The sequence below is a fragment of the Streptomyces sp. NPDC029152 genome (assembly GCF_055564355.1).
Genome location: NZ_JBVHWR010000010.1, coordinates 181,663 through 295,524, shown reverse-complemented (window position 1 = coordinate 295,524; position 113,862 = coordinate 181,663). Strand labels below are relative to the sequence as shown.

The following is a 113,862-nucleotide window of genomic DNA, read 5'->3' as shown; positions in this document are numbered from 1 at the left end:
GGCCGCGCGGCTGCCGGGGCTGCGCGCGGCGCGGGCCGAGGAGTACGGCGGGCCGGGACTGTGGACGCGTCTGCCGCTGATCGACATGTCGACTTATCTGCCGTGGCTGCGGGAGCGGTTGACGGCGGCGGGCGGTGTGGTGGAGACGCGTGCGGTCGCCGGTCTGGCGGAGGTCGGGGCGCCGGTCGTGGTCAACTGCACGGGGCTGGGCGCCCGGGAACTGGTGCCGGATCCGTCCGTGCGTCCGGTGCGCGGGCAACTGGTCGTGGTGGAGAACCCGGGTGTCGACACCTGGCTGGTCTCCACCGACCTCGTCTCCGGGGAGATGGCGTACCTCTTCCCGCATCCCGGCCGGCTCGTCCTGGGCGGCACGGCCGAGGAGGACGCCTGGTCGGCGGAGCCGGACCCGGCGGTCGCGGAGGCGATCGTGCGGCGGTGCGCCGCGCTGCGGCCCGAGGTCGCGGGGGCGCGGGTGCTGGAGCACCGGGTGGGGCTGAGGCCGGCGCGGGACGCGGTGCGGCTGGAGCGCGAGCGGCTGCCGGACGGGCGGTTGCTGGTGCACAACTACGGGCACGGCGGTGCGGGCGTGACGGTGGCCTGGGGCTGCGCGCGGGAGGCGGCGCGACTGGCGACCGGCTGACCAGGAGCTCGCTCCGGGGGCGGGGCGCGCCGAGGCCGCCGTGGCCCGGCCCCCTCCCCGGCGGCGGATCCGCGCCGGACGCGGACACCCGGGCGGGCCCTGCGGGTGCCGGGCCGCGGGGCCCGGCCCCCGGCGCCGTTCACTCGCCGCGCCCGCCGATCGGGTCGCCCTCCACCTCCGTGCCGGCGCCCGGGCCGATGCGGATCTCGAATTCGCCGTCGTACCGCTCGTGGCCCGCGATGACGGCCATCTCGACGGCCTCGGAGCCCATCTCGCCGCGCACGATGAGCGGGTCCCTGCGCAGGTCGCGCATGAGGGCGACGCACATGAGGACCATCACGACGACGAAGGGCGCCGCCGCGAGGATCGTGAGGTTCTGCAGGCCGGTCAGCGCGTCGCCCTGGCCGCTGCCGACCAGGAGCATGATGGCGGCGACGGCGCCGGTGACCACGCCCCAGAACACGACCACCCAGCGGCTGGGTTCGAGCGCGCCCTTCTGCGAGAGGGTGCCCATCACGATCGAGGCCGCGTCGGCGCCGGAGACGAAGAAGATGCCGACGAGGATCATCACCAGCAGGCTGGTGAGGGTGGCGACGGGGAACTCCTGGAGGACGGCGAACAACTGCCCCTCGGGGGACGAGTCGTCGCCGAGCCGGTCCTGCTCCTGGAGCTTCATCGCCGAGCCGCCGAAGATCGCGAACCAGATCAGGCTGACCGTGCTGGGCACGAGGATGACGCCGCCGATGAACTGGCGGATCGTCCGGCCCCGGCTGATGCGGGCGATGAACATGCCGACGAAGGGCGTCCAGGAGATCCACCAGGCCCAGTAGAAGACGGTCCAGCTGCCCAGCCAGTCGGCGACGCCCTTGCCGCCGCCGGCCTCGGTGCGGCCGGCCAGCTGGGGCAGGTCGCCGAGGTAGGAGAAGACCGAGGTGGGCAGCAGGTCGAGGACGACGATGGTCGGGCCCGCGACGAACACGAAGACGGCGAGGACCAGGGCCAGCACCATGTTGGTGTTGGACAGCCACTGGATGCCCTTCTCCACGCCGGAGACCGCGGAGGCCACGAACGCGACGGTCAGCACCGCGATGACGACGACGAGCAGTCCCGTGCCGGCCTTGTCCAGCCAGTCCAGCTTCTCCACGCCGGAACCGATCTGCAGGGCGCCGAGGCCGAGCGAGGCGGCGGAGCCGAAGACGGTCGCGACGATGGCGAGCATGTCGATGATCCGGCCGCCGACGCCGCCCGCGTTCCTCTCGCCGATGAGCGGGGTGAACACGGCGCTGATGGTCTGGCGGCGGCGCTTGCGGAAGGTGCTGTAGGCGATGCCGAGACCGACCACCGCGTAGATCGCCCACGGGTGGAGCGTCCAGTGGAAGAGGGTGGTGGCCATGGCCGTCTCCATGCGTTCGCCGGAGTCGGCCGGGGAGGTGCCCGGCGGGGGCGCCGTGTAGTGCGCCAGCGGCTCGCTGACGCCGTAGAACATCAGGCCGATGCCCATGCCCGCGCTGAACATCATCGCGACCCAGGACACCGTGCGGAACTCGGGTTCCTCGCCCTCGGCGCCGAGGTGGATCCGGCCGTAGCGGCCGGCCGCGAGCCAGAGGGCGAAGACGACGAATCCGGAGGCGGCCAGCATGAACGCCCAGCCGCCGTTGTGCATCAGGCCACCGAGCATGCTGGTGGAGACGTCCTCCAGCGAGTCGGTGAAGGCGGCGCCCCAGATGACGAAGGCGAGGGTCAGGGCAGCCGTGACGCCGAAGACGACCCGGTCGGTCCGGGGGTGTTTCGCGTGCCCGGGCAGGTCCGCTTCCGAACCCGGGAGGGTGCCTCTTTCGTGGTGTTCGTCGTCTCTCGGTCGATCCTGCGTCACAGGCGGCACCTTTCCCTTCGGTGTGGCCGAGAACAGCTCCTCCGTCACGCCTCTACCACGGGCGACGCGGAACTCACCTCCTCAGCAGTGGCTGTCGGGTTCGCCCGCCGTCAGGTGGTACGCGGCACGGCCGTCCAGGAGGAGCGGCACGAGGGCGCGCAGCGGCTGGCGCAGCGGTACCCGGGCGCCCTCCCCGTCCGGGCGCACCCGGACGCCGTGCAGGGCGAGTTCGTCCTCGACCTGCGCGTACTGGGCGGCGGTGAGCCGGTAGGCGCAGGGCGGGTCCTGGATCACCTCGGAGGGTCCGGCCGGATCGTTGTCGGCGCCGCCGAGGTACACCGGGCCGGTGTCGGCCCGGCCGGCGCGGCGGGCGGCGCCGGTAGCCGCCTCGACGCGTCCGCGCCGCTGGTCCGCGTGGCGGAAGAGGCCCTCCAGGGCGGCGAGCTGGGAACGCACCCTGCGCCGGTTGTTCAGCGCCTCGTCCTGCCGCTCGGCGTCGGTGAGGGGGTCGACGCGGCTCTCGACGAGCAGGCCGACGGCGTGCTTGACGCCGGACATGTTGCGCAGGATGCGTTCCTGGCCGTCGCCGGCGGTCTGCTCGATCGGGTCGCCGGTGACGGGGTCGGTCCAGATGCCGTAGGTACCGGTCGAGTACCCGGCCTTCCCGGCGGCGGGGCGGACGTAGGCCCCGGACAGCGTGCGGGCCTCGTCGTGGACCGCCGCGTCGGTGTTGAGGTTGCGGGGCCAGAGGTCGAAGAGGTCCTTGTCGTAGTACGGGGGTGTGGCGCCGTACTCGTGCAGGTCGTAGAGGACGTCGGGCCGCCGGTCGCGGATCACGGCGGCCAGGGCGCGTGCCTCGGCGGTGCGCAGGGCGAGGTGGTCGCGGTTGACGTCCACGCCGTCGCTGTTGCCGCGGGTGTCGGCGGCACGGCCGTCGGGGTTGGCGGTGGGCACGACCAGCACGGTGGTGCGGTCCAGGAAGCGCCGGGTCCGCGGGTCCGCGGCGTAGGCCAGATCACGGACGGTGGACAGGCACGCCTCGCGGCCGGAGGGCTCGTCACCGTGCTGGCTGCACACGAGGAGCACCGTGTTCGGGGCGGAGCGCCTGCCGATGGTCACGAGCCGGACCGGGCGGTTCTGCTTCGTCGTGCCGATGCGGTCGACGGTGACCCGGCCGCTCGCCCGGTCGACGGCGGACAGGAACGCCTGTTCCTCGGGCTGGGTGGTCCAGCGGGCGCCGTGGGAGGTCTCGAACCCGGTGCGGGGCGGGTGGGGCCGTGAGGAGTCGGCGGCGTGGGCCGGGGCGGTGAGGAGGGACGCGGTGAGGGCCGTGAGGGTGAGGGTGAGGGTGCGCGGGCGGTTCATCGGCCTCCGTTCGTCGGGGTGCGGGCGGGACGCGCGGCGGGGGTGGGCCGGGGGCGTGGCCGGCGTCACGAGCGGCCTCAGGTCGTGAAGCGCGTGCGCATCGGCATGCGCGGGACGCTACATCGGTCGACTGCCGCGCAGAAGGGGGCGTGCCGGGGCGGCCGGGACCGGCGGAAGCCGTCGCGGCAGGCGTCTCATGTCGGCCGGATGACGATCATGTGACCCGAGTGGCCGTGGACATGACCGGGAGCGCAGGGGCTGAATAGGCTCCGGACGGACTTCGCACTCCTACTCCTTGGAGCTATTCGTGCACCGCAGAATCATCGTGCCGGGCGCATTGGGCGCCGCCTCCCTCATGCTGGCGATCCCGGCGTCGGCGGCGGCCCACTCCCCCGGCGCTCCGGGCATCGGCGACCCCTACTACCCGGCCTACGGCAACGGCGGATACGACGTCTCCCACTACGACCTGCGCCTGAAGTACCAGCCGGCGACCGACCGGCTGGAGGGGACGGCGACGATCCTGGCCCGTACCACTCAGGACCTGTCGCGCTTCGACCTGGACTTCCTGCTGGACGTCGGCGAGGTGCGGGTGAACGGCGCCAAGGCGTCGTTCACGACGTCGGGCGAACACGAGCTGGTGATCACCCCGAAGAGCCCGCTGCGCAAGGGCACGCCCGTCACCGTCGTGGTGCGCTACAGCGGGGTGCCGTCCTCGAAGCAGGCGTACGGCTTCACCAGCTGGCACCGCACCCCCGACGGCGGCGTCGGCGCGAACGAGCCCGAGGCGGCCTGGTGGTGGTTCCCGAGCAACGACCACCCGCTCGACAAGGCCACCTTCGACGTGTCCGTGCAGGTGCCGGACGGCACCCAGGCCATCTCCAACGGCACGCTCCAGTCCAGCAGCTCGCGCCTGGGCTGGACCCGCTTCAACTGGCGGTCGGACAAGCCGCAGGCCACGTACCTCGCCACTCTGGCGGTCGGGAAGTTCGACCTCACCACCGGCACGACCGAGGGCGGCATCCCGGTCGTCAACGCCTACAGCAAGGACCTCGGCGCGAACGACGGCGCGGCGCGGGCCAGCGTGGAGCGGACCGGGGAGATCGCCGACTGGCTGAGCGGCTACTTCGGGCCGTACCCGTACAACGCGCTGGGCGGGTACGTGCCGAACACGGGGACCGGGTACGCGCTGGAGACGCAGACCCGGCCGTTCTACAGCCCGCGGCAGTTCGCGAACGGGTCGAACGTGTCCGTCGTCGTGCACGAGCTGGCCCACCAGTGGTACGGCGACCTGGTGTCCGTGCGCGGCTGGAAGGACATCTGGATCAACGAGGGCTTCGCGCGGTACGCCCAGTGGCTCTGGTCCGAGCACGAGGGCGAGGGCACGGCGCAGGAACTCGCCGACTACACGTACGCCTCCCACCCGGCCGACGACCCGTTCTGGACGGTGCGGCCCGGTGACCCCGGGCCGGAGAACCAGTTCGACGCCGCGGTCTACGACCGGGGCGCGCTGGCCGTGCAGGCGCTGCGCAACGAGATCGGCGACGAGGCGTTCTTCGAGGTCCTGAAGGGCTGGCCGCAGCGGTACGCCTACGGCAACGCCTCGGTCGCCGACTTCCGGCGGTACGCCGAGGAGGTGTCCGGCGAGCCGCTGGCCGCGCTGTTCGACACCTGGCTGTTCCAGCCGTCGAAGCCGGCCGCGCCGGCGGCCCGCGCGGCGTCGCCGGCGAAGGCGCCGGCCGCGCCCGCACAGCCGCGGTCGTGGAAGAAGATCGCCGCGACGAACGACGTGCACGAGCACTGAGCGCCCGGGGACGGCGTCCGCCTCAGGCGCCGTCCCCGTGGTCATACACGGTCACGGATATGCCCTGCCCCGTGAGCCGCTCCCTGACGAGCGGCTCCACCCGGGACCACTTTCCGCCGGCCAGTCCGCAGCCGATGCGGGGCATGTGCACGGAGGCGTTCAGCTCGGCCGCCCGGCCGGCGAGGCGGCCGAGGGCGGCGTCGATCGCCTCGTAGCGCACCGGGACGCCTTTGCTGCCGGTCCTCGTGCCGTGTTGGCCGATCATGTTGGCCACCCACACGTACGGCTCGACCCGGACGAACCGGACGGCGCCGAGACCGAAGTCGTTCGACGCGCGGTCGCGGTGCCAGGCGCGGTAGGCCGCCTCCGGTTCCGGCCAGCGGCGGGACACGGCCAGGACGAAGCCCTTGCCCCAGCCGCCGAGGTCGTTGCAGACATGGGCGATCACCTTGACGCCCTTGGCCGACGGGGCGGTGGCGTCACCACGGACGTACGCGATCTCCGGCATGACACCACCGTAGGGGCCGCCACTGACAGCGGCCCCGGTCCGCTAGCCGCTCAGCCGGCTGAGCTCCTGACCGGCGTTGGCCGCCACCCGGCGGCGGACGCCGAACCAGCCGGCGACCAGCATCAGCGCGATCACCGGGATCAGCAGGAGGGTCCAGCGGCCGACCTCGGGGTCGTTGCCCATCATGCAGAGCACGGCCACGAGGAAGGCGATCGTGACGGTCTCCGTGACCGGGCTGCCGGGCAGGCGGAAGTGCGGACGGGTGACCAGGCCGGCGCGGGCTCGGCGGACGAAGACCAGGTGGCAGATCATGATGATCACCCAGGTGCTGATGATGCCGAGGGAGGCGACGTTCAGCACGATCTCGAAGGCCTTGCTCGGCACCAGGTAGTTCAGGCCCACGCCGAGCACGCAGATGCCGCAGGTCAGCAGGATGCCGCCGTAGGGGACCTGGCTGCGGCTCATCACGCGGGTGAACCGGGGCGCGGAGCCCGCCATCGCCATGGAGCGCAGGATGCGGCCGGTGGAGTACAGGCCGGAGTTCAGGGAGGACATCGCGGCGGTGAGGACGACGAGGTTCATCACGTCGCCCGCCGCGGGGACGCCGACCTTGGACAGGACGGTGACGAAGGGGCTCTCGTCGCCGGAGTAGAGCGAGCCGGGCAGCAGCAGCGCCAGCAGCACGACCGAGCCGACGTAGAAGAGGGCGACGCGCCACATGATCGAGTTCACCGCGCGCGGGACGACCTTCTCCGGCTCGGCGGTCTCGCCGGCGGCGACGCCGACCAGTTCCAGGGCCGCGTACGCGAAGATCACGCCCTGCATCACGAGCACCACGGGCATCACGCCGTGCGGGAGGATGCCGCCGTGGTCGGTGATCATGCCGACCCCGGGGGCGTAGCCGCCCACGTCGTGCTGGGTGGCCAGCAGGAAGATGCCGATCAGCATGAAGCCGACCAGGGTGGCGACCTTGACGATCGCGAACCAGAACTCCATCTCGCCGAAGATCTTCACCGAGATGAGGTTCACGGCCAGGACCACCGCGAGGGCGGCCAGGGCCAGCACCCATTGCGGGATGCTCGTGAACAGGCTCCAGTAGTGCGTGTACAGCGCGATCGCGGTGATGTCGGCGATGCCGGTGGTCGACCAGTTCAGGAAGTACATCCAGCCGGCGACGTAGGCGCCCTTCTCGCCGAGGAACTCGCGCGCGTACGACACGAAGGACCCGGACGAGGGGCGGTAGAGCACGAGCTCGCCGAGCGCCCTGACGACGAAGAAGGCGAAGACGCCGCAGACGAGGTAGGCGACGGCGAGCGCCGGGCCCGCGTCGCGCAGCCGTCCGCCGGCGCCGAGGAAGAGGCCGGTGCCTATCGCGCCGCCGATGGCGATCATGTTGACGTGGCGGGCCTTGAGGTCCTTGCTGTAGCCGGCGTCGCCCGCGTCCGCGGGTGCCCCGGCCGCCTGGGGGTGGGTGGCGGCCTGTGCCGTGCCGACGGCGTCCTTGCTCACGGGTGGTTCCACTCTCTGGTGCGCCCGGGTGGGGTGCGCCCGGGTCGTCCGTACAGTGACTAGGCCCGCACCACCCTTCGCGGCACAGACCAGATCAGCACCTTCCCACGACCGTGCGCTCGCACGCGGTGGCTCAGGTCACACAGCGTGACTTCTCACAGGAACCGCCGGGCACCTTCACGTGGGACACATGAGGTGTCACAGCACGGGTGAGACAGCGATACTGCTGCACATGACGACGAGCGACACCGGGGAGCCGGCCCTCACCATCGACGAGCTGGCCGCACGGACGGGCGTCACGGTGCGCACGGTCCGCTTCTACGGCACCAGGGGTCTGCTGCCGCCGCCGGTGATCGGCCCGCGGCGGGTCGGGCGCTACGGCCGGGAGCACCTGGCCCGGCTGGCGCTGATCGAGGAGCTCCAGCACCAGGGCATGACGCTGGCCGCGATCGAGCGGTACCTGAAGCAGCTGCCGCCGGACCTGACCGCCCACGACCTCGCGCTGCACCGGGCGGTGGTGGCCTCCTGGGCGCCCCGGACGGTGGAACGGGTCACGCGCGAGGAGCTGGACCGGCGGGCGGGGCGGCCGCTGACCGACGAGGAGGTGGACCGGCTGGCGGAGATGGACATCCTCGCGCGGGACGGCGAGGAGGGCGGCCGGGAGGCCTACCGCGTCGACGCGGGGCTGCTCCGGCTCGGCGTCGAGCTGCTCGACGTCCCCCTGTCCCCCGAGACGGTCCTCGCCGCCCGTACGGCTCTGCTCGAACACTCCCGCGCCGCCGCGCGCGACCTGTCGCGGCTGCTGCGCGACGCGGTCGCCGAGCGCGACGCGCGGGACGTGCGGTCCCTGTCCGCCCACATGCACCCGATCGTGGTGCAGGCGCTGCTGACCACCTTCCAGCGGTCTTTGCGGGACGAGCTGCGGGAGTGGCTCGACGCCGACGGCGAGCGCTGAGGGTTCCCCGGCCGCTCGCCGCCGGTGAGAGGGAGCCGTCAGCGGCCGTCGGTGAAGACCTCCCCCCTCTCCGCCTTCTCCACGAGCAGCGCGGGCGGCGTGAACCGGTCGCCGTAGCGCTCGGCGAGCTCGCGCGCGCGGGCCACGAAGCCGGGCAGACCTCCCTCGTAGCCGTTGACGTACTGCAGGACGCCGCCGGTCCAGCCGGGGAAGCCGATGCCGAAGATCGAGCCGATGTTGGCGTCGGCGACGGAGGTCAGCACGCCCTCCTCCAGGAGGCGGACGGTGTCCAGCGCCTCGGAGAACAGCATGCGTTCCTGCATGTCGCGGAACGGGATCTCGTACCCGGGCTTCGTGAAGTGCTCGCGCAGTCCCGGCCACAGCCCGGTGCGCCTGCCGTCGTCGCCGTAGTCGTAGAAGCCGGCGCCGCCGCTGCGGCCGGGGCGGCCGAACTCGTCGACCATGCGGTCGACGACGGCCTCGGCGGGGTGCGCGGTCCAGGTGCCGCCCGCCTCCTCCACGGCCCGCTTCGTCTCGTTGCGGATCTTCCGCGGCAGGGTCAGCGTCAGCTCGTCCATCAGGGAGAGCACCTTGGCCGGGTAGCCCGCCTGGGCCGCCGCCTGCTCGACGGACGCGGGCTCGACGCCCTCGCCGACCATGGCGACGCCCTCGTTGATGAAGTGGCCGATGACGCGGGAGGTGAAGAAGCCGCGCGAGTCGTTGACGACGATCGGCGTCTTCTTGATCTGCCGGACCAGGTCGAAGGCGCGGGCGAGGGCCTCGTCGCCGGTCCGCCCGCCCTTGATGATCTCGACCAGCGGCATCTTGTCGACGGGCGAGAAGAAGTGCAGCCCGATGAAGTCGGCCTGGCGCTCGACGCCCTCGGCCAGCGCCGTGATGGGGAGCGTGGAGGTGTTGGAGCACAGCAGCGCGTCGGGGGCGACGACGTCCTGGATCTCCTGGAACACCTTGTGCTTGAGGGACGTGTCCTCGAAGACCGCCTCGATGACCGCGTCGCAGCCCGCGAGGTCGGCGGCCTCGGCGGTCGGGGTGATCCGGGCCAGCAGCGCGTCGGCCTTCTCCCGGGTCGTCCGGCCCTTGGCGACGGCCTTGGCGCACAGCTTCTCGGAGTAGCCCTTGCCCTTGAGCGCCGCCTCCAGGGAGACGTCCTTCAGCACCACGTCGATGCCCGCGCGGGCACACGAGTAGGCGATGCCCGCACCCATCATCCCGGCACCCAGGACGGCGACCTTGCGGACCCGGCGGGGCTCGACGCCCTTCGGGCGGTTGGCTCCGGAGTTGACGGCCTGGAGGTCGAAGAAGAACGCCTGGATCATGTTCTTCGCGGTCTGCCCGGCGGCCAGCTCCACGAAGTAGCGGGCCTCGATGACCTGCGCGGTCTCGAAGTCGACCTGGGCGCCCTCGACGGCGGCGGCCATGATGCTCCGCGGCGCCGGGTAGGGAGCGCCGTTCGTCTGCTTGCGCAGGTTGGCCGGGAAGGCGGGCAGGTTGGCGGCGAACTTCGGGTGGGCGGGCGTGCCGCCGGGGATGCGGTAGCCCGGCCTGTCCCAGGGCTGGGCGGACTCCGGGTGGGCGTCGATGAAGGCGCGGGCCTTGGCGAGCATGTCCTCGCGGGACTCGGCGACCTCGTCGACCAGGCCGTTCTCCAGGGCGCGGCGCGGGGAGTACTGGGTGCCCTGGAGGAGGACCTTGAGCAGCGCGTCGGTGATGCCGAGCATCCGGACGGTGCGGACGACGCCGCCGCCTCCGGGGAGCAGGCCGAGGGTGACCTCGGGGCAGCCGATCTTGGAGCCGGGCGCGTCGAGGGCGACGCGGTGGTGGCAGGCGAGGGCGATCTCGTAGCCGCCGCCGAGGGCGGCGCCGTTCAGCGCGGCGACGACGGGCTTGCCGAGGGTCTCGATGCGGCGCAGGTCGCGCTTGATCGCCATGCCGCCGTCGAAGAGGTCCTGCGCGGTCTCGGGGGTGACGCGGATCAGGTCGCGCAGGTCGCCGCCGGCGAAGAAGGTCTTCTTGGCGGAGGTGACGATGACGCCGCGGATCGCGTCCTTCTCGGCCTCCAGGCGGTCGGTGACGGCCGCGAGGGACGCGCGGAACGCCTGGTTCATGGTGTTCGCGGACTGGTCGGGGTCGTCGATGACGAGGGTGACGACGCCGGTGTCGTCCTGCTCCCAGCGGATGGTGGTGGACTCGGTGGTCATGAGGGTGTGCTCCAGGTGGTCCGTCGGGAGGGGGTCAGACGCGCTCGACGATGGTGGCGATGCCCATGCCGCCGCCCACGCACAGGGTGGCGAGGCCGTACCGCTTGTCCTGGCGCTCCAGTTCGTCGACGAGCGTGCCGAGGATCATCGCGCCGGTGGCGCCGAGGGGGTGGCCCAGCGCGATGGCGCCGCCGTTGACGTTGACCTTGTCCAGGGACAGTCCCATGTCCTTGACGAAGCGCAGGACGACCGCGGCGAACGCCTCGTTGATCTCGACGAGGTCGATGTCGTCGATGGTGAGCCCGGCCTTGGCGAGGGCCTTGCGGGTGGCGGGGGCGGGTCCGGTGAGCATGATGGTGGGCTCGGAACCGGACACGGCGGCGGAGACGATCCGCGCGCGCGGGGTGAGCCCGTGGCGCTCGCCCACCTCCTTGGAGCCGATGGCGACCAGGGAGGCGCCGTCGACGATGCCGGAGGAGTTGCCGGCGTGGTGGACGTGGTCGATCTTCTCGACCCAGTGGTACTTCTGCAGCGCGACGGCGTCGAAGCCGCCGAGTTCGCCGATGTCGGCGAAGGACGGCTTGAGCCCGGCGAGGGAGTCGGCGGTGGTGCCGGGGCGCAGGTGCTCGTCGTGGTCGAGGACGGTGAGGCCGGCGCGGTCCCTCACCGGAACGACGGACCGCTCGAAGCGGCCCTCCTTCCACGCCGTGGCCGCCCGCTCCTGGGAGAGGGCCGCGTACTCGTCGACGTCCCGGCGGGAGAAGCCCTCGATGGTGGCGATCAGGTCGGCGCCGATGCCCTGCGGGACGAAGTTGGTGGCGAGGTTGGTCATCGGGTCGTTGAACCAGGCTCCGCCGTCCGAGGCCATCGGCACCCGGGACATGGACTCGACGCCACCGGCGAGGACCAGGTCCTCCCAGCCGGAGCGGACCTTGGCGGCGGCCAGGTTGACGGCCTCCAGCCCCGAGGCGCAGAAGCGGTTCTCCTGCACGCCGGCCACCGTGTCGGGGAGCCCGGCGGCGATGGCGGCGATGCGGGCGATGTCGGAGCCCTGGTCGCCGACCGGGCCGACGACGCCGAGGACGATGTCGTCGACGGCGGCCGGGTCGAGGCCCGGGAACCGGGCGCGGATCTCGTGGATGAGGCCGACGACCAGGTCGACGGGCTTCGTGCCGTGCAGGGCACCGTTCGCCTTGCCGCGTCCGCGCGGGGTGCGGATCGCGTCGTACACGTACGCTTCGGTGGTCACTGGCAGGCCTTTCACTGAGGGTTCTTCGCGGGGCTGTTCGGCTCGGGGGCGCGGGGCAGGCCCCAGTCGCGGGCGACGGCCTCCGCGTCGGCGCCGGGCAGGGCGGGCCCGGTGCGGACGGCGGTGGGGGTCGCCGAGAAGCGGGGCGCGGGGGCCGGCTGGGTGATGCCGCCGTGGTCGGTGAAGGTGCCGCGGGCGGCGAGGTGCGGGTGGTGCGGGGCCTCGCGCAGCGACAGGACGGGAGCCACGCAGGCGTCGGAGTCCGTGAAGACGGCCGTCCACTCGTCCCGGGTACGGGCCTTGAAGCGGGCGGCGATCGCCTCGCGCAGCTCGCCCCAGCGGGCCACGTCCTCGCGGGCCGGCGCCTGGTCCGGGATGCCGAGCCGCTCCATGAACTCGGCGTAGAACCGCGGCTCCAGGGCGCCGACGGCCATGTACCGGCCGTCGGCCGTCTCGTAGGTGCCGTAGAACGGGGCGCCGCCGTCGAAGAGGTTGGTGCCGCGCCGGTCCTGCCAGGCGCCGGCGGCGAGCATGCCGTGGATCATCGCCGAGAGGTGGGCGGCGCCGTCCACGATGGCGGCGTCGACGACCTGGCCGGTGCCGGTGGCGCGGGCGTGGTGCAGGGCGGCGAGGATGCCGACGACCAGGTAGAGGGAGCCGCCCGCGTAGTCGCCGAGCAGGTTGGCCGGGACGGCCGGCGGTCCGTCGGGGGCGCCGGTCATGCCGAGGGCGCCGGTGAGGGCGATGTACCCGATGTCGTGACCGGCGCGCTGGGCGAGGGGGCCGTCCTGGCCCCAGCCGGTCATGCGGCCGTAGACCAGGCGCGGGTTGCGGGCGTGGCAGGACGCGGGGCCGACACCGAGGCGCTCGGCGACGCCGGGGCGGTAGCCCTCGATCAGGACGTCGGCGCGTTCGGCCAGGTCGAGGACGCGGGCCGGGCCGTCGGGCGACTTGAGGTCGACGGTCACCGAGCGCTTGTTGCGGTTGGTGACGTCGCGGGCGGGGTCGATCGCGAGGCCGGGACCGCCGGGCCGGTCGACGCGGACGACGTCGGCGCCGAGGTCGGCGAGGAGCATGGCAGCGAAGGGCCCGGGGCCGATGGCGGCCAGTTCGATCACGCGCACACCGCTGAGCGGCCCGTCACCCGGCGTCTTCGCCTCTGCCATCGAGCCCCCAGCGTCGTGACACAACTGATGTAACACCAGCGATGCTAAGAACGTGTTCCACTCGGCACAAGGCCTGGCGAGCAAGCGCTTAGCCAATTATGGGGCAGGCGCGTCGCCGGGCTCGGCACTCCTCACGCTAGCCTCGGCCACCGGCGACGGCGCGTGCTGTGGGCCCAAGGGTTGGCGACGAGGCCGCCGAAGGACGCCGACGGGGCGCCGAACGGTGGCGAAGGAGTGTCATGAGCAGGCTGAACAGGGCGGATCGGCCGTACGACATCGTGCTCTTCGGGGCGACCGGTTTCGTCGGCGGACTGACCGCGCAGTACCTCGCCGCGCACGCGCCCGAGGGACTGCGCTGGGCGATCGCCGGCCGCGACGAGCGGAAGCTGCGGCGGCTCGCCGGGCGGCTGCCCGCCGGCACGGACGTCGGCACGCTGCGGGCCGACGTGTCCGACCCGGCCTCCCTGCGCGCGCTCGCCGAGCAGGCGCGCGTGGTCGCCTCGACGGTCGGCCCGTACGTCCGGTACGGCGAGGGACTCGTCGCCGCCTGCGCGGACACCGGCGCGGACTACCTGGACCTGACGGGCGAGCCCGAGTTCGTGGACCTCGTGTACGTGCGGCACGACGCACGCGCGCGGGAGACCGGCGCGCGGCTGGTGCACGCGTGCGGCTTCGACTCCGTGCCGCACGACCTGGGCGTGTACTTCACGGTGCGGCAGCTGCCGGAGGGCGTGCCGCTGACCGTGGACGGTTTCGTGACCGCCGACGCCGCCTTCTCCGGCGGGACGTTCGCCTCCGCGCTGGGCCAGTTGGCCCGCGGCCGGCAGATGCGGGCCGCGGCGCGGGACCGGCGCCGGCACGAGCCGCGGCTGGTGGGCCGCCGGGCGGTGACGCCGACGGGCACCCCCCGCTACGCGGGCGAGGTGGGGGCCTGGGCGCTGCCGCTGCCCACCGTCGATCCGCAGATCGTGCGGCGTTCCGCCGCGGCGCTGGACCGGTACGGCCCCGACTTCCGCTACCGCCACTACGCGGCCGTCCGGCACCTGCCCGTCGCGGTGGGCGGGGTGGCGGCGCTGGGCGCGCTGGTGGCCGCGGCGCAGGTCCCGCCGGTGCGGCGCCGCCTGTCCGGTCTGCTGCAACCGGGTGACGGGCCGAGCCCGCAGAAGCGCGCGAAGAGCTGGTTCCGGGTCCGCTTCGTGGGCGAGGGCGGCGGCCGCCGGGTGTTCACCGAGGTCTCGGGCGGCGACCCGGGCTACGACGAGACGGCGAAGATGTTCGCCGAGGCGGCGCTGTCCCTCGCCGTCGACGACCTGCCGCCGACCGCCGGCCAGGTCACGACGGCGGCGGCGATGGGCGACGCGCTGACCGGGCGTCTGCGGGCGGCGGGGATCGGCTTCCGGGTGGTCGCGCGGCGGTGACGCCCGGCCCGGTGGCCGGTCCTCGGGGTCGCTACCCCGACCAGCGGGCGATCGTGCAGATCATCCCGCCGATCCAGGCCGCTCCGGCCGTCACGGCGAGGACCAGACCGGCGGTCGCCGCCCGTTCGAGGGGCCGGCCCGGGCGGGCGGAGGACTCGGATGCGCGGTACGTCGTCATGCGCACAGCCTGACGCCCCCCACTGACACCGCACATCCGTACGGGTACTCGGGTCCCCCGAGCCCTGGGGGCCGCCGGGCCCGCCGCGACCGCACGGGGGAACACCCTGAGGACGCCCGCCCGCAGGAACCGCACGCGCCGCACCGTCCGGTGGCCCCGGCCCCTCGGCGCGGCGGCGTACACCGCCCCGCTCGTCAGCGGCGGTGCGACGGACGAGCACGCGGGGCGAAGAGCACCACCCCGGCCCTCCGGGCCCCGAGCCCGGCAGCGACGCGGACGACCCGATCGACGTCCCCCGGCCCGTCGGCGTCCCGTACCCGGACGACGGCCGGCGGATCAGCCACCGGACGGCCGCTTCCGGCCACGCGCCGGACCTCGTCGTGCCGAAGTGAAGGGCGTCTCGGGCGGACCGGCCCGCGGCACGGTCCCGAAGGGTCCGGCGGCCGTACCCCTGCTTCGAGGCTTCGCGCCCTCAGAGAGGCGTCTGACCTGGGAAATCCTGTCACGGGGCACGGAAAAGCCTCACAGGACAGTTCAATGAAACCATGGAGGGCATGACGAAGTTCCTCCTCGAAGTCACCATGGACGACGGCCCCGTCGCCGCGGACCCCGTGGGCGAATTGCAGCGGATCCTGCGGTACTGGGGCGGCAACCTGCGGCACTACCCGCTCCGGCCCGGCGACGCGTCGGTGATCCACGACTCGGAGTACCGGGAGGTGGGCCGTTGGAGCGTCGACGGTCAGGCCGGGTAGGTGGCGTCCCGCAGGGCGGCGCGGCACAGGGCGTCCGCCCTGCGGGTCGTCTCCGGCAGGCGGTAGGCGGGGGTCAGCGCCAGGGTGTGCGCGCAGGCGTTGTCGAGGCTCACGCGGTGGCCGACGGAGACGAAGACCGGCTTGACCGCGTCGCGCGTCCGCAGCGCGCGCCCGACCTCCTCGGCACCGTCGAGCAGCGGGGACGCGCTGCCGCGCGGTGTCCTCGGGGCGTCGTGGGCGAAGGTGAACGGGTTCTTGGCGACGCCGATCGTGGGCAGCCCGGTGAGCACGCCGAGGTGGCTGGCGAGGCCGAAGCGGCGCGGATGGGCGAGCCCGTAGCCGTCGCAGACGACCAGGCCGGGCGGGCAGGGCAGCGCGTGCAGGGCGGCGAGGACGGTGGGGATCTCGCGGAAGGCGAGCAGGCCGGGCACGTAGGGGAAGGAGATCCGCCCGACGGCGGTGGCCTCGGCGACCACGGCGAGGGTGGCGGCGTCGAGGACGACGGCGGCCGCCGCGACGACGTCCCGTTCGTCGTCGTAGGCGACGTCGACGCCGGTCACACGTCCCGTACCGGGAGGCGGGCCCGGTTCGTCGAGCACCACCCGCACCCGCAGTGCGTCCTGGACGGCGCGGGCCCGCTCCTCGGTCGCGGGCCAGTCGGCGGGGGTCTGCGCGGTCACGGTCGTCATGGTGACGGCAAGCCTACGGGAGCGCCGGAGTAGGCTCGCGATCGTGTTCGTACTGGAACTGTCCTACACCGCCCCGCTCGAAGCCGTCGACGCCGTGCTGCCGGACCACGTGGCCTGGCTCGACGGGCTGTACGAACGAGGGGTGTTCCTGGCCTCCGGCCGCAAGGAGCCCCGCGACGGCGGGGTGATCGTCGCCGTTGCGGAGAGCCGGGCGCGGATCGAGGAGATCACCGCGGGCGATCCCTTCGTCGTGGCGGGTGTGTGCGCGTACCGCGTCACCGAGTTCGTCGCCACGAAGACGGCGCCGGCGCTGGAGCCGTACCGGGAGACCCTCCGGTAGGGCCGGTGCGGCTCGCTCGCCGGGCGCTCCGCGGCTCGCCCCCGTCCCTGTGCGAACGGCCGCTGACGCCACGGCGTCCGGCCTCCCGGGACGGCCGGTCGCGGGTGGGGCCCGGGAGCCCCGCCGCGGCCCCGAGCGCCGTCCGCCGCTCCCGCTCGGGGCTCGAACCGCGCGGCACGTCCGCTCACTTCCCCCCGCGCTCGGCGAACGGACGCCCGCGGCACGGGCGGACGCCCGGTCCCCGCGCGGTGTCAGCGCTCCAGCCGGGCCACCCGCCCCTGCTCGCCGGACGCCCAACAGGCCAGGTCCGGGGCGCAGTCCACGGTGTCGTACGAGCCCGTGTCGACGGTGCGCCAGGTGCGGCCGCCGTCCGTGGTGAGGTCGGTCCCGGTGGGGCCGACCGCGAGGGCGGTGGCATGGCTGTGCGGGAGCCAGGCGGCGCCGGAGCGGTAGGCGGGCGGGGGCGTCCCGGCGGTCCGCCAGGTGCGGCCGCCGTCGGTGGTCCGCGCCGCGGGGCTCGGGGAGGCCTGGTCCGGGCGGTAGTCACCGCCCACCGCCAGGCCGTGGACACGGTCGCGGAAGGCGAGGGCGAAGATGCCCCGCGCCGGATCGCCCGCCGGGACCGGGGCGTCGGAGGCGGTCCAGGTGAGCCCCCGGTCGGCGGAGTGCAGCACGCGCGCGCGTGCGGCGCCGCCGGTGGCCAGCCAGACGTCCTTCGGCCCGGACGCGACCAGGCACTGCCCACTGGCGGCGAACCCGGCCTCGCCGTCCTGCGCGGCCGGCATCCCCTCGCTCGGCAGCACCGTCCAGGAGCGTCCGCCGTCGCGGGTCGACAGGAGGCGGAACCTCCCGTCGACCGGGTCGCTCATGGCGAGGCCGTGGCGGTGGTCGAAGAAGGTGAGGCAGTCGTAGAAGGCCCGCGGGTCGGTGTTGCGGAAGGACTCCGTCCAGGTCGTGCCGCCGTCGTCGGTGCGGTAGACGCGGGACGCCTCGCCCTCTCCGATGGACAGGGCCACGGCCCGGCGGGCGTCGAACGCCTCGATGTCGCGGAACTCCAGCCCCTCGGCGCCCGGCGGTGACACGTCGCGCCAGGTGTCGCCGCCGTCGGTGGTGCGCAGCACGGTGCCGCGGCCGCCGGCCACCCAGGCGGTGTGCCGGCCGACGGCGGCGAGTCCGCGGAAGCGCACGTCGGGCGTGCCGGTCTCCTTCCCCTCCCAGTGCGGGGACCGGTGGGCCTGCGCGGGGGCCGCGGTCAGCGTCGCCGACGCCGCCACGCACACCGCCGCGGCGGTCAGCAGCCGTGCCGTGCGCCGTCCACGGGACGGGGTGGTTGGTGCCGTGCGTCGCGTGCTCCCCAAGCGCCTCATGGCGGGCGAAGCTAGTCCACCGCTCCGGTGGCGTCCAGAGGGCCGCGCGGGGCACCGGGGTCCCAAGTGCCGTACGGGGCGCCCGGGGAGAGTCGTGTCACTCGCGTGCATGAAGGCGGTGACAGAGGTCACTCGCACATCGTGTGCACGGATCGGCTGGTTCCGTCGTCTCTTCCAGTGCCCGGCCCGCACCACCCCGGAAGTCCGCCCAGCCGTCACGAGGGAGCAAGGCGTTGTCCACCGTCATCGAGCAGCCCGTCGAGGCGCGTCTCGTCGCCGCCGCACCGCGTATGCCGAGCATTCCCGCCACGCTGCACTACGACCGCGGCGACCCGTTCGCCGTCCGCATGACCTTCCCGGCCCCGGCCACCCTGGAGGGGGTGGAGGTCTGCTGGACCTTCTCCCGCGAGCTGCTCATCGCCGGGATGCGGGAGCCCGACGGCCACGGTGACGTCCGGGTGCGGCCGTACGGGTACGACCGCACCGTCCTGGAGTTCCACGCCCCCGAAGGCACCGCCGTCGTCCACGTCCGCTCCGGCGAACTGCGCCGGTTCCTGCAGGCCACCAGCGAGCTGGTGCCGGTGGGCCTGGAGCATCTGCAGCTGGACCTGGACCACGGCCTGGCCGAGCTGATGCGGGGCACCTGCTGAGCGGCCGCCCGCCGGCCCGGACGGCCCGGCCGGCCACCGTCCCGCACCGCACGGTCGAGGCCACCGGGCGGGCGTGAACCCCGGGCGGCCCCGCCCGGTGGCCGTCAGCCGCCCGCCGGGGCCACCGCGCGCGCCGCCTCCGCGCTCACCGCCGCCCGCACCTCGCGCAGGACCTTCCCCAGGCCGGGTGCCGCCGTGGCACCGCGCGCGGTCAGCTCCTCGATCCGTCCCTCCCTGCGCGCCCGGTCCCCCACGGGCCCCAGAGCCCGCAGTCCGGCCGCGGCGGCCAGGGCGACGACGAGCGCGTCCCGCGCCGGGACCTCCCCGGCCGGCAGCGGGCCGTCCAGGACCTCCCGCGCCTCCTCGCGCAGCACCTGTGCCGCGGCGACCCGGGCCAGGACGTGGTCCACGGAGGGGAACACCCCGAGCACCCGCTTCTTCTCGGCCCGCAGGTACCCGCCCGCCACCAGCTGTTCCCGGACGGCGTCGAAGGTGACCCGCGCGTACGGCCGCACCCACGCCCGCCAGCGGCGCGGCACGGACTCGCGGACGAGGTCCAGCAGCCCGTCGAGGACGGCGTCGCCGGTGCGGCGGTCCAGGTCGACGGGTGTGGCGATGCCGTCGTCGTCGGTGAGCAGGCCGCGCCGGGCGAGTTCGGTGAGGGCGCCGGCGCGCACCAGGTGGTGCAGCCGCGCGGTGTCGGCGGTCCCGGGCCGCGCGGGATCCCAGGCCAGCAGGCAGAGCCGGGCCGGCAGTGAGAGTGATCCGTCGGGCACGGTGCCTCCTCGGGGCCGTGAGACCGATCCGCGATAAACCGTTGACACCCCGGAGCGGGCTTTCCTACGGTGTACAACGCTTCTGTCGCCGCCGATCGGAGAAGGACGTTGCTCGTCTGAGGTTCTGAGACACCGCGCCACCCCCCTTGTACGGGTGTGCGTAGCGTGCGACCTCGGCGTTCGGGCCGTCCCTCGCGGAACAGGGCTTCTCCCTGTCCGCCGACCCGCGGACCCTCCTTCCCACGCCCGACGGCGGCCGCCGCTTCCCGGTGTCTCGATACGCGTTTGCCCCTGACCGCATCGAGCAACCGCGGAGACCCTGTATGTCTGCATCCATCACCTGTACGGCCCTCTCCTTCGCCTGGCCCGACGGCACCCCCCTCTTCGACGGTCTCGACACCGCTTTCGGCCCCGGCCGGACCGGGCTCGTCGGCGTCAACGGCTCGGGAAAGTCCACCCTGTTGAAGCTGATCGCCGGGCAGCTCGTCCCCGCCGGCGGCACCGTCCACGTGGCCGGCGAGGTGGGGCACCTCCCGCAGAACGTCACGCTCGACACCGGCCTGCGGGTCGACGAGGCGCTCGGCATCGCCGCGCAGCGGGCCGCGCTGCACGCCATCGAGGCCGGTGACGCGGCCGAGGAGCACTTCGAGGCCGTCGGCGACGACTGGGACGTCGAGGAGCGCGCCCTCGCCACGCTCGGCGAGCTCGGCCTCGGCCACGTGTCGCTGGACCGCACCATCGGCGAGGTGTCCGGCGGCGAGTCCGTCCTGCTCCGGCTGGCGGCCCTGCTGCTGCGCCGGCCGGACGTCCTGCTGCTGGACGAGCCGACCAACAACCTCGACCTGTACGCCCGCAGGCGGCTCTACGCGGCCGTCGCCTCCTGGCCGGGGGTGCTGGTCGTGGTCAGCCACGACCGCGAACTCCTCGGCCTCGTCGACCAGATCGCGGACCTGCGGTCCGGCGGGATCACCCGGTACGGCGGCAGCTTCTCGGCGTACGAGGAGGCCCTGGCCGTCGAGCAGGAGGCGGCGGAGCGCATGGTGCGCGTCGCCGAGGCCGATCTGCGCAGGCAGAAGCGCGAACTGTCGGACGCCCAGGTCGTCCTGTCCCGGCGCAAGCGCTACGGACAGAAGATGTACGACACCAAGCGCGAGCCCCGGGCGGTGATGAGGATGCGCAAGCGCACCGCCCAGGAGTCCGCCGGCAAGTACCGCGTCATGCACGAGGAGAAGCTCGCCGAGGCCAGGGAGCGGCTCGACGACGCGGTGGAGGCCGTGCGGGACGACGACGAGATCCGCGTCGACCTGCCGTACACGGCCGTCCCGCCGGGCCGGTCCGTGCTCACCCTGCGGGATCTGGTGCTCGCGCACGGCGCGCGGGTCGCGGGCGGTCTCGATCTGCACGGTCCCGAGCGGATCGCGCTGACCGGCCGCAACGGCGCGGGCAAGACCACGCTGCTGCGCACCGTCGCCGGGGAGCTGGAGCCGGTGTCGGGCGAGGCGACCGCGCACGTCCCGCTGCGGTTCCTGCCCCAGCGCCTCGACGTCCTCGACGACGAGCTGACCGTCGCCGAGAACGTGGCCCGCTTCTCGCCGGGCGCGACGAACAACCGGATCCGGGCGCGGCTGGCCCGCTTCCTGTTCCGGGGCGCCCGGGCCGACCAGAAGGCGTCGACGCTGTCCGGCGGCGAACGCTTCCGGGCCTCCCTGGCCGCGCTGATGCTGGCCGAGCCCGCGCCCCAGCTGCTCATGCTGGACGAGCCGACGAACAACCTGGACATGGCGAGCGTCCGGCAGCTCACCACGGCCCTGGAGTCGTACGAGGGGGCGCTGATCGTGGCCAGTCACGACATGCCGTTCCTGGATTCGATCGGCGTCACGCGCCGGCTGCTGCTGGAGGAGGGGGAGCTGAAGGAGTCCACACCGGACGCCGTCGCACCCCCCGCCTAGCAGCGGCCGGTGCCGGCCGGGCGGAAAGCGTGCCGGCGGCAGGCCGGGCGCCGGCGCGGCCGAGCCGGGCGCGTGCGGGGAACCGCGGTGCGTCGGGTCGGCCGGGGCCGGGCCGAGGCCCAGGCCGGCGCCGGCGCCGGCGCCGGACGGGCGGGTGACCGCTCGTCGGCGCCGGCCGTCAGGCCGTTTTCAGGGGCATGGGCACGACGTCGGTGGTGTCCACGGCCGGCCGGAGGCCCTTGGCGAGGCTCACCGCGTCGCCGACGGCCCAGTAGTGGACGAAGAACAGGCGTGGCTCGTCGGTCAGGTTGTGGTGGTGCAGCTCGACGAGTTCGATCCCACCGCGTCGCAGGGCCATGAGGGCGGGCTGGACCTCGTGGGCGACCAGCGCCAGGTCGCCGCTGAGCACGGCCCGTCCACCGCCGAGCGGCTGGAAGCCGACGGCGCTGGTGGAGCCCAGCCCCGGGGGCAGGATCACCCGGCCGTCGGTGATGGTCTCGCGACGGACGTACGTGCACCTGTAGATGCTGTCGTCGACGTAGCCCTCGACGCCCAGCGCGGCGTCGATCGCGGCGGTGTCCAGGTCCGCGGGCGGTGAGACGGCGAGGGGTTGGGCGAGCGGGGTGCCGGTGCGCTCGAGCGCGGCGCGCAGGCCGCGGGCGACGGCGACCGGGTCGTGGCCGTGCGCGTGCACGTGGATCCACCAGACGGCCGGCTCGTGGGCGAGCAGGTGCTTGTGGATGGCGGTCTGTTCGATCCCGTGCTGGTGCAGGACGTCGATGAAGTCCTGCAGTTCGCGCTCGGTGACCACCATGTCGCCCATCAGGAAGGTGCTGTGGTCGGCGTAACGGACGAAGGACACATGCGTGCCCAGAGCGAGCGCGGGGTCGACCCGGACGCCGCGGGAGAAGACCGTGAGGTCCCGGCGCGGAAAGCCCGTGTGGTACATGAACCGCCTCATGTCACCGGTCCGCCCGAGGGCCTCGCCGACGTCCACCCAGTCCGCCGGTCCGGTCATCACGGGCTCGACCGGCGCACCGTCGTCCGGTCCTGCGGGCTGGGCGCCGGCGCGGGCGGGCACCCCGGCGAGTACGGGCGCCAGGGCCGCCGCGGCCAGTACGCGGCGCCGGGACGCGGGGGTCCCGAAGCGGGGGTTCTGCTGTCGGTCGTCAGCCATGTCGTGTGCCTCCTGGCGTGATGGAAGCACGGGAGACCGCGCGGATCGGTGACCCGCACCGTCACGACAGCCAGGTGGGTCAAGAGTCGGGGGGAACCGGGGGACACCGACGGGGGTTCCCTTCCCTCGGGTCCGCACCGCGCGACGGCCGGCCGGCGCCGCCTCGGCCCGTCGTCCGTCCGGCCCCCGGCCCGTGGACCCGGGTCGCGCCACACCCTGGTCGAGGGCGGTTGATCAGCCGTCTTTACAGTGCTTTTAACCTACGGTCTCGTAACCTACGGTTTCGTAGCCTACGATCCCGTAGGTTCCGGCACCGCTCGCCGGTTCGCATTCCGCTCTGTCGTACGTCCCCTGGAGTACCCGTGACGATCACCTCTCCTCACCTCGGCACCTCCGCCGCTTGGACCGATGCCCGGCTGCTGTACGCCCTCGAGGAAGTGGTCGAGACCGAACTCAACCGGCACCTGAAGGTCGCCAAGGACTGGATGCCGCACGAGTACGTGCCGTGGAGCGACGGCCGTAACTTCCCGGGGCTCTTCGAGGACGGCGAGGCCTGGGAGAAGGAGCAGTCCAAGGTCACCGAGATCGGCCGGATCGCGCTCGTGGTGAACCTCCTGACGGAGGACAACCTGCCCAGCTACCACCACGAGATCGCGTCCCTGTTCGGCCGCGACGGCGCCTGGGGCACCTGGGTGCACCGCTGGACCGCCGAGGAGGGCCGGCACGGCATCGTGATGCGCGACTACCTGCTCGCCTCGCGCGCCGTCGACCCGGACAAGCTGGAGCAGTTCCGCATGGCCCACATGAGCGAGGGCTTCGAGTCGGACAACCGCCACTCGATGCTCCACTCGGTGGCGTACGTCGCCTTCCAGGAGCTGGCCACCCGCATCTCGCACCGCAACACCGGCCACCAGTCCGGCGACCCGGTCTGCGACCGCATGCTGGCCCGCATCGCGACCGACGAGAACCTGCACATGGTCTTCTACCGGAACCTGCTCAAGGCCGCCTTCGAGCTCGCTCCCGACCTGACCATGCAGGCCGTGCGGGACGTGGTCGTGAACTTCCGGATGCCCGGCCACGGCATCCCCGGCTTCGAGCGCGCCGCCGCGCAGATGGCCATCGGCGAGGTCTACAACCTGCGCATCCACCACGACGACGTGATCCAGCCCGTGCTGCGCTTCCTGAAGATCATGGAGATCGACGGCCTCGGCCCCGAGGGACAGCAGGCCCAGGAGGAGCTCGGGCTGTACATGAGCGGGCTGGACGCGGAGGCCGCCAAGTTCGACGAGAAGCTGGCGGCGCGCAAGGCGCGGATGGCGGCCCGCGCGGCGGGCTGACCGCGCCCTCGACGGCGCGGCGCCGGGTCCGGGGCAGGTCGCCGCGGCCCCGGCCCGCCGCGCCGCGCACGCGTCGTGCGTCCGGCCCGGCTCAGCGCGCGGTGCGCCGCAGCGCCAGCCGTTCCTTCTCCGACAGTCCGCCCCAGACGCCGAAGCGCTCGTCGTTGCTCAGCGCGTAGTCCAGGCAGGCCGGGCGGATCGGGCACCGGGCGCAGATCCGCTTGGCGTCCCGCACGGAGCTCCCGGGCTCGGGGAAGAAGAAATCCGCTCCGGTCTGGGCGCACAACGCCTCCTGCTGCCAGGCGATGTCGGGCGTCGCGATCGTGTCGATGTGCATGGGCAGGAGCGTGCCCCGTGACGAAAAACGTTCGATCAACGCGGGATCAACGACGCCCGGCCGGGCCCGCGCCCGCGCCCGCGCCGGGGGACCTCCCGGCGGTCCCCCGGCGCGGGCGGGCGCGCACGGCTGCGCGCGGGAGCGACGGCCGGTGGTCGGTGGAAGACTCGGCAGTGCAGGCAACGGGACCCTTCCGAGGAGGGCGATGATGCTCACCACCCGTTTTGTCACCGGCGCTCCGAACTGGGCCGACGTCGGCACGTCCGACATCGACGGCGCCGCGTCCTTCTACGGTGGTCTCTTCGGCTGGCGGTTCCGGTCGGCGGGGCCCGAGGCCGGGGGTTACGGCTTCTTCGAACTGGACGGCCGGATCGTGGCCGGCGGCGCGCGGACGACGCCGGAGCAGGGGCCGCCGTCCTGGACGGTGTACTTCCAGGTCCCCGACGCGCAGGCCGCCGCCAAGGCCTCCGGGCAGGCCCACGGCGGTGTGCTCACGCGGCCGGTGGACGTGATGGGCCAGGGCACCGTGGCGATGCTCGCCGACCGGGCCGGGGCGGTGTTCGGCGTGTGGCAGCCGGGCCGGCTCGGCGGCCTGGGCGCGGCCGGCGAGACCGGCGCGCTGTGCTGGGTCGAGCTGTACACGCCGGACGTCGCGGCCGCCGCCGCGTACTACCGGGCGGTGCTGGGGCTGGAGACCTCCGCCGTCCCGTTCCCCGACGCCGGGACGTACACGTGCGTGAACCCGGCCGGGGAGGGCGAGGAGAGCATGTTCGGCGGCTTCGTCCCGCTCGCCGACGACCCGCTGGAGACGCACGCCCACTGGCTGCCGTACTTCGCGGCCGCCGACGCGGACGCCACGGTCGCCCGGGCCGGGGAGCTGGGCGGCACGGTGCGGATGCCCGTGACGGACATCGAGGGCGTCGGGCGCCTCGCCCGGCTCGCCGACCCGTACGGCGCCCGGTTCGCGGTGCTCGGGCCGGCGCCGCGGAAGGCGTAGGGGCTCCGCGCTCCGGCTCACGCGGTGGCTCGGTGGACCAGGGTCGTCGGCAGGACGACGCCGGCCGGCGTGTCCGCCGCCGTCGCCCGGGAGTCCTCCGGGAGGACGGTGCCGCGGTCCAGGCCGCGCAGCAGCAGGCGGGCCATCAGCCGGCCCATCCCCTCGATGTCCTGGCGGACCGTGGTCAGCGGGGGGTCGGTCTGCTCGGCGACGGGCAGCATGTCGTCGAAGCCGACCACGGCCACGTCGTCCGGCACCCGCCGTCCGCGCTCGCGCAGCACCCGCAGGGCGCCCGCCGCGGTGAGGTCGTTGGCCGCGAACACCGCGTCCAGGTCCGGGCACCGCTCCAGCAGTTCCCGCATCGCCCGCTCACCCCCGCCCGGCGTGAAGTCCCCGCGCGCGATCAGCCCCGGGCAGGCGTCCGCGCGGACGTCCCGGAAACCCGCGAGCCGGTCGGCGGCGGAGGTCTGGTCGAGCGGGCCGGTGATGTGCGCGATGCGGGTGCGGCCGAGGCCGGCCAGGTGGCGTACGGCCTCGCGGGCGCCGCCGCGGTTGTCGCTGTCCACGTAGACCACGTCGTCCCGGCCGTCGTCCCAGCCGGGCCGTCCGCCGAACACCGTCGGCAGGCCGGCGCCGCGGACCAGACCGGGCAGCGGGTCGTCGAGGTGGAGGGAGAAGACGAGGGCGCCGTCGACGTGCCCTCCGGCCAGGTAGCGGCCGACGCGGGCGTGGTCCTCGCGGCCCTCGGTGAGCAACAGGACGAGCTGGCTGTCGTGGGCGGTCAGCTCCTTGCTGATGCCGCGCAGCTGCTGGGCGAAGTAGGGGTCGGTGAAGACGCGGGTCTCCGGTTCGGCGGCGACGACGGCGACGGCGTCGTGGCGTCTCGTCACCAGGCTGCGGGCGGCCCGGTTGGGGACGTAGCCGAGCTCCTCCACCGCGCGCCGGACCCGCTCGGCCAGCGCGTCCCGCACCCCGTGCGCCCCGTTGACCACGCGGGACACGGTGGCCCGTGAGACCCCCGCCCGCGCGGCCACGGCCTCCAGCGTGGGACGCGGCGCGGTCTCGGTCACGGGCGCTCCTCCTCGGCGGCTGCCGCTCAGGATAGCGGCAGCCGCCGGGCGGAAGAGGGCTTCCCTCCCCTGGGGAGGGGAGCGCCGTCAGTGCTCGTGCTCCGGGGTCTTCCCGGCCGTCCCCGCGTGCTCGTGCGGGTCGTACCCGGGGATCGTGCCGTCCGCCTTCTTCACCAGGAACAGCCCCACCATCCCCATGTCGGAGTGGCTCTGCACGTGGCAGTGGTACATCCACGCCCCGGCGCCGACCCCCTCCCCCGCGATCACCTGGAAGCCGAAGGAGTCCGCCGGGCCGACGATCTTGTTGTCGACGACCCGGCTGGGGTCCTCCGGACCGGTGAGCGTGCCGGTGCGGTTGTCGGCCCAGCGGTGACCGTGCATGTGGAAGGTGTGGTAGTACTCGCCGTGCGTGATCATCACGAACTCGACGCGGTCGCCCACGGTGGCCTCGAAGTCCGGACCCGTGTGCGGGGCGCGGTTGTTGATGCGCATGTCGTTGAAGACGATGGTGTGCGTGGCGTCCGGCAGCACGTCGCCCTTGCGGCGCACGATCACCGGGCCGTAGAGGCCGCCCCGGATGCCGCCCGTGCCGTGTTCGGTACCGACGACGTGGTCGTGGTAGTGCCAGTACCCCGCGCTGCCCGGCCGCCAGGTGCCGTCCTCCCGGCGGCCGGGCGCGTGGGTGCGCCAGGTGTAGGTGCGGGTGCCGCCGGGCTCGACGTCGCTCCGGTTCATCCTCGTGCCGTCGCTGGAGATCTCGTAGTCGAGGCCGTGGACGTGCAGACTCGCCGCCACGTCCATCGTGTTGGTGAACTCGATGTGCAGCGTGTCGCCCTCGTTGAGCTCGATCAGCGGGCCCGGGACCGTCGCCCCGCCCTTCTCCAGGCCGTACCCCATCTGCCCGTCGGGCAGCTTCTCGGCGTACAGCCTGATGTGCTTCACCTTGCCGCCGGCCGGCGCCGTCGCCGCCTGCACCGCCTGCGACCGGTCGGCGGCGTCCGCCGGCCCCGGGATCGCCGACAACGATGTCGCGGCGGCGGCGCCGCCCAGCAGCACCCGCCGGTTGAAGCCGCGTCTGTCCATGCCGAACTCCCCACACTGGTACGGAATCTGCTCAGACGTAGCTGTGATGAGCCTGTGAGACGGTACCGGCCTCCGAGCCGTTTATCCACACTCAGGACAAAGTTCGATCCATCCCGGTGATACCTATTGGCGAATCACGCAAAGAGGTCTAACTTCCTTGGCGCTGCTGCCGTGACCGAGGAGGTGCCCATGCACTTACGAGGGTTGAGCGCGAGAAGAAAGGGCTGGGCGGCGTTCGCGACCGCCGGGTTCGTCGCCGCGGGACTGCTGTCCGCCCCTGCCGCCGGCGCGCGGCCGGCGCCGGATCCAGCCCTGACAACGATGTCCATCAAGTCGCCGCCGGGCGGCGAGAACGTCCGCGTCCTCGTCTTCTACGGGTCCGCCGCGGCCGGGGACGAATCACCGGTGGTGAACGCCGGGATCGCGGCGATCGAGCGGATCGGGCTGTCCGGACCGGCGGGGGAACGCTTCAAGGTCGAGGCCACGGACGACGCCTCGGTCTTCACCGACGACAGGAAACTCGGCCGCTTCAACGCGATCGTGTTCCTGACCGGGGGCGGTGACGTCCTCGACCCGGACCAGGAGGCGGGCCTGGAGGCGTACATGGAGGCCGGCGGCGGTTTCGTCGGCATCCACGACGCGGCCCGCGCGGAGCCGTACTCGGACTGGTTCACCGGTCTGGTCGGAGCCCGCCCCGCCGCGTCCAGCCCGACGGGTGTCCAGCGGGCCACCGTCGAGGTCGGCGACCGGAACCATCCGGCCACCAAGGACCTGCCGGTCCAGTGGAAACGGCCCGACCAGTGGTTCAACTGGCAGAAGAACCCGTCCGGCGACGTCCACACGGTCGCCCGGGTGCGCGAGTCGACGTACCGGCCCGGAGCGAGCGCCAACGGGTGGGACCACCCGGTCAGCTGGTGCCGGGACTACGACGGCGGGCGGTCCTTCTACACCGGCATGGGCGGCACGGTGTCGTCGTACGACGAGACCGACTTCCGCGCCCATCTGCGCGGCGCCCTGCTGTGGACGACGCGGCTGGTGCGGGCCGACTGCAAGGCGACCATCGCCGGCAACTACAAGGCCGAGCGGCTGACCCGGCCCAACCAGCCGGGGCAGAACGACCAGATCGGCGAGCCGCACGGCCTGGTCACCGCGCCCGACGGCCGGGTGTTCTCCATCGGCCGGGGCGGTGCGGACTCGTCCCGGCCCGTGATCACGGACTGGAACGACCCCGACATCGGCAAGGGCAAGGGCCAGATCCACGTCTGGGACCCGAGGACCGGGAAGGTCACGCTCGCCGGCGAGCTGACCGTCTTCGGCAACAAGGGCGGCGGCGACGAACTGGTCAAGATCGAGGAGGGGCTGCTCGGCATCGAGCTGGACCCGGGGTTCGAGGAGAACGGGTGGGTGTACCTGCACTACACCCCGCACTCGCGGATCAACCGCGACACGCACATGGCCGAGCGGCGCGTCTCCCGCTTCACGCTCGACCGGGCGACGAACAAGCTGGACCTGGGCAGCGAGAAGGTGCTGCTCGCGTGGCCGGTGCAGATCCACAGCTGCTGCCACGCCGGCGGCGGGATGGCCTGGGACTCCAAGGGCAACCTGTACATCGCCACCGGTGACAACAACTCCAGCGGCTTCAGCGGCGGTTACTCGGGCAACAACCCGGAGCCCGCCTTCAAGGGCGTGTCCTTCGCCGACGCGCGCCGCACCGCCGGCAACACCAACAACCTCAACGGCAAGATCCTGCGCATCCACCCGGAGCCGGACGGGACGTACACGCTCCCGGAGGGCAACCTGTTCACCGGCAAGGAGACCGCCGAGGGCGGCGGCAAGACGCGCGGCGAGATCTACGTGATGGGCGTGCGCAACCCGGCGCGCATCTCCGTCGACAAGTCGACCGACACCCTCTACGCGGGCTGGGTCGGCCCGGACGCGGGCGCCCCGTCGCCGACGTGGGGCCCGGCGAAGTACGACACGTTCGCCGTGATCACCGAGGCGGGCAACCGGGGCTGGCCGTACTGCATGGGCAACAAGCAGCCGTACCGGGACCGGAACCTGCCGGACCCCTCGAAGCCGCTGGGCTGGTACGACTGCGACCACCCGAGGAACGAGTCGCCGAACAACGACGGCCTGGTCAATCTGCCGCCGGTGACCGGCAACAACATCTGGTACTCACCGCAGGGCGGCGGCCCCGACTTCCCGCGCGACGAGAACGGCGTCCCGTCGTACGAACAGGACGAGGCCACCTACCAGCTGCCCTGGCTCAAGGGCGGCGGCCAGGCCGCGATGAACGGCCCGGTCTACCGCTACGACGCGGCGAGCACGAGCGCCGCCAAGTGGCCGGCCTACTGGGACGGCAAGTGGTTCGTCGGCGACTTCTACGACGCCGACCAGCCGCGCAACGCGGTGCTGATGGACCCGAGGACGCAGGGCGACGGCGGTCTGCCGGTGCACGCGGAGTCGCTGAAGAGGATCGTGCCGGTCGGCAACGACGGCATCAAGAACCTGATGGACTGGAAGTTCGGTCCGGACGGCGCGCTGTACGTCCAGGACTACGGCCGCGGCTTCTTCACCTCGGACTCCAGGTCGGCCCTGTGGCGGGTCACCTACGAGGGCGGCGGGCCGACCCCGGCCGCCGGACAGCTGGCGAGGGGGAGCGAGTGATACGGCGACGAAGAATGTGGGCCGCCCTGCTGGCCGGCCTGCTGATGATGCTCGGCCTCCAGGCCACGTCCGCGTCCGGACAGCCCGGGGCCGCGTCCGGGACCGAGGCCGCCGAGCAGGTCCTCACCTGGACCGCGGGCGACGACATCACCAGGTACGCCTCCGCGCCCGAGACGGCGGTGGCCGGACCGGCGACGATCGTCTTCGAGAACAGCGCGGCGACCGGCAACACCACCGGCATGCCGCACACGCTGACGTTCGTGACGAGCGACCCCGGGTACAACAGCGACGTCCAGCTCAACATCCTGGCCAACCCGTTCGACGCCCAGGGCGGCAAGCACACCGCCGAGGTCACCCTCACCCCGGGCCGCTACCTGTACCACTGCACGATCCCCGGCCACGGCCAGATGCAGGGCGTGCTCGTGGTGACCGAGGGCGGCGGCTCCGACACGACGGCGCCCCAGACCTCGGCGGACGTCGAGGGCACGCGGAACGCCGAGGGCCAGTACGTCGGCGCGGCGAGCGTGACGATCGCCGCGACCGACGCCGGATCCGGTGTCGACCGCGTCGAGTACGCGATCGGTGCCGACGGCGCCTGGCAGCCGTACACCGCGCCGGTCGTCGTCGACCGGGTCGGCGACCACACGGTCCGCTACCGGGCGTTCGACAAGGCGGGCAACGCCGCCGCCGAGAAGAGCGTCACGTTCACCGTGGTCGCCCCGCCGACCGACGACACGACCCCGCCGGAGACCTCGGCGACGGTCAGCGGCGAGAAGGACGCGGACGGCGCGTACCTCGACATGGCGACGGTGACGGTCACCGCCTCCGACACCGGCAGCGGCGTCAACACCATCGAGTACGCGATCGGCGACGGCGCCTGGCAGGCGTACACCGCGCCGGTGATGGTGCACCAGGCGGGCACCCGCACCGTGCACTACCGCGCCACCGACAAGGCGGGCAACGTCGCGGCGGACAAGAGCGTCGGGTTCACGGTCGTCGCCGCTCCCCCGCAGGACACCACCGCACCGGTGACCGGCGCGACCGTGGAGGGCACCAGGAACTCCGACGGCGCGTACGTCGGCACCGCCAAGGTGACCGTCAGCGCCGCGGACGAGGGCGGTTCGGGCGTGGCTGGCATCGAGTACTCGCTCGACGCCGGTCCCTACCTGGCGTACACCGCGCCCGTGGTCGTCGACCGGGTCGGCGCGCACACCGTGACGTACCGGGCGAGCGACAGGGCGGGCAACACGTCCGAGCCGCTGAGCGTGAGCTTCACGGTGGTGGCGGGCGGGGGCGTGCCCGCGCCGCCCTGTCCGGAGTACGACGAGCGCCTGACGGTGATCGTCGGCACGGTCGACTCGGGGGTGCCGAACCGGGTGACGAACAACCGGTGCCGGATCAACGAGCTGATCGAGGACGAGAAGGAGTGGACGTCCCAGGCGCTCTTCCTCAAGCACGTCGGGGAGGTCCTGGACGCGCTCCTGGAGGAGGGCGTCGTCGACAAGCGCGAGGTCAGGGCGATCGACAAGGCCGCCCGCCGGTCCGGGATCGGCAAGCCCGGACAGACCGAGGGCTACCGCACGATCCTCGACGGCAGCCAGGAGTCGTTCGCGAAGTGGGAGCAGGTGGGCGGTGGTTCGTTCGCGCTGAACGGGGACGGGTCCATCACCTCCGGCACCGGCACGCCGGGCATGGGCATGCTGTGGTTCCCCGAGCGCAAGTACGGCGACTTCTCGCTGAAGCTCCAGTGGCGCGACGACGCGCCGGGCACCGGCAACGCCAACGGCGGTGTGTTCGTACGCTTCCCGTGGGTCCACGACCACCCGGAGGAGTCCCGGCCGGAGTGGGTCGCCATCAAGTACGGGCACGAGGTGCAGGTGTTCGACAGTCCGAGCGGCGACATGTACAAGACCGGGTCGGTCTACGGCTTCGACCGGGTCGGGCTCGCCGGGGCCGGCGTCACCGGGAAGGGCACCTGGAACGACTACGAGATCCGGGTGGTCGACCAGCACTACTCGGTCTACCGCAACGGCGTGCTGATCAACGAGTTCGACAACTTCGGCGGTCAGGACTTCTCCCCGGCGCGCTCGGACGACCCGGGCACCGACGGGCGGCGGTTCGCCTCCGGTTACCTCGGGCTCCAGGTGCACAGCACGACGGACGTGATCTCGTACCGGGACGTCCGGATCAAGGAGCTGTAGCCCGCTCCGCGCCGCGAGCGGGCTTCCTGGCCCGGCTCGGCCGCACCCGCCCGGGTTCGTCCGGCGTCTTCGGACACTCGGGCGGGTACGGCAGATCGCCGAGTCCGTGGTCGCGCTCGTCCTTCGCCGCCAGTTCCGGCGGGGCGTCGGGGGAACGGGCGTGGTCGTCCATGTCCGCGTGCACGTCGCCGAGTTCGGCGAAGCGCGCGGGCATGGCCGTGATGCCGAAGGCCCGCGGGTGCGCGTCGCCGGCCTCCTCCCGGCGCAGCGGCGCGGAGACGGGGCGCGCGGACGGGGGCGCCCCGAGCAGGCGGAGGCGACGGTGCGGTCCCGGGCGGTCTGGTGGTGGTCGACGAAGACGCGCTCGCCGCGTTCCTCCTTCCACCACACGGTGGTGACCCGCCGGGGCGACCGCCGTTCCGGCTCCCGCCCGGCGGCGACGGCGGCGCGGCGCACCCGGGTGGAGGGCCGGCACGGTTCGATCGGCACGAGGACGTGGACGCCGCGCCCGCCGGAGGTCTTGGGCCGGCCGCGCGGTCCGCCGGACTCCTCCAGCACCGGCCGAGGCCCCGTCGAGGGCGGCGGCGAGGGGCACGGCAGGACGGCCGAGCACGTCAGCCCTGTGACCCCCCTACGTCAACCGGATGACGTACCCCCGGGGAGTTGCCGCGGATCTTCGTGGCGTGCTTGACGGCCTGGCCGATGTCCCCCGTCCCCTCGGCGGCCTCGGGGCCCTGCCGTCCGGTCCGGCAAGTCCCGCAGCCCGGGACGGGGACGCGGTCCAGCAGCCGGGCGCGGTCCGAGCGGGTCGCCGAGGTGGCCTGCGCCCACATGGGGAACGGGGCGCGCTTTCGGCACGCGGCCCGGTTCCGCCGCCGGCGGCCGGGCCGCACGCCGGAGAGCTGCACCTGCGCTCGACCGGAGGAGCCGGTCCGCCACGACCTGGCGGAGTTCCTCGGCGGCCCGTGAGCCCTACGGCTTCATCAGGACCTTGACGGCGCCGTCCTGCTTCTTCTGGAACATCTCGTAGGCGCGCGGCGCCTCGGTGAGCGGGACCCGGTGGGTGGCGAAGTCGTCCACGCCGAGCGGGTCCTCGTCGGTGAGGTACGGGACGATCTCGTCGCTCCAGCGGCGCACGTTGGCCTGCCCCATCCGCATCTGGATCTGCTTGTCGAACAGGGTGAGCATCGGCATCGGGTCGGCCATGCCGCCGTAGACGCCGCTCAGCGAGATGGTGCCGCCGCGCCGCACCAGGTCGATGGCGGTGTACAGGGCCGCGAGCCGGTCGACGCTGAAGCGCTCCGCGAGCGGGCCGCCGATGGCCCGGGGCATCACGGCCGCGGACTGCTGGACCAGCTTGGCGACGGTGCTGCCGTGCGCCTCGGTGCCGACCGCGTCGATCACGGCGTCGGGGCCCCGGCCCCCGGTCTCGTCGCGGATCGCGGCGACCAGTTCCTTCTCGTTGTCGAAGGCCCGCAGGTCGTACGTCTCCACGCCCCGCGCGCGGGCCCGCTCCAGCCGCTCCGGCACCAGGTCCACGCCGAACACGCGTCCGGCGCCCTTGAGCCGCGCGACCCGGCAGGCCATGTCGCCGATGGGGCCGAGCCCGAGGACGGCGACGCTGCCACCCTGCGGGACGGCGGCGTACTCGACGGCCTGCCAGGCGGTGGGCAGGACGTCGGAGAGGTAGACGAAGCGGTCGTCGGCGGGCCCCTCCGGCACCTTGATGGGTCCGTACTGGGCCTGCGGTACGCGCAGGTACTCGGCCTGGCCGCCGGGCACCGCACCGTACAGGCGGGTGTAGCCGAACAGCGGGGCGCCCATGCCCTCGCCGGTGACCTGGGTGGTCTCGCACTGGGTCGGCAGCCCGGTGCCGCACATGTGGCAGTGCCCGCACGCGATCTGGAACGGCACCACGACCCGGTCACCGGGCTTCAGTCCGGTCACCTCGGACCCGACCTCCTCCACGATGCCCATGGGTTCGTGGCCGAGGATGTCGCCCGGTGTCATGAACGGCGTCAGCACCTCGTAGAGGTGCAGGTCGGAGCCGCACAGCCCACTGGACGTGACGCGGATGACCGCGTCCGTCGGCTCCTGGATCTTCGGGTCGGGCACGTCCTCGACCCGCACGTCCCGCTTGCCCTGCCAGACAACTGCCTTCATCGCCTCGCGCTCCCTCCGTCGCCCGTGCGTCTCGGTCCTGCGTCGCGGCCGGGTACCCCGGGACTCCCCCGCCGAACCGCCACCGGTTCGGCCGAACAGCGGATTCCGGGTGCGTTGTCAGATTCAGTCGGGTATGGCCATGAACGCCTTCAGAAGCAGACAATCAATGACAGTGAAGTGGGTGGGCGGGTGGCCGGAATGCGACACAGGACGCGCGGGCGGGACCGTGCCGTGCGACGCGGAGCGGGGACCGGCGGCGTACCGGTGCTCCTGGCCGCGGCGGTGACGGCCGCGCTGGCGGCGGGCTGCACGGCGCCGCCGGCGGCGAGAGAGGACGACGGCCGCACGCCGCACCTGGAGCGGTCGCACGACGCGCACGGCCTGCGCGGCGCGGGCCCCGCGCTCGCCGTCAAGGTCGACAACGCGCCCGAGGCCCGGCCGCAGAAGGGCCTGGACGCCGCGGACGTCGTCTACGTGGAACCGGTGGAGGGCGGACTGAGCCGTCTCATGGCGGTCTACGCCACCAGGCTGCCGGAGTCGGTCGGTCCGGTGCGCAGCGCCCGGGAGTCCGACCTGGAGCTGCTGCGCCAGTTCGGCCGGCCGACGCTCGCGTTCTCCGGCGCGCAGGGCAAGCTGCTCCCGCTGATCGACCGGGCGCCCCTGCGGGCCGAGACGCCGGACCGGGCGCCCGACGCCTACGTGCGCGAGGACGGTCACCCCGCACCGCACAACCTCTACCTGCGACCGGACCGGCTGCTGCCCTCTCCCCCGGGCGCCGCCGCGCTGACCACGGGCTACCGCCACGGCGGGGCTCCCGCGGGCGGCCGGGCCGAGACCTCGCGCACGGTGCGCTATCCGGCGGCGAGCTTCACCTTCACCTGGTCGGCGAGCCGTGGCCGCTGGCTGATCGCCATGGACGGCGACCGGGCCGGCCAGGGGGACCGCGGGCGCCCGGCACCGGCGACGGTCGTCGTCCAGCACGTGAGGGTGCGCGAGTCCGCCTTCGGCGACTTCCTCGGCAACAACTCGCCGTACGTGGAATCCGTGGGCTCCGGGAAGGCGGAGGTGCTGCGGGACGGGCGCTCCTACGACGCGACGTGGAAGCGCGGGGCGGCCGAGGAGGGCACGGCCTTCACCGCCGGGGACGGCACGCCGGTGAACTTCGCCGAGGGCCCGGTGTGGGTGGTGTTCACGCAGACGCCCTGACCGGTCAGGGGACCACCACGGGTTCGGCCGGGTTGCGGAGCCCTTCGGCGGCATCCGCGACCCGCTGGATCAGGTCGAAGAAGACCGCCCGTTCCGCGGCGGAGAGCGGGGCGAGGAAGACCTGGTTCATCCGGGCCGTCCGCACGCTCAGCCTGCGGTGGACGCGCAGTCCCTCGTCCGTCGGGCGCAGCAGGAAGCGGCGGCCGTCCTGCGGGTCGCGGACCTTGTCCAGCAGTCCGCGGCGGTCGAGCCTGCTGATCACCTCGGCGATGGTGGACCGGTCCAGCCCCACCCGCTCCCCCACGGTGCGCTGGTCGAGACCCGGTTCGGCGACGAGCGTGTTGAGGACGGCGAACTGCGGCGAGGTGGTCTCCTCGGAGACCATCGTGTTCCACAGCAGGTGGTGCGCCTGCTGGAGCCGCCGGGCCAGATGCCCGGGGTGAGTGGTCAGGTCGACCGCGGCCATGTGCGTTCCCCTAGCGGCGAGATTCGTCGGTGCACTGACGATACACGGGTCGAACCGGCATCACCCGCGGTCTCCCCACGCGATCCACCTCGCACTTCCCCAGGTCTTGACGCTCCAGCCGTCCGGTGGCACCGTGTGGGCCATCTCGCTGAAATACTCAGTGCCCTGATTAATTCGCGGGGATTCGCGTCCCGGGGCGCTTGGAAGAGATGGGGCTTCTCGGATGGACAAGGTGGTGGCCACAGCCGGCGAGGCGGTGGCCGACGTGCCGGACGGCGCATCGCTCGCGGTGGGCGGTTTCGGTCTCAGCGGTGTACCGAACGTGCTGATCCAGGCGCTCCACGAGCGCGGGACCGGCGGACTGTCGGTCGTCTCCAACAACTGCGGCGCGATGGACTCGGGACTGGCCGTCCTGCTGGCCGCCGGACGCATCACCCGGGTGACCGGGTCCTACATCGGGGGGAACAAGGAGTTCGCACGCCAGTACCTCGGTGGCGAGATCGAGGTGGAGATGATCCCGCAGGGCACGCTGGCCGAGCGGCTGCGGGCCGGCGGCGCGGGCATCCCGGCCTTCTACACGCCGGCGGGCGTCGGCACGCAGGTCGCCGAGGGCGGCCTTCCGTGGCGCTACGACGGCTCCGGCGGTGTCGCACTGGCGTCGCCGCCGAAGGAGGTCCGTGAGTTCGACGGGGAGGAGTACGTGCTGGAGCACGGCATCCGCACCGACTTCGCCCTGGTCAGGGCGGCGAAGGGCGACCGGCACGGCAATCTGGTGTTCGCGAGGTCGTCGCGGAACTTCAACCCGCTGGCGGCCATGGCGGGCCGGGTCACCATCGCCGAGGTGGAGGAACTGGTGGAGCCCGGCGCAATCGACCCGGACGCCGTGCACCTGCCGGGGATCTTCGTGCAGCGCGTCGTCGCGCTGACCCCCGAGCAGGCCGCCGACAAGAAGATCGAGCGCCGGACGGTGAGCGGCTGATGGCCTGGACGCGTGAACAGATGGCCGCGCGGGCCGCGCGTGAGCTCGAGGACGGCCAGTACGTCAACCTCGGCATAGGTCTGCCGACGCTGATCCCCAACCACCTCCCCGAGGGCGTGGAGGTGACCCTGGAGTCCGAGAACGGCATCCTGGGCACCGGCCCGTACCCCACGGACGACCAGGTCGACCCCGATCTGATCAACGCCGGCAAGGAGACCGTGACGGTCCTGCCGGGCGCCTCCTTCTTCGACTCGGCGCTGTCGTTCTCGATGATCCGCGGCGGGCACATCGACGTCGCGGTGCTCGGGGCGATGCAGGTCTCCGCCGCCGGCGACCTGGCCAACTGGGCCGTCCCGGGCAAGATGATCACCGGCATCGGCGGGGCCATGGACCTCGTCCACGGCGCCCGCACGGTCATCGTCGTGATGACCCACACCGCCAAGGACGGCTCCCCGAAGATCCTGAAGGAGTGCACGCTGCCGCTCACCGGCAAGGCGTGCGTGAACCGGATCATCACCGACCTCGGCGTCCTCGACGTCACCGACGACGGCCTGGTCCTGGTGGAGTGCGCACAGGGCGTGGACGTCGACGAGGTCGTCGCCAGGACCGGTGCCGAGCTCACCGTCGCGGAGGGACTGAGGTGAAGGACGTCTACGTCGTCGACGCGGTGCGCACCCCGTTCGGCAGGTACAACGGCTCCCTGGCCGGCGTGCGCCCGGACGACCTGGCCGCGCACGCGATCCGCGCGCTCCTCGCCCGCACCCCGCACCTGGACCCGTCCCGGATCGAGGACGTGTACTTCGGCAACGCCAACGGCGCCGGCGAGGAGAACCGCAACGTCGCCCGCATGGCCGCCCTGCTGGCCGGCCTGCCCACCTCCGTGCCCGGCGTGACCGTGAACCGGCTGTGCGCCTCCGGCCTGGAGGCGGTGATCCAGGCCGCCCGCGCCGTCGCGGCCGGGGACGCCTCGATCGTCCTCGCGGGCGGCGTGGAGTCGATGACCCGGGCCCCGTACGTGCTGCCCAAGTCGGACCGGCCGTTCCCGGCCGGGCACACCGAGCTGTACTCCACCACCCTGGGCTGGCGCATGGTCAACCCGCGGATGGACCCGCGGTGGACCATCCCGCTCGGCGAGTCGGCCGAGCTGATCGCGGACAAGCACGGGATCGGGCGGGAGCAGCAGGACGAGTTCGCCCTCGCCTCCCACCGCAAGGCCGCGCGGGCGCAGGCGGACGGCCTGTTCGACGCCGAGCTCGCGCCGGTGCCGGTGCCGCGGCGCAAGGGAGAGCCGGTCGACTTCGCCGCCGACGAGTGCGTCCGCCCGGACGCCTCCCTGGAGGCGATGGCCAGGCTCAAGCCGTCCTTCCGCACCACCGACGGCACCGTGACCGCCGGGAACGCCTCGCCGCTCAACGACGGCGCCGCGGCGCTGCTGCTGGTCGACGAGGAGGGCCTGAAGGCCACCGGCCGCGAGCCGCTGGCCCGGATCTCCGCCACCGGCGTCTTCGCGAACGACCCGCGGTACTTCGGTCTCGCCCCCGTCGAAGCGGTGAACCGCGCCCTCGCCAAGGCCGGCAGGACCTTCGCCGACCTGGACGTCCTCGAACTGAACGAGGCCTTCGCCGCCCAGGTGCTGGGCTGCGTGGCCGAGTGGCCCGAGTTCGACCCCGCGATCCTCAACCCGCAGGGCGGCGCCATCGCCCTCGGCCACCCCCTCGGGGCCTCCGGCGCACGCCTCGCCGGCACCGTCGCCCACCAGCTCGCCCGCAAGGGCGGCGGCACGGGCGTCGCCACCCTCTGCATCGGCGTCGGCCAGGGCCTCGCCCTCGTCCTCGACCGCTAGTCACCCACGGGAACCGTCATGACCCTCACCCAGCACGACATCGACGCGGAGATCGCGGCCGAGCACGCCGCCTACGAGAAGCGGGTCGCCGACGGCGCCCCCGTCGAGCACCACCCCCGCCGCGACTACGCCCCCTACCGTTCCTCGGTGCTGCGCCACCCCAAGCAGCCGCCGGTCAACATCGACGTCACCAGGGACCCGGAGCTGGTGGAACTGTCCTCCCCCGCCTTCGGGGAACGGGACCTCACCGGCATCGACAACGACCTGACCCGGCAGCACACCGGCGAGCCGGTCGGCGAGCGCATCACCGTCTCCGGCCGCCTCCTCGACCGCGACGGCCGGCCCGTGCGCGGGCAGCTCGTGGAGATCTGGCAGGCCAACTCGGCCGGCCGCTACGCCCACCAGCGCGAACAGCACGACGCCCCGCTGGACCCGAACTTCACCGGCGTGGGCCGCACCCTCTCCGACGACGACGGCTTCTACCGCTTCACCACCATCCAGCCGGGCCCCTACCCCTGGCGCAACCACGTCAACGCCTGGCGCCCGGCCCACATCCACTTCTCGGTGTTCGGCTCGGCGTTCACGCAGCGGCTCGTGACGCAGATGTACTTCCCGAACGACCCGCTGTTCCCCTACGACCCGATCCTGCAGTCCGTGACCGACGACGCCGCCCGGCAGCGGCTGATCGCGACGTACGACCACAGTCTGTCCGTGCCCGAGTTCTCGCTCGGCTACCACTGGGACATCGTGCTCGACGGCCCGAACGCCACCTGGATCGAAGAAGGACGCTGACCGCCATGACGAAGATCGACACCAGCCGCCCGGAGAACGTGCTGCCCACCCCGTCGCACACGGTCGGTCCGTTCTACGGCTACGCGCTGCCCTTCCGCGGCGGCGAGGACATCGCGCCCGTGGGCCACCCGGACACCGTCACCGTGCACGGGTACGTGTACGACGGCGAGGGCCGGCCGCTGCCCGACGCCCTGCTGGAGGTGTGGGGTCCGGACCCGGACGGCAACGTGCCCACCGCCGACGGCTCGATGCGGCGCGACCCCGCCTCCGGCGGCTTCCTCGGCCGCAACGGCGTGGAGTTCACCGGCTTCGGCCGCATCCAGACCGACGCCGACGGGCACTGGTACGCGCGGACGCTGCGCCCCGGGGCGCGCGGACGGAACGCGCCCTACCTCAGCCTGTGCGTGTTCGCGCGCGGTCTGCTCGTGCACCTGTTCACCCGGATCTACCTGCCGGGCGACGACGCCGCGCTGGCCGCCGACCCACTGCTGTCCGAGGTGGACGCGGAGCGCCGCGACACGCTGGTCGCCGGGGACGAGGGCAACGGCACGTACCGTTTCGACATCCGCCTTCAGGGCGAAGGCGAGACGGTCTTCCTGGAGTTCCGGTGACATCAGCTTCCGACGCCGGCCTGCTCGCCCCCGGGTGGGCGGGCTCGCCGGCCGCCGACGCGACCGACGACCGCGCCTGGCTGCGGGCCCTGCTCGACGCGGAGGCGGCGCTGACCCGGGCCCAGGCCGGGCTGGGGCTCGCCCCCGCCGGGGCGGCGAGGGCGGTGACCGAGGCCGCCGACCCGGCCCGCTTCGACGTCCGCTCCCTGGCCGAGCGCGCCCGCGACGGCGGCAACCCGGTGATCCCGCTGGTCGCGGACCTGACGGAGGCGGTCGGCGAGGAGCACGGGCCGTATGTGCACCGGGGCGCGACCAGCCAGGACATCATGGACACCGCGACGATGCTGGTCGCCGCCCGCACCCTGGACCTGCTGCTGCCCGACCTCACCCGCACGGAGCGGGCGCTGGCCCGGCTGGCGGCCGAGCACCGGGACACGGCGATGCCGGGCCGGACGCTGACCCAGCACGCCGTGCCGACGACCTTCGGGCTGAAGGCGGCCGGCTGGCGCGCGCTGGTGCTCGACGCCCGGGACCGCGTCGGCGCCGTGCGCGGCACGCTGCCCGCCCAGCTCGGCGGCGCGGCGGGCACCCTGGCGGCCTTCGGGGCGTACGGCGCCGAGGACGCGACCGCGCTGCCCGGGGCGTACGCCCGTGAACTGGGCCTTCGCGCCCCGCTGTTGCCCTGGCACACCCTGCGCACCCCGGTCGCCGACCTCGCCGGCTGCCTGGCCTTCGCCGCCGGGGCCCTCGGGAAGATCGCCGCGGACGTGCTGGTGCTCTCCCGCACCGAGACCGGCGAGGTCGCGGAGGGCAGCGGCGGCGGCTCGTCGGCGATGCCCCACAAGGCCAATCCGGTGCGCTCCACGCTGATCGCGGCGGCGGCCCGGCGCGCGCCGCAGCTCGCGGCCGCGCTGTACGGCTCCCTGGCCGCCGAGGACGAGCGCCCGGCCGGTGCCTGGCACGCCGAGTGGGAGCCGCTGCGGGACCTGCTGCGGCTGACCGGCGGGGCGGCGCGGGACGCCGCCGAGCTGGCCGAGGGCCTGCGGGTGCGCCCGGCCGCGATGCGCGCGCACCTCGGCCTCACCCACGGGCTGATCGTGTCCGAGCGGCTCTCCGCGGAGCTGGCGCCGGTGCTCGGGCGGGCCCGCGCCAAGGCGCTGCTCACCGAACTCGCCCGGCGCGCCTACGCCGAGGACCGCGGCCTGGGCGAACTGCTCTGCGAGGCACCGGAGCTGAAGGACACCGGTCTCGACCTCGCCGCCCTGACCGACCCCGCCCGCTACACCGGCTCCGCCGGAGCCCTGACCGACCGCGCCCTGGAGCGACGTTGACCATGCTCAACCACCTGACCGAAGGCCCCGTCTCCGCTCCCCCGCTGCTGCTGGGACCCTCGCTGGGCACCTCCCACGCCCTGTGGGACGGGGTGGCGCCCGAACTGTCCACCGGGCACCGGGTGATCCGCTGGGACCTGCCGGGCCACGGCGGTTCGGCGGCGGACCTCATCGGTCCCGGCGCCACCGTCGGCGACCTCGCCGGCCTGGTGCTGGCGCTCGCCGACTCGCTCGGCGTCGAGCGGTTCGCCTACGCGGGCGTCTCCCTGGGCGGTGCGGTGGGCCTGCACCTGGCCGTGCACCACCCGGAGCGCGTGTCGTCGCTGGCCGTCCTCTGCTCGTCGGCGCACTTCAACGGCGCGAGGGCGTGGGAGGAACGGGCCGCGCTGGTGCGCGCGAAGGGGCTGGACGAGCTCGCCGGGAGCGCCGGCGCACGGTGGTTCACGCCCGGGTTCACCGTGCCGGAGCTGGTGCGGGACCACCGGGAGGCCGACCCCGGGGCGTACGCCGCGTGCTGCGACGCGCTGGCCGCGTTCGACCTGCGGGACCGGCTCGGCGAGATCTCCGCGCCCACCCTGCTGATCGCCGGCCGCGAGGATCCGGCCACACCGCCCGCGCATCTGCGGGAGATCGCCGACGCCGTGCCGGGCGCGGCGCTGGTGGAGATACCGGGCGCCTCGCACCTGGCGCCCGCCGAGCGTCCCGAGGCGGTGCTGACCGCGCTGCGCGGGCACTTCGGCGGGGGCGCCGGGCGGGGCATGGCCGTGCGGCGCGAGGTGCTGGGCGACGCCCACGTGGACCGGGCGCAGGAGCGGCAGACCCCGTTCACCGCGCGGTTCCAGGACTTCATCTCGCGCTACGCCTGGGGGGAGATCTGGACCGACGAGACGCTCTCGCGCCGCGAGCGCAGCATGGTCACGATGACGGCGCTGGTGGCGCACGGCCACTACGAGGAGCTGGCCATGCACGTGCGGGCGGCCCGCCGCAACGGCCTCACGCCGGACGAGATCGGCGCCGTGCTGCTCCAGACGGCCGTGTACTGCGGGGTGCCGGCGGCGAACTCGGCGTTCGCGACGGCCCAGCGGGTGCTGGCCGAGGAGGAGGGCGCCGCGGGCTGAGCCGGCGGTTCAGCCCGCGAGGTCCGCCAGGGCCTCGCGGGCCTTCGCCACCAGTCCGTCCGAGCCGCACGAGCGCGCCAGCGCCAGGCCCCGGTCGAGCTCCTCCTTCGAGCGGGCCGCGATGCCGTACTCGACGCGGGCCGCGGCGTGCTCGTACTGGCAGGGCGAGGCCTCCAGGCGGGCGACCGCCTGGGCGGCGAGCCGGACCGCGCGCGGGCCCGTCTCCAGGGCGGCGGCGCAGCGCAGGGCCTCCCCCATGGCGGTGTCGGTGCCGAAGCGCTCGGCCTGGCGGCGCGCGTCGGAGACCAGGTGCGCGGCGCGGCCGGGGTCCTCCGTGGCGAGGGCGCGGGCGAGTTCGGTCGCCCAGGGGACCACCACCGGGTTGTGCCGGCCGCGCGCGGCGGCGGCCTTCTCGGCGGCCTCCAGTTCGTTGACGCCGTCCTTGGTGCGGCCGGTGGCGAGCAGCAGCCGGCCGCGGACGGTACGCGGGTCGGGCAGCACGATCGTGGACGGGTACGGCGGGGCGAAGCCGTACCGGTCGGCGAGCGACCGGGCCTCCTCGACGTGACCGCGGGCGAGCAGCGTGTCGATCAGGTTGCAGATCGCGGACCAGTACAGCGGCAGGCCGCGGCCGACGCGCTCGGCGATGCGCAGCGACTCCCGCAGCGACTCCTCGGCCTCCCTCAGACGGCCCCGCCTGCGGTGGCCCAGACCGACGTAGGCGTGCGCGAGGGCGAGGTGGCCGCCGCTCCAGCCCGCGGTCTCGTAGGCGCGCAGGGCCTCGGTGAACAGGGCCTCCGCGCGGTCGAGCCGGTCGCAGTAGGCGTAGGCGCTGGCCAGCATCATGGGCAGTTCCAGGCCCCACTCGGTGTCCGTCCAGCCGAGTCCGGGGGCGAGGCGGCCGTTGACGAGGGCGCGGTCGCACAGTTCGACGACCTCTTCCGCGCTCTCCCCGTGGGTCATGGCGTCGAAGCCGCGCAGGATGAGCAGGGCGCGTTCGGCGTTGTCGCGGCCGGTGCAGGTCGCGGCGAGTTCGGCCAGGCGCGCGGAGCGGCCGGGCGAGGCGGTCTCGCCGGCGTGTATGCCCTCCCACATGTACTGGACGGCCTGCAGGCGCAGTCGTGCGGACGGGTCGGGGTTGCGGGCCGCCTCCGCCTCGACGGTGCGGACGGCCTCCTCCATCTGGTCGTTGTGGAGGAGGGCCTGGGAGAGCCGGAAGACGGCGTCGACGCGTTCGTCGCCCTCGAGACCGGGCATGGAGAGGGCGGCGCGCAGGTGCCCGATGGTGGTGGCGGGCGCGGTGAGCAGGGTGGCGCAGCCGAGTTCGTAGAGCACCCGCGCGTGCGTCCTCGGCAGCGGGGGCTCCTCCAGGGCGCGTTCGAGGCAGCGCCGGGCCGCGTCGGGTGCGCCGACGGCGAGGTGTTCGCGGGCGGCCTCGCGCAGTTGCCGCACGACGTCCTGGTCGTCCTCGGGGTGGACCTCGAGGAGGTGGCGGGAGGCGGCCGCGGCGCCGAGACCGAAGTCGGTGACGAACCGGGCGGCGATGCCGTGCATGGCCGTGCGCAGCGCGCCGGGGATGGAGTCGTAGACGGCGGTGGCGATCAGCGGGTGGACGAACTCCAGCTCGTCCCCGGCGGACCGGCCGACGGCGGGTCCGGGCGCGGCGAGGATGCGGTCGGCGGCGAGCAGTTCGGCGCAGTGGACCGCGTCGTCGTGGTCGAGGGTGGCGATGCGGGCCACCATGTCGACGGTGATGCCGGTGCCGAGGACGGCGGCGGCCCAGGCGAACCGGGTGGCGTCCATGCCGAGTTGCTCGAGGCGGGCGACGACTCCGCCGCCGCGGGCGGAGCGGTTCAGGGCGCGCAGTTCGGCGGCCCGGGCCTCGACCGGCTCCATTTCGCTGTCGCGGACCTTGGCGAGCAGTTCGACGGTGTCGTAGGGGTTGCCGTCGGTGACGGCCCACACCTCGCGGCAGAACGCCCCGTCGGCGTGGGCGCCCACGGTGGCGCGGGTGAGCCCGGCCGTCGCCTCCGGGGTGAGGGCGCTGAGCGGGGCGAGGGGCCGGCCCGCGGCCTCGGCCTCTTCCAGGTGGCGTGCGCCGTCGCCGGCGACGCCGTCGGGCCGGCGGGCGATCACCAGCAGGACGGAGATCTCGTCGAGGCGCCCGGCGAGCGCGGCGAGCCAGCGCAGGGTCTCCTGGTCGGCCCAGTGGACGTCGTCGACGAGCAGGACCAGCGGCCACTCCCGCCGGGCCAGCCGGCTCACGGCGGCGACCAGGCCGTCGCACACGCCCTGCGGGTCGGCCTGGCGTCCGCCGGGTTCGGCTATGCCGAGGGCGGGGCCCGCGATGTCGTACCAGTCGCCGAGGCAGTCGCGCGCCTCCTCCGGGAGCATGGACACGAGGGCCGGCTGCAGCAACTGCCGTACGACGTTGAAGGGGACGGAGCGCAGGGTCTCGCCGCCGCGCGCCGACCAGACGGCGCAGCCGCGGGACTCGGCGATGCGGCGGGTCTCGGCCAGCAGCGCGGTCTTGCCCAGTCCCGCCTCGCCCCGGCACACCAGCAGGCTGCCGGCGGACGCACGGTCCGCGCACAGGGCGTCCACCGCCCGTGCGATGGCGGCGACTTCCTCGTCGCGCTCCCACAGGGAGGCCGAGGCGGCTGCCGTGGGCCGCACCTCCGTCATCCCGCTACCTCCCCGTGTCGCCCGAACGACGTACAGGCGTCGAGCCTAGCGGCCCGATCGCCCCGGTGGTGAGTGGTCGGGACGGCAGTTGCCGTGACGAGTGACATGCGGTAAAGCACGGGCGCCACGCCGGGTGCGTCACCAGCGGCGGAACTCCGGCGGCGCGTCAACGGGCGGGCGCGCGGGGGCGGTCGCGGGGTCTCTCATCCCGCTTTCACCGACGCCTCATACGGTGGGGCCATGACGCAGGTGACTCCTCCCGGGTGGTACCCGGACCCCGGGCAGACAAGTGACGGTCCCGCCACCGAGCGCTGGTGGGACGGCAAGGCGTGGACGGACCAGGTCCGTCCCGCGGGGCCGTCCGCCGCGTGGGGGCCCGGGGCGCCGCCGCCGGCGGCCGGCGCGGCGCCCGCGCCGCAGGCCCCCGTGCCCGGGCCCCACGACGCCGCGCCCGGACCGTACGGCGCCGCGCCCGGACCGTACGGCGCTGCGCCCGGGCCGTACGGCGCTGCGCCCGGGCCGTACCCGGTGCACCCGGGCTATCCGGGGTATCCCGTTCAGCCGCCGTCCGGCCGGCGGCGCGGTCTACGCACCGGGATAGCCGTCGCGGCGGCCGTGGCCGTCCTGGCCGGCATCGGCGCCGGCGTGTACGTGCTGGCCGACGACGGCCCGGCCGGCGCCGGCGCGGGCTCCCGGCAGCAGGAGGGGCGCGGTCCGGGCGACGGGGACGCCCCCTTCGGCGACCCGGGCGACGGCGGGGACGGCCCCTCGCCCGCGCCGGACTCCCCGGACCGGTCGCAGCCGCCCACGATCGACAGCGGGTCGGTCCCGGACCCGGTCAGCGGGATCAGCCTGCCCGTCCCGGACGGCTGGTCGGGGCAGCAGCTGTCGGTCGGCGCGTCGGTGACCTCCGACGACACCTACGAGTGCCCCGGCGACACCTCGGCGACCTGCACCAAGGGCGGCGCCTACTCGGCCCCCGCGACGGTGCTCGGCACCGAGGGCACCACCGCCGAGGAGGTCGCGAAGGCGGACATCGAGGCGAACGCGGAGGAGTCGTACGGCGGCAAGTCCTACGGCGGGATCACCTCGCACCAGCAGCTGGCCTCCGAGGCGGTGACGGTCGCCGGCCAGAAGGGCTACCTGGTCCGCTGGAAGGCGGTCACCAGCAAGGGCTCCGACGGCTACGTGGAGTCGCTCGCCTTCCCGTCGCCGGCCGACGCGAAGCGCATCGTCGTCGTGCGCTTCGGCGTCGACGCGGAGGGGCAGCAGACGGTGATCGACGAGATCACCCGGGGCATCGCGGTGTCCTCCGGCGGCGGCAGCGGACAGGACGTCTGACCGGCCCGGACATCGGTCGGCCGGGTGGGGCGCCCTTCCGCTCAAAGGGCGCCCCACCCGGCCGGGGGTGCGCGCCGCCCCCGTCCCCACGGTGCGGCGCGGGCAGGCCACCGTCCAGTCATCCCGTGGACGGCGGCCTGGGTCTCAGGGCAGGCCGAGGGCCGGCAGCACGACGGCCTCCACGAACCGGACCAGGTACTCCGCGTCGGCGTACTCGCCCTCGATGACCGGCCGCATCCGCAGGGCGCCGAACATCTGCGCGGGCACGAACTCCAGCGCCGGGTGCCCGGCGGGGACCTCACCGCGTTCGACCCCGCGCCGCAGGATCTCCCGCAGCGCGGCGATCTCCGGCTCGACCAGCGCCTCGCGCAGCGCGCGCTGGAGCTCCGGGTCCTGCATGACCGCGTGGCCGAGCGCCTGGAGCAGCGTGTCCTTGCCCGACCACTGGCCCGCGGCCCGGGCCGCCTGGCGCAGGTCCTCGGCGAGCGACCCGGTGTCGATGCCGGCGAAGCGCACCCGGCGGCTGGAGCGCAGGGCCGCCGCCACGAACTGCGGCTTGGTCTTCCACTGCCGGTAGAGCGTGGACTTGCTGCACCGCGTGCTGGCGGCGACGCCCTCCATGGTCACGGCGTCGTAGCCGCACTCACGGATCTGTTCGAGCACGGCGTCGAAGAACTCCTGCTCACGCTCGGGCGTGAGCTTGGAGCGGCGCGAAACGCCGACCGTCTCCGGTCGGTCCGCGGCCTGCGACGTCATGCTCTGCTCCTCACTCGGTTCAGCGGCACTGCAGCGAGGGTCGAGGGACCCGTGTTCCAGTGTGTCGTACAACCATCGATACGCCAGTGTACCGGTACCCCACCGTATCGGTACACTGGCGTATCGGAACGGGGTCGTATCGATGAGAACCGTCACACGCCCCCCGGACCGGTGACTCCGCCGCACCCGGCGAGCCGTCGGCCCGGCCAGCACCACCGCACGCACCACCTCAGCGAAGGGGCCCCGGGATGAACGCCCGCACCTGGCCTGCAGAAGCGGAGCCGGACGCGCCCGCGCGCCCGCCACTCGCCCGTGAACTCCTGCTCGTGGCGGGGCTCTTCCTCGTCTACAAGTTCGGCCGCCGGCTGGCGACGGGCCACACCGCCGAGGCCTTCCGCAACGCGCACCACGTGTGGGACGGGGAGCGCGCCCTGCGGCTGCCCGACGAGGGCACGGTGCAGTCCCTGCTGCTGCACGGCGACTGGCCGGTCCACGTGGCGAACACGTATTACGCCACCGTCCACTTCCCGGCCACCGTGGCCTTCTTGGTCTGGCTCTATCTGCGGCGGCCCGCCCACTACGTCTGGACCCGGCGGGTGCTAACGGCGCTGACCGGCGCCGCACTGGTGCTGCACGTGGCCTTCCCGCTGGCCCCGCCGCGCATGCTGGGCGCGACCGGCCTGATCGACACGGCCCGCGTGTTCGGGCCCTCGGTGTACGGTCCGCCGCGCACCGACCACCTGTCGAACCAGTTCGCGGCGATGCCCTCGCTGCACTTCGGCTGGGCGCTGATGCTGGCGGTCGGGCTGATCGTCGCCACCCGGTCGCGGTGGCGGTGGCTGTGGCTGCTGCATCCGCTGGTGACGCTCCTGGTGATCGTGGGCACCGCGAACCACTACTGGTCCGACGTGATCGTGGCGAGCGCCCTGCTCGGCCTCGCCCTCGTGGCCCTGCGGCCGCCGCACGCGGCCCACGGGGCCGACGGCGCCGACGGCACCGAGGACGTCCGTGGGACCCACCGGCCCCGCCGCGCCGCCGTGCCGCGGCGGCGCCCGGCCGCGCGGCACGAACCGGAGCCGCACGAGCTGGTGGGGGCGGGCCGGTGAACGCCGCGCTGATCGCCGTCCTGCTGTCCCTGGTCTCGGCCGTCGCCTACGCCGCCGCGGCCGTGGCCCAGGAGCGGCTGGCCGCCCGCAGTTCGGGGACGGGTGCGCTGCGGATGCTGGGCAGCGGCGCCTGGTGGTGGTCGGTGGCGCTCAACGCGTCGGCCGCGCTGCTGCACGTCGTGGCCCTCAAGTACGGCCCGCTCACGGTGGTCCAGCCGCTCGGCGCGCTCACCCTGGTCGCGGCGGTGCCGCTGGGGGCGCGGCTGGCGGGCCGCCGGGTGAGCGCGGTCGAGTGGCGGGGCACCGGGCTGACGCTGCTCGGGCTGGGCGCGCTGCTGCTGGCGGCGTCCGGTCCCGCGCCCGACGACGTGCTGAGCGTGCCGGAGGCGCTGACGGTCTCCGGCGCGACGGCGGCGCTGATCGGCCTGCTGTCGCGGCCCGGCGCCCGGCCGGGCCTGCGGCACGCGACGGCCTCCGGGGTCGCCTCCGGGGTCGCCTCGGCGCTCACCCAGACCGTCACGGTCGCCGTCACGGACCGTTCGGGTCCCCTGCTCAGCGTCCAGGTGATCGGGGTGGCGGTGCTGGTGGCGGCCTTCGCGGCGGGCGGGCTGCTGCTGTCCCAGACGGCCTACCGGGGTGGCCTGGGCGCGCCGCTCGCGGTGGTGACGCTGGCCAACCCGGCGGCCGCCGCGGTGATCGGGGTGTCGTTGCTCGGTGAGCGGCTGCGCGGCGGTCCGGCCGGGGTGCTGCTCGCGCTGGCCGGCGCGGCGCTGGCCGGCTGGGGCGTGGTCCAGCTGAGCCGGGCCACGCCCGCGCCGGCCGCCGAACGGCCTCCGGCGGCCGGCGCCGTGCCGGGGCCGGAGCCCGAAGGGGGGCCGGCGGGGACGGAGGCGTTGCTGGTGCCCCGGCAGCCGAGACCGGGGCACCTGACTCCGCTGTGACGCCTCCGCCCCTGACGCCTACACCGTGGCGATCGCCGGGTCGCTCACTCCCGGCCGCCCGTTCTCCACGTGCCCGGCGAAGCGCCGCAGGAACGCCGGGTCGCCGTCGGCGGTGACGGTGAGGTCGTACCAGCGCCGGCTCCCCGTCAGGTCGACGGTGTGCCGCACGGTGGCGCCGGGGCGCACGGTGACCGTCCCGCCCGGGCCGCCGTAGCCGTCGGCGAGACGCAGGCGGACCGTGCCGGACCCGGCGTTGGTGAAGCTCAGCCGGACGTCGTCGCCGGTGTGCCGGGCGGTGACCTCGGGCCCGGCGCTCCCGTTCCCGCCCCGGAACACGCGCAGGAAGCCGTTGGGGCCGTGCACCGTCAGGTCGTAGGCACCGCCCGAGTAGACCGAGTTCCAGGTGTCGGCGATGCTCTTGCCGGCCTCGGTGGTGTACGTCCAGGGGCCGTCGCCGCGGTTGCCGGAGGTGACGAGGAAGGCGGCACCGGCCCGGGCGCCGGAGGCGAAGGTGAGCGTGAACTTCCCGGCCGCCGCGTCCACGGCGCCGTCCACGTGCGGGGCGTAGCGCAGCGGGCGCGCGGGGCGCGGGCCGCGCTCCTGGCGGGGCATGTCCGGGTCCGCCGGGGGTGTCGGGCGGTAGTCCGGGTGGCGTTCGCGGTCCCGCGGCTCGTAGGCGTCGGTGTCCGGCAGCCGGGCGGGCCGGCTGTCCGGGCGGGAGAAGTCGAAGGCGGAGGTCAGGTCGCCGCAGACGGCGCGCCGCCACGGCGAGATGTTCGGCTCGCGCACGCCGAAGCGGCGCTCCATGAAGCGGATGACCGAGGTGTGGTCGAAGGTCTCGGAGCAGACGTAGCCGCCCTTGCTCCACGGCGAGACGACCAGCATGGGCACGCGCGGGCCCAGCCCGTAGAAGCCCTCGACGTGGGTGGCGTCGCCCTTGAAGACGTCCAGGGACACGTCGACGGTGGACAGGCCCTGCGCGGCGGACTTCGGCGGGAGCGGCGGCACCACGTGGTCGAAGAAGCCGTCGTTCTCGTCGTAGGTGATGAACAGGGCGGTCCTCGCCCACACCGCGGGGTTGGAGGTGAGCGCGTCCAGGACCTGGGAGATGTACCAGGCGCCGTAGTTCGAGGGCCAGTTGCCGTGCTCGGAGAAGGCCTCGGGGGCGGCGATCCAGGAGATCCGCGGCAGCTTCCCGGCCTTGACGTCGGCGCGGAGCCGGTCGAAGTAGCCCTCGCCGCTTCCGGCGTCGGTGCCGGTGCGGGCCTTGTCGTACAGGGGGTCGCCGGGCCGGGCGCCCCGGTACGAGGTGAAGTACAGCAGGGAGTTGTCCCCGTAGTTGCCGCGGTAGGCGTCGCCGGTCCACCCCCAGGAACCGGCCGCGTCCAGGCCGTCGCCGACGTCCTGGTAGATCTTCCAGGAGACTCCGGCCTCCTCCAGCCGCTCCGGGTACGTCGTCCAGTCGTAGCCGCGTTCGTCGTTGCCGAGGACCGGGCCGCCGCCCTCGCCGTCGTTGCCGGTGTGGCCCGACCACAGGTAGTAGCGGTTGGGGTCGGTGGAGCCGATGAAGGAGCAGTGGTAGGCGTCGCAGACGGTGAAGGTGTCGGCGAGCGCGTAGTGGAAGGGGATGTCCTCACGGGTCAGGTACGCCATGGTCGTGGTGCCCTTGGCGGGCAGCCAGCGGTCGTACTTGCCGTTGTGGTAGGCGGCCTGTCCGTCGGACCAGCCGTGCGGCAGGCCCTGCAGGAACTGCATGCCGAGGTCGTCGGCCTCGGGGTGGAAGGGCAGCACCTCGGTGCCGTCGCTCTTCCTCTGGTGCCACACCGACTTGCCGGAGTCCAGGGTCACCGGGTGCGGGTCGCCGAAGCCGCGGACGCCCCTCAGCGTGCCGAAGTAGTGGTCGAAGGAGCGGTTCTCCTGCATCAGGACGACGATGTGCTCGACGTCCTCGATGCTTCCCGCGCGGTGGTTCGCCGGGAGCGCGGCGGCCCGCTCGATGCTCGCGGACAACGCGCTGAACGCCGACGTGGCGCCCGCGAGCTGGAGGAAGCGGCGCCGGTTGACTTCGGGCATGGAGTGGGGACCTCTCGCCTCGGGGTGTGGGGGCCGTGCCGGACCGTGGCGGGCCGGTGACGGAATGCGCGCGAAAGGAGTGTTCCAGGAGCACCAAACGTCAGGGAAGGGTCCGGTGGCGCTGATGTGAAAGTCGTCGGTACGGGGAGTGTGCCGGGCCCGCCGGGCGGGGATGGTCGCGACCATGACAGGCATGCACACGGATTCCCCGCCGACCCGACGGCCCGTACGCCAGCTCCTCGCCGCCTCGGTGGGCAACGCCGTGGAGTGGTACGACTGGTACGCCTACACGTTCCTGGCCACCTACATCGCCGACCAGGTCTTCCCGAGGAGCGCGGACGACTCGCTGGTGCCGCTGCTGTCCACGTTCGCGGTGTTCGCGGTGGGCTTCTTCATGCGGCCCGTCGGCGGACTGCTGATGGGCGCGATCGCCGACCGGCGCGGACGACGCGCCGCGCTGACGGTCACCATCCTGCTGATGGGCGGCAGCAGCCTGCTGGTCGGGCTGACCCCGACGTACGCGGCGGCCGGGGTGCTGGCCCCGGTGGTGCTGGTCGTCGCGCGGCTGCTCCAGGGGCTCTCGGTGGGCGGCGAGTTCGCGGCGTCGACGACCTTCCTGGTGGAGTCGGCGGGGCCCGGCCGGCGCGGTCTGTTCTCCAGTTTCCAGTACGTCTCGACGACCGCCGGACAGCTCGTCGCGTCCGGCGTCGCGACCCTGCTGGTGGACACGCTGAGCGAGGAGCGGATGAACGGCTGGGGCTGGCGGGTGCCGTTCGTGTTCGGGGCCGTGCTCAGCCTGGTCGGCTTCTGGATCCGGCAGGGCGCCCAGGAGACCCGCAGCGCCGAGCAGCGACGGGCGCCGCGCCCCGGGCTGTTCGAGGCGCTGCGCCGTCATCCGCGCGAGTCGCTGCTGATCTGCGGCATCACGGCGGGCGGCACGATCGCCTACTACACCTGGACCTCGTACCTGCCTACCTACGCCGAACTCGAAGCCGGGCTGGACAAGTCGGACGCGCTGCTCGCCGGCACGATCTCGCTGGCCTTCTTCGGGCTGCTCCAGCCGCTCGGCGGCCTGCTCTCCGACCGCTTCGGCCGCCGCCCCCTGCTGCTCTTCTTCGGCGTGGGGTTCGCCCTGCTGAGCGTGCCGCTGCTGCACACCCTGCGCGACTCGTTCGCCGTGCTGCTGCTGGTGCAGTGCGCCGGCATGGTCCTGCTGACGGGCTTCACCTCGATCAGCGCGGCCGTCAACGCCGAGATCTTCCCGCCCCGGGTGCGCGCGGCCGGCATCGGCTTCCCCTACTCGCTCACCGTCGCCCTGTTCGGCGGCACGGCCCCGTACGTGGGCACGCTGTTCAAGGAACTGGGCCACTCCGGGCTCTTCCCCTGGTACGTCGCCGTACTGTGCCTGCTGTCCTCACTGGTGTACCTGCGGCTGCCGGAGACGGCGCACAGGGAGCTGGCGCGGTGACGTGTGCCGCGTCATGCGCCGGCCCACAGGCCCCGTACGTGCCCGAGGTGCCGGGTCATCACCTCCCGCACCGCCCGTTCGTCCCGGGCGAGCAGCGCGTCGAGGATCTCCAGGTGCTCCCGGGCCGACGCCTCCAGCCGCCCCTGCGCCACCAGCGCCGTCAGCCCGTACAGCCGGGAGCGCCGGCGCAGGTCCCGTACGACCTCCACCAGGTGCCCGTTGCCCGCCAGGGCGAGCAGGCCGAGGTGGAAGCGCAGGTCGGCCTCGACGTACGCGACGAGGTCGCCGGCCACCGCGGCCGCGACGATCTCCTCGGCGACCGGGCGGAGCGCCTCCAGGGCGGCCGGGCCGGCGGTGCCGGCCAGGGCGGCGGTGGTCGGGATCTCGATGAGCGAGCGGATGTGGGTGTACTCGTCGAGCTGCCGGTCGGAGACGGCGGTGACCCGGAAACCCTTGTTGGGGACGGTGTCGACCAGCCCCTCCTTGGCGAGGTCGAGCAGCGCCTCGCGCACCGGCGTGGCGGAGACGCCGAAGCGGGCGGCGAGGCCGGGCGCCGAGTACACCTCGCCGGGCCGCAGTTCACCGGCGATCAGCGCGGCCCGCAGCGCGTCGGCGACCCGTTCCCGGTGGCTGGTTCTGCGGCCTCCCAGGTGGGGCAGGGACGGACCGGTGCCCGTGCCGACGGCGTTCACAGGACGAAGCCCGCCGGGAAGGGGTCCTCCGGGTCCAGCAGGTACTGGGCGGTGCCGGTGATCCAGGCGCGGCCGGTGAAGCTGGGCAGGACGGCCGGGTGCCCGGCGACCTCGGTCGTGCCGAGCAGCCGGCCGGTGAACCGGGTGCCGATGAAGGACTCGTTCACGAACTCGGTGGCCGGCGGGAGTTCGCCGCGGGCGTGCAGCTGGGCCATGCGGGCGCTGGTGCCGGTGCCGCAGGGCGAGCGGTCGAACCAGCCGGGGTGGATCACCATGGCGTGCCGGGAGTGGCGGGCGGTGGCGCCGGGCGCGGTCACCTGGACGTGGTGGCAGCCGTGGATGGACGGATCCTCGGGGTGGACCGGCTCGCCCTCGGCGTTGATGGCGTCCATGAGCGCCAGGCCGGCGGCGAGGATGTCGTCCTTGCGGGAGCGGTCGAAGGGCAGCCCGAACCGTTCCAGCGGCAGGATGGCGTAGAAGTTGCCGCCGTAGGCGAGGTCGTACGTGACCGTCCGGCCGTCGGGCAGGGTCGCCTCGCGGTCGAGGGCGACGGCGAAGGACGGCACGTTGCGCAGCGTCACGGCCTTCGCCGCGCCGCCCTGGACGGCCACCTCGGCGACGACGGGGCCGGCGGGGGTGTCGAGGCGGATGGTGGTGACGGGTTCGGTCACCTCGACCATGCCGGTCTCCACGAGGACGGTCGCCACCCCGATCGTGCCGTGGCCGCACATGGGGAGGTAGCCGGAGACCTCGATGTAGACGACGCCCCAGTCGCAGTCGGGCCGGGTGGGCGGCTGGAGGATCGCGCCGCTCATGGCGGAGTGCCCGCGCGGCTCGTTCATCAGCAGCCGCTTGACGTCGTCGCGGTGTTCGCGGAAGTACAGCCGCCGTTCGTTCATGGTCGCGCCGGGGATGGTGCCGATCCCGCCGGTGATCACGCGGGTGGGCATGCCCTCGGTGTGCGAGTCGACGGCGTGCAGGACGAGTCTGCTGCGCATGGGGCTCCCTACGACAGTCCGGCCGCGAGGGCCTTCTCGGTGGCGGCGCGGACGGCGGCCTCCTGCTCGGGCAGCAGCGGTACGCGCGGCGGGCGGCAGGCGCCGCCGTGGCGGCCCGCGACGTCCATGGAGGACTTGATCGCCTGGACGAACTCCACCCGGGAGTCCCAGCGCAGCAGCGGGTGCAGCTGCCGGTACAGCCGCTGTGCGGTGACCAGGTCGCCGGCCGTCGCGGCGCGGTACAGCTCGGCGCAGGAGGCGGGCAGGGCGTTGGGGCAGCCGGCGACCCAGCCCTTCGCGCCCGCGATCACCAGCTCCAGCAGGACGTCGTCGGCGCCGGCCAGCAGGTCTAGTTCCGGGGCGAGTTCGGCGATGCGGTACGCGCGGCGGACGTCGCCGGAGAACTCCTTGACGCCCCGGATGTGTCCCTCGCCGTGCAGCCGGGCGAGCAGTTCGGGCACCAGGTCGACCTTGGTGTCGACGGGGTTGTTGTAGGCGACGACGGGCAGGCCGGCCCGTGCCACCTCGGCGTAGTGGGCGACGACGGACCGTTCGTCGGCGCGGTAGGCGTTGGGCGGCAGGAGCATGACCGCGCCGCAGCCCGCCTCCCGGGCCTGCTCGGCCCAGCGGCGGGCCTCGGCGGACCCGTAGGCGGCGACACCCGGCATCACCCGTTCCCCGCCGACCGCGGCGACGGCGGTCTCGACGACCCGGGTCCGCTCCTCGGGGGTGAGCACCTGGTACTCGCCGAGGGAGCCGTTGGGGACGACGCCGTCGCAGCCGTTCGCCACCAGCCAGGAGCAGTGCTCGGCGTAGGCGTCGTGGTCGACGCGGAGGTCGTCGGTCAGCGGGAGCGCGGTGGCGACGAGAACGCCGCGCCAGGGACGGTGGTCGCTCATGGGTGTCCTTCCTCCGGGGGGTTCGGCTCGGGCCGGGCCAGGACGCCGAGGGGCACGGGGCAGGCGAAGGGCCGCCGGGACGGGGCGGGTCCGCAGCCGGTGAGGCCGGCGACGGCAGGGGCGCACATCCGCCCCTGGCACCAGCCCATCCCGGCCCGGGTCAGCAGCTTCACGGTGCGGACGTCGCCTGCGCCGAGTCCGCCGACGGCCTCGCGGACGGCACCGGCCGTGACCTCCTCGCAGCGGCAGACGACGGTGGCGTCGGTGACGCGTTCGGTCCAGTGCGCGGGCGGGGCGAAGGCGGCGGCGAGGGCGGCGGCGGAGGTCCGCAGCGCCTCGCGCGTCCGGGCGGCCGGCGCCCAGCCCGCCGGGTCGGGCGCCGTGCCCCGCAGCCGGGCGGCGATCGAGCGTCCGGCGATGTGCCCCTCGGCGAGCGCGAGGCCCGCGCCGCCGACGCCGGTGGCCTCCCCCGCCGCCCACACCCCCGGCACACTGGTGCGCTGCTCGGCGTCGACGGCCACCGACGTGCCGTCCGGGCGGCAGCCGAGACCGTCGGCGAGGTCGGTGTGCGGGAGCATGCCGTGGCCGACGGCCAGGGTGTCGCAGGGCAGGTGCCGCTCGGTGCCGGGCCGGGCGTGGCCGTCGGCGTCGAGGGCGGCGACGGTGACGCCGGTCAGCCGGTCGTCGCCGTGGGCGCGGACGACGGCGTGCCGGGCGAGCGTGCGGACGCGGTGGCGCAGCAGCCGGGCGGCGTACCCGGCGCCCTCGGGGAGCCTGCCGGCCAGGGCGCGGGCGTGGCGGGCGACCCGCTCCGGTGCGGCCGACTCGACGAGCGCCGCCACCCGCACGCCGGCCGCCGCGAGTCCGGTCGCCACGGGCAGCAGCAGCGGCCCGGTGCCGGCGACGACGGCGGTCCGGCCCGGCACCACCAGGGCGCCCTTGAGCATGGCCTGGGCGCCCCCGGCCGTGAGGACGCCGGGCAGGGTCCAGCCGGGGAAGGGCAGGACGTACTCGTACCCGCCGGTGGCGAGCAGGACGGCGTCGGCGTGCACGGCGACCGGCTCGTCCTCGCCGGGTCCGCGCAGCGCGTGCACGGTGAAGGCGCCGGAGCGCCGCTCGACGAACCACACCTGATGGCTCGTCAGGACGCGTGCGTCACCGGCGGCGAGTCCGTCCCGCAGCCGCTCCCAGGTGCGCCACCCGTGGTGCAGGGCCCGGGGGCGCCGGGCGCCCAGTCCGGGGGCGGGCTGCCGGTAGAACTGCCCGCCCGGCTCCGCCGCCCCGTCCACCACCGTGACGCGCACGCCCCTCGCGGCCGCCGCCAGCGCCGCCGCGAGCCCGGCGGGCCCCGCGCCGACCACCGCGAGTTCAGTCCTCACGCCCGGTCCCCTCCTGGGTGCGGATCACGTCGCCCGGCCGCGCGGGAACCAGGCAGGCCCGCTGGTTGGGACGGCCGTTGACCGTGACCAGGCAGTCGAAGCACACGCCGATGCCGCAGAACACCCCGCGGGGGCGGCCGGCGCCCCGGGTGGTGCGCCAGGAGGTGACGCCGGCCGCCCAGAGCACGGCGGCGACCGTCCGGCCGGGCAGCGCCTCGATCTCGCGGCCGTCGAAGGTGACCGTGCCGGCGGGGCCGGGCCGGGCGCGGGCCAGACGGAGCGGGTTCGTACGCCCTTCTCGGCGGTGAGGGTTCACGCGGCCTCCTCGGCGAAGCGGTCGGGGCGGAACGGGGCGAGGTCGAGGGCGGGCCGTTCGCCGCGCAGGACCTGGGCGATCAGGTGCCCGGTGCCGGTGGACAGGCCGATTCCCGCGCCCTCGTGACCGCAGGCGTGCAGGAGACCGGGCGCCCGCGGGTCGGGGCCGATCGCGGGCAGGTGGTCGGGCAGGTACGGCCGGAAACCGGCGTACGTCCGCACGGCCCGCACCCCGGCGAGGAACGGGAACAGGCGCGTCGCGCCGGCCGCCAGCGCCCGCAGCGCCGGGAGCGACACCGACCGGTCGAAGCCGACCCGCTCGCGGCTGGCGCCGATGAGGACGGGGCCCGCGGCGGTGCCCTCCACCACCGGGGAGGTCTGCAGGTCCGCCGAGTCGCTGGCGACGTCGGCGACGTAGTCCGCGGCGTACACCTTGTGCCGTACCCGGCGCGGCAGCGGCTCGGTGACCAGGACGTGTCCCCGCCTGGGCAGGACCGGCAGCCGCACCCCGGCCAGGGCCGCCACCTCGCCGCCCCAGGGGCCGGCCGCGTTGACGACCGCCGGGGCGTGCAGGTCGCCCCGGTCGGTGCGCACCCCGCGCACGGCGCCGCCGGGGCCGCGCAGCACGCCGGTCACCGTGCGGCCGGTGTGCAGCCGGGCCCCCGACGCCCGCAGCAGGTGGGCCGCGGCCAGGGCCGGCATGACCTGGGCGTCCTGCGGGTAGTGCACGGCGCCCGCGAGGCCGGGGGCGAGGTGGGGTTCGAGGTCGTGCAGCCGGTCCGCGGGGACGCCCACCGCCTCCACGCCGGCCGCCCGCTGGCCCGCGGCGAGGGCCTCCAGGCCGGCCAGCTCCCCGGCGGTGGTGGCGACGACGAGACCGCCCTTGGGTTCGTACTCGGCCGCCCGGCCCAGGTCCTCGGCCAGTGCGCTCCACAAGCCGCCGGAGAACAGGGCGAGTTCGAGCTCGGGGCCGGGTTCCTTGTCGGAGACCAGGAGGTTGCCCTCCCCCGCTCCCGTGGTGCCGCCGGCCACCGGTCCGCGGTCCACCACCGTCACGTCGAGCCCGGCACGGGCGGCGTACCACGCACAGGCGGCGCCCACCATTCCGGCCCCGACCACTACGACATCGCAGGTCGGCGACTCGATCACGCCAGTACCATGTCACACATCACACGGCGTGGGAACAGTGCCGCAACGGCCTTCCCGGGACTCGCCCGGCCCGGCGCCGGCGCGCTCAGTCCGTCGCGGGGACCACCCTCAGGTGGGTGGCGGGGCGCCGGGTCCGGCCGGACCGCTGCGGGGTGCGGCGCGACTCGCGCAGGACCAGCGTCAGCCGGGTGTAGCCCAGTTCCCCCAGCGACCTGGGGGTCTCGACGACGACCCGGCACTCGGTGGCGCCCCGGCGCGGATCGGGGTGGTGCAGCGGCCGTACGGCGCCGTCGTGCTCGACGGCCTCCTCCCCGACGGCGCGGACCCAGTGCGGCAGGCCCTGCCGGTAGGCGGCCTCCATGATCGGGTCCTGGGCGATGTCCCGGCGGACCGCCTGGAGCCCGGCGTCGTGCCCGTGCTTCTCCATGGCGGCGGCGAACTGCGCCAGCATGGGCAGGCACCAGCTCGTCTCGTGGTCCGCGAGCACCGCGGACGCGTCCGGGTGGAAGAGGACGAACCGGAGGAAGTTGTCGTCCGGCATGGCCGTCGGGTGCGGCCCCGCGCCCCCGAAGAGTGTCCGGAAGGCGCCGTTGGCGAGGACCACGTCCCAGCGGTGGTCGACGACGAGGGAGGGGAAGGGGACGGCCTCCAGGAGGGCGGCGTAGTCCTGGAGATACGCCTGGGCGTCGGGGGTCGAGGGGGCGGGCCGCGGTGCCGGCCGCTGCCCTCCTGCCTGAAATGCCATCGGGAGGTCACCCCTCTTGCCTATGCGGCCTTCTCGCGGCGTCCCGATCCTGCTGCTCCACGCGAGGTGTGTCAACTATCGTGGCATTCCGTGCCTGTTGACGGCTGAAATAGGCCACAGTTGTGGCGATGCCTGGATGTGGGTTCGAACGGCAGGTTACTCTCCGGGAAGTTCTCGGCTGCCGCTTGTGAGAAGCCTGTGAGGCCTGTGAGAGACGTAGGAGATCTGTCGGTGACGGGTGGCTTCGAGGGTCCGGGGGCCAAGCCGACGGCCGCGCTGCCGGCCGTGGTCGCCCGCGTCACCGCACTCGCGGACCGGCTCGGCGTGGCGCACGACGAGGTCTTCGACGTCGGCGCCCTCTCCGCCGCCTCCGGCGTCCCCGAACCGGTGGTGGGGGCCCTGCTGAGCGGCCGGCCCGCGGGCGAGCCCGATGTGCAGGCACGGTTCGTGCAGCGGCTGGACCTGTTGCGCCGCACCCGGCTCAAGCCCAACGGCCGCAAGTACACCCAGCAGGAGATCGCGGACGGCGCCGGCATGTCCCGGCAGCAGGCGGGCGCCCTCATCAACGGCGACCGGCGGCCCACCATGGAGCACTGCGACGCCATCCAGCGCTTCTTCCGCGTGCACGCCGGCTTCCTCACCGCCGAGGACCCCGAGGCGCTCGCGAACGCCCTGCAGCACACCGAGCAGGAGCTGCTCCAGCGGCTCGCCGACCGCGAGCGGGCGGCCGCGGGTGCCGCCGACGACCCGCTGGAGCGGCTGCTGCAGGACCACGGCGTGCGGGGGATCGCCTGGCGGGCCGCCCAGCTGCCCACCGACCAGCACCGCGACAAGGTCGCCGAGTGGCTGGACATGCTCCTGGAGAGCGTGACGCGGCCCGAGTCGTGAGCCGTGGGCCTCGCCGGGCCATCCGGCCGGCGGGGCGGCCGGGACGGGGTGCGGCCCGGCGGGATTGTCAGTGGCGGGCGGCAAGCTGGTGGGAGTGCCGCCGCGGTGCGGGGGCGCGTGACCGCCGACGCCGTCGTGGGGAGAGCCGACCGATGACCACCGCCGTGCCGACCGACCGCGAGCGCACCGCCGTCCAGGCCTACCTGCGCCTGCTGCACACCGTCCAGGCCGGTTTCGACGCGGCGGCCGGCCCGCCCGTCGTCCCGCCCTCCGTGCTCGCCGAGGCCGACCGGGCGCTCGGGGCCGCGGATCTGGCCGGGAACGAGGAGGCCTTCTTCCGGCTGCTGGGGAGCTGGTGTCCGCGCCCCTGACGGTCGCCCGCCGGGGCTCGGCCGGGCGCCGGGGACCGGCTTCCGCCCCGGGCGCGCGTCAGGCGTGCGGGACCGTGATCGCCGTGGCGACCAGGCCCCGGCGCGCGGTCCAGTGGCCCCCGAAGTGGGTCAGCCGGCGCCCGCCCACCGTCGGCCCCGGCACCAGGAGCGTGGCGCGCAGTGTGCCGCGGCGGCCGTCGTCGGGGTCCACGGAGATCTCGATGTCGGCCTCCGCGAAGTCCAGCCACTGCCCGGTGAGGGGGAACCACGCCTTGTACACGGACTCCTTGGCGCTGAACAGCAGCCGCTCCCAGTGCACGCCGGGGCGTTCCGCATCGAGGCGGCGCAGCCGCTCCGCCTCGACGGGGAGGGAGACGGCGGGCAGGACGCCCGCGGGCAGCGGCCCGTCGGGTTCGGCGTCGATGCCGAGGGAGGCCAGATCGGTGGCGCGGGCCAGGGCCGCGGCGCAGTAGCCGTCGCAGTGGGTCATGCTGCCCACCAGGCCGTCCGGCCAGCGCGGTGCGCCGCGCTGGCCGGGCAGGACGGGCCGCGGGGGCACGCCGAGCTTCCGCATGGCCCGGCGGGCGCAGGACCGGACGACGGTGAACTCGCGGCGCCGTTTGTCGACGGCGCGCTCGACGAGGGCCTCCTCCTCGGGGTGGAGGGGCGAGTGCCCGGCGTCGTCCAGGTCGTGGGTCTCCACGGCGACGACCGTGTCGGGCAGCAGGTCCTCGATCACCGGGCCGGTTCCTTCCTGGAGGGCGTGGGCGGGACGGGGTGAGGTCGTCCCGGCGTCCCCTCCCGCCTCGTCGTGCCCGTGAACCGCGAGGGGCGGCGAGCGCGCACTCCCGCGTACGCGTCCGACTCGACCAGCACCTTACGCGGAGAACCCCTCCGCCGTGGCCGGCCGCGGCAAATCCCGGCGCCCGGCCCGTCGTGGTCCGCGCCCCGGACGCGGGGGCGCGGGCTACCTGAGGTAGGCGAGAGCGGGGTGCACGGCCGTGTAGCCGTCGACGAGGCGACGGGCGACGTTCACCGAGTCGACGAGCGGGTGCAGGGCGAAGGCCTTGACGGCCGTGGCGCGCGAGCCGGTCTCGGCCGCCGCCAGCACCTCCCGCTCGACGGCCTTGACCGCGCAGACCAGACCGGTGGCGTGCCCCGGCAACGGATCCACGGCCACGGGGTGCGCGCCGCTCGCGTCGACCACGCACGGGACCTCGATCACGGCCTCGGGGTCGAGGACCGACAGGGTGCCGCGGTTGCGGACGTTGAGGATCAGGACCGTGCGTTCGTTGCGGGCGACGGCCCGCATCAGTGCCAGGGCCACCTTCTCGTAGCCGCCGGACAGGTCGTCGGCCTCGCGCTCCCCGGCGCCGGCCGCTTCCCGGTTCTCGGCCATGTAGGTGGCCTCGCGTTCGGCGCGGGTGCGCTCCCAGGCGGCGAGGGCCGGGGTGCCGGGGCGGCGCATCTCCTCGTAGAAGCGGGCCTGCTGGTCGCGCAGGAACGCGCCGCGGGTCCGTTCCGCCTCCTGGTAGGCGCGCACGGCCTCCCGGTTGAAGTAGTAGTAGTGCAGGTACTCGTTGGGGACGGCGCCCAGCGAGCGGAGCCACTCGGTGCCGAAGAGCCGGCCCTCCTCGAAGGAGCCGAGCAGCGCGGGGTCGGCGAGCAGGCGCGGGAGCTGGTCGCGGCCGGCGACGCGCAGGCCGCGGACCCAGCCGAGGTGGTTGAGGCCGACGTAGTCGATCCACGCCTCCTCCGGGTCGGCGCCCAGGACGCGCGCGATGCGGCGGCCGAGGCCGACGGGGGAGTCGCAGATGCCGATGACGCGGTCGCCGAGGTGCCGGGACATGGCCTCGGTGACCAGACCGGCCGGGTTGGTGAAGTTGATGACCCAGGCGTCCGGTGCGAGCCGGGCCACGCGGCGGGCGATGTCGACGGCGACCGGGACGGTGCGCAGCCCGTACGCGATGCCGCCCGCGCCGACCGTCTCCTGGCCGAGGACGCCTTCGGCCAGGGCGACCCGTTCGTCGTCCGCGCGGCCCCGGAGGCCGCCGACGCGGATCGCGGAGAACACGAAGTCGGCGCCGCGCAGCGCCTCGTCGAGGTCGGTCGTGGCGGTCACCCCGGGGGCGTCCGGCACCCCGGCGGCCTGCTCGGCCAGCACCCGGGTCACCGCGGAGAGCCGGTCGGCGTCCGGGTCGTGCAGCACGACCTGGGTCACGCGTCCTTCGGCGCGGTCCGCGAGGAGCGCCCCGTACACGAGCGGCACCCGGAACCCGCCGCCGCCCAGAATCGTCAGCCTCACGTCCGTGCCCTCCTCGTACGCCCTTCGGCCTGCCGCCGATCATGGCACGCCCCCGTCACCCACCGGCCCCGTCGGCACAGCCGCGGGCGGTCGTGCCCCCGTGCCCGAACGCCCCCGGCAGGTGCCCCGGAGGCGGCGCGGGGGTCTCGCGGGCCCTGGGACGGCGGCCGGACGACGGCGGGCGGCCGGACCCCGGCTCCCCCTCGGGGCGGTGGGGGCCCGGACCGCGGAGGGCGCCCTTCCCGGGGCGGAAGAGCGCCCCGCGACCGCCCGTCACCGAGAGCCACCGGCCGCGCACCCGTCCCTTTCTGCCACATTTCTCACAGGCGCCTCAGCCCGCCGACAGGCACACACAGGGACGGCCCAGATATACGGTGCATACTGCACTCATTCCGCCGACCCCCCGCAGAAAGGCCGCATGCCGTGAGCACCCCCCACATACCCGACCGGGACGACCGGCAGACCGGGTGGTCCCGACGCAGGGTGCTCGCCGCGCTCGGCGCCGCGCCGGTCGCGGCGGCGCTGACCGGCCTGGGCGGCGGCCCGGCGCGGGCGGCCGCGGGAACCCCCGCCGCCACCACCGGGAAGACGCTGAAGGCCTCCGTCACCCCCGAGGCCGGCGGCACGTACGGCGTGGGCATGCCGGTGTCGATCACCTTCTCGCACGCCGTGACGGACAAGGCCGCGGTCGAGCGGGCGATCAGGGTCACCGCCGACCCGGGCGTCGAGGTGGCCGGTCACTGGTTCGGCGACACCCGGCTCGACTTCCGCCCCGAGAAGTACTGGGCGCCCGGCACGACGGTCACCGTCCGCCTGCGCCTGGCGGGCGTGCGGGCCGCCGCCGGAGTCCACGGCACCCAGTCGCAGGACATCGTCTTCACGGTCGGCCGCGCGCGGGTCAGCACCGTCGACCTGGCCAAGAAGCGGATGACCGTCGAGCAGGACGGCAGGACGGTCGCCACCTACCCGGTCACGGGCGGGGACGCGGACCACACCACCTGGTCCGGGATCATGGTGATCAGCGAGCGGCTGGAGGAGACCCGGATGGAGTCCTCGACGGTCGGACTCGGCCACGAGTACGACATCCCGGACGTGCCGCACGCCCAGCGCCTGACCACGTCGGGCACCTTCATCCACGGCAACTACTGGACGTCCGCCTCGGTCTTCGGGCACAGCAATAGCACGCACGGCTGCATCGGCCTGCACGACGCCAAGGGCGGGGACGACGAGGCCACGGCGGGCCACGCCTTCTACACGGGCTCCCGGCTCGGCGACGTGGTGGTCGTGAAGAACTCCGGCGAGCGGACCGTCGACCCGGCCAACGGCCTGAACGGCTGGAACCTGTCGTGGAAGAAGTGGAAGGCCGGCAGCGCGCTCGCGGGCGCCTGACCCCTGCCACCGGGCCCCGCGGGCGCACGACGGCCTTCCGTCGGCCCTTCGCAGGATGAACTCCTCTGCGGTAGAAGGACTTTCTCGGGTTCATCTCTTGACGACCGGAGGACCGGAGAGCACATTGGGCGCACTCTGAGAGCGCTCTCACGCCCCCGTGCGCGTCTCGGGGGCGTTCGTGCTCACCGCTCCCGCACACCGAGAGGCACCCCCACATGAGAGAACCTTCCGGCACCTTCGACAGACGGCGGCCGCTGCGCCGTGCCCTGGTGGCCGTCGTCGGCACGCTCGCCCTCGCGGCCGCCGCCACGGCCGTCACCGGCCCGTCGGCGAACGCCTCCGCTCCCCCGCCCCCGTCCGGCTGGACGCAGGTCTTCGCCGACGACTTCGACGGCGCCGCCGGCTCCGGCGTGAACACCTCGAACTGGCAGTACGCGACCGGGACCTCGTACCCCGGCGGCCCCGCCGGCTGGGGCACCGGCGAGATCGAGACGATGACGGCCGGCCCGGACAACGTCTCCCTGGACGGCAACGGCAACCTGCGCATCACCCCGCGGCGCGACGGCGCCGGCAACTGGACGTCGGGCCGCGTCGAGACGAGGCGCACCGACTTCCAGCCCCCGGCCGGCGGCAGACTGCGCGTGGAGGCCCGCATCCAGGTCCCGAACGTGACGGGAGCCGCGGCGAAGGGATACTGGCCGGCGTTCTGGATGCTGGGCGCCCCCTACCGCGGCAACTACTGGAACTGGCCCGGTGTCGGTGAGATCGACATCATGGAGAACACGCAGGGCCTCAACACCGTGTGGGCCACGATGCACTGCGGCACCTCCCCCGGCGGCCCGTGCAACGAGACCAGCGGCATCGGCGGCAACACGCCCTGCCCCGGGGCCACGTGCCAGGCCGGCTTCCACACCTACCGGGTGGAGTGGGACCGTTCGGCGAGCGTCGAGGAGATCCGCTTCTCCGTCGACGGGAACACCTACCACACCGTCCGCGCCGACCAGGTCGACGCGACGACGTGGGCGAACGCCACGAACCACGGCTACTACCTCATCCTCAACGTGGCGATGGGCGGCGGCTTCCCGAACGCCTTCGGCGGCGGCCCGGACGCCGGCACGCAGCCCGGCCACCCCATGCTCGTGGACTACGTCCAGGTGCTGTCGTCCGGCGGGGGCGGCACCACGCCTCCCCCGACCGGGAGCCGGGACGCGTACGGCACCATCCAGGCCGAGTCGTACGACGCCCAGTCCGGCACGATGACGGAGAGCACCTCGGACACCGGCGGCGGGCAGAACCTGGGCGCGCTCGCCAACGGCGACTGGGTCCGGTACAAGGGCGTGAACTTCGGTTCGACCCCGGCGACGCAGTTCCGCGCACGGGTGGCGAGCGGCGCGGCGTCCGGCGTCAGCGGCCTGGTGGAGGTGCGCCTGGACAGCCGGAGCAGTGCGCCGGTCGGCAGCTTCGCGGTGGGCAGCACCGGCGGCTGGCAGTCCTGGCGGACGGTCCCGGCGAACATCGCCGCCGTCACCGGCACCCATGACGTCTACCTGACCTTCACCAGCGGCCAGCCGGCGGACTTCGTGAACGTCAACTGGTTCGGTTTCGGGCACTGACCCGCCCGACGGAGGGGCTCCGCGCGTGCGCGCGGGGCCCCTTTGCCGTGCCTCAGCGCAACTCCGCCCGGAACGCCGCCGGCGTCTGGTCCGTGTGCTGCTGGAAGAACTTGGAGAAGTTCGCCGCGTCCGGGAAGCCGACCGCCGCCCCGACCCGGCCGATCGGCAGGTCGGTGTGCGCGAGGAGCCGCTTGGCCTCCAGCACCACCCGCTTGTCGATGAAGCCCTTGGGCGTCTCGCCGGTCGCGGCGCGCACCGCGCGGACGAGGGTGCGGCGGGAGTAACCGAGCGCGTCGGCGTAGGCGCTGACGCTGTGATTGGTGGCGAAGTCCCGTTCGACCGCGTCCCGGAAGAGCGTGAAGGTGGTGTCCCCGGGCGTGTCAGCCTGCGCCCTCCGCGCCTCGTGCGCCGAGCCGGCCGCGAGGTGCGCCAGGCGCAGCAGGAACGCGGTGAGCGTGTGGCGCAGCACCGCGGTGTGCAGGCTGAGCGGGAGCGTCGTGGCGTCCTCGTACTCGCGTCGCAGCTGGTCGAGCGAGGCGGTCAGCGCGGCGAGCCGGGCCCCGTCGGGGTGGAGCAGGGGCGGCAGGTCGTAGCGGTAGAGGCCGGTGGCCTCCACGGTCGCGCGGGGCAGGAAGCCGGGCTGCATGGTCAGCACGGTTCCGCGGTACTCGCTGTCCGGCGAGAAGCGGTGGACCTGGCCGGGACGGATCCACAGCAGATCGCCGGCCGTCGCCTCGTACTCGGCGAAGTCGATCATGTGACGGACCGGTCCGCCGGTGAAGAGCATGACGACGTGGAAGTCGATGCGGTGCACGCGGTGCAGCGGGGCGTGCACGTGCCAGGTGCGGCCGGTGCCCATGGGGCCGACCTGCATGCCGACGCCGAGGAGGCTGAGATCGACCGGGAAGGGGAACGTTCTGATCCCGTCGCCGCCGTCGCCGTGTTGGGTGTGTTCGTCCGCCATGTCCTTCTCGCGCCGTGCCGCCCGTGCGCCGTGCCGCCGGGGCGTGTCCCAGTTTCACCACAGGCTGACACACCACGACCTTCACTCCCAAAAGTCAGACTTTTAAGTTCGAACACGTCAGACCCGCTATTCCGCTCCGATCGAGGATTTCTTGAAGATGAGCACGCAGACCACGGACAGCTTCGAATGGACCGAACTCGACCGGCGTGCCGTCGACACCGCCCGCGTTCTGGCGGCCGACGCGGTGCAGAAGGTGGGCAACGGCCATCCGGGCACGGCGATGGCCCTCGCCCCTGCCGCGTACACGATCTTTCAGAAGGTGATGCGGCACGATCCGGCCGACCCGGAGTGGACCGGCCGTGACCGCTTCGTCCTGTCCCCCGGACACACCTCGCTGACCCTCTACACCCAGCTCTACCTGGCCGGGTACGAGCTGGAGCTGGACGACCTCAAGGCGTTCCGCACGCACGGCTCGAAGACCCCGGGCCACCCAGAGTACGGCCACACCGCGGGCGTGGAGACGACGACCGGCCCGCTGGGCCAGGGCGTCGCCAACGCGGTGGGCATGGCGATGGCCGCCCGCTACGAGCGCGGCCTGTTCGACCCCGAGGCCCCCGCGGGCGAGTCCCCCTTCGACCACACGATCTGGGCGATCGTCTCCGACGGCGACCTCCAGGAGGGCGTCTCCGCCGAGGCGTCGTCCCTCGCCGGGCACCAGAGGCTCGGCAACCTGGTCTTCCTGTACGACGACAACCACATCTCCATCGAGGGCGACACCGCGACCGCGTTCTCCGAGGACGTGCTGAAGCGCTACGAGGCCTACGGCTGGCACGTGCAGCGCATCGAGCCCGCCGGGAACGGCGACGTGGACGTGCACGCCCTGTACGCGGCGCTGACGGCGGCGAAGGCCGAGACCGGGCGCCCCTCCATCATCGCCATGCGCACGATCATCGCCTGGCCCGCGCCGAACGCGCAGAACACCGAGGCGTCCCACGGCTCCGCCCTCGGCGAGGACGAGGTCGCCGCCACCAAGCGCGTCCTCGGCTTCGACCCGGAGAAGTCCTTCGAGGTCGCCGACGACGTCCTCGCCCACACCCGCGCGGCCCTGGACCGGGGCGCCGAGGCGCACGCCGCCTGGGACAAGCGGCTCGACAAGTGGCGCGGCGCCCAGCCGGACCGCGCCCGGCTGTTCGACCGTGTCGTCGCGGGCCGCCTGCCCGAGGGCTGGCAGGACGCGCTGCCGGTGTTCGAGCCCGGCAAGGCGGTCGCCACCCGCGCCGCCTCCGGCAAGGTCCTCCAGGCCCTCGGCCCGGTCCTGCCCGAGCTGTGGGGCGGCTCCGCCGACCTGGCCGGCTCCAACAACACGACCATCGACAAGACCAGCTCCTTCCTCCCCGAGGGCAACCCGCTCCCGGAGGCCGACCCCTACGGGCGCACCGTGCACTTCGGCATCCGCGAGTTCTCGATGGCCGCGGAGATGAACGGCATCGCCCTGCACGGCAACACCCGCGTCTACGGCGGCACCTTCCTGGTGTTCTCCGACTACATGCGCAACGCGGTGCGGATGTCGGCGCTGATGCAGCTTCCGGTGACGTACGTGTGGACGCACGACTCCATCGGCCTGGGCGAGGACGGCCCCACCCACCAGCCCGTGGAGCACCTGGCCGCACTGCGCGCCATCCCCGGCCTCAACGTCGTCCGCCCGGCCGACGCCAACGAGACCGCGACCGCCTGGGCGGAGATCCTCAGGCGGCACTCCACCGCCCCGGCGCCGCACGGCCTCGCGCTGAGCCGCCAGGGCCTGCCGACGTACGAGCCGAACCCGGACGCGGCACGCGGCGGCTACGTCCTGGAGGAGGCCTCCACCGGCGCCCCGGACGTCGTCCTGATCGCCACCGGCTCCGAGGTGCGGCTCGCCGTGGCCGCGCGGGAGGCGCTGGAGGCGGAGGGCACGCCCACGCGGGTGGTGTCGATGCCGTCCGTGGAGTGGTTCGAGGAGCAGCCGCGCGAGTACCGCGACAGCGTGCTGCCGCCGTCCGTGAGGGCCCGGGTGGCCGTCGAGGCCGGGATCGGCCTGACCTGGTACCGCTTCGTCGGCGACGCGGGCCGGATCGTCTCCCTGGAGCACTTCGGCGCCTCCGCCGACGCGGGGACCCTGTTCACCGAGTACGGCTTCACCGCCGAGCACGTGGCCGCCGCCGCCAGGGAGTCCCTGGCCGCCGCCCGCGGCTGAGCCGTCCGGATCCGGCCGCGGCGGCAGCCGCGGCAGAAACGCTGGAAGAACCGCAGAAAGAGAAGATGATCACTGTGACCGAAGCAACCGCGACCGCGGGAGCACTGCGACGCCTGTCCGAGGCGGGCGTCTCCATCTGGCTGGACGACCTGTCGCGGCGGCGGATCGAGTCCGGCAACCTCGCCGAGCTGATCAGCGCGAAGAACGTCGTCGGCGTCACCACCAACCCCTCGATCTTCCAGGCCGCCATCGGCTCCGGCGAGGGCTACGAGGAGCAGCTCGCCGACCTGGCGACCCGGGGCGTCGCCGTCGACGAGGCGGTCCGCATGATGACCACGGCCGACGTCCGCGCCGCGGCCGACGTGCTGCGCCCGGTGTACGACGCCACCGGCGGCCGGGACGGCCGGGTCTCCATCGAGGTCGACCCGCGTCTGGCCCACGACACGACGGCGACGGTCGCCGAGGCCCGGCAGCTGGCCTGGCTGGTCGACCGCCCCAACGTGATGATCAAGATCCCGGCGACGAAGGCCGGTCTCCCGGCGATCACCGAGGTCGTCGGCGCCGGCATCAGCGTCAACGTCACGCTGATCTTCTCGCTGGAGCGCTACCGCGAGGTCATGGACGCCTACCTCGCCGGACTGGAGAAGGCGCGGGCGGCCGGGACCGACCTGTCGGGCATCCACTCCGTGGCCTCCTTCTTCGTCTCCCGCGTCGACAGCGAGATCGACAAGCGGCTGACGCTGCTGGGCACGGACGAGGCCCTCGCCCTGAAGGGCAGGGCGGCGCTGGCCAACGCGCGACTGGCCTACGAGGCGTACGAGGAGGTCTTCGCGGGCGACCGGTTCACCGCCCTCGCCGGCGCCGGGGCCAACGTCCAGCGTCCCCTGTGGGCGTCCACCGGTGTGAAGGACCCCGCATATCGGGACACCCTGTACGTGGAGGAGCTGGTCGCTCCCGGCACCGTGAACACGATGCCGGAGGCCACCCTGGACGCCGCCGCCGATCACGGTGACGTCCGGGGCGACACGGTCACCGGCGGTTACGCCCAGGCCCGGGCGGACCTCGCGGCCGTGGAGCGGCTCGGCATCTCGTACGACGAGGTGGTGGAGCAGCTGGAGCAGGAGGGCGTCGCCAAGTTCGAGGCGGCCTGGCAGGACCTGCTCGACGCTGTGACGAAGTCCCTCAACAGCAAGGGAGTTGACGGGGAATGAGCGAGGAGCTTCCCGCTACGACGGTCCACGGGACCAAGGCGACGAAGGAAGCCGGGGAGGCGACGGCGTCCCGGGAGGCCGCCGGACCGCCGACGGCCGAGGAGACCGACGCGTCGCCGGCCGCCGGGGCTCCCAAGGCCGCCCGGGCGAGCAGGTCCGCACGGTCCGCCAAGAAGTCCGGCGCGGCCGCTGCCGCCGGGAAGGCGGAGAGCGGAACGACGGGCGAAGACACCGTCGAGCCCGTGCCGCCGCTCGACTGGAGCAATCCCCTGCGCGATCCGCAGGACCGCCGCCTCCCGCGCATCGCGGGCCCCTCCGGTCTGGTCATCTTCGGCGTCACCGGCGACCTGTCCCGCAAGAAGCTGATGCCGGCCGTGTACGACCTCGCCAACCGGGGTCTGCTGCCGCCGGGCTTCTCACTGGTCGGTTTCGCCCGCCGGGAGTGGGAGGACCAGGACTTCGCCCAGGTCGTGCACGACGCCGTCAAGGAGCACGCGCGCACGCCGTTCCGCGAGGAGGTCTGGCAGCAGCTCGCCGAGGGCATGCGCTTCATCCCCGGCGACTTCGACGACGACGAGGCGTTCGAACAGCTGCGCAAGGCCGTCGAGGAGCTGGACGCCTCCCGCGGCACCAGCGGCAACTACGCCTTCTACCTGTCCGTGCCGCCCAAGTTCTTCCCGAAGGTCGTCCGGCAGCTCAAGAAGCACGGGCTGGCGGACGCCCCGGAGGGCTCCTGGCGCCGCGCGGTCATCGAGAAGCCGTTCGGGCACGACCTGGACAGCGCCTGCGAGCTGAACGCGCTCGTGCACGACGTCTTCGACCCGGAGCAGGTCTTCCGCATCGACCACTACCTGGGCAAGGAGACCGTCCAGAACATCCTGGCGCTGCGCTTCGCCAACCAGATGTACGAGCCGATCTGGAACCGGTCCTACGTGGACCACGTGCAGATCACCATGGCCGAGGACATCGGCATCGGCGGCCGGGCCGGCTACTACGACGGCATCGGCGCCGCCCGTGACGTCATCCAGAACCACCTGCTCCAGCTGCTCGCCCTGACCGCGATGGAGGAGCCCGCCTCCTTCGACGCCCCGTCGCTGCTGACCGAGAAGCTGAAGGTGCTGAAGGCGGTGCGGCTGCCCGACGACCTCGGCGAGCACACCGTGCGCGGCCAGTACGCGGCCGGCTGGCAGGGCGGCGCGAAGGTGCCCGGCTACCTGGAGGAGGAGGGCATCGACCCGGCCTCCACCACCGACACCTACGCCGCGATCAAGCTGGGCATCGACAACCGCCGCTGGGCGGGCGTCCCCTTCTACCTGCGCACCGGCAAGCGGCTCGGCCGCCGGGTCACCGAGATCGCGGTGGTCTTCCAGCGGGCGCCGCACTCCCCCTTCGACTCCACCGCGACGGAGGAGCTGGGCGAGAACGCGATCGTCATCCGCGTCCAGCCCGACGAGGGCATGACGGTCCGGTTCGGCTCGAAGGTGCCGGGCACGTCGATGGAGATCCGGGACGTGTCCATGGACTTCGCCTACGGCGAGTCCTTCACGGAGTCCAGCCCGGAGGCGTACGAACGGCTGATCCTGGACGTCCTTCTGGGCGACGCCAACCTGTTCCCCCGTCACCAGGAAGTGGAAGAGTCCTGGCGGATCCTCGACCCGATCGAGGAGTACTGGGCCACGCACGGCAGGCCCGCGCAGTACGCCTCGGGCGGCTGGGGACCCGAGGAAGCCGACGAGATGCTCGCACGAGACGGACGGAGCTGGCGCAGGCCATGAGGATCGACCTGACCGACACCACGGCAAGCAAGGTCAACAAGGCGCTGGTGCAGGGCCGCCGCGCCATCGGGACCCCGGCCGTGGGCATGGTCCTGACGATGGTGATCGTCACGGACGAGGAGAACGCCTACGACTCGATGAAGGCCGCCGAGGAGGCCTCGCACGAGCACCCCTCGCGCACCCTGGTCGTCATCAAGCGGCACGCCCGCAACCTGCGCGACCGCACCCGCTCGCACCTCGACGCCGAGGTCCGGGTCGGCTCGGAGGCCGGCACCGGCGAGACGGTCGTGCTGCGCATGTACGGCGAGGTGTCCGAGCACGCCGACTCGGTCGTGCTGCCGCTGCTGCTGCCGGACGCCCCGGTCGTCGTGTGGTGGCCGGTGGAGGCGCCCGACAACCCGGCGAAGGACCCGCTGGGCGCGCTGGCCCAGCGCCGGATCACCGACCTGTACGCCGTCGAGCGGCCGATGGAGGTCCTGGAGAAGCGGGTCCGCTCCTACGCGCCCGGCGACACCGACCTCGCCTGGACCCGGCTGACGCTGTGGCGCTCCATGCTGGCCGCCGCCCTGGACCAGGCCCGGGTCCCGGTGACCTCCGCGACCGTCGAGGCCGAGGCCGACAACCCGGCCGCCGAGCTGCTGGCCCGCTGGCTCCGGGCGCGCCTCGGCGTGGACGTCGAGCGCGTGGTCACCGACGGCCCGGTGATCACGGCGGTCCGCCTGGGCACCGCGAACGGCGAGATCGTCATCGACCGGCCCGAGGGCCCGCTCGCCACCCTCACCCTGCCGGACCAGCCCCCGCGTTCCCTCGCGCTGAAGGTCCGCCCCACTTCCGAACTCATCGCCGAGGAGCTCAGGCGCCTCGACGCGGACGAGATGTACGCCATCGCCCTGCGCGGCGAGGCCGGCAAGGAGACCCCCGTCCATGTCTGACACCCCCAAGCTCACCGACCGGCCCGAGTGGACGGCGCTGAAGGACCACCGTTCGGGCGCCCTCGCGCGTGCGGACCTGCGCGAGCTGTTCGCCCGGGACCCGGGCCGGGCCGAGCGGTACGTCGTGCGCGTCGGTGACCTGCGCATCGACTACTCCAAGCACCTGGTCACCGACGAGACGCTGGGTCTGCTGCGGGAGCTGGCGGCCGCGACCGACGTGTTCGGGCTGCGTGACGCCATGTTCCGCGGCGAGCGCATCAACATCACCGAGGACCGCGCCGTGCTGCACACCGCGCTGCGCGCCCCGCGGGAGGCGGCGATCGAGGTCGACGGCGAGAACGTCGTCCCCAAGGTCCACGCCGTGCTGGACAAGATGGCCGGCTTCGCGGACCGGGTCCGCTCCGGCGAGTGGACCGGTCACACCGGCAGGCGCATCCGCAACGTCGTCAACATCGGCATCGGCGGCTCCGACCTCGGCCCGGCGATGGCCTACGAGGCGCTGCGCGCCTTCACCGACCGCTCGCTCACCGTCCGGTTCGTCTCCAACGTCGACGGCTCCGACCTGCACGAGGCGGTCCGGGACCTGGACCCGGCCGAGACCCTGTTCATCGTGGCGTCCAAGACGTTCACCACCATCGAGACCATCACCAACGCCACCTCGGCGCGCTCCTGGCTGCTGGCGGGGCTGGGCGGCGACGAGAAGGCGGTCGCGCAGCACTTCGTCGCGCTGTCGACCAACGCCGAGAAGGTCGCCGGCTTCGGCATCGACACGGCCAACATGTTCGAGTTCTGGGACTGGGTCGGCGGACGCTACTCCTACGACTCCGCCATCGGCCTGTCCCTGATGATCGCCATCGGCCCGGACCGCTTCCGGGAGATGCTCGACGGCTTCCGCATCGTCGACGAGCACTTCCGCAACGCCGAGGCCGAGCACAACGCCCCGCTGATCCTGGGCCTGCTGGGCATCTGGTACGGCAACTTCCACGGCGCCCAGTCGCACGCGGTCCTGCCCTACAGCCACTACCTGTCGAAGTTCACCGCCTACCTCCAGCAGCTCGACATGGAGTCCAACGGCAAGTCGACGGACCGCGAGGGCCGCCCGGTGGACTGGCAGACCGGACCGGTGGTGTGGGGCACGCCCGGCACCAACGGACAGCACGCCTACTACCAGCTCATCCACCAGGGCACCGAGCTGATCCCGGCGGACTTCATCGGCTTCGCCCGGCCCGTGGCCGAACTGAGCGACGAACTCAAGGCCCAGCACGACCTGCTGATGGCCAACTTCTTCGCCCAGACCCAGGCCCTCGCCTTCGGCAAGAGCGCCGAAGAGGTCCGGGCGGAGGGCGTCCCCGAGGAGCAGGTGCCGCACCGCACCTTCCACGGCAACCACCCCACCACGACCGTCCTGGCCCCCGAGCTGACCCCCTCCGTCCTCGGCCAGCTGATCGCGCTGTACGAGCACAAGGTGTTCGTGCAGGGCGCGGTGTGGAACATCGACTCCTTCGACCAGTGGGGCGTCGAACTCGGCAAGGTCCTCGCCAAGCGCGTCGAACCGGCCCTGACCGAGGGCGCCGACGTGCCCGGTCTCGACCCCTCCACGGCCGCGCTGGTGGCCGCCTACCGTGAACTGAAGGAAGGGCACTGACATGCAGATCGGTCTCGTTGGTCTCGGCAAGATGGGCGGCAACATGCGCGAGCGTCTGCGCAACGCCGGCCACACCGTCGTCGGGTACGACACCAATCCGGAGAAGGCCGACGTCGTCAGCCTGGTCGAGCTCGTCGAGCGGCTGGAGCGGCCGCGCGCGGTCTGGGTGATGGTCCCGGCCGGGGCCGCCACGCAGCACGTCATCGACCAGCTCGCCACGCTGCTCAAGCCCGGCGACACCGTCATCGACGGCGGCAACTCCCGCTGGACCGACGACGAGAAGCACGCCGAGGAACTCGGCAAGCGCGGCATCCACTTCGTCGACGCGGGCGTCTCGGGCGGCGTGTGGGGCCTGAAGAACGGCTACGCCCTGATGGTCGGCGGCGACAAGGAGTGCGTCGACGACCTCAAGCCGATCTTCGACGCGCTCAAGCCGGAGGGCCCGTACGGCTTCGTCCACGCGGGCAAGGTCGGTGCCGGGCACTTCTCCAAGATGGTCCACAACGGCATCGAGTACGCCATGATGCAGGCCTACGCCGAGGGCTGGGAGCTGCTGGAGAAGGTCGACTCCGTGGACAACGTCCGCGAGGTCTTCCGCTCCTGGCAGGAGGGCACGGTCATCCGCTCCTGGCTGCTGGACCTGGCCGTCAACGCCCTCGACGAGGACCAGCACCTGGAGAAGCTGCGCGGCTACGCCGAGGACTCCGGTGAGGGACGCTGGACGGTGGAGGCCGCGATCGACAACGCGGTGCCGCTGCCGGCGATCACCGCGTCGCTGTTCGCGCGGTTCGCGTCCCGGCAGGACGACTCGCCGCAGATGAAGATGATCGCCGCGCTGCGCAACCAGTTCGGCGGGCACGCCGTGGAGTCGGCGAAGAAGTGACGCCCCGCCCGCACGCCCCCGTCCGGCCCGTCGGCCGGGCGGGGGCGTCGGTCTGAGGGGCCGCCGCCGCGCCCGCGTACGCGCACGGCCCGGCGACCGACGCCCGGCGACCGACGCCCTGGACGCGGGGCCGATGGCCGGCGCCGTCTTTCGGACGAAGGCGCCCGAACCGCTGGACGCCGGGAACTCCCGGCCACGAGGACCGGGACCGCGTCCGCCGGGCGACCGCGACGACGGCCTTCCGGGCCGGCCCGGCCGTCACCGGGCTCACGACGACACGTGCGCCACCGCGTCCAGGTGGGGCAGGTGGTGGTCCAGGCGCTCCCGTTTGGTGCGCAGGTAGGTGATGCTGCTCTCGCACGGCGGTATCAGCAGCGGCACCTGTTCGGAGACCTGGACGCCGTGCCGCACCAACGCCTCGCGTTTGCGGGGGTTGTTGGACATCAGGCGCACCGACCGCACCCCCAGGTCGTCGAGGATGCGGGCGGCGACGCCGTAGTCCCGGGCGTCCACCGGCAGGCCGAGCGCGAGATTGGCCTCCACCGTGTCCAGTCCCTCCGCCTGCAGCGCCATGGCGCGCAGCTTGGCCAGCAGACCGATGCCGCGCCCCTCGTGCCCGCGCAGGTAGACGACGACGCCGCTGCCCTCGGCGGCCACCGCACGCAGCGCGCAGGCCAGTTGGTCGCCGCACTCGCAGTGCCGGGAGCCGAACGCGTCCCCGGTGAGGCACTCCGAGTGCAGCCGGGTCAGGACGCGGTCGGCGCCCGGGGCGCCGTACACCAGGGCCACCTGCTCGTCACCGCGCTCGTGGTCGAAGTAGCCGACCGCCTGGAATTTCCCGTACAGGGTCGGCAGCGGAACACTCACCACGCGTTCCACATCCGTGCGTCGGGGTGAATTCTCGCCGAGTACGCCAATGTTTTCTGTCATGATTCTCGAGTTCCTCAGCCGGGGTTCTGAGCGGAGACGAAAGGCCGTACGGGAATGGACGTTTCACTGGTGCCGGAGGACACGACGGAGGATGTGCGCAGGCGGGGCGCCGGGCTCGCGCGGCAGGTCGCCGTGCTGCCCGTCGGGAGCTTCGAGCAGCACGGTCCGTACCTGCCGCTGGCGACCGACACCCTCGTCGCCTGCGCCATCGCCCGAAAGGTCGCCGACGCGTACCCGGTCCACCTCCTCCCGCCGGTGACGATCGGCTGCTCGCACGAGCACGCGGACTGGCCGGGGACGGTCAGCATCTCCTCGGTAACCCTTCACGCGGTGGTACGGGACATCGCGGCCTCGCTGCGCCGCTCGGGCGTCGACGCCCTGGTGCTGGTCAACGGGCACGGCGGGAACCACGTCCTGGGCAACGTCGTGCAGGAGTCCTCCGCGCGCGGCGAGCGGATGGCGCTGTTCCCGGCCCCGGAGGACTGGGAGGCGGCGCGGGAGCGGGCGGGCGTGGCCACGTCGCCGCTCACCGACATGCACGCCGGGGAAATCGAGACCTCCATTCTTCTGCACACGCATCCCGAATGTGTCCGGCCCGGTTACGAGACCGCTGATTTCGTCGCCGACGACCGGCGTCATCTGTTCTCCCTCGGCATGTCCGCCTACACCGATTCCGGTGTCATCGGGCGCCCTTCACTGGCGTCGGCGGAAAAGGGAAGGGAACTGCTGGCCGGCCTCGTGGAATCCTTCGGCGAGTACGTGGCGCTGCTGACGTCGGTGACGGCGACGGTGCCCCCGCAGGGCGGCGAGCGCGGGTAGTGCCCGCCGGGTGCGCGGTGCGACTCGGGGCCCGGTACGACGGCCCCGGTCCCGTTCCCGAGGGGGCGCGCCGGCGGACGACGAGGACGACGGCGCCGGGCAGGCTCGCCACGAGACCGAGCACCCCGTAGACGACGGCCACGCCCAGTCCGCTGCCCGCGCCCAGGCCGGCCGCGCCGAACGCCCAGACCGTGACGCCCTCCCGGGGACCCCAGCCGCCGACGTTCAGCGGCAGGCCCATGGCGAGCAGCGCCAGGACGGCCAGCGGTGTCAGCACCGCGACGGAGGCGGTGCTCCCGGCGGCCCGGGCGGCGAGCACGAACATGGTCAGGTGTCCGGCGAGGACCACGACGGACGACAGCACGACCCCCGGCCCGTCGCGCCGGGACAGCAGCGCCCGGCGCGCCTCGCCGAACGCCGCCCGCAGGGCCCGGCCCCGGCGCCGGCGCGAGGGCGTCCGGTTCGTCCGCAGGGCGAGGCCGACGGCGAGCGCGCCCAGCGCGGCCAGGCCCACGAGCGGGGCGGTCTGCCGGGCCCCGGCCCGCACCGGGGACGGCAGCGTGAGGAGCACGACCGCGCCGACGCCGAGCAGCGCGAGCTGTCCGGCGGCGCGTTCCAGGACGACGGCCCGCACGCCCCGGCCGAGGTCACCGGCGCCGCGCCCGTGCCGTACCGCGCGGTGCACGTCGCCGAGGACGCCGCCCGGCAGGGCCGCGTTGAGGAACAGGGCGCGGTAGTAGTCGCCGACGGCCGGGACGAGCGGCAGCCGGATGCGCAGCGCCCGGGCCACCAGGACCCAGCGCCAGGCGCTGGACACCGTGGTCACCAGCCCGATGCCGAGCGCCGCCAGCAGCGTCGGCCCGTCGATCCGGCGCAGCCCGTCCAGGAACGCGCCGGTGCCCAGCCGCCACAGCAGCACGGCGAGGATACCGGCCCCGGCGAGACCGCCCAGGTGTGCGCGCAGGGCGCGGGGGACGGCCCTCGGGCGCGGTCCCGGCCGCGCGGCGGCCGGCGCCCGCACCACCGGTGCGCTCACGAGGCCCCGCCCGTCGGCCGGCACAGCACCAGCAGGTCGCTGTGGTGCACGACGACCCGCAGCTCTCCGGCCGCGCAGGCGGCGAGGCGCTCCGCGAGGTACCGCTCGGCGGACTCCCGCAGCGCGGGGCGCTGTTCGACCGCCGCGCCGACCCAGCCGCGCAGCCACCGGGCGGTGAGCTCGGTGTCGTCGGGTCCCAGCCGCCAGGGGCTGGGGCGCGTCCGTACGGTCGCGCCGTGCCCGGCGAAGGCGTCCGCGGCGGCGGCGACCGCGTCCGGGCCGAGGAGGCCGGAGCGCCGCTGGTGGTCGTCGAAGGCGTCGGCGACCTCGGCGTCCAGGGGGTGCGCGGGGGTGAGGTCGACGCGCCCGGCGACGGACAGGGTCAGCAGCGCCGCGCAGCCGGCCCCGGCGCAGGCGGCGGCGAGGGCGCGGACCTCCCGGGCGGTGAGGACGTCGAGCAGTGCGGACGCCGTCACCAGCGAGGCGCCGGCCAGCGCGTCCGGGGTGAGCCGGGCGATCTCGCCGCGCCGCGTCTCCACGGTGACCCGGCCGCCGTCGGCGGCGCGGCGCGGGGAGGCGGCCGCGGCGAAGTGCAGCAGGTAGGGGTCGCGGTCGTGCAGGACCCAGTGCTGGGCGCCGTCGAGCAGCGGGGCGAGCCAGCGGCCCATCGAGCCGGTGCCGCAGCCCAGGTCGTGCACGACCGTCCCGCCGGCCCGGCCCGGCGGGACGGCGAGACGGACACGCAGGGGGCCGAGCAGGTCGCGCGCCCGCGCGGCGGCGTCGGCGCCCTCGCGGAGCCGGAGCCATTCGGGGGCGTAGCGCGGGGGGTCTTCGGGGGCGCCGGGGGCGGGAAGGGCCTCGGAGGGGAGGGGGTCTTCCGCGGGGTGCACGTCGTCGGGGTGCCTGTGCCGGTGCCGGCGGCGGGGTCCGGGGGGCACTCCGGGCCCCTCGCGGTCCTCTCGCGGCCGCGGGGTGGGCCGGCCGTCGGGCCCGCCCGTGCTCCCGGCCGTGGGCCCCGCGCCCGGGACGGCTCCGGGGAGCCCCCGCGGCGCGGCATCGGGGGCTTCCTGCGGGCCGGGCCGGGCCGGGACCCCGCCCCCGGCGGGGGCCGTCCTCCTCCTCATGCCGCCCTCCCCGGTCGCGCCGGCAGCCGGCTCAGCACCCCGGCCAGGCTCCGTGCCGTGGCCGCCCAGCCGTTCAGCGCCGCGCGCCGGCCGCGCGCCGCCGCCTTCAGCCGGCGCCGTACGTCCGCCTCGCCGAACCAGCCCCGCAGTTCGGCGGCGAGCGCGAGGGGGTCCTCCGGCGGGACGAGGATGCCGGGCACCCCGCCGTCGGGGGCGCGGCCGACGGCCTCCGGGAGGCCGCCGACGTCCGTGGCGAGCACGGGGACGCCGCGCGCGAGGGCCTCCGTCACCGCCATGCCGTACGTCTCGGCGTACGAGGTGAGGACCATCAGGTCGGCGGCCGCGTAGCCGGCGTCCAGGCCGGCGCCGGACCGGGGTCCCGCCAGCTCGATCCGGTCCTGGAGGCCGTACCGCCCGATCAGGGCCCGCAGCCGGCCGACGTACGCGGGGTCCTGGCCGAGTCCGCCGACGCACACGCACGACCAGGGCAGGTCGGCCACCGCGGCCAGGGCCTCCACCAGCCGGTGCTGCCCCTTGCGGGGCGTGACGGCGGCGACGCACAACAGCCGGGAGACCCCGTCGGTGCCGGGGGCGAGCGGCGCGATGTCGGTGCCGGGGGCGGCGACGTGGACGCGGGCCGGGTCGAGGCCGTGGTGGGAGACGAGGCGGCGCACCGCCCAGTCGCTGGTGGCGACGACGGCCGGGACGGCCCGGAGCACCGCGCGCTCGCGGGCGTCCAGCGCGGCGGCCACGGCGGGGTCGAGGCCGGTCTCGTCGCCGAGCGGCAGGTGGACGAGGACGGCCATGCGCAGCCGCCCGGCCTCCGGGACGACGACCTCCGGCACGCCGCAGGCGACCAGCCCGTCCAGCAGGACCACGGCTCCGTCGGGCAACCGGCGCAGGAGGCGGGCGAGTTCCGTCCGCGCGGCCTCGCCGGGCCGGGGCCAGTCGCCGTCCACGGGGAGCTTTCGCACCCGCCAGCCGAAGCCGGGCAGGTCCAGCGCCACCCGCCGGTCGTAGGCGTTGCCGCCGCTCGGCGCGGCCGGGTCGTCGACGCCGCCCGGCAGGACGAAGTGCACGGAGCGCAGGGACATGGGGACGGTCCCGCCGTTCCTCGGGGACGGCCTCTGCGCCGGCGCGTGGGCGAGCCGGGCGCGTCCGGCCGTCGTCCCGGCGGTCGTGCCGGTCACAGCGCACGCTCGTAGCTCGCCCAGGCGACGTGCGACTCGTGGAGGGTGACGGTCAGACCGGCCAGGCCCTTGGCTCCCTCGCCGAGGGCGCCCTCGTGGACGCGCTCGGCGAGCCGGTCGGCGACGACCTTGGCGAGGAACTCCGTGGAGGTGTTGATCCCGGCGAAGTCGGGTTCGTCGTCGAGGTTGCGGTAGGTCAGTCCGCCGACGACGGCGCCCAGTTCCCGCGCGGCCAGACCGATGTCGACGACGATGTCGTCCTCGTCCAGCTGCTCGCGCCGGAAGGTGGCGTCCACCAGGAACGTCGCTCCGTGCAGGCGCTGCGCGGGCCCGAAGACGTCGCCGCGGAAGCTGTGGGCGATCATGATGTGATCGCGGACGGTGATGCTGAACAACGGACGACCCTCCAGGTGTGGCGCGTCTGGTCCCCCGCCGTTCACCGCGCGGGGTGCCGTCCATTACGGCTCGGCGCCTTTCCTTGTTCAGCGGTCCGTGGCTCTTTCTTCGAGGTCAGGCCCCGCCGCCCCGCCCGGGGCGGCGGTCAGTCGTCGCCGTACCGGATGCGGTGGCACAGGGCGGGGACGTCCCCCGAGGCCAGCCTCGGCAGCACGTCCGGCAGGTCCGCGAAGGCCGACTCGCCGGTGACGAGGGCGTCCAGCGCGGGGTCGGCGAGCAGGTCGAGGGCGAGGGCGAGCCGGTCGGCGTGGGTGCGGGTGCCGGCGCGTGCCGGGGAGACGGTGCCGACCTGGCTGCCGCGCACGGTCAGGCGCCGGGAGTGGAAGGCCTCGCCGAGCGGCAGGGCGACGCGCCGTTCGCCGTACCAGCTCAGCTCGACCACCGTGCCCTCGGGCCGCAGCAGTTCCAGAGACCGGGCGAGGCCCTCCTCGGTGGCGCTGGCGTGCACGACGAGGTCCCGGTCGCCGAGCGCGTCGGCCGGGGACGCGAAGCCGACGCCGAGTGCCTCGGCGGTCCTCGCCCGCGTCGGGTCGACGTCGACCAACTGGACGCGGACGCCGGGGAACCGGGCCAGCAGCGCGGCCACCGCACAGCCGACCATGCCGCCGCCGACCACGGCGACGCGGTCGCCGGCCAGGGGCGCGGCGTCCCACAGGGCGTTGACGGCGGTCTCCACGGTGCCGGCGAGCACGGCCCGCCCGGCGGGGACGTCCGGCGGCACCGGGACGACGGCGGCGGCCGGGACGACGTAGCGGGTCTGGTGGGGGTGGAGGCAGAACACGGTACGGCCGACGAGCGCCTTCGGGCCCTCCTCCACCACGCCGACGTTGAGGTAGCCGTACTTCACCGGCCCGGGGAAGTCGCCCTCCTGGAAGGGGGCGCGCATGGCCGCGTACTGGTTCTCGGGCACCCGGCCGTGGAGGACGAGGGTCTCCGTGCCCCGGCTGACACCGCTGAAGAGGGTGCGCACGAGCACCTCGTCCGCGCCGGGCCCGGGCAGCTCCACGTCGCGGATCACGCCCCGGCCGGGCGGGTCGAGCCAGAACGCACGTGCGGTGCGTGTCATCGGATGTCCTCCTGAACGATCGGAGAGCCGCCCGCGTACCGAGGGGTGCACGAGCCGCACAAGGTAGCGGCGTCGATCGACTCTGTCACTCGGCCGGAGGGTGTTCGGTGGCCCTGGACGACACGTACGTCGCGAGGCCCCCGCGGCGGGAGACCGCGGTGGGGGCGGGCGCGCAGGTCCTGCTGCTGGTGCTGCTCGGCACGGCGCTCGGCATGGGCCCGGCGGGCTGGCTGACCGGCCTCGCGTTCGCGTTCGGGACCTGGGCGGTGCTCACCCGGGCCCTGCACCGCTCCCGGCCGCCGTCCTTCGGCCCGGCCAACCGGGTCACCCTCGGCCGGGCCGTCCTGGTCGGCGGGGTCACGGCCCTGGTCGCCGACTCCTTCCGGAGCGCGCCGCCCGTCTCCCTCCTCGTCGGCCTGACGGCCGTGGCCCTGGTCCTGGACGGCGTGGACGGCAGGGTCGCCCGCCGCACGGGCACGTCGACGGCCCTGGGCGCGCGCTTCGACATGGAGGTCGACGCGTTCCTCATCCTGGTGCTGAGCGTGTACGTCGCGACGGACCTGGGCCCGTGGGTGCTGCTGATCGGCGGCATGCGGTACGTCTTCGTCGCCGCGGCCCGCGTGTGGCCGTGGCTGACCGCCCCGCTGCCGCCGAGCACGGCCCGCAAGACGGTGGCGGCGCTGCAGGGGGTGCTGCTGCTGCTCGCGGGCGCGCGACTGCTGCCGGACGTGGCCGACGCTGGCGTGGCGGGGCTGGCGCTGGGACTGCTGGTGTGGTCGTTCGGGCGGGACGTGGCGTGGCTGTGGCGGACGTCGCGGCCCGGCACGGCGGCACGGGCGTCGGCGCCGGCGCCGGCGTCCGCCGGGGATCCGGCTCAGGCCCCCGAGCCGGGTCCCCCGGCCCGCCGGCCGCCAGGCAGCAGGGCGACCGCGGCGAGCGGTACGGCGGCCAGTGCCAGCCACGGCACGGCGGCCGGCAGCCCGCTGTCCAGCAGCAGGCCGGTCACGGAGCTGCCCGCCAGCACGATCAGCCCGGAGACCGAGGACAACGCCCCCGTGTACAGCCCGAGCCGGCCGTCCTCGGCGAGGTCGGGCACCCAGGCGCGGGCGACGGGTGCGACCAGCATCTGACCGAGCGTCAGCAGTACGACGAACCCGGCGGACGGCACCAGCCCGCCCGCGCCCGTCCACCCGGCGGGCCGGGCGAGCGCGACGACGGCGAACCCGCCCGCGATCAGCACCAGCCCCGCCGCCATCGACCGGCGCGGCGCCAGCCGCTCCCCCGCCCACCGCGTCACCGGCAACTGCGCCGTCACCACCAGCAGCGAGGACAGCGCGAACAGCCAGGCCAGCGGCGCCTGCGAACCGGCGGCCCGCTCCACCTCGGCGGGCAAGGCCAGGTAGAGCTGGTTGTAGGCGAGCAGATAGGCGCCGTACGCGCAGCACAGCGCCAGGAAGGGCCGGTTGCGCAGGAGCAGCCGCGCCCCGCCCCCGACGCGGACGCGGGCCCGCCCGGGGAGGTGCTGGGGCAGCAGCCACGCGTGCCCGGCCAGGACGAGCACGAAGACGCCGGCCCCGGCCAGGCACGCCGTACGGAAGTCGACGGCCAGCAGCAGCGCGCCCAGCAGCGGTCCGGCGAAAGCGCCCGCCTGCCCGGCCACGGTGAACAGCGCGAGCACCCGGGTCCGTTCCCCGCCGCCCCGTTCCTCCCACAGGACGGCCTGCCGGGCGACCTCCGACTCGACGGCGGGCGAGAACAGCGCGGCGGCGAACCCGATGAGCAGCACCGCGCCGACGACGGCCCAGGTCCGCTCGGCGTACCCGAGCCACGCGAACCCGGCGATGCGCAGCACGCATCCGGCGAGCACGACGGGCCGGATCCCGTACCGGTCGGCCAGCGCCCCGCCGACCACGAACAGCCCCTGCTGGCTGAAGGTGCGCAGCCCGAGCACGAACCCGACCAGCCAGCCCGCCATGCCCACGGCCTGTCCGAGGTGTTCGGCGAGGAAGGGCAGGACGGCGAAGAAGCCGACGTTGAAGGCGAACTGGGTGAGGACGAGCAGGCGCAGCAGCGGCGGCAGCGGGGCGGTGCGGCGGCGGCCGGGGGCCTTGGCGGGCGGGCGGCCGGTGGACGGCGCGGGGCCGGTGGGCGCGGGGGTCATCGGACTCCGGCCGGTTCCTTCTCGGCGGCCGGGGCGGGCCGCGGGCCGGTGGCCGAGGGCTCCGGGCGGGCCCGTCGGCGCGGCCGGCGCGGTCCGCCCGCGGCGGTGACGGCGAGGGCACCGAGCAGGGCGAGGACGGCGGCGGGGGCGAGCACGGCCCACGGGGCGCGTTCGGCGTAGGGCTGGTTCTCGGCGAGGAGCAGCCCCCACTCGGGGGACGGCGGCTGGGCGCCGAGACCGAGGAAGCCGAGCGAGGCGAGCGCGAGGGCGACGCCGGGCAGCCGCAGCAGGGCGTGGCGGACGACGGGCGGCAGGACGGCGGGGAGCAGTTCGCGGCGCAGCAGGTACCAGCGCCCGGCCCCCAGTCCCCGGGTGGCCGTCACGTGCGGGGTGGCGCGTTCCTGGCGCAGCAGCGACGCGGTGTGGGCGGCGAGCGGCGCCCAGGCGACGACGCCGACGGCGAGGGCGGGGGTGGCCGCCCCGCCGCCCGCGACGGCGGTGACGAGGAGCGCGGCGAGCACGGCCGGCACGGCGTTGACGGTGTCGACGAGCGGCGCGGACACCCGGGGCACGAGTCCCAGCAGGACGCCCGCGAGCAGGGCGGCGGCGGTGATGGCGGAGGCGAGCAGCAGGGTGTCCAGGGCGCCGTGGCCGACGCGGGCGAGCAGGTCGCGGCCGAGAGCGTCGGTGCCGAAGGGGTGGGCGAGGGAGGGCGGCCGCAGCCGCTGCCCGGTGTCGAGGGCGAGGGGGTCGCGGGCCAGCCCGCACGCGACGACGGCGAGCAGGAGGCCGGCGTAGAGCAGCGGCAGGACGCGGCGGGCGGGGGGTGCGGGCCGATGCAGGGAGGACAGGGCGCCGTCGCGCAGGGCGGGCCCGGTGAGCAGGCGGCCGGCGAGACGGGTGGCGAGGGTCGCGAGCGCGGCGAGCAGCAGGAGGGCGAGGGCGCCGGCCTGGAGGACGGGCAGGTCCTGGGCGAGGGCGGCCTGGAGGGTGGTGCGGCCGAGACCGGGGATGTCGAAGACCTGCTCGACGGCGACGGCCCCGCCGGTCAGCCCGACGGCGAACAGCGCGAGGTTGGGCAGCAGGACGGGCACGCACCGGCGCACCGCCTGCCGGGCGATGCGCCGGCCCGGCAGTCCGCGGGCGGCGGCGGCCAGCGCCCAGGGCTCGCCGAAGGCGCCGGGCAGCAGGTCGTCGAGCAGCCGCCCCAGCACGGCCCCGGCGGGCAGGCCGAGGGCGAGGGCGGGCAGCACGGTCCACTGCGGCCCGTACCACCCCAGCGCGGGCAGCCACCCGAGCTGCACCCCGACGACGGTGGCGAGCACGGAGGCGACGAGGAACTCGGGCAGCGCGGCGACCACGGCGGAGACGGTGCCGCCGCGGCGCCGCCCGTCGAGCCGCCGCCGCGCGCCGAGCCGGAGGGTGCGGGCGCACACGGCCCCGGCGGTGAGGGCGGCGACCACGAGGGCGGCCGCCATCAGCAGCAGGGAGGCGCCGAGGGCCTGGAGGACGTCGGGCAGGACGTCGTTCCCGGAGATCCACGACTGCCCGGCGTCGCCGTGCGCGAGCCCGCAAAGCCACCGGCCGAGCAGGTGCAGCGGCCCGCCGTCCAGCCCCAGTTGCCCGCGGATGTCGGCGAGGACCTCGGGCGTGGGGTCGCGGTCGGCGGAGCGGGCCTTGAGGACGGTGTGCGCCGGGTCGGTGCGGGTCAGCCACGGCAGCAGCCCGATCCCGCACACCAGCCCGGCCGCGAGCACGGTGCGCCACGTCACGGTGGCCAGTTGCCGCCACACGGCGGTGGCCGCTTGCCGCCGCATGGCGGTGGACTCCTGCCGCCGCACGGCTCAGCGCCGGGTGCCGGTGCCGACGAGGGTGCGCTCGTACGGGTCGAGGACGACACCCTGCACGGACTTCCCGACACCGGTGATGATGCGCTGGTGCACCAGCGGAACGACGGCGTCGGTCCCGAGGAGACGGGCCTCGGCGGCCATGGCGGCGTCCTGCCGCCGGGCGGTGTCGGCGGTCCCCTCGGCCTTCCGCACCGCCGCGTCGACGCCCTCGTCGCACAGCTGGGCGATGTTGTAGCCGCCGTCGCAGGTGTAGTCGCCGGCGAGGACGGAGACGGGGTCGCCGGTGTCGAGGAGGGTGTTGCGGGCGAGGACGAAGGCGTCGAACTTCCCGGCCAGCGCGTCGCCCTCCAGCCGCGAGTACTCGCCGACGGTGAGCTTCACCTTGAAACCGGCCTTCTCCAGCTGCTGCTTGACCACCTGGGCGACCTCGGGCAGCTCGGGCCGGTTGTCGTAGGTGGCGAGCGAGACGGTGGCACCGTTCGCCTTCCCGGCGGCAACGCGCCCGACGGGCGCCTTCCGCTTCCCCTCGGCCCAGGTCACGGCGGGCCCGTAGAGGCCGGCCCCGGGGTCGGCGTGCCCCTCGTACACGTCCTTGGCGAACACGGAGGTGTCGAGGGCGCCGCGGGCGGCGGCGCGCAGCCCGGCGTCCGCGAAGGGCCCGGTGGAGGAGTTGAGCAGCAGGCTGGTGGTCCGGGTCGTGGCGGTGTCCCTGCGGCTCTCCTCGTCGAGGCTCGCCGCCTGGGAGACGGGAACGGCCTCGGCGATGTCCAGCTCGCCGGTGCGCAGGGCGTTGGCGCGGGCGGTGCCGTCGGCGATGAAACGGGCGTCGATCCCGGAGGCCTGGGCGCGGCCGCCCCAGTAGTCGTCGAAGCGGTCGAGGGAGGCGGAGGCGGCGCCGTTCACCTTCGTGATCTCGAAGGGCCCGGTGGCGGTGCCGACGGGGTCGACGCGGCCGGTCTTGCCGTAGGCCTTCTCGGAGAGGATCGCAAGGCTGGGGCTGGACAGCCGCAGCGGGAGCACGGGGTCGGGCGCGGCGGTGGTGACCCTGAGGACGCGGTCCCCGTCGGCCTTCGCGGTGAGGGTGACGCCGGCGAGGGCGGCGGGCGCGGGCTCGGCGGCGGTGGCGCGGGCGAGGGAGTCGGCCACGGCGGCCGGGGTCACGTCGCTGCCGTCCTGGAAGGTGGCGTCCCGGAGGGTGAACTCCCAGCCCCTGTCCCCGTCCCTGCGCCAGGACTCGGCGAGCGCGGGGGCGGCGGAGCCGTTGGCGTCCAGCGCGGTGAGTCCCTCGGTGACGCCGAGCCGGCTGAGGAGGGTGGCGTCGGCGCCGTAGGGCGACAGGTTCTCGGCGGGCGGGAAGGCGAGCCCGACCCGGAGCCGGGAGCCGCCCCCGCCGTCACCCCCCTCGGCCTCGTCGTCGCCGCCGGACGCGAAACAGCCGGCTATCAGCGGGAACAGCAGGAGAGGGGCGAGCAGCCGGGAGCGGCGGTGGGAGCGCATGGTCCTCGGATCGGTCGGGTGGAGAAGGGGGTCTGGGCGACGACGCGAGGAAACCCTACATGAAAATGGTTTCCATGAGTTCACCGGACGCCGCCCGCACGGCAGGGTCGCAACAGCGTTACGGCATGGGCACGTCGAAGTGCACGATGCCCTGCCCGCCCCCCGCGTCCTCGCGCTCGTCGTGCACGACCTTGGCGAGCGACCGCCAGAACGGCTCGGCCCCGGTGACCGACGGATCGGTGTGCAGATACACCGCCCGGTAACCCCCGTCGGCCGCGGCGAACGCCAGCAACTCGTCGACGAGGCGCCGCGCCAGACCCCGCCTGCGGTGCTCGGGCCGCACGTACACGCGGCGCAGCTGGGCGGTGACGCCGGAGGGGTAACGCTCGGCGACGTGCCGGGGGTTCGGCGGGTGCGCGGGCCCGCGGGAGTCCAGGGCCCCGGTGGCGACGACCTCGCCGTCGCGCTCGTCCACGGCGACGAGGAGGGTGTGCCGGACGGGGGTCACGTACGCCCCGGCCGGGTCGATGACGTCCCGGTGCCAGCGGGGCACGTAGCCGGTGCCGAAGTCACGGTAGACGGTGTCGAGCATGACGGCCCGGGCGGCGTCGAGGTCGGCGGGGGTGGCGGGGCGGATGGTGTAGTCGGTGGTGCGCACTTGCGCATGGTACGCAATAAGGGGAAGGCGCTGCTCAGGGGGCCTGGTGCGGGGCACCGTCCGCGCGCGTGAGCCCTCGATGACGAGTGACGGCGAGCGACGACGAGCGCACCGCCGGCCCGGCCGCGAGGGTGGTGCCGGGCCGAGCGGGGCGGAGCGTCAGCGGTGCCGCCAGAGCTGGTGGAGCTGGAAGACCTCCATCTTCCAGTGCATCTCGAGGGACGTCTCCGGTACGCGCTTCCGGCCGAGGCTGTAGCGGACGTGGCGGTACAGGGCGTGGGGCGACAGGTCGGCACCGGCCACCAGTGCGGCCAGCAGGGGCTCGTCCGCCGGCGTCTCCCGGTCGACCAGGACGAGGATCTCGCCCTGGTCGTCCGGATGCAGGAAGGGCAGTTCCCCGCCCATCCGCCGGCGCAGATCCCCCCAGGTCACCGTCGTTCCGGCGCGTGCGGCGTCTTGCAGGAGGGTGCGCACGCGGGCGGCGAGCGGCACCAGGACCTCCCTGCCGGGCCGGGAGGCCGTTCGCTCCCCGTCGGGGACGGGCGCGGCCGTCCTGCCGCCCGGCTCGGCCGCCCCGGCAGCGGGAAGGGCCCCGCCGGTGCCGTTCTCCGCCCGCCGCCGGTGCCGGAGGTTCCCGCGCCAACGCCTCAGCCCCTGGTCGACCGCTTCCGGCAACGGGGCGTCGAGTCCGCGACGGATCCGGTCGGCCTCCGTGAGAGCGGCCGCGATCTCCGCCGTGGTCACCGTGGCCCTGCGGCTGCCGAGATCGTGCAGGAGGCGCCGGAGCGCCTTGAGGGGTTCGTCCGCCGGCGTCACGGGTTCCTGGTCCCGTACCCACTGCTTGAACTCGCGGATCACACCGGTGACCGCCTCACGGTCCTGGAGTGAAAGACGCAGGGCGTAGACGCGGCCCAGCGCGCCGCGGACACGTTTGGCCAGCGCGAGGTCCCCCGCGTCACGGGCGGCGCGGAACTCGTCGGCCAGCCGGTCGAACACCTCACGCGGCGGCGAGTCGGGCGCCGGCCCCTCGAAACGCTGACGCAGAGCAGTACGCCAGTGGCGCAGGCGCTGCGACACGTCGGCCGGAAGGAAGCGGCCGCCGATCAGGAGCGCCAGGTCGTCCGCCTCCCGTACGGCCCTGTGGAGCGCGGGGGTCGGCAGCGCCGCGTCCCCTTCGTCGAGGTGTCGGAGGACCACCTGGAGCCGCTCCAAGGGATCCTCCCCCGGACGCGCGGGCGGCAGCACGCGGGCGCCGTCGGCCTGCGCCGGTGCGGGGCACTGCGCCGCCCGCGGCTCGCCCGGCGGTTCCTTCGCGTCCGCCGCGACGGGCGACACGGGCTTTCGCGGTGGCTGTTCCGGACGTCGCCGGCTCGGCGTCTCCCCCGCTGCCGCACGCGCGTCACGCCCGGGTGCGGGAGGTTCCAGCAGGTCCCATTCCGCCGCCTTCGCGGGCGTGAGACGGACGAAGCTCTCGGCGCGGAGCGTCCACCGCGAATCGGGAAGGGCGAGTTGAGGGCCGCCCAGCACGGCCGCCCGGCCGGTCAGGACGTACACGTGGTGGCGTTCTGGAGCCGGGACCGAGGCCGGCAGGGACAGCCGGGCGCGGAACATCGCCGACCCGATCAGCTGCGCGTCCACGTCGTAGAGTCCCCGACCGTGCTCCTCGGACGTCAGGACGGCCCCGGTGAAGGCGACACTCCCCGCCGCCAACGGGAGTTCGGGACCGGCACCCGAGCCGCCCCGGTCCGTCGACGTCCGGTCCCCTTCCGCCTTCCGCGCGTCGGCGGCGGGATGGTCCTCCCGCCGGGGCGCGGGCCGGGTTCCCTTCAGCCGTATCCCCTGCGGCGTCTCCTCCAGCCACGGGGTGAGGATCCCGGCGGGGACGAGCCGGCACCGGTCGAGTGTCGTCCATGCGACCTGGTGGTCCGGAGGATGCGTCCCGACACGGACCACGCGGGTCCCGTTCTCGGTCACGCACACGAAGCGCAGGGCGTACCCGGCGGCGTCGACCTCGAACGCGGCGAGCTGGCTCTCCGGTCCGTACATGCGGAGGGTGGGGGGCTCCCCGGCCGCGGCACGCAGCCGTTCCCCGTCGGCCTGCCATTCCCTGAACGAGCGGCGGGCCATCTGCACGTGGATCAGGCGGCGCTTCTTCTGCGGCCCGAAGCGGACCTCGATCGTGTCGCTGCGCGCGCCCTTCTGCCGGACGTACTGGACACCGATGTTCACCTGCCCCTGCTCGCGCAACCACTTGGCGAGGGCCTCGCCGATGTAGAGGTGGTCGGCGCTGTCCTCACCGAGCGCCGTGCGGGTGCACCGGACGGGCGGGCGGTGGGCGAAGTGCGACTTCTTGTCGTCGCAGGCGCGCAGCGTCAGGAGCTTCCCGCACCCGCCGAGGAGGGTGCCGCAGGTGAAGGCGTTGGATCCGTGCTCCCTGCGGAGCCCGTCCGCGGCGTGTTTCTCGAACGGGAGGAAGAGGGGGATGTGCCCGTGCGGGCCGCCCAGCACGGCCGTCTGGACCTTGCGGGTGTCCTCTTCGCGTCCGACTGGGATCATCGGCGGCCGTCTCCTCGCTGTACGTACGAAGCGTCCGTCCGAACGAACTCGGGCGGCACGCCGTCTTCGACTTCGCAGACCCCGCTCCGGTTGTGCACGACTTCGTCACATGCGGGACCGCGCCGTCCCGGAAGCGGGCGCGTCCTCAGCCCACCCGCTTCCATTCCTGGCACCGGTTGGTCTTGAAGTACTCGCCCTTGTTGAGGGTCACCCGGCCGGTGCCCTCCAGGTTGTTGTTGGCGATGATCGAGCCGAACTCGCCGCTGGCGTCCTTGGCCCGCTCCCAGTAGCAGCCGAACTCGTCCTCGGGTCCGGCCGTCTTGTAGGTGCCGGCCTTGATGTCCTCGCCGACGAGGTACTCGCCGTCCCCGGAGAAGCTGGTCGCCGGGCCCGCCTCCTCGGTCTCCTCCGGCTCGGCCGTCACCGTCTCGGTCACGGTCTCCGTCACCGTGGGCGCGGGTGCGGCCTCGGCGGCCGGTGCCGTCTCGGTGACGGTGACCGTGGGGCGGGGGGCGGCCTTGGCGTCGGCGGTCTTCTCACCGCCGCCGCTCGCGTCGCCGCCGGAGCCGATGCCGGCTCCGACGAACAGGGAGACGAGGGCGACGGCGCCGTACTTCAGCCATGTCCTGCGGCGCGGGTCGGGGTGCCCGACCCGGCCGTCCGGCGGCACCGGCGGTACGGGCGGGAAGGGCCCCCGACCGTCACCGTGCGTGGGGGAAGCCGGTGGCACGGCCGGTCCCTTGCCGGGGCCGGGTGCCGGGGTGGGCTGCTGATCGGACATGGGGTGGCTCCGTTTCGTGCGGATGGCCGCGGCGGGGCGGGCGCTGCGGCCAGGACGGTGGGCTGCGCGCCTTCGACGGCGGAGGTCGGCGTGGTCAGGCGCAGGGAAGCCCCGGGGTTACGGTGAGCGGGCTTCCATGCGGAAGCAGGCACAGAGAACCACAGACGCGAAAGCGTCGTCAATCGCGTTGACGGACTTGACGGGTGCTGTAGGTTGTTGACTGTTCGCTACCGAGAGGCCAGGACTCCCTGCCATGCCCCAGTCATCAGCCCAGGTGACCGCCGCCGAGATCTCCCGCATCGCGGGGGTCACGCGTGCCACGGTCAGCAACTGGCGCCGTCGGCACGAGGACTTCCCCGCTCCCTCGGGCGGCACGGAGAGCAGTCCGCTGTATGACCTGGAGACCGTGCGCGCCTGGCTCGCCTCGCGCGGCCACGCCTCGGCGGCCAGCCCGTCGGAGGAACTCCGTACGGCCCTGCGGCTGCACGCGCAGAGCGGCGGGGGGACGGCGGATCTGCTGCTCCTCGTCCTCGCGGCGGCCGGCCGGTCGCCCGAGGAACTGACGGCCACCACGCGGCTGCCGGACGCGGACCTCGCCACCCGCGCACAGGACGACGTGTCCTCGGTGGCCGAGGCCGTGCCGGGTGCGGCCCCCGTGCGCTTCGAGGCGGACGACGCGGCGGCGCTGCGCGCGCTGTACGCGTGTGTACGCGACGAGGGCGGCCAGGCCGCGCTGGGCGTGCTGGCGGAGCGGGAGCTGGAGGACAGCGCCGCGTCCGGCGCGTACCGGACCCCCGAGCCCCTCGCGGACCTACTCGCCCGCCTGCTCCCCGGCACCCCGGACCGCGTCCTCGACCCGGCCTGCGGCAGCGGCACCCTGCTGGCGGCCGCCGCCCGCCGGGGCGCCCGCGAGCTGTACGGCCAGGACGCGCTTCCCGTACAGGCCCGGCGCAGCGCCGTGAGCCTGACGCTGACCGCCCCCGGGGCCACGATCACCGTGCGCGCCGGCGACAGCCTCCGCGCGGACGCCTTCCCCGACCTCGTCGCGGACGCGGTGCTGTGCACCCCGCCGTACGGCGTCCGCGACTGGGGCCACGACGAGCTGGCGTACGACCCACGCTGGGCGTACGGCGTACCGGCCCGCGCCGAGTCCGAACTGGCCTGGGTGCAACACGCGCTCGCCCACCTCTCCCCCGGCGGCTACGCGGCCCTGCTCCTGCCGCCCGCCACGGCCGGCCGCGCGTCGGGGCGCCGGGTACGGGCGGAACTGGTACGCAGCGGTGCGCTGCGCGCAGTGATCGCACTGCCGGTCGGCGCGTCGGTGCCGCTGCACGTCGGACTTCAGGTGTGGGTGCTGCAACGGCCCGAGCCGGGCGGCCCGGAGCGCAAGTCCGTGCTGTTCGTGGACACCGCGGCGGAAACGCCGACGGTGACGGCGGCCGGGCGGGGCGGGACGGCGCCGGCCGCGCGGACGCGGGGCGCGAGCCGGTCGGTCTCCGTGGACTGGGCGGGGGTCACGGCCCGGGCCCTGGAGGCGTGGGAGGCCTTCACCGCGGCCCCGGACGCTTTCGAGGGCGAGCCGGGCGTCGCGCACGCGGTCGGCGTGGTGGACCTGCTGGACGACGTGGTGGACCTGACCCCGGCACGGCTCGTACGGACGTCACGGGCGGAGGTCGACCCGGTGAAACTGTCGGCCGAGGTCGACGCCGCGCGCCAGGACCTCGTGAAGGCCGCGAAGTCCCTCGCGCGGGCGGCCGGCCGTGAGGGCTGGAGCGCCGCGGACGCCGGTGCGCGCGAGTGGCGGACGGCGACGGCCTCCGACCTCTCGCGGGGCGGGGCGCTCACCCTGCTCCGCTCGGTGCCGGACAGCGTACGCACGCGGGCACACGCCGCGAGCGGGGAGAGCGGGAGACCCGAGACGCGGGCGGTGCTCACCGGCACGGACATCGCGACCGGGTCGGGCCCCACGGGAGAGCCGACGGGGTCGTACGACGACTCGTCACCCGTGATCGCCGTCGGGGACGTCCTCGTCCGGGCGGTCGCGAGCGCGGACGGCCCCATGGCCCGGGTCGCGGGCGAACAGGACGCCGGCGCGCTGCCCGGCCCGCAGGTCCACCTCTTCCGCCCGGACCCGACACGCCTGGACGCCTGGTTCCTCGCCGGGTTCCTGGGCGCGGAGGAGAACATCGCGGGCGCCTCGACGGGCAGCACAGTCCTCACCGTCAACCCGGGCCGGCTGCGCGTACCGCTGCTGCCGCTGGAGGAGCAGCGACGGTACGGGGAGGCGTTCCGGCACGTGCACGAACTCCGGGCGGAGGCGCGGCGGGCCACGCGGCTCGCGGAGGAGACGGCGCGGCTGCTGGCGGGCGGTCTCACGGGCGGGCAGTTGCTGCCCTCGCCGGGAAACGGCTGAGGCGCACGGCCGGAGGCAGGCGGCCGGGGTGGCGATTCGCCCCGTTCGGCACGCGGGCCTTCACACATGGACCACACTTGTCGGACCGTTCCGGTCGGTCGCTCAACGCGGCTCGGCTCGAACGGTGGGGTTGGGACATTTCGGAAGGAATCCGGGGATCCACTTGAACAGCAGTAAGCACACGGAGTTGGCGAACCACGCGTGGTCCGTCGCCGACCTCCTGCGGGGGGACTACAAGCAGTCCGACTACGGCAAGGTCATCCTGCCGTTCACGGTGCTGCGGCGACTGGAGTGCGTGCTGGAGCCGACCCGCGAGAAGGTCGCGGAGATCGCGGAGCAGCACAAGGACAGCGGCATCGACCCGGACCGCTTCCTGCGCCGGGCCTCGGGGCACTCCTTCTACAACCGGTCGCGACTGACCCTGAAGAAGATCGCCGCGGACCCGCAGAACGCGGCGAAGAACCTCCACGTGTACGTGGGTGCCTTCTCCGACAACGCGCGCGGAGTGCTGGAGCGCTTCGACTTCGCCCAGCAGATCAAGAAGCTCGACGACGCCGACCTGCTCTACAAGGTGATGGGCAGGTTCACGGACCTGGACCTGCACCCCGAGGTCGTGCCCAACCACAACATGGGCTACATCTTCGAGGAGCTGATCCGCCGCTTCTCGGAGCAGTCGAACGAGACGGCCGGTGAGCACTTCACCCCGCGTGAGGTCATCCAGCTCATGGTGCGGCTGCTGGTCGCCCCGGACGGCGACGCGCTCCAGCTTCCGGGCGCGGTGCGCACGGTCCTCGACCCGGCCTGCGGCACGGGCGGCATGCTCTCCGCGATGGACGACCTGATCACGGAGCTGAACCCGGACGCCACGGTGGAGGTGTACGGGCAGGAACTCAACCCGGAGTCCTGGGCGATCTGCCGGTCCGACCTCATGATCAAGGGTCAGGACCCGGAGAACATCGCCTTCGGCAACTCCTTCTCCGACGACGGCCACGCCCGCAAGACCTTCGACTACATGCTGGCCAACCCGCCGTTCGGCGTGGAGTGGAAGAAGGTCAAGGACGAGGTCGAGCACGAGCACAAGGCGCTCGGCGAGGCCGGCCGCTTCGGGGCGGGGCTGCCGCGCATCAACGACGGCTCGCTGCTGTTCCTCCAGCACATGATCGACAAGATGAAGCCGGTGGACGTGAACGGCGGGGGCGGTTCGCGCATCGCGATCGTCTTCAACGGCTCGCCGCTGTTCACGGGCGCGGCCGGCTCGGGCGAGTCGGAGATCCGCCGCTGGATCCTGGAGAACGACTGGCTGGAGGGCATCGTCGCCCTGCCGGACCAGCTCTTCTACAACACCGGCATCTCGACGTACTTCTGGATCCTGACCAACCGCAAGAGCCCGGACCACAAGGGCAAGGTCGTGCTGCTGGACGCCCGCGACCAGTGGCAGAAGATGCGGAAGTCGCTGGGCGACAAGCGCAAGCAGCTGAGCGCGGACCACATCGCGACGGTGGTCAAGCTGTACGGCGAGGCGCTGGCCGTGGCGGACGACGCGGAACACCCGCTGCACGGCAAGGTGAAGATCTTCCGCAACGAGGACTTCGGCTACCAGCGGATCACGGTCGAACGCCCGCTGAAGCTGCGCTTCGAGGTGACGGAGGAGACGCTGACGGCGCTGGAGGCGTCCAAGGTGATCCAGAAGCTGCCGCAGGCTCCGGCTCTGGCGGACGCCTTCAAGTCCCTGATGGGCACGAGCTGGGGCACGAAGCAGGAGGCCTGGCTCGCCCTGAAGGACGCGGTGGTGCAGGCCGGCGGGACGTGGCCCACGGGGGCGCCGTTCAACAAGGCGCTGCGGGAGGTCGTCGGGGTACGGGACCCGGAGGGCGAGATTCAGCGCGTCAAGGGCCAGCCGGAGCCGGACTCGGAGCTGCGGGACTACGAGAACGTGCCGTTGGGTGAGGACGTCGAGGAGTACCTGACGCGGGAGGTCCACCCGCACGTGCCGGATGCGTGGATCGACCACAGCAAGACGAAGATCGGGTACGAGATTCCGTTCACGCGGCACTTCTACGTGTACGATCCGCCGCGGCCGTTGGTGGAGATCGACGCGGAGCTGAAGGCGCTGGAGGCGGAGATTCAGGGCCTGTTGGGGGAGGTTACGGAATGAGCGCTTCGCGTTTGGCGCCCTGGCTTACCTCTTCACGATGGCCCACGGCACCAATTCGACTGGTGGCACGCTTGGGATCCGGTCACACGCCCAGCCGAAGTAAGCCTGAGTACTGGGAAAACTGCACGGTTCCTTGGATCACGCTCGCCGATGTCTGGCAGCTGCGTGACGGTCGGACCAGCATCATCACTGACACTAAGGAGATGGTCAGTCCTGTGGGGCTGTCCAACTCGGCGGCCGTAAAGCATCCAGCTGGGACAGTGATTCTTTCACGCACCGCCTCGGTGGGATTCTCCGCGATCATGGGCCGCGACATGGCCACGAGTCAAGATTTCGTCACTTGGACCTGTGGCCCCAACCTGGAACCTCGATATCTGCTGCACGCCTTGCGAGGCATGGCGCCGGATCTCAAGCGCGTCGCCACAGGGTCGACACACAAGACCATTTACATGCCGGACATCGAGCAACTGCGAGTACCCCTGCCTCCACTGGAGGAGCAGCGCCGCATCGCCGACTTCCTCGACACCGAGACCGGGCGTATCGACAACCTCGCTGCCAAACGACGCCGCATGCGCGACTTGCTTGCACTGAAGCGGGAGCGTGTCATCGAGTCCATGCTTGGCCTCGGACGAGGTAACAGTTCCCACTCACTGGTTCCTCTCAAGTACATGGTGGAAGCGGTCTCCGTCGGCATCGTCGTCACACCCGCCAAGTGGTATGTGGATTCCGGGGGCACTCCAGCTTTGCGCGGCCTCAACGTCAAGCCTGGTGCCATCAACCCCATTGGCCTGGTGCGAATCAGTGCGGAAGGTCATGCCGAGCACGCCAAGTCTCGGCTCCAGGCAGGTGACGTGGTTGTGGTCCGTACAGGCCAGGCAGGGGCGACAGCCGTGGTGCCGCCTGAGCTAGATGGGGCCAACTGTATCGACCTGATCATCGTTCGTCCCGGCCGCAAGGTTGTCCCGAAGTACCTTGAATATGTCCTGAACTCCGAGCATGCTCGCGCCCAGGTATCTGAGCACGCCGTCGGAAGCATCCAAACTCACTTCAATGTGGGTGCTATGAAACAGATCCCTCTTCCCTCTCTTTCCAAGGATGAACAGGAAGAGACCGTGGCTCGGCTCGACCAGGCGGTCAACAGAATCGACCGCCTGCAGGACAAGCTCGTTAAGCAAGAGCAGCTCCTCGCCGAACGTCGCCAAGCCCTCATCACCGCTGCCGTAACCGGCCAGTTCGACGTATCCACCGCCAGCGGGCGCAACGTCACCGAAGGAGTCTCCGTATGAGCCCCGTGCACGACGAGTCGTCCTTCGGCTCTGCCATCGTCGCCGCCCTCTGTGAACGTGGCTGGCGGGAAGCGAGCCCGGAGGACTACCAGCCCGACCTCGGTCTGGACACCAACGAGCTGTTCACCTTCATCGGTGCCACCCAGCCCGACGAGTGGAATGAACTCCTCACCGTCTACGGCGGCAACCCCAACGAGGCTCGGCGCGGGTTTGCACAGCGCCTCGACCGGGCCATCGCCGACGACGGGCTGCTCCACGTCCTCCGCAACGGCGTGAAGGACCGCGGAGTCCGGCTCCGCGTCGCCTACTTCAGGCCCAACCTCATCTCCGCCGAATCCGTCCTCGACGGTTACCGGGCCAACCGCCTCACCGTCGTCCGCGAGCTGCCCTACGCCACCAAGCAGGCCGACTGGGGCCACCGCCTCGACCTCACCCTGTTCCTCAACGGCATCCCCGTCGCCACCGCCGAGCTGAAGAACCCGCTCACCGGCCAGGGCGTCGAGCAGGCCAAGGAGCAGTACCGGACCGACCGCGACCCGACCGAGCTGATCTTCACGCGGCGCGTCATCGCGAACTTCGCCGTGGACCCGGATCTGGTCTTCGTCACCACGCAGCTGCGCGGCAAGAGCACCCAGTTCCTGCCGTTCAACACCGGCTCGAACGGCCCCGGCCAGCCCGGTGGCGCCGGCAACCCGGCGCCCACCGCCCACGGCAAGTACGCCACCTCCTACCTCTGGGAAGAGGTCTGGCAGCGGGATCACTGGCTCGACCTCCTCCAGCGCTTCGTGCACCAGCAGAAGGAGAAGACGCCCGGCGGCGGCGTCACCAAGAAGACGATCTTCCCCCGCTTCCACCAGTGGGACGTGGTCCGGAAGCTCACCGCGCACGCCTCCGTCCACGGCGCCGGCCAGAACTACCTGGTCATGGCCTCCGCCGGGTCCGGCAAGTCGAACACCATCGGCTGGCTGGCCCACCGCCTCAGCGATCTGCACGCGCGCATGGACCCGGCCGTTCTCCGACCCGAAGCCCTGGCCGAGGGCCGCATCAAGCCCGGCGAGCCCGTCTTCGACAAGGTCATCGTCATCACGGACCGCCGCAACCTGGACGCCCAGCTTCGGGAGACCGTCGGCAGCTTCAGCCAGACCGACGGCCTGGTCGTGAAGGTCGACGAGAAGCACGGCGCGAAGAGCGAACAGCTCGCCCGCGCCCTTTCCCGGGACACCGGCAAGATCGTCACCGTCACCCTGCACTCGTTCCCGGCGCTGCTGAACTACATCAAGGACAACCCCACCGAGATCAAGGGCACCCGCTTCGCGATCATCGTCGACGAAGCGCACTCCTCTCAGTCCGGCGACGCCGCCACCGCCGTGAAGTCCGCCCTGCGCGACCTCGGCCTGGACGCCGACTCCGACGACGAGGGCGCGACCACGGTCACCGTGGACGACAAGCTGAAGGCGAAGGCGGTCGAGCGCTCGCACGCCGCCAACCTCTCCTACTTCGCCTTCACCGCCACGCCCAAGTCCAAGACCCTCGAACTCTTCGGCACGGAAGGCGTGGAGAACGGCAAGACCGTCTACCGCCCCTTCCACACCTACTCCATGCGCCAGGCCATCGAGGAAGGCTTCATCCTCGACCCGCTGCGCAACTACGTCACCTACAACACCTACTGGAAGCTCGCGAACCTCAACCACGACGAGAAGGAGGTCGACCCCTCCAAGGCCAACAGCCTGCTCGCCCGGTTCGCGCTCATGCACGAGCACACGGTGTCCCAGCACGCCCAGGTGATCGTCGAGCACTTCGTCGCCCACACCCGCGGCCGGCTCGGCGGCCGGGCCAAGGCCATGGTGGTCACGGCGTCCCGCCACTCCGCCGTGCAGATGGCCCGCGCCATCCGCAGCTACATCGCCGACCGCGAGTACGACACCAAGTACCCGGACCTCGGTGTCCTCGTCGCGATCTCCGGTTCCCTCACCATCGACGGTGAGGAGACCACCGAGGTCAAGGAGAACGGCGGCCTCTCCGAGAGCGCGCTGCCCAAGGCGTTCGCCTACACCCGCGCCGACGACAAGGCCGTGAAGGCCGGCGGCAAGGGGCAGCAGGAGTACCGGATCCTGGTCGTCGCCGAGAAGTACCAGACCGGCTTCGACCAGCCGCTCCTGACGACGATGTACGTCAACAAGACGCTGACCGGCATCGCCGCCGTCCAGACCCTCTCCCGCCTCAACCGCACCGCCGAGCGCAAGTCCCAGGCCGACCTCGCCGTGCTGGACTTCGTCAACGAGGCCGAGGACATCCAGGACGCCTTCCGCCCGTACTTCGAGGAGGCGCACACCCTGCCCTCCGACCCGAACCTGCTCTACACGGCCCAGAGCCGCGTCATGTCCGCGCCGATCATCTCGGAGCAGGACATGGACGAGTTCGTCGCCGCGTACTTCGATGCGCAGGAGAAGGCGGGCGGCTCGCAGTCCAAGTGGGAGAAGCTGCACGCCGAGCTGTACCGGCTCCTCTCCCCCGCCGTCACCCGCTTCACCACCCTCCTGGAGAGCGAGGAGGAGGACGACGTCGAGACGGCCGAGGAGTTCCGCGCCAACCTCAGCGACTACGTCCGCAAGTACGGCTTCCTCGCGCAGATCGTGCCGTACCGCGACGCCGAGTTGGAGCGCCTGTACCTGTACGGGCGGTACCTGCTCAACCGGCTCCCCCGGCTCGCGGACGGCGGCGTCGACATAGGCGAGGTCGACCTCAGCCACCTGCGCGTCGAGAAGACCGGCGAGCACGACGTGTCCCTCAACCCCGAGGGCCCCGCAGAGCTCAAGGGCTTCGGCGACGGGGTCGGCGGCGCCACGGACGCCGAGAAGTCACTTCTGTCCGAGCTGATCGAGAAGTTCAACGCCAAATTCGGCACGGAGTTCACCGAGGAGGACGTCCTCCCGGCCTTCAACGCCACGAAGGACGACCCGAAGGTCCGGGCCGCCGCCGTCGTCAACGACGAGGAGAACTTCGGGATCGTCTTCGACAAGAAGTTCGAGGAGAACATGATGGACCATGTCTCCACGATCGACACGCTCGGCAAGCGGTACTTCGGCACCGACCGGGACTTCAAGTCCAACCTCGACCGCAGCGCCCGCCGCGCGGCCTGGCGGATGATCCGCCGGGAGGAAGGGCTGGACGACATCTGACACACCCTGGGCCCGGTACGGCGCGCGTACCGGGCCCAAGGCATTCCATCGGTTCAGTGCTCTGCGGTCATCCGCAGGAAGCCGGCCCATGCCTCGGGTGCGAAGCACAGCCTGGCTTCTGCCGGACGTTTGGAATCCCGTACCAGTACGGTGGCTGCATGGGCGGCGATTTCGACGCATTCCCCGCCCTCGCCGCTGCTGTAGCTGCTCTTGAACCACGCTGACTCCGCAACCGTCAGCTCACTCACCCGGTGGGTCATCTCTCTCCCAGGAGTCCCTCGACGAAGGCCAGCGACTCGCGTGGAGTCAGGGCCTGAGCTCGCAGGATGCCGTACTGCTCCTCAGCGTCCCGCACTTCCGCGCGCTCGGTGTAGAGGCGACTGGTCCGCTGCACCTCCACATACGCCATCCTGCGCCCGTCCCGCTTTTCGATCAAGGTGAAGGGTCCGGCCAGCCCGCAGTGTTCGGCTGCATCCGTGGGCATGACCTGGATCTCGACATTTCTGCGCTGTCCGTGCAGAAGGATCTGCTCCAACTGTCCGTGCAGGATCGACCGTCCTCCGACGGGCCGTCGCAACACCGACTCCTCGATGACGAAGCTCAGAGTGGGAAGCGGTCGCCGCGAGAAGATCTCCTGTCGTGCCAATCGCGCTGCAACACGCTGCTCCACGGTCTCCTCATCGAGAAGCGGGCGGCGCATGGTGAAAACAGCCCTCGCGTACTCCTCGGTCTGCAACAGGCCAGGAACGGCCAAGGCACCGTACACATGAAGGGTGACCGCCTCCGCCTCCAGCCGGGCCATGTCCCGGAAGAACGCCGGATACTGAGCCCGCCCCACCTCCTCCTTCAGCGCCGTGAGCACCCCACCTGCCCCCAGCACCTCGTCCGCCTTCTCGATGAACCGGGCCTGCGGGATCCGCCTCCCCTGCTCGATCGACGCCACCGTGTCCGCCGAGTACCCGAGCCTCCTGCCGAACTCGGCCCGCTCCAGCCCCGCCCGCGTCCGCAGCAGCTTCAACTGCCGCCCGAACGCGGTCACCACGCCCGTCCCCGGCTCGTCCTCCGGCCGCTGCTGCCGCTGCGCCGCCGGCTCCTCGTCCCTCACGGTCACCGCCCTGCCTCCTCTCCCCGCGTACCACCGCGTACAGCGCCCGCGCCCGCTCCGTACGGAGGACCGACGTCAGCGCGTCACCACTGGTCACGCTAGGCCACGGGCCGCCACCGTGAGTGCATGACCGCAACACAACCACCCGTGACGGTGCACCGGTTCGCGATGTGCTTCAGCTCGACCCCGCGCGGTGCCCGTCTGGCCCGGCGCCTGTGCGCGCACCGGCTCGACGCCTGGGGGATCCCGTACGGCAGCGACGCGCACGACGCCGTCACGTTGATCGCGTCGGAGCTGTGCGCCAACGCCGTGCGGCACGGGCACGTCGCCGGCCGTGACTTCCACGTGCTCCTCGTCGCCGACCCGGCGACCGGCACCGTACGCATCGAGGTCACCGACACCCGGGGCGAACGCCTCCCCCGCCTCCCCGCCGCCGTGCCGGAGGACGGCGACGGGGGGCGCGGGCTGCTTCTCGTCGAGGCGCTGGCCAACCGCTGGGGGTGCTCGCCCCGTTCCACGGGCGGGCCCGGCAAGACCGTCTGGGCGGAGTGCGCCGCTCCCGGCCTGTCCTGATCACACACCTGCTCCGCGACCTGGCTGGACGCCCGAGCGGCCCGCCCGGGAGACTGATCCCTTCGGACACTCGACGGGGCGGGAGCGGGGACCAGGTGCCGGACGTACGACGGATCGCGGAACGCTACGAACTGCTGGAGCGGTTCGACCACGGCGGCATGGGGGACGTCTGGCGCGGCTACGACACCGTGCTGGACCGCCCGGTCGCCGTGAAGCTGATCCGCCCGCAGGCCGTCACCTCGCCGCATCTGGCGGAGGAGTTCGAGAAGCGGTTCCGGCGCGAGGCGCGGGTCACCGCGCGGATCCAGCACCCGGGCGTGCCGCAGGTGTACGACGCGGTGCTGGACGCGTCGTACGAGCAGCTGTTCCTGGTGATGGAGCTGGTCGACGGCGTGCCGCTGACCGCGTACGTGCACCCGGACCGCCCGCTCCCCGTCAGCTGGGCGGCGGCCGTGGCCGCGCAGGTGGCGACGGTGCTGTCGTACGCGCACGACGTGCCGGTGGTGCACCGCGACCTGAAGCCCGGCAACATCCTCGTCGCCCGGGACGGCACGGTGAAGGTGCTGGACTTCGGCATCGCGGCGATCCTGCGGACGGACGTCACCAAGCTGACCGCGACGGGCAGCCCGATCGGGACGCACCAGTACATGGCGCCGGAGCAGGTGCGCGGTGCGCGGGTCACGCCGCGCACCGACCTGTACGCGCTGGGCTGCGTGCTGCACGAACTGCTCAGCGGACGGACGCTGTTCGGCGGGGACAGCGAGTGGCAGCTGATGACGCAGCACGTCAACGCGGCCCCGACCCCACTGCGGCAGCTGCGCGGCGACGTACCGGCAGCCCTGGAGGAACTCGTCCTGCACCTGCTCCGCAAGGCGCCCGAGGCACGCCCGGCGGACGTGCAGGAGGTGTACGAGCGGCTGCGGCCCTTCCTGCCGGCGCCGGGCGAGGATTCCGTGCCGCAGGAGGCGGGACCCGTCGGGGCACCGGACCCGACGGGCATCTTCCGCCGGCCCTACGCGCCCCGCTCGCGCACCGGCGCGCGGTCCGCCGCGCCCGCCGTCGGCCCGGGCGCGCCGCCCGTCCTCCCGGCGGTCGAGCGGGAGGCGCTGCGGGAGCAGATCCTCGACGTCCACGCGCACTACCGCGCCTTGTTGGAGGAGGAGCGGTACGCCCAGGCCGCCGAGGTGGTGGGCGAGATGATCGAGCCCGCCGCGCGTGCCCTCGGGCCGGAGAGCAAGGCGGTGCTCGGTCTGCGCATGCGCCGGGCGGTCAGCCGTCAGCTGGCCGGTGACCACCGGGCCGCGCTGCCCGAGTTCGAGGCGCTGGCCGACGCCTACGCCCGTGTGGGCGGCCCGAGCAGCGAGGAGGCGTTGGACAGCAGGGCCCAGGCGGCGCGCTGCCGTGGTGAACTCGGCCAGGTGACCGAGGCGCTGGCCGGGCTGAACGGCGTGCTCGACGCGGTGCGGGCCGTGGACGGCGACGTGAGCGAGAACGCGGTGGAGCTGCGCCGCGACATCGGCATGCTGCTCCTCGCGCAACAGCGGGCGGCGGAGGCCTTCGACGTCCTGGAGCCGCTGCACGCGGACCTGTGCGTGGTGTTCGGCCCGGACGACGAGCTGACCGCCGAGGTGGCCGAGACCCTGGCGGTGATCCGTCTGGATCTCGACGGCGACAGTGCCGGTTCCCTGCCCTGACCTGGCCTTCGCCCGCGCCGAGGACCACGCGGGCACTAGGATCTCCCCATGCCGCAGCTCGCCTTCGACATCGGTTTCTTCGCCGAACTCCCCAAGCTCCAGCCCCCCGTCAGGAAGGGCGTCCTCGAGGCATGGGAGAAGTTCGGCCGGCTCACCCTGGACCAGCTCTTCAAGGACCAGGGGCTGAAGCTGGAGAGCCTGGTGAAGGCGAAGGACAAGCAGATCCGGACGATCCGCATCGACCAGTTCTGGCGCGGTGTGGTGCTCGCACCGCCCACCGGGGACACCTTCGTCCTGCTGCGGGTGATGCCGCACGACAAGGCGATCGCCTGGGCGATGAAGCAGAAGTCCAGCATCAACGAGGTGACGCGGGCCGTCGAGATCCGGGACGCCGAGACCCTGGACGAGATCACGCCCGCCTACGAGCGGGTGGCCGAAGCCTCGTCGAAGGAGCGGCTGTTCGCGAAGTTCTCCGACGGGGACCTGAAGGCGCTCGGCATCGACGACGAGACGCTGCGGCAGGCCCGCTCGCTGGTCGACCAGGAGCAGCTGGACGTCTTCGCGCCGCTGCTGCCGCAGGACCAGCGGGAGGTGCTGCAGTACCTCGCCTCGGGGTGCACGGTGGAGGAGGTCTGGCAGGACATCGTGGCGCCCGCGCTGCACGCGTCCACGCAGCCGGTGGACACGCGGGACTACGAGACGGCGATCCGGCACACCCGGGCGCGTATCGCGCTGGTGTCGGCCCCCGAGGAGCTGCGGGACATCCTGGAGAAGCCCTTCGCTGCCTGGCGGGTCTTCCTGCACCCGTCGCAGCGGAAGGTGGCGTACCGGTCCTCGTACTCGGGGCCGGCGCAGGTCACCGGCGGACCGGGCACGGGGAAGACCGTCGTCGCCCTGCACCGGGTCAAGCACCTGCTCGGGCACCTGCGCGACGGCGACCGCATCCTGCTGACGACGTACACCAACGCCCTCGTCAACGCGCTCCGTTCGGGCCTGGAGTCCCTGGTGGACGATCCGGAACTGCGCGAACGGGTGGACATCTCGACGGTGGACGGCTTCGCCAGCCGCGTCGTCGCGGAGGCACCGGACGCCGTGCCGCTGCGGCCGCTGATGAGCAACGAGGAGGTGAGCCGCTGGGGCAGGGCCGCCAAGGCGACGGGCTTCACCGGCAGCGCGCAGTTCCTCGCCCAGGAGTACCGGCACGTCGTCCTGGCGCAGGGCATCGGCTCCCTGGCCGAGTACGAGGCGGCGGACCGGCGGGGCCGCGGCAGCCGGCTGGCCGCGGCCGAGCGGCCGCTGGTGTGGGAGACGGTGGAGCGCTTCACGGCCGACCTCGCCGCGGACGGGTGCCGCACCTGGCTGCAGACGTGCGCGGAGGCGGCCCGGCTGCTGGAGGAGACGGGGCCGCGCTACCGGCACGTCGTGGTGGACGAGGCGCAGGACCTGCACCCGGCGCAGTGGCGGCTGCTGCGCGCGGCCGTCCCCGCCCGCCCGGACGACCTGTTCATCGCGGGCGACCCGCACCAGCGCATCTACGACGCGAAGGTGTCGCTGAAGTCGCTCGGCATCAAGGTGGCCGGACGGTCGGTGAAGCTGCGCAAGAACTACCGCAGCACGCAGGAGATCCTGCGCTGGTCCACGGCGCTGCTCATCGGCCGCCCGATCGCCCAGCTGGAGGACGAGAACCGCAACGAGACCCTGCTCGGCTACCGTTCCGCCCTCCACGGCGACGGACCCGCCGTGCACGCGGCGACGTCCGAGGAGGCGGAACTGGACGCGCTGGTCACCCAGGTGCGGGCGTGGCTGGACGCGGGTGTCGGCGCCGGGGAGATCGGGGTCAGCGCCCGGTTCAACAAGACGTGCGCGAAGGCGGTCGCCCGCCTGAAGGACGCGGGTGTCCCCGCCGCGACGCTCCGCTCCACCGACGCCGCCGGGGAGGCGACGACCGTGCGGGTGGGGACCATGCACTCCTTCAAGGGGCTGGAGTTCCGCTGTGTGGCGGTCGTCGGCGTCGACGACGAGGCGCTGCCGTTCCCGAAGGCGGTCACGCCGCCCGAGGTGGACCCCAAGCAGCACGAGACGGACATGATGTCCGAACGCTGCCTGCTCTTCGTCGCCTGCACGAGGGCCCGCGACAGCCTGTACGTCTCCTGGCCGGGCAAGCCCAGCCCGTTCCTGGTGGAGGCCGGGGTGTGACCGTGGTCCCGTTGAGACGGATCATCTCCTCGACCACTTCGCGAGGCGTGTAGTACGAGCCGCTCCGCCGGCGAGGCCGGGTCGTGGACGGTGAGGAAGTGCTCGTAGAGGCGTAGGCAGGCGTCCTGGTTCCCGCTGCGGACCGCCGGCCGGTCCACTTGCGCGACCGCGTGCGCATGTCGTCGTCGGGTGTGGAAGACCTGGTCTCAGCCCCGGGCTGTTCCTGCACAGCGGACCGCAGCGGTCTGCACAGGCGAGCGATCTCCTGGACGAGACGGGCGACATGTCTGATCGGCTCGGGTTCCCAGCCGAGGAACTGCTGGAACAACGCGTCGAAGGCCAGCGGATCGGGCACGGCGAGTTCCTCACCCGCACTCCGCAGCGAGCCGGCGAAGAACACGGTCTCGCCGACCTGTCTGCCACCGCTGGAGAGCCGCCACTCGGTGCCGTTCGAGTACAACAGGTTGGGCAGGTCCTGGAGTTTGTCCCACTGCTCCCGGTTGCCGCGGCCGAAGGTGGCCGAATCGACGGACAGCCCTGGCCGCCCGAGTTCGACACAGCCGTTGATCTCCCCGTCCACGCTCACCGCGTGGTCGGGACGGACGCCGAGACCCGGCAGCGGGTACTCGTCGTGGATTCGGTGGGCCTCACCACGCCTGCGGGGTGGTGCTGGCTGCACCCGTGATCCGGTGGCCAGCAGCAGTGATCTTCGTGCCGGGTGCGGACAGCATGGCTGGTGCCGATCCGGGCGAAGAGCCGAGAAGGAGCACACGATGCGGACGAGGACCACCTCGAAGGTGCGCAAGGGAGTGCTGGTCGCGGCGGTGGTGGGGCTGATGAGCTCCACCGCCGTGGTCAGCACCAGCGCGTCGACGACCCGTCCCCCGAAGGACAGGGCGCTGCGCGAGAGCCTCGACTCCCTGGTGCGCCAGGAGAAGTTCCCGGCCGCGCTGGCCTGGGTGAGCAAGGACGGACGCGAGAGGTCCCTGGTGGCCGGTTCCTCCCGGCTGGGCCGGCAGGTCCCCGTGCCCCAGGACGGCCAAGTCCGGGCGGGGAGCAACACGAAGACCTTCACCGCGGTGGTCGTCCTGCAACTGGTGGCCGAGGGCAAGGTGGAGCTGGACGCGCCGATCGAGACCTACCTGCCCGGTCTGGTGCGGGGCGAGGGCATCGACGGCAGGAAGATCACCGTCCGGCAGCTGCTGCAGCACACCAGCGGACTCCCCAACTACACCGAGCACATAGGCCTGGAGAACTTCCAGAAGGTGCGGCACAAGTTCTTCCAGCCGCACGACCTGCTCGCCGCGGCGCTGGCCCGTCCGGCGAAGTTCGCACCGGGCGCCGAGTGGGAGTACAGCAACACCAATTACCTGCTGGCGGGCCTGCTGATCGAGCGGGTGACGGAACGCCCCGTGCAGGAGGAGATCACCCGTCGCGTGATCAGGAGGGCGGGACTGCGCCACACCTACTGGCCGCAGCCGGGCGACCAGTCCATCCAGGGCCCCCACCCCCACGGGTACGCGATCGGCGACTCCGAGAAGGGGAACGTCGTCGACGCGACCGAGATGGACCCCTCCTGGGGCGGCGCCGCGGGTCAGATGATCTCGACCCCGAGCGACCTGGCGAAGTTCGCCCGGGCGCTCGTCGACGGCAGGCTGCTCCCCCGCGAGCAGCTCGCCGAGATGCGCAGGACCGTCGACGCCCCGCTGTTCCCGGGGTGGCGGTACGGGCTCGGCGTCTTCAGTGTCCCGCTGAGCTGCGGCGGTGTGTACTGGGGGCACGGCGGTGACATCCACGGGTTCGAGACCCGCGGGGGCGCCACGGACGACGGCCGTTCCGTCGGACTCGCGGTGACGGCGCTACCGGGCACCTTCGGTGACGACGAGAAGGGCGCCGAGGCGGTCGTGTCGGCCGTGGACACCGCGTTCTGCGAGTGACCGGCGCCCCGCCCGCACGAGCGGCGGCCGACGGCGCGGTCGGGACACCTCACACGCGCCTCGCTCGTCGAACGGGCCCGCGGTCCGCGCCGGCAACGCTGGACGCGCAGAGGCTCCGGCGGGCTTCCCGCACACCTGCGACCACCACCACTGCCACTCCGCATCCGGTGGTCACCCACCCGTCAGGTGTGTGGACAACGCTCCGGACCGGTCCGGCCAGGGCGCCTCTTTCGACCACCCTGCCGGCCGGGCGAAGGCGACGGCGGCGGTGTGGGGTGCGGCGAGGCGCATGGTGACGTTCTCGCGGTAGCGGGTGACCGGGCGATGTCCGTTCTCGGGGCCGTGCGCGGAGGCGGCGTCGAGGCCGGGTGACCCGGGTGATCGACTCCGTCGTGGCCCGTGCCGCATGATGGGCGGCATGGGCCACTTCGAGAAGAGCTCCGACTCCCCCGGCGGGCCAGTGCTGTTGACCGGGGTGACGAAGGTTCCGGGACAAGCGCCGCCCGGCTGGTCGGGCGAAGACGCCGGGGTGGTCTTCCCGCCGCCGGACCGGCCGTACGGCCTCCTGGAGGGCTGGGAGTTCGGCCCGGTCTTCGAGCCGTTCACCATCGAAGGAGAGGGGCGCCGGACGTTCGCGACGGACGAACGCTTCCCGGACCGTCCCTTCCTGCTGGAGGCGGCGCACCGGGGCGAGGGCCACTTCAGCGTCCGGCCTCTCACCGTGGACGGCAAGGACATCCCGGAGGTCTATTTCAACGTCCTGTACCGAGACTTCAGGGGAAGCTGGGTGCCGCGCATCCACCCCCCGCAACTGACGGTCTCGGCGCGGGACGCGTGGATCCTGCGGGTGAAGCCGGTGGCCGCCGCCCGCCGGCTGACGGGGACGCTGACGGGCGTCGGGCACGAGGCGCTGCTGTACACGGGTCCGGCGGCCTCGCTACGCGTACGGTTCCGGGGCCTGGAGCCGGGCCGGAACGGACACGTCAGTCTGCGGTGCTACGAGGTCGCCGGAAGGACGGGACTCGATCCGCGCGAGAGCGTGCTGCTGCTCAACGACAGCGGCCGGGCGCGGACCACCGTGCGGCTGCCCGCGGGGCCGCTGCTCGTGCTGTTCGGGGCGGGAGGATCCTGGACGTTGACCGTCGAGGAGTGACGGGCACCTCGGCCCAGCGGGCGGGGCGTCACCGGTCCCGGGCCGCCCCCGCCTCGGTGGGCCGGGGCGGGACCTGCCCGGACCGCGGGCTTCCGGGGCACGCGACCGCGCTGCCTGCCGGCGCGGGCGAGCGCGGCGGCCCCACCGCGGCCCGGTCCGCCGCCGCCACCGAACAGCGGGGCCGCGCCCTCGGCGGCGGCCCGCTGCGCCGGCGGCGCCCGCCCGCCCCCACCGGGGGTCACGTGCCGGGCCCCGGGGTCACACCCGTACCAGCTGGTCCGTGAAGTCGTTGCCGAACACGCCGTGGGGGTCGAGCCGGTCGAGGATGCCGACCGCCTCCGCCCACTGGCCGCGCCCGTACGAGGCCGGGACCACGGTGCCGATGACCTCCTGGTCGGCCCAGGCCGCGGTGTCGGTGTACCCCCAGCCCTTGGACCACTCGACGCGGGTGAGCGCGTAGCCGCCGTCGAAGGTGCGCAGCAGGAAGCGCTCCAGGTCGCGGTAGAAGGCGTGCGCGCCGGGTGTGGTCGGCTGGGTGAGCACGTCGATCCACACCGCGCAGTCGAACTCCGGGTGGTCCGGGTGCGGCCGGACGACGGACAGCAGCGGCGGGCGGGCGCCGGGGGCCGCCGACTCCTCGGGCCTGTCCAGTCCTCCGACGCGGATCTCGACCTGACCGTTGACCGGATAACTGCCGCGCAGTGCCGCCGACTTGATCTGCCCGCTGTAGTAGGCGGCGAACTCGGAGACGACCCTCTGCACGTCGGCGCGCCGGGTCAGGACGGCGTAGCCGTTCGCGGTTTCGCGCAGGGTGGTGGGGCGCAGGTAGAACTGGAGCGCGTACGCGGGACCCCACAGGTCGGTGGCGAGGGTGGTGGTCAGGCCGGTCGCCGCCACGGTGTACTGGGCGAGGCCGAGTTCGGGCGCGAGGAACCAGGCGCCCTCGCCGACGAGCCGTCCCGCGAGGCGGGCGACCGGAGTCGGCAGGGAATCGCTGAACGGGTAGTTGTACGGACGGCTGACGGGCCGTGAGGTGAGGGGGCGCTCGGGGCTGAGGCTCCACACCTTCAGCCAGGGCCGGTCGGTGAAGGCGAACCAGATGGCCTCCACGCGCCCCGCGCGGTCGAGGAAGTCGGCGAACGTGTTGCCCCGGCCGGCCGCCGCGCTGCCGGGTGCCGCGAACAGTTCGTCGCTGCTGATGTCGACGCGGCTGACGCAGCGCAGCGGCACCTCCTCGCCGGCCTGGAGCACCACCTCGGTCACCAGTCCGCGTCCGATGTGGGTGGCCAGCGCCTCGCACTCGTCGTCGGCTCCCCGGTGGAACGTGCGCACCACGTACTCGGCGCGTCCGGTGTCCCAGACGACGGCGGTGAGGGAGAGGACGAGGTTGCTGAGCGAGCCGTAGGTGTGACCGGGGCGCGCGGCCTCCCCCACGGCCGGCACGCTGGTGCCGTGGGCGTCGATGGCCAGGGTGCCGCCGAGGGTCAGTTCCCCGGGCGCCGGTGTGTTGGTGACGCCGAGGCCGTGGTCGGCGAGGAAGGCCATCAGGGTCTCGAGGAGCACCCCGGTCTGCGCGCGGACGGCGCCGGGCGCGCCGGGGGGTGGCGTGGCGAGTTCCATGCCGGTGAGGTGGCGGGTGGTGTCCAGGAGGAGGACCCGTTCGTCCGACTGGGAGGGGCCGGTGATGGTGAGCGGGGACCAGTTGTGCGCCTTGCCGCGTGCGCGCAGCCGCCAGCCCTCGCGGTGGGCCCAGTTGGCCAGGTCCGCGACGTCCTGCGCGGTGCGCGGCGCGCAGGCCCATAAACCGGTGTGGGTGATCTCCCCCGACCAGTTCACGTAGGGGGTGCGGTACGGGACCAGTCCGGCGGGCAGTTCCGGTGCGGCCGAGGAGGTGGCCGCGGGGGCGGCCGAGGCCGGCTGTGCGGCGGCCGTCCGCGCCTGGAGCGGTACGCCGACCACCGCGGCGGTGACCGCGGCCGCCCGGATCACCGCGCGACGGGAGGGGCGGGGGGCACCGGCTTCGGGGGTGAGTTGTTCGGACATGAACCGAATGTACGCCGCCGGGCCGACGGGCCGGGGGGAAGAGGAGGAAGTGCGGCCGAAACGCTCCGTTCCCCCACGGCCCGGTCCCCATGCGCCCGCCGGTCCCTCCTGGCCGTCCCGGCAGGCCCGCCGGGTCCGGAGACGTTCTCCGCCGACCGGGCGGGGCCGGAAAGAGTCCCCTGACCCGCGGTCACCTCCTGCGCACGCGTGCGGTGACGGGGACGCTCTCGCGGCGGGCCCGGTCCACCGAGGTGACCGCGTACGCCGCTCCCTTCGGCGTCGCCGGCCCCGTCCACGCCGTGCCGCGCGCGCCCGGCAGCACCGCCACGAGCGTGTCGCCGCCGGTGTCCCTCAGCCGGACCGCGTACAGCGCGGGGACGTGGTCGCCCCGGGAGCGGACGTCGACGCGGACGCCGCCGTCGGCCGTCCGGGTCGCCGACGCGAGCGGGGGCAGGGGCGGGCGGCCACCGGCCAGCCTCGGCAGGACGGGGGCCAGCGCGGGCCGCCGCCAGTGGCCGGCGGTGAGCGTGCTGATCGATCCGAGCCGGTCGGCGGTCACGTCCTTGGCGCTGAACAGGATCTCGCCGTCGATCCCCGGCAGTCCCTCGTCCATCGTGAGGTGCCGGGAGAGCTCGGCCGGATCCTGCCAGGCGGCCGGCTGGCCGGCGGCGCCGACCTTGTACACGGCCTGGCCGATCCACAGCCGTACGTCGGTGCCGCGCACGGCGTCCGACCACCACGGGGCGAGGACGGCGTAGTCGGCCACGGGGAGACCGATGTTCCAGTACAGCTGCGGGGCGATGTAGTCCAGCCAGCCGTTGCGCACCCAGCCGAGGGTGTCGGCGTGCTGTGCGTCGTAGGACTGGGTGCCGCCGGTGGCCGAGCCCCGTGGGTCGCTGGAGGCGTTGCGCCAGATGCCGAAGGGGCTGACGCCGAACGCCGCCTCGGGCCGGGTCTCGCGCACCCGGTCGTACGTCTCCCGTACCAGCAGGTCCACGTTGTGCCGGCGCCAGGCGGCCCGGTCGGTGAAGCCCGCGCCGTACGCGGCGAAGGCGTCGTCGTCGGGGAAGTCCGCGCCGTTCACGGGGTAGGGGTAGAAGTAGTCGTCGAAGTGGACGCCGTCGATCTCGTAGCGCTCCACCGCGTCCATGATGGCGTCCTCGACGAAGGCGCGTACGGCGGGAACGCCGGGGTTGTAGTACAGCTTGCCGCCGTAGGGGACGGTCCATTCCGGGTGCAGGCGCGCCGGGTGGCCGGGGACGAGCCGGGTGAGGTCGGCCTGCTGCGAGACGCGGTACGGGTTGAACCAGGCGTGCAGGGCCAGGCCGCGGGCGTGCGCGGCGTCGACCATGAAGGCCAGGGGGTCGTAGCCGGGGTCCTTTCCCTGGGTGCCGGTCAGGTACTGCGACCACGGTTCGAACCGTGAGGGCCAGAACGCGTCGGCCGTCGGGCGCACCTGGGCGAACACGGTGTTGAGTCCGACCGATCCGGCGTGGTCGAGCAGTGCGACGAACTCCGCCTGCTGCTCGGCCGGGCCGAGGCCGGGCCGTGAGGGCCAGTCGATGTTGGAGACGGTGGCGATCCACTCCCCGCGCAGTTCACGGCCTCCGGTCCCGGCCGGTCCGGGTGCTTCGGCGGCCGGGCGGGGGGCCGCGTCCGCCCCGGGCAGGCCGGCCGCGCCGGCGGAGGCGGGGAAGCCGGCCGCGGTGAGGCCGGCCACCAGTCCGGTGGTGCGCAGCAGTGCACGACGGGTGGGACGGCGTGCGGCCGTGCCGGGGGCGGGGGTGTCGGTCACGACGGCTCCTGGGGAGGGAAGGAACGCGGACCGGCCCACCCTGTCCAGCGCGCCATGTTCAGGTCAACCAGTGGGTGCGAGCGCGTGGCGGCTCCCCGCGGTGCGGTTCGTCGCTGCGCGAACGGTGCCGCCGGGCCGGGTCAGTGCCTGCGGGGCAGGACCAGCAGGGCGTCCCCGACCGGGCGTTCGCCCGCCGCGTCGGACGGGGCGTTGACGACCCTGCCGCCGGTCACCATCGTCGTCGAGCCGCCTCCGTCGAGGTTGACCGCGTCGCGCAGTCCGAGTGCCCTGGCGATTTCGGCGCTCTCGAGGATGCTCAGGCCGAGGGATGCGGTGCTGCGTCCGTCGGCCGTGACGAGCACCGTGCGGCCGGCCGCGTCCACTCCGGCCAGGGTGCGCGGATTGCGCTTGTGCACCCAGCCGTAGTACCAGCTCGGGTCGCCCGGGTGGACCATGCCGTCGGTGGCCGGCGTGACGTGGAGGCGGCCGTCGCGGACCAGTTCGGGGCCGGCGTTGACGATGTCGGTGCCGGGGGTCGGAAAGACGCGCCCGCCCCGGTCGTCCAGCAGGGTCGTCCTCAGGTCGAGGCGGGCGCCGGGGCGTGCCAGGGCCGTCAGTGCGGCGACGCGCTCGCCGGTCGCCTGGACCGAGGTGCCGTCGGGCGGGAGCGG

91 protein-coding genes and 5 pseudogenes (2 of these 96 cut by a window edge) are annotated in these 113,862 nt (G+C 73.6%); 48 read left to right on the top strand and 48 right to left on the bottom strand.

The window, feature by feature from the left end; all coding sequences use genetic code 11:
- On the top strand, positions 1–640 hold the 3' portion of the coding sequence (locus tag ACZ4V6_RS22670; protein WP_467830233.1) for an FAD-dependent oxidoreductase. It extends 314 nt beyond the left edge of the window; the window shows 640 of its 954 coding nt (coding positions 315–954); its start codon lies off the left edge, out of view; it ends in the stop codon at positions 638–640.
- Positions 641–779: 139 nt separating this feature from the next.
- Here the strand turns inward: ACZ4V6_RS22670 and ACZ4V6_RS22665 are convergent, their stop codons facing one another.
- Positions 780–2,513, bottom strand: a complete 1,734-nt coding sequence (locus ACZ4V6_RS22665; RefSeq protein WP_467830230.1) for a BCCT family transporter — start codon at positions 2,511–2,513, stop codon at positions 780–782.
- A gap of 81 nt (positions 2,514–2,594) precedes the next feature.
- Positions 2,595–3,878 carry a M14 family metallopeptidase gene (locus ACZ4V6_RS22660; protein WP_467830228.1) on the bottom strand — a complete coding sequence of 428 codons (1,284 nt, stop codon included), beginning with the start codon at positions 3,876–3,878 and terminating at the stop codon, positions 2,595–2,597.
- 307 nt (positions 3,879–4,185) lie between these two features.
- Here ACZ4V6_RS22660 and ACZ4V6_RS22655 point away from each other — a divergent pair, with 307 nt between their 5' ends.
- The gene (locus tag ACZ4V6_RS22655; protein ID WP_467830225.1) at positions 4,186–5,679 is read left to right on the top strand and encodes a M1 family metallopeptidase; all 1,494 of its coding nucleotides are present in this window, start codon (positions 4,186–4,188) and stop codon (positions 5,677–5,679) included.
- 22 nt (positions 5,680–5,701) lie between these two features.
- On the opposite strand, the gene ACZ4V6_RS22650 is transcribed toward ACZ4V6_RS22655, so the two are convergent.
- Positions 5,702–6,187 (bottom strand): macro domain-containing protein, encoded by a 486-nt coding sequence (locus ACZ4V6_RS22650; protein WP_467830222.1) that lies wholly within the window; start codon positions 6,185–6,187, stop codon positions 5,702–5,704.
- A 42-nt stretch (positions 6,188–6,229) separates the two neighbouring features.
- Positions 6,230–7,696, bottom strand: coding sequence for an amino acid permease (locus ACZ4V6_RS22645; RefSeq protein ID WP_467830220.1), 1,467 nt, complete (start codon positions 7,694–7,696; stop codon positions 6,230–6,232).
- Positions 7,697–7,928: 232 nt separating this feature from the next.
- Between ACZ4V6_RS22645 and ACZ4V6_RS22640 the strand changes: the two genes are divergently transcribed.
- Complete coding sequence (locus ACZ4V6_RS22640; RefSeq protein WP_467830218.1) at positions 7,929–8,651, top strand: MerR family transcriptional regulator; 723 nt, start codon at positions 7,929–7,931, stop codon at positions 8,649–8,651.
- 38 nt (positions 8,652–8,689) lie between these two features.
- On the opposite strand, the gene ACZ4V6_RS22635 is transcribed toward ACZ4V6_RS22640, so the two are convergent.
- Genes ACZ4V6_RS22635 through ACZ4V6_RS22625 form a run of 3 tightly spaced genes read right to left on the bottom strand, consistent with a single transcriptional unit; the run spans position 8,690 to position 13,285 of the window.
- Positions 8,690–10,870, bottom strand: a complete 2,181-nt coding sequence (locus ACZ4V6_RS22635; RefSeq protein WP_467830216.1) for a 3-hydroxyacyl-CoA dehydrogenase NAD-binding domain-containing protein — start codon at positions 10,868–10,870, stop codon at positions 8,690–8,692.
- 34 nt (positions 10,871–10,904) lie between these two features.
- Complete coding sequence (locus ACZ4V6_RS22630; RefSeq protein ID WP_467830213.1) at positions 10,905–12,119, bottom strand: acetyl-CoA C-acetyltransferase; 1,215 nt, start codon at positions 12,117–12,119, stop codon at positions 10,905–10,907.
- Positions 12,120–12,130: 11 nt separating this feature from the next.
- Complete coding sequence (locus ACZ4V6_RS22625) at positions 12,131–13,285, bottom strand: CaiB/BaiF CoA transferase family protein (RefSeq protein ID WP_467830211.1); 1,155 nt, start codon at positions 13,283–13,285, stop codon at positions 12,131–12,133.
- Between the two features lie 239 nt (positions 13,286–13,524).
- On the opposite strand from ACZ4V6_RS22625, the gene ACZ4V6_RS22620 reads away from it, so the two are divergent.
- A complete protein-coding gene (locus ACZ4V6_RS22620) occupies positions 13,525–14,703 on the top strand; it encodes a saccharopine dehydrogenase family protein (protein WP_467830209.1) in 1,179 nt (392 codons plus the stop codon).
- A gap of 31 nt (positions 14,704–14,734) precedes the next feature.
- Here the strand turns inward: ACZ4V6_RS22620 and mmpA are convergent, their stop codons facing one another.
- The gene (gene mmpA / locus ACZ4V6_RS22615) at positions 14,735–14,881 is read right to left on the bottom strand and encodes a morphogenic membrane protein MmpA (RefSeq protein WP_467830207.1); all 147 of its coding nucleotides are present in this window, start codon (positions 14,879–14,881) and stop codon (positions 14,735–14,737) included.
- Between the two features lie 203 nt (positions 14,882–15,084).
- Between mmpA and ACZ4V6_RS22610 the strand changes: the two genes are divergently transcribed.
- Together ACZ4V6_RS22610 and ACZ4V6_RS22605 are read left to right on the top strand one after the other, a co-directional pair.
- The gene (locus ACZ4V6_RS22610; protein ID WP_467830205.1) at positions 15,085–15,273 is read left to right on the top strand and encodes a hypothetical protein; all 189 of its coding nucleotides are present in this window, start codon (positions 15,085–15,087) and stop codon (positions 15,271–15,273) included.
- Positions 15,274–15,435: 162 nt separating this feature from the next.
- On the top strand, positions 15,436–15,633 hold the full coding sequence (locus tag ACZ4V6_RS22605) for a hypothetical protein (RefSeq protein WP_467830202.1): 198 nt from the start codon (positions 15,436–15,438) through the stop codon (positions 15,631–15,633).
- Here ACZ4V6_RS22605 and ACZ4V6_RS22600 read toward each other — a convergent pair.
- Positions 15,621–16,322, bottom strand: coding sequence for an endonuclease V (locus ACZ4V6_RS22600; RefSeq protein ID WP_467830200.1), 702 nt, complete (start codon positions 16,320–16,322; stop codon positions 15,621–15,623). The two genes, ACZ4V6_RS22605 and ACZ4V6_RS22600, sit on opposite strands and share 13 nt — an antisense overlap.
- 43 nt (positions 16,323–16,365) lie before the next feature.
- On the opposite strand from ACZ4V6_RS22600, the gene ACZ4V6_RS22595 reads away from it, so the two are divergent.
- Positions 16,366–16,662 carry a YciI family protein gene (locus ACZ4V6_RS22595; protein WP_467830197.1) on the top strand — a complete coding sequence of 99 codons (297 nt, stop codon included), beginning with the start codon at positions 16,366–16,368 and terminating at the stop codon, positions 16,660–16,662.
- 251 nt (positions 16,663–16,913) lie between these two features.
- Here ACZ4V6_RS22595 and ACZ4V6_RS22590 read toward each other — a convergent pair whose 3' ends face one another.
- Positions 16,914–17,960, bottom strand: a complete 1,047-nt coding sequence (locus ACZ4V6_RS22590; protein WP_467830309.1) for a WD40/YVTN/BNR-like repeat-containing protein — start codon at positions 17,958–17,960, stop codon at positions 16,914–16,916.
- A gap of 302 nt (positions 17,961–18,262) precedes the next feature.
- Here ACZ4V6_RS22590 and ssgD point away from each other — a divergent pair, with 302 nt between their 5' ends.
- Positions 18,263–18,679, top strand: a complete 417-nt coding sequence (ssgD, locus tag ACZ4V6_RS22585) for a spore wall synthesis regulator SsgD (RefSeq protein ID WP_467830195.1) — start codon at positions 18,263–18,265, stop codon at positions 18,677–18,679.
- Between the two features lie 104 nt (positions 18,680–18,783).
- Here the strand turns inward: ssgD and ACZ4V6_RS22580 are convergent, their stop codons facing one another.
- The gene (locus ACZ4V6_RS22580; protein ID WP_467830193.1) at positions 18,784–19,455 is read right to left on the bottom strand and encodes a GOLPH3/VPS74 family protein; all 672 of its coding nucleotides are present in this window, start codon (positions 19,453–19,455) and stop codon (positions 18,784–18,786) included.
- Between the two features lie 323 nt (positions 19,456–19,778).
- Here ACZ4V6_RS22580 and ACZ4V6_RS22575 point away from each other — a divergent pair, with 323 nt between their 5' ends.
- A complete protein-coding gene (locus tag ACZ4V6_RS22575; protein WP_467830191.1) occupies positions 19,779–21,404 on the top strand; it encodes an ABC-F family ATP-binding cassette domain-containing protein in 1,626 nt (541 codons plus the stop codon).
- Between the two features lie 178 nt (positions 21,405–21,582).
- On the opposite strand, the gene ACZ4V6_RS22570 is transcribed toward ACZ4V6_RS22575, so the two are convergent.
- Positions 21,583–22,581: a DUF1259 domain-containing protein gene (locus tag ACZ4V6_RS22570; RefSeq protein ID WP_467830189.1), complete on the bottom strand. Its 999-nt coding sequence runs from the start codon at positions 22,579–22,581 to the stop codon at positions 21,583–21,585.
- A gap of 362 nt (positions 22,582–22,943) precedes the next feature.
- Between ACZ4V6_RS22570 and ACZ4V6_RS22565 the strand changes: the two genes are divergently transcribed.
- The gene (locus ACZ4V6_RS22565; RefSeq protein WP_467830186.1) at positions 22,944–23,918 is read left to right on the top strand and encodes an acyl-ACP desaturase; all 975 of its coding nucleotides are present in this window, start codon (positions 22,944–22,946) and stop codon (positions 23,916–23,918) included.
- 91 nt (positions 23,919–24,009) lie between these two features.
- Here ACZ4V6_RS22565 and ACZ4V6_RS22560 read toward each other — a convergent pair whose 3' ends face one another.
- Complete coding sequence (locus ACZ4V6_RS22560) at positions 24,010–24,255, bottom strand: WhiB family transcriptional regulator (protein ID WP_467830183.1); 246 nt, start codon at positions 24,253–24,255, stop codon at positions 24,010–24,012.
- Positions 24,256–24,463: 208 nt separating this feature from the next.
- Between ACZ4V6_RS22560 and ACZ4V6_RS22555 the strand changes: the two genes are divergently transcribed.
- Positions 24,464–25,252: a VOC family protein gene (locus ACZ4V6_RS22555; protein WP_467830307.1), complete on the top strand. Its 789-nt coding sequence runs from the start codon at positions 24,464–24,466 to the stop codon at positions 25,250–25,252.
- Positions 25,253–25,269: 17 nt separating this feature from the next.
- On the opposite strand, the gene ACZ4V6_RS22550 is transcribed toward ACZ4V6_RS22555, so the two are convergent.
- Positions 25,270–26,322, bottom strand: coding sequence for a LacI family DNA-binding transcriptional regulator (locus ACZ4V6_RS22550; protein ID WP_467830181.1), 1,053 nt, complete (start codon positions 26,320–26,322; stop codon positions 25,270–25,272).
- A gap of 87 nt (positions 26,323–26,409) precedes the next feature.
- Complete coding sequence (locus tag ACZ4V6_RS22545) at positions 26,410–27,405, bottom strand: multicopper oxidase domain-containing protein (RefSeq protein ID WP_467830179.1); 996 nt, start codon at positions 27,403–27,405, stop codon at positions 26,410–26,412.
- Between the two features lie 189 nt (positions 27,406–27,594).
- Here ACZ4V6_RS22545 and ACZ4V6_RS22540 point away from each other — a divergent pair, with 189 nt between their 5' ends.
- Both ACZ4V6_RS22540 and ACZ4V6_RS22535 read left to right on the top strand, forming a co-directional pair.
- The gene (locus tag ACZ4V6_RS22540; protein ID WP_467830176.1) at positions 27,595–30,072 is read left to right on the top strand and encodes a ThuA domain-containing protein; all 2,478 of its coding nucleotides are present in this window, start codon (positions 27,595–27,597) and stop codon (positions 30,070–30,072) included.
- Positions 30,073–30,086: 14 nt separating this feature from the next.
- Positions 30,087–32,273, top strand: a complete 2,187-nt coding sequence (locus tag ACZ4V6_RS22535; RefSeq protein ID WP_467830174.1) for an OmpL47-type beta-barrel domain-containing protein — start codon at positions 30,087–30,089, stop codon at positions 32,271–32,273.
- Here ACZ4V6_RS22535 and ligD read toward each other — a convergent pair.
- A pseudogene (ligD, locus tag ACZ4V6_RS22530) lies at positions 32,260–32,837 on the bottom strand (non-homologous end-joining DNA ligase LigD); the annotation flags it as partial. The gene ACZ4V6_RS22535 and the pseudogene ligD sit on opposite strands and share 14 nt — an antisense overlap.
- Before the next feature lie 231 nt (positions 32,838–33,068).
- On the opposite strand from ligD, the pseudogene ACZ4V6_RS22525 reads away from it, so the two are divergent.
- Positions 33,069–33,242, top strand: a pseudogene (locus tag ACZ4V6_RS22525) (ATP-dependent DNA ligase); the annotation flags it as partial.
- A 3-nt stretch (positions 33,243–33,245) separates the two neighbouring features.
- Here ACZ4V6_RS22525 and ACZ4V6_RS22520 read toward each other — a convergent pair.
- A complete protein-coding gene (locus tag ACZ4V6_RS22520; protein WP_467830172.1) occupies positions 33,246–34,436 on the bottom strand; it encodes a zinc-dependent alcohol dehydrogenase in 1,191 nt (396 codons plus the stop codon).
- 231 nt (positions 34,437–34,667) lie between these two features.
- Here ACZ4V6_RS22520 and ACZ4V6_RS22515 point away from each other — a divergent pair, with 231 nt between their 5' ends.
- On the top strand, positions 34,668–35,642 hold the full coding sequence (locus ACZ4V6_RS22515; RefSeq protein WP_467830169.1) for a DUF3048 domain-containing protein: 975 nt from the start codon (positions 34,668–34,670) through the stop codon (positions 35,640–35,642).
- A gap of 4 nt (positions 35,643–35,646) precedes the next feature.
- On the opposite strand, the gene ACZ4V6_RS22510 is transcribed toward ACZ4V6_RS22515, so the two are convergent.
- The gene (locus ACZ4V6_RS22510) at positions 35,647–36,108 is read right to left on the bottom strand and encodes a MarR family winged helix-turn-helix transcriptional regulator (RefSeq protein ID WP_467830167.1); all 462 of its coding nucleotides are present in this window, start codon (positions 36,106–36,108) and stop codon (positions 35,647–35,649) included.
- Positions 36,109–36,331: 223 nt separating this feature from the next.
- Between ACZ4V6_RS22510 and ACZ4V6_RS22505 the strand changes: the two genes are divergently transcribed.
- The 7 genes from ACZ4V6_RS22505 to pcaDC are packed head-to-tail and all read left to right on the top strand — an operon-like array spanning position 36,332 to position 42,782.
- The gene (locus tag ACZ4V6_RS22505) at positions 36,332–37,087 is read left to right on the top strand and encodes a CoA transferase subunit A (RefSeq protein WP_467830165.1); all 756 of its coding nucleotides are present in this window, start codon (positions 36,332–36,334) and stop codon (positions 37,085–37,087) included.
- Positions 37,087–37,731, top strand: a complete 645-nt coding sequence (locus tag ACZ4V6_RS22500; protein ID WP_467830162.1) for a CoA transferase subunit B — start codon at positions 37,087–37,089, stop codon at positions 37,729–37,731. Before ACZ4V6_RS22505 ends, ACZ4V6_RS22500 begins: the two co-directional genes overlap by 1 nt.
- Positions 37,728–38,930 carry a thiolase family protein gene (locus tag ACZ4V6_RS22495; protein WP_467830159.1) on the top strand — a complete coding sequence of 401 codons (1,203 nt, stop codon included), beginning with the start codon at positions 37,728–37,730 and terminating at the stop codon, positions 38,928–38,930. The genes ACZ4V6_RS22500 and ACZ4V6_RS22495 overlap by 4 nt, the downstream gene beginning before the upstream one ends.
- Positions 38,931–38,948: 18 nt before the next feature.
- Positions 38,949–39,722, top strand: a complete 774-nt coding sequence (gene pcaH, locus ACZ4V6_RS22490; RefSeq protein WP_467830157.1) for a protocatechuate 3,4-dioxygenase subunit beta — start codon at positions 38,949–38,951, stop codon at positions 39,720–39,722.
- A gap of 5 nt (positions 39,723–39,727) precedes the next feature.
- A complete protein-coding gene (gene pcaG / locus ACZ4V6_RS22485) occupies positions 39,728–40,333 on the top strand; it encodes a protocatechuate 3,4-dioxygenase subunit alpha (RefSeq protein ID WP_467830155.1) in 606 nt (201 codons plus the stop codon).
- A complete protein-coding gene (gene pcaB / locus ACZ4V6_RS22480; RefSeq protein WP_467830153.1) occupies positions 40,330–41,664 on the top strand; it encodes a 3-carboxy-cis,cis-muconate cycloisomerase in 1,335 nt (444 codons plus the stop codon). The genes pcaG and pcaB overlap by 4 nt, the downstream gene beginning before the upstream one ends.
- Positions 41,665–41,666: 2 nt before the next feature.
- Complete coding sequence (pcaDC, locus tag ACZ4V6_RS22475) at positions 41,667–42,782, top strand: bifunctional 3-oxoadipate enol-lactonase/4-carboxymuconolactone decarboxylase PcaDC (RefSeq protein ID WP_467830151.1); 1,116 nt, start codon at positions 41,667–41,669, stop codon at positions 42,780–42,782.
- Positions 42,783–42,791: 9 nt separating this feature from the next.
- On the opposite strand, the gene ACZ4V6_RS22470 is transcribed toward pcaDC, so the two are convergent.
- A complete protein-coding gene (locus tag ACZ4V6_RS22470; RefSeq protein WP_467830149.1) occupies positions 42,792–45,467 on the bottom strand; it encodes an ATP-binding protein in 2,676 nt (891 codons plus the stop codon).
- A 240-nt stretch (positions 45,468–45,707) separates the two neighbouring features.
- Here ACZ4V6_RS22470 and ACZ4V6_RS22465 point away from each other — a divergent pair, with 240 nt between their 5' ends.
- Positions 45,708–46,808, top strand: a complete 1,101-nt coding sequence (locus tag ACZ4V6_RS22465) for a DUF2510 domain-containing protein (RefSeq protein ID WP_467830147.1) — start codon at positions 45,708–45,710, stop codon at positions 46,806–46,808.
- 144 nt (positions 46,809–46,952) lie between these two features.
- Here the strand turns inward: ACZ4V6_RS22465 and ACZ4V6_RS22460 are convergent, their stop codons facing one another.
- Complete coding sequence (locus ACZ4V6_RS22460) at positions 46,953–47,564, bottom strand: TetR/AcrR family transcriptional regulator (RefSeq protein ID WP_467830145.1); 612 nt, start codon at positions 47,562–47,564, stop codon at positions 46,953–46,955.
- Positions 47,565–47,812: 248 nt separating this feature from the next.
- Between ACZ4V6_RS22460 and ACZ4V6_RS22455 the strand changes: the two genes are divergently transcribed.
- Both ACZ4V6_RS22455 and ACZ4V6_RS22450 read left to right on the top strand, forming a co-directional pair.
- Positions 47,813–48,670: a phosphatase PAP2 family protein gene (locus ACZ4V6_RS22455; RefSeq protein ID WP_467830142.1), complete on the top strand. Its 858-nt coding sequence runs from the start codon at positions 47,813–47,815 to the stop codon at positions 48,668–48,670.
- Positions 48,667–49,611 carry a DMT family protein gene (locus ACZ4V6_RS22450; protein ID WP_467830140.1) on the top strand — a complete coding sequence of 315 codons (945 nt, stop codon included), beginning with the start codon at positions 48,667–48,669 and terminating at the stop codon, positions 49,609–49,611. The genes ACZ4V6_RS22455 and ACZ4V6_RS22450 overlap by 4 nt, the downstream gene beginning before the upstream one ends.
- A gap of 18 nt (positions 49,612–49,629) precedes the next feature.
- On the opposite strand, the gene ACZ4V6_RS22445 is transcribed toward ACZ4V6_RS22450, so the two are convergent.
- Complete coding sequence (locus ACZ4V6_RS22445) at positions 49,630–51,684, bottom strand: phosphocholine-specific phospholipase C (RefSeq protein WP_467830138.1); 2,055 nt, start codon at positions 51,682–51,684, stop codon at positions 49,630–49,632.
- A 172-nt stretch (positions 51,685–51,856) separates the two neighbouring features.
- Between ACZ4V6_RS22445 and ACZ4V6_RS22440 the strand changes: the two genes are divergently transcribed.
- The gene (locus tag ACZ4V6_RS22440) at positions 51,857–53,152 is read left to right on the top strand and encodes an MFS transporter (protein ID WP_467830135.1); all 1,296 of its coding nucleotides are present in this window, start codon (positions 51,857–51,859) and stop codon (positions 53,150–53,152) included.
- Between the two features lie 11 nt (positions 53,153–53,163).
- Here ACZ4V6_RS22440 and ACZ4V6_RS22435 read toward each other — a convergent pair whose 3' ends face one another.
- From ACZ4V6_RS22435 to ACZ4V6_RS22405, 7 genes are all read right to left on the bottom strand, one after another.
- Positions 53,164–53,844, bottom strand: a complete 681-nt coding sequence (locus ACZ4V6_RS22435) for a GntR family transcriptional regulator (RefSeq protein WP_467830133.1) — start codon at positions 53,842–53,844, stop codon at positions 53,164–53,166.
- Positions 53,841–54,842: a proline racemase family protein gene (locus ACZ4V6_RS22430; RefSeq protein WP_467830130.1), complete on the bottom strand. Its 1,002-nt coding sequence runs from the start codon at positions 54,840–54,842 to the stop codon at positions 53,841–53,843. The genes ACZ4V6_RS22435 and ACZ4V6_RS22430 overlap by 4 nt, the downstream gene beginning before the upstream one ends.
- Positions 54,843–54,850: 8 nt before the next feature.
- On the bottom strand, positions 54,851–55,741 hold the full coding sequence (locus ACZ4V6_RS22425; RefSeq protein ID WP_467830128.1) for a dihydrodipicolinate synthase family protein: 891 nt from the start codon (positions 55,739–55,741) through the stop codon (positions 54,851–54,853).
- On the bottom strand, positions 55,738–57,120 hold the full coding sequence (locus ACZ4V6_RS22420) for an FAD/NAD(P)-dependent oxidoreductase (RefSeq protein ID WP_467830126.1): 1,383 nt from the start codon (positions 57,118–57,120) through the stop codon (positions 55,738–55,740). Before ACZ4V6_RS22420 ends, ACZ4V6_RS22425 begins: the two co-directional genes overlap by 4 nt.
- The gene (locus ACZ4V6_RS22415; RefSeq protein WP_467830123.1) at positions 57,110–57,436 is read right to left on the bottom strand and encodes a (2Fe-2S)-binding protein; all 327 of its coding nucleotides are present in this window, start codon (positions 57,434–57,436) and stop codon (positions 57,110–57,112) included. The genes ACZ4V6_RS22420 and ACZ4V6_RS22415 overlap by 11 nt, the downstream gene beginning before the upstream one ends.
- The gene (locus ACZ4V6_RS22410; RefSeq protein WP_467830121.1) at positions 57,433–58,584 is read right to left on the bottom strand and encodes an NAD(P)/FAD-dependent oxidoreductase; all 1,152 of its coding nucleotides are present in this window, start codon (positions 58,582–58,584) and stop codon (positions 57,433–57,435) included. The genes ACZ4V6_RS22415 and ACZ4V6_RS22410 overlap by 4 nt, the downstream gene beginning before the upstream one ends.
- A gap of 85 nt (positions 58,585–58,669) precedes the next feature.
- A complete protein-coding gene (locus tag ACZ4V6_RS22405) occupies positions 58,670–59,329 on the bottom strand; it encodes an MmyB family transcriptional regulator (RefSeq protein ID WP_467830118.1) in 660 nt (219 codons plus the stop codon).
- Between the two features lie 231 nt (positions 59,330–59,560).
- Between ACZ4V6_RS22405 and ACZ4V6_RS22400 the strand changes: the two genes are divergently transcribed.
- Both ACZ4V6_RS22400 and ACZ4V6_RS22395 read left to right on the top strand, forming a co-directional pair.
- Complete coding sequence (locus tag ACZ4V6_RS22400) at positions 59,561–60,217, top strand: helix-turn-helix domain-containing protein (RefSeq protein WP_467830115.1); 657 nt, start codon at positions 59,561–59,563, stop codon at positions 60,215–60,217.
- A 152-nt stretch (positions 60,218–60,369) separates the two neighbouring features.
- Positions 60,370–60,588 carry a hypothetical protein gene (locus tag ACZ4V6_RS22395; protein WP_467830113.1) on the top strand — a complete coding sequence of 73 codons (219 nt, stop codon included), beginning with the start codon at positions 60,370–60,372 and terminating at the stop codon, positions 60,586–60,588.
- Between the two features lie 58 nt (positions 60,589–60,646).
- Here the strand turns inward: ACZ4V6_RS22395 and ACZ4V6_RS22390 are convergent, their stop codons facing one another.
- Together ACZ4V6_RS22390 and ACZ4V6_RS22385 are read right to left on the bottom strand one after the other, a co-directional pair.
- Positions 60,647–61,327: a 4'-phosphopantetheinyl transferase family protein gene (locus tag ACZ4V6_RS22390; protein ID WP_467830110.1), complete on the bottom strand. Its 681-nt coding sequence runs from the start codon at positions 61,325–61,327 to the stop codon at positions 60,647–60,649.
- A gap of 228 nt (positions 61,328–61,555) precedes the next feature.
- The gene (locus ACZ4V6_RS22385) at positions 61,556–62,893 is read right to left on the bottom strand and encodes a 6-phospho-beta-glucosidase (protein WP_467830108.1); all 1,338 of its coding nucleotides are present in this window, start codon (positions 62,891–62,893) and stop codon (positions 61,556–61,558) included.
- 423 nt (positions 62,894–63,316) lie between these two features.
- Here ACZ4V6_RS22385 and ACZ4V6_RS22380 point away from each other — a divergent pair, with 423 nt between their 5' ends.
- Positions 63,317–64,282: a L,D-transpeptidase gene (locus ACZ4V6_RS22380; protein WP_467830105.1), complete on the top strand. Its 966-nt coding sequence runs from the start codon at positions 63,317–63,319 to the stop codon at positions 64,280–64,282.
- 215 nt (positions 64,283–64,497) lie between these two features.
- Positions 64,498–65,895: a glycoside hydrolase family 16 protein gene (locus ACZ4V6_RS22375; RefSeq protein WP_467830102.1), complete on the top strand. Its 1,398-nt coding sequence runs from the start codon at positions 64,498–64,500 to the stop codon at positions 65,893–65,895.
- 52 nt (positions 65,896–65,947) lie between these two features.
- On the opposite strand, the gene ACZ4V6_RS22370 is transcribed toward ACZ4V6_RS22375, so the two are convergent.
- A complete protein-coding gene (locus tag ACZ4V6_RS22370; RefSeq protein ID WP_467830099.1) occupies positions 65,948–66,859 on the bottom strand; it encodes a helix-turn-helix transcriptional regulator in 912 nt (303 codons plus the stop codon).
- A gap of 157 nt (positions 66,860–67,016) precedes the next feature.
- Between ACZ4V6_RS22370 and tkt the strand changes: the two genes are divergently transcribed.
- The 6 genes from tkt to gnd all read left to right on the top strand — a co-directional run bounded on the left by tkt (position 67,017) and on the right by gnd (position 75,538).
- Positions 67,017–69,092: a transketolase gene (tkt, locus tag ACZ4V6_RS22365; RefSeq protein ID WP_467830097.1), complete on the top strand. Its 2,076-nt coding sequence runs from the start codon at positions 67,017–67,019 to the stop codon at positions 69,090–69,092.
- Positions 69,093–69,157: 65 nt separating this feature from the next.
- Positions 69,158–70,303, top strand: a complete 1,146-nt coding sequence (gene tal / locus ACZ4V6_RS22360) for a transaldolase (protein WP_467830094.1) — start codon at positions 69,158–69,160, stop codon at positions 70,301–70,303.
- On the top strand, positions 70,300–72,078 hold the full coding sequence (gene zwf / locus ACZ4V6_RS22355) for a glucose-6-phosphate dehydrogenase (protein ID WP_467830092.1): 1,779 nt from the start codon (positions 70,300–70,302) through the stop codon (positions 72,076–72,078). Before tal ends, zwf begins: the two co-directional genes overlap by 4 nt.
- Positions 72,075–73,010, top strand: coding sequence for a glucose-6-phosphate dehydrogenase assembly protein OpcA (opcA, locus tag ACZ4V6_RS22350; RefSeq protein WP_467830089.1), 936 nt, complete (start codon positions 72,075–72,077; stop codon positions 73,008–73,010). Before zwf ends, opcA begins: the two co-directional genes overlap by 4 nt.
- Positions 73,003–74,655, top strand: a complete 1,653-nt coding sequence (gene pgi, locus ACZ4V6_RS22345; protein WP_467830086.1) for a glucose-6-phosphate isomerase — start codon at positions 73,003–73,005, stop codon at positions 74,653–74,655. Before opcA ends, pgi begins: the two co-directional genes overlap by 8 nt.
- A gap of 1 nt (position 74,656) precedes the next feature.
- The gene (gene gnd / locus ACZ4V6_RS22340; protein WP_467830084.1) at positions 74,657–75,538 is read left to right on the top strand and encodes a phosphogluconate dehydrogenase (NAD(+)-dependent, decarboxylating); all 882 of its coding nucleotides are present in this window, start codon (positions 74,657–74,659) and stop codon (positions 75,536–75,538) included.
- Between the two features lie 267 nt (positions 75,539–75,805).
- Here gnd and ribA read toward each other — a convergent pair whose 3' ends face one another.
- Positions 75,806–76,468: a GTP cyclohydrolase II gene (gene ribA, locus ACZ4V6_RS22335; RefSeq protein ID WP_467830081.1), complete on the bottom strand. Its 663-nt coding sequence runs from the start codon at positions 76,466–76,468 to the stop codon at positions 75,806–75,808.
- 54 nt (positions 76,469–76,522) lie between these two features.
- Here ribA and ACZ4V6_RS22330 point away from each other — a divergent pair, with 54 nt between their 5' ends.
- Positions 76,523–77,287 carry a creatininase family protein gene (locus ACZ4V6_RS22330; protein WP_467830079.1) on the top strand — a complete coding sequence of 255 codons (765 nt, stop codon included), beginning with the start codon at positions 76,523–76,525 and terminating at the stop codon, positions 77,285–77,287.
- A 160-nt stretch (positions 77,288–77,447) separates the two neighbouring features.
- On the opposite strand, the pseudogene ACZ4V6_RS22325 reads toward ACZ4V6_RS22330, so the two are convergent.
- From ACZ4V6_RS22325 to ACZ4V6_RS22305, 5 genes and pseudogenes are all read right to left on the bottom strand, one after another.
- Positions 77,448–78,206: pseudogene (locus ACZ4V6_RS22325) on the bottom strand (lysylphosphatidylglycerol synthase transmembrane domain-containing protein); the annotation flags it as partial.
- Between the two features lie 113 nt (positions 78,207–78,319).
- Positions 78,320–79,447, bottom strand: a complete 1,128-nt coding sequence (locus ACZ4V6_RS22320) for a hypothetical protein (protein WP_467830076.1) — start codon at positions 79,445–79,447, stop codon at positions 78,320–78,322.
- On the bottom strand, positions 79,444–80,637 hold the full coding sequence (locus tag ACZ4V6_RS22315) for a glycosyltransferase family 4 protein (protein ID WP_467830074.1): 1,194 nt from the start codon (positions 80,635–80,637) through the stop codon (positions 79,444–79,446). Before ACZ4V6_RS22315 ends, ACZ4V6_RS22320 begins: the two co-directional genes overlap by 4 nt.
- The gene (locus ACZ4V6_RS22310; RefSeq protein WP_467830071.1) at positions 80,634–81,032 is read right to left on the bottom strand and encodes a 6-pyruvoyl trahydropterin synthase family protein; all 399 of its coding nucleotides are present in this window, start codon (positions 81,030–81,032) and stop codon (positions 80,634–80,636) included. Before ACZ4V6_RS22310 ends, ACZ4V6_RS22315 begins: the two co-directional genes overlap by 4 nt.
- Before the next feature lie 146 nt (positions 81,033–81,178).
- Positions 81,179–82,159, bottom strand: coding sequence for a zinc-dependent alcohol dehydrogenase (locus ACZ4V6_RS22305; protein WP_467830068.1), 981 nt, complete (start codon positions 82,157–82,159; stop codon positions 81,179–81,181).
- A 107-nt stretch (positions 82,160–82,266) separates the two neighbouring features.
- Between ACZ4V6_RS22305 and ACZ4V6_RS22300 the strand changes: the two are divergent.
- Positions 82,267–82,995 (top strand): annotated as a pseudogene (locus tag ACZ4V6_RS22300) (CDP-alcohol phosphatidyltransferase family protein); the annotation flags it as partial.
- Positions 82,996–83,033: 38 nt separating this feature from the next.
- On the opposite strand, the gene ACZ4V6_RS22295 reads toward ACZ4V6_RS22300, so the two are convergent.
- From ACZ4V6_RS22295 to ACZ4V6_RS22270, 6 genes are all read right to left on the bottom strand, one after another.
- Positions 83,034–84,320, bottom strand: a complete 1,287-nt coding sequence (locus ACZ4V6_RS22295) for an MDR family MFS transporter (protein WP_467830066.1) — start codon at positions 84,318–84,320, stop codon at positions 83,034–83,036.
- Complete coding sequence (locus ACZ4V6_RS22290) at positions 84,317–86,137, bottom strand: ABC transporter permease subunit (protein ID WP_467830063.1); 1,821 nt, start codon at positions 86,135–86,137, stop codon at positions 84,317–84,319. The genes ACZ4V6_RS22295 and ACZ4V6_RS22290 overlap by 4 nt, the downstream gene beginning before the upstream one ends.
- Before the next feature lie 27 nt (positions 86,138–86,164).
- The gene (locus tag ACZ4V6_RS22285) at positions 86,165–87,667 is read right to left on the bottom strand and encodes an ABC transporter substrate-binding protein (protein ID WP_467830060.1); all 1,503 of its coding nucleotides are present in this window, start codon (positions 87,665–87,667) and stop codon (positions 86,165–86,167) included.
- A 118-nt stretch (positions 87,668–87,785) separates the two neighbouring features.
- Entirely contained in the window at positions 87,786–88,325 is a 540-nt protein-coding gene (locus ACZ4V6_RS22280) for a GNAT family N-acetyltransferase (protein WP_467830058.1), read from the bottom strand.
- Positions 88,326–88,484: 159 nt separating this feature from the next.
- Positions 88,485–90,881, bottom strand: coding sequence for a competence protein CoiA family protein (locus ACZ4V6_RS22275; protein WP_467830055.1), 2,397 nt, complete (start codon positions 90,879–90,881; stop codon positions 88,485–88,487).
- Between the two features lie 145 nt (positions 90,882–91,026).
- The gene (locus ACZ4V6_RS22270) at positions 91,027–91,662 is read right to left on the bottom strand and encodes a hypothetical protein (RefSeq protein ID WP_467830053.1); all 636 of its coding nucleotides are present in this window, start codon (positions 91,660–91,662) and stop codon (positions 91,027–91,029) included.
- A 253-nt stretch (positions 91,663–91,915) separates the two neighbouring features.
- On the opposite strand from ACZ4V6_RS22270, the gene ACZ4V6_RS22265 reads away from it, so the two are divergent.
- From ACZ4V6_RS22265 to ACZ4V6_RS22250, 4 genes are all read left to right on the top strand, one after another.
- The gene (locus tag ACZ4V6_RS22265; protein ID WP_467830050.1) at positions 91,916–94,075 is read left to right on the top strand and encodes an N-6 DNA methylase; all 2,160 of its coding nucleotides are present in this window, start codon (positions 91,916–91,918) and stop codon (positions 94,073–94,075) included.
- Positions 94,076–94,238: 163 nt separating this feature from the next.
- Positions 94,239–96,230, top strand: a complete 1,992-nt coding sequence (locus tag ACZ4V6_RS22260) for a type I restriction-modification system subunit M (protein WP_467830047.1) — start codon at positions 94,239–94,241, stop codon at positions 96,228–96,230.
- The gene (locus ACZ4V6_RS22255) at positions 96,227–97,516 is read left to right on the top strand and encodes a restriction endonuclease subunit S (protein ID WP_467830045.1); all 1,290 of its coding nucleotides are present in this window, start codon (positions 96,227–96,229) and stop codon (positions 97,514–97,516) included. Before ACZ4V6_RS22260 ends, ACZ4V6_RS22255 begins: the two co-directional genes overlap by 4 nt.
- Positions 97,513–100,695, top strand: a complete 3,183-nt coding sequence (locus ACZ4V6_RS22250; RefSeq protein WP_467830043.1) for a type I restriction endonuclease subunit R — start codon at positions 97,513–97,515, stop codon at positions 100,693–100,695. The genes ACZ4V6_RS22255 and ACZ4V6_RS22250 overlap by 4 nt, the downstream gene beginning before the upstream one ends.
- A 53-nt stretch (positions 100,696–100,748) precedes the next feature.
- Here ACZ4V6_RS22250 and ACZ4V6_RS22245 read toward each other — a convergent pair whose 3' ends face one another.
- Both ACZ4V6_RS22245 and ACZ4V6_RS22240 read right to left on the bottom strand, forming a co-directional pair.
- On the bottom strand, positions 100,749–100,955 hold the full coding sequence (locus ACZ4V6_RS22245; RefSeq protein WP_467830041.1) for a DUF397 domain-containing protein: 207 nt from the start codon (positions 100,953–100,955) through the stop codon (positions 100,749–100,751).
- Positions 100,952–101,806, bottom strand: a complete 855-nt coding sequence (locus tag ACZ4V6_RS22240) for a helix-turn-helix domain-containing protein (protein WP_467830039.1) — start codon at positions 101,804–101,806, stop codon at positions 100,952–100,954. Before ACZ4V6_RS22240 ends, ACZ4V6_RS22245 begins: the two co-directional genes overlap by 4 nt.
- A 120-nt stretch (positions 101,807–101,926) precedes the next feature.
- Between ACZ4V6_RS22240 and ACZ4V6_RS22235 the strand changes: the two genes are divergently transcribed.
- The 6 genes from ACZ4V6_RS22235 to ACZ4V6_RS22210 all read left to right on the top strand — a co-directional run bounded on the left by ACZ4V6_RS22235 (position 101,927) and on the right by ACZ4V6_RS22210 (position 109,353).
- The gene (locus tag ACZ4V6_RS22235; protein ID WP_467830036.1) at positions 101,927–102,373 is read left to right on the top strand and encodes an ATP-binding protein; all 447 of its coding nucleotides are present in this window, start codon (positions 101,927–101,929) and stop codon (positions 102,371–102,373) included.
- A 158-nt stretch (positions 102,374–102,531) separates the two neighbouring features.
- Entirely contained in the window at positions 102,532–104,067 is a 1,536-nt protein-coding gene (locus ACZ4V6_RS22230) for a protein kinase domain-containing protein (protein ID WP_467830304.1), read from the top strand.
- Between the two features lie 48 nt (positions 104,068–104,115).
- On the top strand, positions 104,116–106,263 hold the full coding sequence (locus ACZ4V6_RS22225) for a UvrD-helicase domain-containing protein (RefSeq protein WP_467830034.1): 2,148 nt from the start codon (positions 104,116–104,118) through the stop codon (positions 106,261–106,263).
- 283 nt (positions 106,264–106,546) lie between these two features.
- A complete protein-coding gene (locus tag ACZ4V6_RS22220) occupies positions 106,547–106,948 on the top strand; it encodes a hypothetical protein (protein WP_467830032.1) in 402 nt (133 codons plus the stop codon).
- Between the two features lie 88 nt (positions 106,949–107,036).
- On the top strand, positions 107,037–108,200 hold the full coding sequence (locus ACZ4V6_RS22215; RefSeq protein ID WP_467830030.1) for a serine hydrolase domain-containing protein: 1,164 nt from the start codon (positions 107,037–107,039) through the stop codon (positions 108,198–108,200).
- 418 nt (positions 108,201–108,618) lie between these two features.
- Positions 108,619–109,353 carry a hypothetical protein gene (locus ACZ4V6_RS22210; protein WP_467830027.1) on the top strand — a complete coding sequence of 245 codons (735 nt, stop codon included), beginning with the start codon at positions 108,619–108,621 and terminating at the stop codon, positions 109,351–109,353.
- A 258-nt stretch (positions 109,354–109,611) separates the two neighbouring features.
- Here ACZ4V6_RS22210 and ACZ4V6_RS22205 read toward each other — a convergent pair whose 3' ends face one another.
- From ACZ4V6_RS22205 to ACZ4V6_RS22195, 3 genes and pseudogenes are all read right to left on the bottom strand, one after another.
- Entirely contained in the window at positions 109,612–111,396 is a 1,785-nt protein-coding gene (locus tag ACZ4V6_RS22205; protein WP_467830024.1) for a cholesterol oxidase substrate-binding domain-containing protein, read from the bottom strand.
- Between the two features lie 508 nt (positions 111,397–111,904).
- Positions 111,905–113,065 (bottom strand): annotated as a pseudogene (locus ACZ4V6_RS22200) (glycoside hydrolase family 10-like protein); the annotation flags it as partial.
- Between the two features lie 266 nt (positions 113,066–113,331).
- Positions 113,332–113,862 carry the final stretch of a phosphodiester glycosidase family protein gene (locus ACZ4V6_RS22195; protein WP_467830021.1) on the bottom strand. The gene runs 1,083 nt beyond the window's last position, so 531 of the gene's 1,614 nt are visible here — the last part of the coding sequence; its start codon lies off the right edge, out of view; it ends in the stop codon at positions 113,332–113,334.

What these genes read in the sequence shown, in the direction of transcription:
- opcA (WP_467830089.1), top strand. Translation starts at nt 72,075, where the DNA reads ATGAGGATCGACCTGACCGACACCACGGCAAGCAAGGTCAACAAGGCG.
- ACZ4V6_RS22570 (WP_467830189.1), bottom strand. Translation starts at nt 22,581, where the DNA reads ATGGCTGACGACCGACAGCAGAACCCCCGCTTCGGGACCCCCGCGTCC.
- ACZ4V6_RS22605 (WP_467830202.1), top strand. Translation starts at nt 15,436, where the DNA reads ATGACGAAGTTCCTCCTCGAAGTCACCATGGACGACGGCCCCGTCGCC.
- ACZ4V6_RS22445 (WP_467830138.1), bottom strand. Translation starts at nt 51,684, where the DNA reads ATGCCCGAAGTCAACCGGCGCCGCTTCCTCCAGCTCGCGGGCGCCACG.
- ACZ4V6_RS22620 (WP_467830209.1), top strand. Translation starts at nt 13,525, where the DNA reads ATGAGCAGGCTGAACAGGGCGGATCGGCCGTACGACATCGTGCTCTTC.
- ACZ4V6_RS22375 (WP_467830102.1), top strand. Translation starts at nt 64,498, where the DNA reads ATGAGAGAACCTTCCGGCACCTTCGACAGACGGCGGCCGCTGCGCCGT.
- ACZ4V6_RS22470 (WP_467830149.1), bottom strand. Translation starts at nt 45,467, where the DNA reads ATGACGGAGGTGCGGCCCACGGCAGCCGCCTCGGCCTCCCTGTGGGAG.
- ACZ4V6_RS22520 (WP_467830172.1), bottom strand. Translation starts at nt 34,436, where the DNA reads ATGAAGGCAGTTGTCTGGCAGGGCAAGCGGGACGTGCGGGTCGAGGAC.
- ACZ4V6_RS22305 (WP_467830068.1), bottom strand. Translation starts at nt 82,159, where the DNA reads ATGACACGCACCGCACGTGCGTTCTGGCTCGACCCGCCCGGCCGGGGC.
- ACZ4V6_RS22270 (WP_467830053.1), bottom strand. Translation starts at nt 91,662, where the DNA reads ATGTCCGATCAGCAGCCCACCCCGGCACCCGGCCCCGGCAAGGGACCG.
- ACZ4V6_RS22650 (WP_467830222.1), bottom strand. Translation starts at nt 6,187, where the DNA reads ATGCCGGAGATCGCGTACGTCCGTGGTGACGCCACCGCCCCGTCGGCC.
- ACZ4V6_RS22460 (WP_467830145.1), bottom strand. Translation starts at nt 47,564, where the DNA reads ATGACGTCGCAGGCCGCGGACCGACCGGAGACGGTCGGCGTTTCGCGC.
- ACZ4V6_RS22560 (WP_467830183.1), bottom strand. Translation starts at nt 24,255, where the DNA reads ATGCACATCGACACGATCGCGACGCCCGACATCGCCTGGCAGCAGGAG.
- ACZ4V6_RS22370 (WP_467830099.1), bottom strand. Translation starts at nt 66,859, where the DNA reads ATGGCGGACGAACACACCCAACACGGCGACGGCGGCGACGGGATCAGA.
- ACZ4V6_RS22505 (WP_467830165.1), top strand. Translation starts at nt 36,332, where the DNA reads ATGGACAAGGTGGTGGCCACAGCCGGCGAGGCGGTGGCCGACGTGCCG.
- ACZ4V6_RS22510 (WP_467830167.1), bottom strand. Translation starts at nt 36,108, where the DNA reads ATGGCCGCGGTCGACCTGACCACTCACCCCGGGCATCTGGCCCGGCGG.
- ACZ4V6_RS22320 (WP_467830076.1), bottom strand. Translation starts at nt 79,447, where the DNA reads ATGAGGAGGAGGACGGCCCCCGCCGGGGGCGGGGTCCCGGCCCGGCCC.
- ACZ4V6_RS22465 (WP_467830147.1), top strand. Translation starts at nt 45,708, where the DNA reads ATGACGCAGGTGACTCCTCCCGGGTGGTACCCGGACCCCGGGCAGACA.
- zwf (WP_467830092.1), top strand. Translation starts at nt 70,300, where the DNA reads ATGAGCGAGGAGCTTCCCGCTACGACGGTCCACGGGACCAAGGCGACG.
- ACZ4V6_RS22660 (WP_467830228.1), bottom strand. Translation starts at nt 3,878, where the DNA reads ATGAACCGCCCGCGCACCCTCACCCTCACCCTCACGGCCCTCACCGCG.
- ACZ4V6_RS22545 (WP_467830179.1), bottom strand. Translation starts at nt 27,405, where the DNA reads ATGGACAGACGCGGCTTCAACCGGCGGGTGCTGCTGGGCGGCGCCGCC.
- ACZ4V6_RS22265 (WP_467830050.1), top strand. Translation starts at nt 91,916, where the DNA reads ATGCCCCAGTCATCAGCCCAGGTGACCGCCGCCGAGATCTCCCGCATC.
- ACZ4V6_RS22245 (WP_467830041.1), bottom strand. Translation starts at nt 100,955, where the DNA reads ATGACCCACCGGGTGAGTGAGCTGACGGTTGCGGAGTCAGCGTGGTTC.
- ACZ4V6_RS22220 (WP_467830032.1), top strand. Translation starts at nt 106,547, where the DNA reads ATGTCTGATCGGCTCGGGTTCCCAGCCGAGGAACTGCTGGAACAACGC.
- ACZ4V6_RS22600 (WP_467830200.1), bottom strand. Translation starts at nt 16,322, where the DNA reads ATGACGACCGTGACCGCGCAGACCCCCGCCGACTGGCCCGCGACCGAG.
- ACZ4V6_RS22215 (WP_467830030.1), top strand. Translation starts at nt 107,037, where the DNA reads ATGCGGACGAGGACCACCTCGAAGGTGCGCAAGGGAGTGCTGGTCGCG.
- mmpA (WP_467830207.1), bottom strand. Translation starts at nt 14,881, where the DNA reads ATGACGACGTACCGCGCATCCGAGTCCTCCGCCCGCCCGGGCCGGCCC.
- ACZ4V6_RS22625 (WP_467830211.1), bottom strand. Translation starts at nt 13,285, where the DNA reads ATGGCAGAGGCGAAGACGCCGGGTGACGGGCCGCTCAGCGGTGTGCGC.
- ACZ4V6_RS22255 (WP_467830045.1), top strand. Translation starts at nt 96,227, where the DNA reads ATGAGCGCTTCGCGTTTGGCGCCCTGGCTTACCTCTTCACGATGGCCC.
- ACZ4V6_RS22395 (WP_467830113.1), top strand. Translation starts at nt 60,370, where the DNA reads ATGACCACCGCCGTGCCGACCGACCGCGAGCGCACCGCCGTCCAGGCC.
- tkt (WP_467830097.1), top strand. Translation starts at nt 67,017, where the DNA reads ATGAGCACGCAGACCACGGACAGCTTCGAATGGACCGAACTCGACCGG.
- ACZ4V6_RS22235 (WP_467830036.1), top strand. Translation starts at nt 101,927, where the DNA reads ATGACCGCAACACAACCACCCGTGACGGTGCACCGGTTCGCGATGTGC.
- ACZ4V6_RS22210 (WP_467830027.1), top strand. Translation starts at nt 108,619, where the DNA reads ATGGGCCACTTCGAGAAGAGCTCCGACTCCCCCGGCGGGCCAGTGCTG.
- pcaDC (WP_467830151.1), top strand. Translation starts at nt 41,667, where the DNA reads ATGCTCAACCACCTGACCGAAGGCCCCGTCTCCGCTCCCCCGCTGCTG.
- ACZ4V6_RS22285 (WP_467830060.1), bottom strand. Translation starts at nt 87,667, where the DNA reads ATGCGCTCCCACCGCCGCTCCCGGCTGCTCGCCCCTCTCCTGCTGTTC.
- ACZ4V6_RS22640 (WP_467830218.1), top strand. Translation starts at nt 7,929, where the DNA reads ATGACGACGAGCGACACCGGGGAGCCGGCCCTCACCATCGACGAGCTG.
- ACZ4V6_RS22405 (WP_467830118.1), bottom strand. Translation starts at nt 59,329, where the DNA reads ATGGCATTTCAGGCAGGAGGGCAGCGGCCGGCACCGCGGCCCGCCCCC.
- ACZ4V6_RS22225 (WP_467830034.1), top strand. Translation starts at nt 104,116, where the DNA reads ATGCCGCAGCTCGCCTTCGACATCGGTTTCTTCGCCGAACTCCCCAAG.
- ACZ4V6_RS22430 (WP_467830130.1), bottom strand. Translation starts at nt 54,842, where the DNA reads ATGCGCAGCAGACTCGTCCTGCACGCCGTCGACTCGCACACCGAGGGC.
- ACZ4V6_RS22635 (WP_467830216.1), bottom strand. Translation starts at nt 10,870, where the DNA reads ATGACCACCGAGTCCACCACCATCCGCTGGGAGCAGGACGACACCGGC.
- ACZ4V6_RS22540 (WP_467830176.1), top strand. Translation starts at nt 27,595, where the DNA reads ATGCACTTACGAGGGTTGAGCGCGAGAAGAAAGGGCTGGGCGGCGTTC.
- ACZ4V6_RS22500 (WP_467830162.1), top strand. Translation starts at nt 37,087, where the DNA reads ATGGCCTGGACGCGTGAACAGATGGCCGCGCGGGCCGCGCGTGAGCTC.
- ACZ4V6_RS22275 (WP_467830055.1), bottom strand. Translation starts at nt 90,881, where the DNA reads ATGATCCCAGTCGGACGCGAAGAGGACACCCGCAAGGTCCAGACGGCC.
- ACZ4V6_RS22330 (WP_467830079.1), top strand. Translation starts at nt 76,523, where the DNA reads ATGGACGTTTCACTGGTGCCGGAGGACACGACGGAGGATGTGCGCAGG.
- pcaG (WP_467830155.1), top strand. Translation starts at nt 39,728, where the DNA reads ATGACGAAGATCGACACCAGCCGCCCGGAGAACGTGCTGCCCACCCCG.
- ACZ4V6_RS22455 (WP_467830142.1), top strand. Translation starts at nt 47,813, where the DNA reads ATGAACGCCCGCACCTGGCCTGCAGAAGCGGAGCCGGACGCGCCCGCG.
- ACZ4V6_RS22290 (WP_467830063.1), bottom strand. Translation starts at nt 86,137, where the DNA reads ATGCGGCGGCAAGCGGCCACCGCCGTGTGGCGGCAACTGGCCACCGTG.
- gnd (WP_467830084.1), top strand. Translation starts at nt 74,657, where the DNA reads ATGCAGATCGGTCTCGTTGGTCTCGGCAAGATGGGCGGCAACATGCGC.
- ACZ4V6_RS22295 (WP_467830066.1), bottom strand. Translation starts at nt 84,320, where the DNA reads ATGACCCCCGCGCCCACCGGCCCCGCGCCGTCCACCGGCCGCCCGCCC.
- ACZ4V6_RS22205 (WP_467830024.1), bottom strand. Translation starts at nt 111,396, where the DNA reads ATGTCCGAACAACTCACCCCCGAAGCCGGTGCCCCCCGCCCCTCCCGT.
- ACZ4V6_RS22575 (WP_467830191.1), top strand. Translation starts at nt 19,779, where the DNA reads ATGTCTGCATCCATCACCTGTACGGCCCTCTCCTTCGCCTGGCCCGAC.
- pcaH (WP_467830157.1), top strand. Translation starts at nt 38,949, where the DNA reads ATGACCCTCACCCAGCACGACATCGACGCGGAGATCGCGGCCGAGCAC.
- ACZ4V6_RS22230 (WP_467830304.1), top strand. Translation starts at nt 102,532, where the DNA reads ATGGGGGACGTCTGGCGCGGCTACGACACCGTGCTGGACCGCCCGGTC.
- ACZ4V6_RS22535 (WP_467830174.1), top strand. Translation starts at nt 30,087, where the DNA reads ATGTGGGCCGCCCTGCTGGCCGGCCTGCTGATGATGCTCGGCCTCCAG.
- ACZ4V6_RS22425 (WP_467830128.1), bottom strand. Translation starts at nt 55,741, where the DNA reads ATGAGCGACCACCGTCCCTGGCGCGGCGTTCTCGTCGCCACCGCGCTC.
- ACZ4V6_RS22250 (WP_467830043.1), top strand. Translation starts at nt 97,513, where the DNA reads ATGAGCCCCGTGCACGACGAGTCGTCCTTCGGCTCTGCCATCGTCGCC.
- pgi (WP_467830086.1), top strand. Translation starts at nt 73,003, where the DNA reads ATGTCTGACACCCCCAAGCTCACCGACCGGCCCGAGTGGACGGCGCTG.
- ACZ4V6_RS22440 (WP_467830135.1), top strand. Translation starts at nt 51,857, where the DNA reads ATGGTCGCGACCATGACAGGCATGCACACGGATTCCCCGCCGACCCGA.
- tal (WP_467830094.1), top strand. Translation starts at nt 69,158, where the DNA reads ATGATCACTGTGACCGAAGCAACCGCGACCGCGGGAGCACTGCGACGC.
- ribA (WP_467830081.1), bottom strand. Translation starts at nt 76,468, where the DNA reads ATGACAGAAAACATTGGCGTACTCGGCGAGAATTCACCCCGACGCACG.
- ACZ4V6_RS22555 (WP_467830307.1), top strand. Translation starts at nt 24,464, where the DNA reads ATGCTCACCACCCGTTTTGTCACCGGCGCTCCGAACTGGGCCGACGTC.